Annotated in this window: 95 protein-coding genes, 1 tRNA gene and 1 riboswitch (2 of these 97 cut by a window edge); of the genes, 39 read left to right on the top strand and 57 right to left on the bottom strand. The window is 65.6% G+C overall.

The window, feature by feature from the left end; translation table 11 throughout:
- Positions 1-743, bottom strand: the 5' portion of a protein-coding gene (locus ACQE2J_RS02765; protein ID WP_135539873.1) for a C45 family autoproteolytic acyltransferase/hydolase. The gene continues 484 nt to the left of window position 1, outside the view; the window shows 743 of its 1,227 coding nt (coding positions 1-743); it begins with the start codon at positions 741-743; the stop codon falls past the left edge of the window.
- Between the two features lie 71 nt (positions 744-814).
- Positions 815-1,942 carry an MBL fold metallo-hydrolase gene (locus tag ACQE2J_RS02760; RefSeq protein WP_135539871.1) on the bottom strand — a complete coding sequence of 376 codons (1,128 nt, stop codon included), beginning with the start codon at positions 1,940-1,942 and terminating at the stop codon, positions 815-817.
- Between the two features lie 401 nt (positions 1,943-2,343).
- Between ACQE2J_RS02760 and ACQE2J_RS02755 the strand changes: the two genes are divergently transcribed.
- The gene (locus ACQE2J_RS02755; protein WP_135539869.1) at positions 2,344-3,753 is read left to right on the top strand and encodes an APC family permease; all 1,410 of its coding nucleotides are present in this window, start codon (positions 2,344-2,346) and stop codon (positions 3,751-3,753) included.
- 240 nt (positions 3,754-3,993) lie between these two features.
- Here the strand turns inward: ACQE2J_RS02755 and ACQE2J_RS02750 are convergent.
- Positions 3,994-4,081: transfer RNA gene (locus ACQE2J_RS02750), tRNA-Ser, on the bottom strand.
- Between the two features lie 152 nt (positions 4,082-4,233).
- On the bottom strand, positions 4,234-6,534 hold the full coding sequence (locus ACQE2J_RS02745) for a maltokinase N-terminal cap-like domain-containing protein (protein ID WP_135539867.1): 2,301 nt from the start codon (positions 6,532-6,534) through the stop codon (positions 4,234-4,236).
- Positions 6,535-6,775: 241 nt separating this feature from the next.
- On the opposite strand from ACQE2J_RS02745, the gene ilvA reads away from it, so the two are divergent.
- The 5 genes from ilvA to ACQE2J_RS02720 all read left to right on the top strand — a co-directional run bounded on the left by ilvA (position 6,776) and on the right by ACQE2J_RS02720 (position 11,296).
- Entirely contained in the window at positions 6,776-8,047 is a 1,272-nt protein-coding gene (ilvA, locus tag ACQE2J_RS02740) for a threonine ammonia-lyase IlvA (protein WP_167854421.1), read from the top strand.
- Between the two features lie 318 nt (positions 8,048-8,365).
- A complete protein-coding gene (locus ACQE2J_RS02735) occupies positions 8,366-9,376 on the top strand; it encodes an NAD(P)H-quinone oxidoreductase (RefSeq protein ID WP_426937023.1) in 1,011 nt (336 codons plus the stop codon).
- Complete coding sequence (locus ACQE2J_RS02730; RefSeq protein ID WP_426937022.1) at positions 9,373-9,897, top strand: proteasome activator; 525 nt, start codon at positions 9,373-9,375, stop codon at positions 9,895-9,897. Before ACQE2J_RS02735 ends, ACQE2J_RS02730 begins: the two co-directional genes overlap by 4 nt.
- On the top strand, positions 9,894-10,451 hold the full coding sequence (locus ACQE2J_RS02725) for a hypothetical protein (protein ID WP_426937021.1): 558 nt from the start codon (positions 9,894-9,896) through the stop codon (positions 10,449-10,451). The genes ACQE2J_RS02730 and ACQE2J_RS02725 overlap by 4 nt, the downstream gene beginning before the upstream one ends.
- The gene (locus ACQE2J_RS02720) at positions 10,448-11,296 is read left to right on the top strand and encodes an HAD family hydrolase (RefSeq protein ID WP_426937020.1); all 849 of its coding nucleotides are present in this window, start codon (positions 10,448-10,450) and stop codon (positions 11,294-11,296) included. The genes ACQE2J_RS02725 and ACQE2J_RS02720 overlap by 4 nt, the downstream gene beginning before the upstream one ends.
- A gap of 62 nt (positions 11,297-11,358) precedes the next feature.
- On the opposite strand, the gene ACQE2J_RS02715 is transcribed toward ACQE2J_RS02720, so the two are convergent.
- Positions 11,359-12,219, bottom strand: a complete 861-nt coding sequence (locus ACQE2J_RS02715) for an HAD family hydrolase (RefSeq protein WP_240689795.1) — start codon at positions 12,217-12,219, stop codon at positions 11,359-11,361.
- 97 nt (positions 12,220-12,316) lie between these two features.
- Positions 12,317-13,597: a serine--tRNA ligase gene (gene serS / locus ACQE2J_RS02710; RefSeq protein WP_426937019.1), complete on the bottom strand. Its 1,281-nt coding sequence runs from the start codon at positions 13,595-13,597 to the stop codon at positions 12,317-12,319.
- 81 nt (positions 13,598-13,678) lie between these two features.
- Here serS and ACQE2J_RS02705 point away from each other — a divergent pair, with 81 nt between their 5' ends.
- The 3 genes from ACQE2J_RS02705 (at position 13,679) to ACQE2J_RS02695 (ending at position 18,653) form a co-directional block, all read left to right on the top strand.
- Positions 13,679-14,794, top strand: a complete 1,116-nt coding sequence (locus ACQE2J_RS02705) for a diacylglycerol/lipid kinase family protein (protein WP_426937018.1) — start codon at positions 13,679-13,681, stop codon at positions 14,792-14,794.
- Positions 14,795-14,984: 190 nt separating this feature from the next.
- On the top strand, positions 14,985-17,126 hold the full coding sequence (locus tag ACQE2J_RS02700; protein WP_426937017.1) for a hypothetical protein: 2,142 nt from the start codon (positions 14,985-14,987) through the stop codon (positions 17,124-17,126).
- Positions 17,127-17,342: 216 nt separating this feature from the next.
- Entirely contained in the window at positions 17,343-18,653 is a 1,311-nt protein-coding gene (locus ACQE2J_RS02695; RefSeq protein WP_426937016.1) for an LPXTG cell wall anchor domain-containing protein, read from the top strand.
- A 122-nt stretch (positions 18,654-18,775) separates the two neighbouring features.
- On the opposite strand, the gene ACQE2J_RS02690 is transcribed toward ACQE2J_RS02695, so the two are convergent.
- From ACQE2J_RS02690 to ACQE2J_RS02660, 7 genes are all read right to left on the bottom strand, one after another.
- Positions 18,776-19,651 (bottom strand): DUF1206 domain-containing protein, encoded by an 876-nt coding sequence (locus ACQE2J_RS02690; protein ID WP_426937015.1) that lies wholly within the window; start codon positions 19,649-19,651, stop codon positions 18,776-18,778.
- Between the two features lie 74 nt (positions 19,652-19,725).
- On the bottom strand, positions 19,726-20,166 hold the full coding sequence (locus ACQE2J_RS02685) for a heat shock protein transcriptional repressor HspR (RefSeq protein ID WP_135539849.1): 441 nt from the start codon (positions 20,164-20,166) through the stop codon (positions 19,726-19,728).
- Positions 20,167-20,180: 14 nt separating this feature from the next.
- Positions 20,181-21,200 carry a DnaJ C-terminal domain-containing protein gene (locus tag ACQE2J_RS02680; RefSeq protein ID WP_135539847.1) on the bottom strand — a complete coding sequence of 340 codons (1,020 nt, stop codon included), beginning with the start codon at positions 21,198-21,200 and terminating at the stop codon, positions 20,181-20,183.
- A gap of 179 nt (positions 21,201-21,379) precedes the next feature.
- Positions 21,380-22,063: a nucleotide exchange factor GrpE gene (locus ACQE2J_RS02675; protein WP_135539845.1), complete on the bottom strand. Its 684-nt coding sequence runs from the start codon at positions 22,061-22,063 to the stop codon at positions 21,380-21,382.
- A complete protein-coding gene (dnaK, locus tag ACQE2J_RS02670; RefSeq protein WP_135539843.1) occupies positions 22,063-23,925 on the bottom strand; it encodes a molecular chaperone DnaK in 1,863 nt (620 codons plus the stop codon). The genes ACQE2J_RS02675 and dnaK overlap by 1 nt, the downstream gene beginning before the upstream one ends.
- A gap of 448 nt (positions 23,926-24,373) precedes the next feature.
- Positions 24,374-25,372: a carbon-nitrogen hydrolase family protein gene (locus tag ACQE2J_RS02665; RefSeq protein ID WP_426937014.1), complete on the bottom strand. Its 999-nt coding sequence runs from the start codon at positions 25,370-25,372 to the stop codon at positions 24,374-24,376.
- Between the two features lie 177 nt (positions 25,373-25,549).
- Entirely contained in the window at positions 25,550-26,455 is a 906-nt protein-coding gene (locus tag ACQE2J_RS02660; RefSeq protein ID WP_426937013.1) for a helix-turn-helix domain-containing protein, read from the bottom strand.
- 280 nt (positions 26,456-26,735) lie between these two features.
- On the opposite strand from ACQE2J_RS02660, the gene fepB reads away from it, so the two are divergent.
- Positions 26,736-27,773 (top strand): Fe2+-enterobactin ABC transporter substrate-binding protein, encoded by a 1,038-nt coding sequence (fepB, locus tag ACQE2J_RS02655; RefSeq protein WP_426937012.1) that lies wholly within the window; start codon positions 26,736-26,738, stop codon positions 27,771-27,773.
- A 152-nt stretch (positions 27,774-27,925) separates the two neighbouring features.
- Here fepB and ACQE2J_RS02650 read toward each other — a convergent pair whose 3' ends face one another.
- Together ACQE2J_RS02650 and ACQE2J_RS02645 are read right to left on the bottom strand one after the other, a co-directional pair.
- Positions 27,926-29,194 (bottom strand): alpha-hydroxy acid oxidase, encoded by a 1,269-nt coding sequence (locus tag ACQE2J_RS02650; RefSeq protein WP_426937011.1) that lies wholly within the window; start codon positions 29,192-29,194, stop codon positions 27,926-27,928.
- 61 nt (positions 29,195-29,255) lie between these two features.
- Entirely contained in the window at positions 29,256-30,932 is a 1,677-nt protein-coding gene (locus tag ACQE2J_RS02645) for an L-lactate permease (protein WP_426937010.1), read from the bottom strand.
- Between the two features lie 285 nt (positions 30,933-31,217).
- On the opposite strand from ACQE2J_RS02645, the gene ACQE2J_RS02640 reads away from it, so the two are divergent.
- On the top strand, positions 31,218-31,958 hold the full coding sequence (locus ACQE2J_RS02640; RefSeq protein ID WP_205683344.1) for a FadR/GntR family transcriptional regulator: 741 nt from the start codon (positions 31,218-31,220) through the stop codon (positions 31,956-31,958).
- A gap of 7 nt (positions 31,959-31,965) precedes the next feature.
- On the opposite strand, the gene ACQE2J_RS02635 is transcribed toward ACQE2J_RS02640, so the two are convergent.
- On the bottom strand, positions 31,966-35,625 hold the full coding sequence (locus ACQE2J_RS02635; protein ID WP_426937484.1) for an efflux RND transporter permease subunit: 3,660 nt from the start codon (positions 35,623-35,625) through the stop codon (positions 31,966-31,968).
- A gap of 352 nt (positions 35,626-35,977) precedes the next feature.
- On the bottom strand, positions 35,978-37,192 hold the full coding sequence (locus ACQE2J_RS02630) for a CobW family GTP-binding protein (protein ID WP_135539830.1): 1,215 nt from the start codon (positions 37,190-37,192) through the stop codon (positions 35,978-35,980).
- Positions 37,193-37,401: 209 nt separating this feature from the next.
- Here ACQE2J_RS02630 and ACQE2J_RS02625 point away from each other — a divergent pair, with 209 nt between their 5' ends.
- Entirely contained in the window at positions 37,402-37,809 is a 408-nt protein-coding gene (locus ACQE2J_RS02625) for a Fur family transcriptional regulator (protein ID WP_135539828.1), read from the top strand.
- A 6-nt stretch (positions 37,810-37,815) separates the two neighbouring features.
- Here the strand turns inward: ACQE2J_RS02625 and ACQE2J_RS02620 are convergent, their stop codons facing one another.
- Positions 37,816-38,829 (bottom strand): GTP-binding protein, encoded by a 1,014-nt coding sequence (locus ACQE2J_RS02620; RefSeq protein WP_426937009.1) that lies wholly within the window; start codon positions 38,827-38,829, stop codon positions 37,816-37,818.
- Positions 38,830-38,898: 69 nt separating this feature from the next.
- Here ACQE2J_RS02620 and ykgO point away from each other — a divergent pair, with 69 nt between their 5' ends.
- The gene (gene ykgO, locus ACQE2J_RS02615) at positions 38,899-39,021 is read left to right on the top strand and encodes a type B 50S ribosomal protein L36 (RefSeq protein WP_039212194.1); all 123 of its coding nucleotides are present in this window, start codon (positions 38,899-38,901) and stop codon (positions 39,019-39,021) included.
- 25 nt (positions 39,022-39,046) lie between these two features.
- On the opposite strand, the gene ACQE2J_RS02610 is transcribed toward ykgO, so the two are convergent.
- Positions 39,047-39,700 (bottom strand): GntR family transcriptional regulator, encoded by a 654-nt coding sequence (locus tag ACQE2J_RS02610; protein ID WP_167854415.1) that lies wholly within the window; start codon positions 39,698-39,700, stop codon positions 39,047-39,049.
- Positions 39,701-40,116: 416 nt separating this feature from the next.
- Here ACQE2J_RS02610 and ACQE2J_RS02605 point away from each other — a divergent pair, with 416 nt between their 5' ends.
- Positions 40,117-41,787, top strand: coding sequence for an APC family permease (locus tag ACQE2J_RS02605; protein WP_205683343.1), 1,671 nt, complete (start codon positions 40,117-40,119; stop codon positions 41,785-41,787).
- A 64-nt stretch (positions 41,788-41,851) separates the two neighbouring features.
- On the opposite strand, the gene mobA is transcribed toward ACQE2J_RS02605, so the two are convergent.
- Positions 41,852-42,505 (bottom strand): molybdenum cofactor guanylyltransferase, encoded by a 654-nt coding sequence (gene mobA, locus ACQE2J_RS02600; protein ID WP_135539823.1) that lies wholly within the window; start codon positions 42,503-42,505, stop codon positions 41,852-41,854.
- 120 nt (positions 42,506-42,625) lie between these two features.
- Between mobA and ACQE2J_RS02595 the strand changes: the two genes are divergently transcribed.
- A complete protein-coding gene (locus tag ACQE2J_RS02595; RefSeq protein WP_135539821.1) occupies positions 42,626-44,350 on the top strand; it encodes an amidase in 1,725 nt (574 codons plus the stop codon).
- A 66-nt stretch (positions 44,351-44,416) separates the two neighbouring features.
- Here ACQE2J_RS02595 and ACQE2J_RS02590 read toward each other — a convergent pair whose 3' ends face one another.
- The 3 genes from ACQE2J_RS02590 to ACQE2J_RS02580 form a co-directional block, all read right to left on the bottom strand.
- A complete protein-coding gene (locus tag ACQE2J_RS02590) occupies positions 44,417-45,034 on the bottom strand; it encodes a TetR/AcrR family transcriptional regulator (RefSeq protein ID WP_426937008.1) in 618 nt (205 codons plus the stop codon).
- Between the two features lie 73 nt (positions 45,035-45,107).
- Positions 45,108-46,322: a glycosyltransferase gene (locus tag ACQE2J_RS02585; RefSeq protein ID WP_426937007.1), complete on the bottom strand. Its 1,215-nt coding sequence runs from the start codon at positions 46,320-46,322 to the stop codon at positions 45,108-45,110.
- A 95-nt stretch (positions 46,323-46,417) separates the two neighbouring features.
- A complete protein-coding gene (locus ACQE2J_RS02580) occupies positions 46,418-47,149 on the bottom strand; it encodes a DUF998 domain-containing protein (protein WP_167854413.1) in 732 nt (243 codons plus the stop codon).
- Between the two features lie 102 nt (positions 47,150-47,251).
- On the opposite strand from ACQE2J_RS02580, the gene ACQE2J_RS02575 reads away from it, so the two are divergent.
- The 3 genes from ACQE2J_RS02575 to ACQE2J_RS02565 all read left to right on the top strand — a co-directional run bounded on the left by ACQE2J_RS02575 (position 47,252) and on the right by ACQE2J_RS02565 (position 49,360).
- Positions 47,252-48,025, top strand: coding sequence for an isocitrate lyase/PEP mutase family protein (locus tag ACQE2J_RS02575; protein ID WP_135539812.1), 774 nt, complete (start codon positions 47,252-47,254; stop codon positions 48,023-48,025).
- 76 nt (positions 48,026-48,101) lie between these two features.
- Positions 48,102-48,863, top strand: a complete 762-nt coding sequence (locus tag ACQE2J_RS02570) for a VOC family protein (RefSeq protein ID WP_135539810.1) — start codon at positions 48,102-48,104, stop codon at positions 48,861-48,863.
- On the top strand, positions 48,860-49,360 hold the full coding sequence (locus tag ACQE2J_RS02565; RefSeq protein ID WP_205683342.1) for a hypothetical protein: 501 nt from the start codon (positions 48,860-48,862) through the stop codon (positions 49,358-49,360). Before ACQE2J_RS02570 ends, ACQE2J_RS02565 begins: the two co-directional genes overlap by 4 nt.
- 72 nt (positions 49,361-49,432) lie before the next feature.
- Here the strand turns inward: ACQE2J_RS02565 and ACQE2J_RS02560 are convergent, their stop codons facing one another.
- Together ACQE2J_RS02560 and ACQE2J_RS02555 are read right to left on the bottom strand one after the other, a co-directional pair.
- Positions 49,433-51,562, bottom strand: coding sequence for a RecQ family ATP-dependent DNA helicase (locus ACQE2J_RS02560; RefSeq protein ID WP_135539808.1), 2,130 nt, complete (start codon positions 51,560-51,562; stop codon positions 49,433-49,435).
- 56 nt (positions 51,563-51,618) lie between these two features.
- Entirely contained in the window at positions 51,619-52,092 is a 474-nt protein-coding gene (locus ACQE2J_RS02555) for a hypothetical protein (protein ID WP_135539806.1), read from the bottom strand.
- 133 nt (positions 52,093-52,225) lie between these two features.
- On the opposite strand from ACQE2J_RS02555, the gene ACQE2J_RS02550 reads away from it, so the two are divergent.
- Complete coding sequence (locus ACQE2J_RS02550; protein WP_135539804.1) at positions 52,226-52,810, top strand: TetR/AcrR family transcriptional regulator; 585 nt, start codon at positions 52,226-52,228, stop codon at positions 52,808-52,810.
- Here ACQE2J_RS02550 and ACQE2J_RS02545 read toward each other — a convergent pair whose 3' ends face one another.
- On the bottom strand, positions 52,811-53,719 hold the full coding sequence (locus ACQE2J_RS02545) for an ArgP/LysG family DNA-binding transcriptional regulator (RefSeq protein ID WP_167854412.1): 909 nt from the start codon (positions 53,717-53,719) through the stop codon (positions 52,811-52,813).
- Between the two features lie 70 nt (positions 53,720-53,789).
- Between ACQE2J_RS02545 and ACQE2J_RS02540 the strand changes: the two genes are divergently transcribed.
- Both ACQE2J_RS02540 and ACQE2J_RS02535 read left to right on the top strand, forming a co-directional pair.
- Positions 53,790-54,389: a LysE/ArgO family amino acid transporter gene (locus ACQE2J_RS02540; RefSeq protein ID WP_135539800.1), complete on the top strand. Its 600-nt coding sequence runs from the start codon at positions 53,790-53,792 to the stop codon at positions 54,387-54,389.
- A gap of 42 nt (positions 54,390-54,431) precedes the next feature.
- Positions 54,432-55,151, top strand: coding sequence for an AAA family ATPase (locus ACQE2J_RS02535; protein WP_135539798.1), 720 nt, complete (start codon positions 54,432-54,434; stop codon positions 55,149-55,151).
- A 35-nt stretch (positions 55,152-55,186) separates the two neighbouring features.
- Here the strand turns inward: ACQE2J_RS02535 and ACQE2J_RS02530 are convergent, their stop codons facing one another.
- Positions 55,187-57,364, bottom strand: a complete 2,178-nt coding sequence (locus tag ACQE2J_RS02530) for a YhgE/Pip family protein (protein WP_426937006.1) — start codon at positions 57,362-57,364, stop codon at positions 55,187-55,189.
- Between the two features lie 115 nt (positions 57,365-57,479).
- A complete protein-coding gene (locus ACQE2J_RS02525; protein WP_135539795.1) occupies positions 57,480-58,340 on the bottom strand; it encodes an ATP-binding cassette domain-containing protein in 861 nt (286 codons plus the stop codon).
- A 369-nt stretch (positions 58,341-58,709) separates the two neighbouring features.
- Between ACQE2J_RS02525 and ACQE2J_RS02520 the strand changes: the two genes are divergently transcribed.
- Positions 58,710-59,789, top strand: a complete 1,080-nt coding sequence (locus ACQE2J_RS02520; RefSeq protein ID WP_135539793.1) for a tellurite resistance/C4-dicarboxylate transporter family protein — start codon at positions 58,710-58,712, stop codon at positions 59,787-59,789.
- A 154-nt stretch (positions 59,790-59,943) separates the two neighbouring features.
- Here ACQE2J_RS02520 and ACQE2J_RS02515 read toward each other — a convergent pair whose 3' ends face one another.
- From ACQE2J_RS02515 to ACQE2J_RS02505, 3 genes are all read right to left on the bottom strand, one after another.
- Positions 59,944-60,555: a DUF805 domain-containing protein gene (locus tag ACQE2J_RS02515; protein ID WP_167854411.1), complete on the bottom strand. Its 612-nt coding sequence runs from the start codon at positions 60,553-60,555 to the stop codon at positions 59,944-59,946.
- Positions 60,556-60,736: 181 nt separating this feature from the next.
- Positions 60,737-62,050, bottom strand: a complete 1,314-nt coding sequence (locus tag ACQE2J_RS02510) for an MFS transporter (RefSeq protein WP_135539789.1) — start codon at positions 62,048-62,050, stop codon at positions 60,737-60,739.
- 75 nt (positions 62,051-62,125) lie between these two features.
- The gene (locus ACQE2J_RS02505; protein ID WP_135539788.1) at positions 62,126-62,614 is read right to left on the bottom strand and encodes a MarR family winged helix-turn-helix transcriptional regulator; all 489 of its coding nucleotides are present in this window, start codon (positions 62,612-62,614) and stop codon (positions 62,126-62,128) included.
- Positions 62,615-62,729: 115 nt separating this feature from the next.
- A riboswitch (FMN riboswitch) is annotated at positions 62,730-62,858 on the top strand.
- Positions 62,859-62,972: 114 nt separating this feature from the next.
- Here ACQE2J_RS02505 and ribD point away from each other — a divergent pair.
- From ribD to ribH, 4 genes are all read left to right on the top strand, one after another.
- Positions 62,973-64,118 carry a bifunctional diaminohydroxyphosphoribosylaminopyrimidine deaminase/5-amino-6-(5-phosphoribosylamino)uracil reductase RibD gene (ribD, locus tag ACQE2J_RS02500; protein ID WP_426937005.1) on the top strand — a complete coding sequence of 382 codons (1,146 nt, stop codon included), beginning with the start codon at positions 62,973-62,975 and terminating at the stop codon, positions 64,116-64,118.
- A 76-nt stretch (positions 64,119-64,194) separates the two neighbouring features.
- Positions 64,195-64,857, top strand: a complete 663-nt coding sequence (locus tag ACQE2J_RS02495; protein ID WP_426937004.1) for a riboflavin synthase — start codon at positions 64,195-64,197, stop codon at positions 64,855-64,857.
- Positions 64,850-66,235 (top strand): GTP cyclohydrolase II, encoded by a 1,386-nt coding sequence (ribA, locus tag ACQE2J_RS02490; protein ID WP_426937003.1) that lies wholly within the window; start codon positions 64,850-64,852, stop codon positions 66,233-66,235. Before ACQE2J_RS02495 ends, ribA begins: the two co-directional genes overlap by 8 nt.
- Positions 66,236-66,371: 136 nt before the next feature.
- Complete coding sequence (gene ribH / locus ACQE2J_RS02485; protein WP_426937002.1) at positions 66,372-66,842, top strand: 6,7-dimethyl-8-ribityllumazine synthase; 471 nt, start codon at positions 66,372-66,374, stop codon at positions 66,840-66,842.
- Between the two features lie 147 nt (positions 66,843-66,989).
- Here the strand turns inward: ribH and poxB are convergent, their stop codons facing one another.
- The 8 genes from poxB to ACQE2J_RS02445 all read right to left on the bottom strand — a co-directional run bounded on the left by poxB (position 66,990) and on the right by ACQE2J_RS02445 (position 80,829).
- Positions 66,990-68,705, bottom strand: a complete 1,716-nt coding sequence (gene poxB, locus ACQE2J_RS02480; protein ID WP_135539780.1) for a ubiquinone-dependent pyruvate dehydrogenase — start codon at positions 68,703-68,705, stop codon at positions 66,990-66,992.
- 414 nt (positions 68,706-69,119) lie between these two features.
- Positions 69,120-70,325 carry an MFS transporter gene (locus tag ACQE2J_RS02475; RefSeq protein WP_426937001.1) on the bottom strand — a complete coding sequence of 402 codons (1,206 nt, stop codon included), beginning with the start codon at positions 70,323-70,325 and terminating at the stop codon, positions 69,120-69,122.
- Positions 70,273-71,694, bottom strand: a complete 1,422-nt coding sequence (locus ACQE2J_RS02470; RefSeq protein WP_426937000.1) for a Wadjet anti-phage system protein JetD domain-containing protein — start codon at positions 71,692-71,694, stop codon at positions 70,273-70,275. Before ACQE2J_RS02470 ends, ACQE2J_RS02475 begins: the two co-directional genes overlap by 53 nt.
- Positions 71,691-75,155: an ATP-binding protein gene (locus ACQE2J_RS02465; protein WP_426936999.1), complete on the bottom strand. Its 3,465-nt coding sequence runs from the start codon at positions 75,153-75,155 to the stop codon at positions 71,691-71,693. The genes ACQE2J_RS02470 and ACQE2J_RS02465 overlap by 4 nt, the downstream gene beginning before the upstream one ends.
- A complete protein-coding gene (locus ACQE2J_RS02460) occupies positions 75,152-75,931 on the bottom strand; it encodes a DUF4194 domain-containing protein (RefSeq protein WP_425118959.1) in 780 nt (259 codons plus the stop codon). The genes ACQE2J_RS02465 and ACQE2J_RS02460 overlap by 4 nt, the downstream gene beginning before the upstream one ends.
- The gene (locus ACQE2J_RS02455; RefSeq protein WP_425118960.1) at positions 75,928-77,391 is read right to left on the bottom strand and encodes a DUF3375 domain-containing protein; all 1,464 of its coding nucleotides are present in this window, start codon (positions 77,389-77,391) and stop codon (positions 75,928-75,930) included. Before ACQE2J_RS02455 ends, ACQE2J_RS02460 begins: the two co-directional genes overlap by 4 nt.
- An 89-nt stretch (positions 77,392-77,480) precedes the next feature.
- Positions 77,481-80,405 carry a DEAD/DEAH box helicase family protein gene (locus tag ACQE2J_RS02450; RefSeq protein WP_423058528.1) on the bottom strand — a complete coding sequence of 975 codons (2,925 nt, stop codon included), beginning with the start codon at positions 80,403-80,405 and terminating at the stop codon, positions 77,481-77,483.
- Positions 80,398-80,829, bottom strand: a complete 432-nt coding sequence (locus ACQE2J_RS02445; protein ID WP_423058527.1) for an MmcQ/YjbR family DNA-binding protein — start codon at positions 80,827-80,829, stop codon at positions 80,398-80,400. Before ACQE2J_RS02445 ends, ACQE2J_RS02450 begins: the two co-directional genes overlap by 8 nt.
- Positions 80,830-80,882: 53 nt before the next feature.
- On the opposite strand from ACQE2J_RS02445, the gene ACQE2J_RS02440 reads away from it, so the two are divergent.
- The gene (locus tag ACQE2J_RS02440; protein ID WP_426936998.1) at positions 80,883-81,884 is read left to right on the top strand and encodes an asparaginase domain-containing protein; all 1,002 of its coding nucleotides are present in this window, start codon (positions 80,883-80,885) and stop codon (positions 81,882-81,884) included.
- 122 nt (positions 81,885-82,006) lie between these two features.
- On the opposite strand, the gene ACQE2J_RS02435 is transcribed toward ACQE2J_RS02440, so the two are convergent.
- Both ACQE2J_RS02435 and ACQE2J_RS02430 read right to left on the bottom strand, forming a co-directional pair.
- A complete protein-coding gene (locus ACQE2J_RS02435) occupies positions 82,007-83,029 on the bottom strand; it encodes an NADP-dependent oxidoreductase (RefSeq protein WP_098731861.1) in 1,023 nt (340 codons plus the stop codon).
- Between the two features lie 75 nt (positions 83,030-83,104).
- Entirely contained in the window at positions 83,105-83,947 is an 843-nt protein-coding gene (locus ACQE2J_RS02430; protein ID WP_426936997.1) for a DUF402 domain-containing protein, read from the bottom strand.
- Positions 83,948-84,081: 134 nt separating this feature from the next.
- Here ACQE2J_RS02430 and ACQE2J_RS02425 point away from each other — a divergent pair, with 134 nt between their 5' ends.
- Positions 84,082-85,077 carry an amidohydrolase family protein gene (locus ACQE2J_RS02425; protein WP_426936996.1) on the top strand — a complete coding sequence of 332 codons (996 nt, stop codon included), beginning with the start codon at positions 84,082-84,084 and terminating at the stop codon, positions 85,075-85,077.
- A gap of 63 nt (positions 85,078-85,140) precedes the next feature.
- Here ACQE2J_RS02425 and ACQE2J_RS02420 read toward each other — a convergent pair whose 3' ends face one another.
- The 6 genes from ACQE2J_RS02420 to ACQE2J_RS02395 all read right to left on the bottom strand — a co-directional run bounded on the left by ACQE2J_RS02420 (position 85,141) and on the right by ACQE2J_RS02395 (position 91,662).
- On the bottom strand, positions 85,141-85,680 hold the full coding sequence (locus tag ACQE2J_RS02420; RefSeq protein ID WP_062862540.1) for a DUF421 domain-containing protein: 540 nt from the start codon (positions 85,678-85,680) through the stop codon (positions 85,141-85,143).
- An 82-nt stretch (positions 85,681-85,762) separates the two neighbouring features.
- Positions 85,763-86,512, bottom strand: coding sequence for an SDR family oxidoreductase (locus tag ACQE2J_RS02415; RefSeq protein ID WP_426936995.1), 750 nt, complete (start codon positions 86,510-86,512; stop codon positions 85,763-85,765).
- A 68-nt stretch (positions 86,513-86,580) separates the two neighbouring features.
- Positions 86,581-87,516, bottom strand: coding sequence for a DUF4097 family beta strand repeat-containing protein (locus tag ACQE2J_RS02410; RefSeq protein ID WP_062862542.1), 936 nt, complete (start codon positions 87,514-87,516; stop codon positions 86,581-86,583).
- Between the two features lies 1 nt (position 87,517).
- Entirely contained in the window at positions 87,518-88,162 is a 645-nt protein-coding gene (locus ACQE2J_RS02405; protein ID WP_426936994.1) for a response regulator transcription factor, read from the bottom strand.
- A complete protein-coding gene (locus ACQE2J_RS02400; RefSeq protein WP_426936993.1) occupies positions 88,150-90,096 on the bottom strand; it encodes a histidine kinase in 1,947 nt (648 codons plus the stop codon). The genes ACQE2J_RS02405 and ACQE2J_RS02400 overlap by 13 nt, the downstream gene beginning before the upstream one ends.
- Positions 90,097-90,381: 285 nt before the next feature.
- Positions 90,382-91,662: a trans-sulfuration enzyme family protein gene (locus ACQE2J_RS02395; RefSeq protein WP_426936992.1), complete on the bottom strand. Its 1,281-nt coding sequence runs from the start codon at positions 91,660-91,662 to the stop codon at positions 90,382-90,384.
- A gap of 67 nt (positions 91,663-91,729) precedes the next feature.
- Between ACQE2J_RS02395 and ACQE2J_RS02390 the strand changes: the two genes are divergently transcribed.
- The 3 genes from ACQE2J_RS02390 to ACQE2J_RS02380 all read left to right on the top strand — a co-directional run bounded on the left by ACQE2J_RS02390 (position 91,730) and on the right by ACQE2J_RS02380 (position 93,487).
- A complete protein-coding gene (locus ACQE2J_RS02390; RefSeq protein WP_426936991.1) occupies positions 91,730-92,560 on the top strand; it encodes an NADPH-dependent F420 reductase in 831 nt (276 codons plus the stop codon).
- Between the two features lie 67 nt (positions 92,561-92,627).
- Complete coding sequence (locus ACQE2J_RS02385; protein ID WP_426936990.1) at positions 92,628-92,999, top strand: ArsR/SmtB family transcription factor; 372 nt, start codon at positions 92,628-92,630, stop codon at positions 92,997-92,999.
- A complete protein-coding gene (locus ACQE2J_RS02380; RefSeq protein WP_426936989.1) occupies positions 92,996-93,487 on the top strand; it encodes an SRPBCC domain-containing protein in 492 nt (163 codons plus the stop codon). Before ACQE2J_RS02385 ends, ACQE2J_RS02380 begins: the two co-directional genes overlap by 4 nt.
- Here ACQE2J_RS02380 and ACQE2J_RS02375 read toward each other — a convergent pair.
- The gene (locus ACQE2J_RS02375; protein WP_426936988.1) at positions 93,456-95,060 is read right to left on the bottom strand and encodes an acyltransferase family protein; all 1,605 of its coding nucleotides are present in this window, start codon (positions 95,058-95,060) and stop codon (positions 93,456-93,458) included. The genes ACQE2J_RS02380 and ACQE2J_RS02375 overlap by 32 nt on opposite strands.
- Positions 95,061-95,311: 251 nt before the next feature.
- Here ACQE2J_RS02375 and ACQE2J_RS02370 point away from each other — a divergent pair, with 251 nt between their 5' ends.
- Entirely contained in the window at positions 95,312-96,343 is a 1,032-nt protein-coding gene (locus tag ACQE2J_RS02370) for an NAD(P)H-dependent flavin oxidoreductase (RefSeq protein ID WP_426936987.1), read from the top strand.
- 45 nt (positions 96,344-96,388) lie between these two features.
- Here the strand turns inward: ACQE2J_RS02370 and ACQE2J_RS02365 are convergent, their stop codons facing one another.
- Positions 96,389-97,120 carry a response regulator gene (locus ACQE2J_RS02365; protein WP_426936986.1) on the bottom strand — a complete coding sequence of 244 codons (732 nt, stop codon included), beginning with the start codon at positions 97,118-97,120 and terminating at the stop codon, positions 96,389-96,391.
- Positions 97,121-97,288: 168 nt separating this feature from the next.
- Here ACQE2J_RS02365 and ACQE2J_RS02360 point away from each other — a divergent pair, with 168 nt between their 5' ends.
- The 3 genes from ACQE2J_RS02360 (at position 97,289) to ACQE2J_RS02350 (ending at position 101,303) form a co-directional block, all read left to right on the top strand.
- Positions 97,289-98,188, top strand: coding sequence for a hypothetical protein (locus tag ACQE2J_RS02360; RefSeq protein ID WP_426936985.1), 900 nt, complete (start codon positions 97,289-97,291; stop codon positions 98,186-98,188).
- Positions 98,185-100,230, top strand: coding sequence for a sensor histidine kinase (locus tag ACQE2J_RS02355; RefSeq protein ID WP_426936984.1), 2,046 nt, complete (start codon positions 98,185-98,187; stop codon positions 100,228-100,230). The genes ACQE2J_RS02360 and ACQE2J_RS02355 overlap by 4 nt, the downstream gene beginning before the upstream one ends.
- A gap of 131 nt (positions 100,231-100,361) precedes the next feature.
- Positions 100,362-101,303, top strand: a complete 942-nt coding sequence (locus ACQE2J_RS02350; RefSeq protein WP_157929980.1) for a hypothetical protein — start codon at positions 100,362-100,364, stop codon at positions 101,301-101,303.
- On the opposite strand, the gene ACQE2J_RS02345 is transcribed toward ACQE2J_RS02350, so the two are convergent.
- The gene (locus tag ACQE2J_RS02345) at positions 101,212-102,246 is read right to left on the bottom strand and encodes a CPBP family intramembrane glutamic endopeptidase (RefSeq protein ID WP_426936983.1); all 1,035 of its coding nucleotides are present in this window, start codon (positions 102,244-102,246) and stop codon (positions 101,212-101,214) included. The genes ACQE2J_RS02350 and ACQE2J_RS02345 overlap by 92 nt on opposite strands.
- Before the next feature lie 181 nt (positions 102,247-102,427).
- On the opposite strand from ACQE2J_RS02345, the gene ACQE2J_RS02340 reads away from it, so the two are divergent.
- Positions 102,428-103,834, top strand: a complete 1,407-nt coding sequence (locus ACQE2J_RS02340) for a histidine kinase (protein WP_426936982.1) — start codon at positions 102,428-102,430, stop codon at positions 103,832-103,834.
- Positions 103,831-104,463 carry a response regulator gene (locus ACQE2J_RS02335; RefSeq protein WP_039212105.1) on the top strand — a complete coding sequence of 211 codons (633 nt, stop codon included), beginning with the start codon at positions 103,831-103,833 and terminating at the stop codon, positions 104,461-104,463. The genes ACQE2J_RS02340 and ACQE2J_RS02335 overlap by 4 nt, the downstream gene beginning before the upstream one ends.
- A gap of 118 nt (positions 104,464-104,581) precedes the next feature.
- On the opposite strand, the gene ACQE2J_RS02330 is transcribed toward ACQE2J_RS02335, so the two are convergent.
- Both ACQE2J_RS02330 and ACQE2J_RS02325 read right to left on the bottom strand, forming a co-directional pair.
- Complete coding sequence (locus tag ACQE2J_RS02330; RefSeq protein ID WP_098730677.1) at positions 104,582-105,343, bottom strand: SDR family NAD(P)-dependent oxidoreductase; 762 nt, start codon at positions 105,341-105,343, stop codon at positions 104,582-104,584.
- A gap of 123 nt (positions 105,344-105,466) precedes the next feature.
- Positions 105,467-106,045, bottom strand: a complete 579-nt coding sequence (locus ACQE2J_RS02325; RefSeq protein ID WP_039212101.1) for an NADPH-dependent FMN reductase — start codon at positions 106,043-106,045, stop codon at positions 105,467-105,469.
- A gap of 314 nt (positions 106,046-106,359) precedes the next feature.
- On the opposite strand from ACQE2J_RS02325, the gene ACQE2J_RS02320 reads away from it, so the two are divergent.
- Positions 106,360-107,022: a TetR/AcrR family transcriptional regulator gene (locus tag ACQE2J_RS02320; RefSeq protein ID WP_426937538.1), complete on the top strand. Its 663-nt coding sequence runs from the start codon at positions 106,360-106,362 to the stop codon at positions 107,020-107,022.
- Positions 107,023-107,089: 67 nt separating this feature from the next.
- Here the strand turns inward: ACQE2J_RS02320 and ACQE2J_RS02315 are convergent, their stop codons facing one another.
- The 4 genes from ACQE2J_RS02315 to ACQE2J_RS02300 all read right to left on the bottom strand — a co-directional run bounded on the left by ACQE2J_RS02315 (position 107,090) and on the right by ACQE2J_RS02300 (position 112,808).
- Entirely contained in the window at positions 107,090-108,865 is a 1,776-nt protein-coding gene (locus tag ACQE2J_RS02315; protein WP_426936981.1) for a dipeptide ABC transporter ATP-binding protein, read from the bottom strand.
- Positions 108,862-109,923: an ABC transporter permease gene (locus ACQE2J_RS02310; protein ID WP_236853216.1), complete on the bottom strand. Its 1,062-nt coding sequence runs from the start codon at positions 109,921-109,923 to the stop codon at positions 108,862-108,864. Before ACQE2J_RS02310 ends, ACQE2J_RS02315 begins: the two co-directional genes overlap by 4 nt.
- Positions 109,923-111,014 carry an ABC transporter permease gene (locus ACQE2J_RS02305; RefSeq protein ID WP_426936980.1) on the bottom strand — a complete coding sequence of 364 codons (1,092 nt, stop codon included), beginning with the start codon at positions 111,012-111,014 and terminating at the stop codon, positions 109,923-109,925. Before ACQE2J_RS02305 ends, ACQE2J_RS02310 begins: the two co-directional genes overlap by 1 nt.
- Positions 111,015-111,173: 159 nt before the next feature.
- Positions 111,174-112,808, bottom strand: a complete 1,635-nt coding sequence (locus ACQE2J_RS02300; RefSeq protein WP_426936979.1) for an ABC transporter substrate-binding protein — start codon at positions 112,806-112,808, stop codon at positions 111,174-111,176.
- 461 nt (positions 112,809-113,269) lie between these two features.
- On the opposite strand from ACQE2J_RS02300, the gene ACQE2J_RS02295 reads away from it, so the two are divergent.
- The gene (locus ACQE2J_RS02295) at positions 113,270-114,808 is read left to right on the top strand and encodes an alanine/glycine:cation symporter family protein (RefSeq protein ID WP_426936978.1); all 1,539 of its coding nucleotides are present in this window, start codon (positions 113,270-113,272) and stop codon (positions 114,806-114,808) included.
- A gap of 351 nt (positions 114,809-115,159) precedes the next feature.
- Here the strand turns inward: ACQE2J_RS02295 and fbaA are convergent, their stop codons facing one another.
- A protein-coding gene (fbaA, locus tag ACQE2J_RS02290) for a class II fructose-bisphosphate aldolase (RefSeq protein WP_426936977.1) crosses the window boundary here: on the bottom strand, positions 115,160-115,343 show its final stretch. 842 nt of this gene lie beyond the right edge of the window; only the last 184 of its 1,026 coding nucleotides appear in the window; the start codon falls outside the window, past its right edge — the gene reads right to left on this strand; its stop codon occupies positions 115,160-115,162.

Genomic DNA, 115,343 nt, shown 5'->3' with positions numbered 1-115,343 from the left:
CGACGTTCGCGTTTGGTCTCGCCGGCGATCTCGACCTGGACGGCCGCCTCGGCGGTGATGACGGTGATGATCGATGACGATGAGGTCGGGCTCGAGTGGATGATCTCCAGCGCCTCGGCGAGGGTGCTCGCCCGGCTGAGCACCCGGTTGAGGATCATATGGATGGGCACTCCCCCGGGCCCGTCGCCGGTGTGTTTGAGGATGTTGAGCAGGACCCCGACGCCGGCCTCGTTGAGGCCGATCTTGCCGAGCATCCCGAACTCCGCAATGCCCACATGACGGTGCTGACCAGGCACGGAACCGACATCGTTGATATGCCACAGCGTGGAGAAGTCCGCGGCCCAGTCCCAGTTCTGCGCCGCCACCGAGGCGCCCGGGCTGGTGAAGCTCACGGTCGAACATTCGGTCGGAGCAGCCGCGGCCAGGGTCATGATCTCGGTGCGGGCGATGATCTCCATGAGCTCGGCGACCTCGACGCCGGCGCCCTCGGCCGCGGCGGCGACCTCCTCGGCGTCGGTCGGTGACCATTCCTGCAGGCGAGCGAAACTCGACATCGCCGCGGAGCGCACGTCCGCCTCGGCGATGGAGAGGTGAGCGAAGTACCGCCGATACGCGGCGAGCGTGGAGGCGATCCCGGTGCGCAGCGTCTGTCCGCGTCGGCGACCGCGGTCGATATGATCGGCCGCGCGGACGGTGAAGGTCTCGGGCCGCACGTCGGCGGCGGGGACGAACTGGGTGCTCATGACGGATCCTCCTTCGGTTCCTTCGACCCGGGCACGGGATGTGCGCTCATGTCGGTTCCTGTCGGACCCGGTCAGTCCTGGCCGACGAGCGAGCCGATGCCGAGGTCGATACCGAGATAATGCATGTGTGCGGCGGTTTCGGCAAGGGCGGCGAAGAGGTTGAAGTTGTGCAGACTGTCGAATCCGCGCGACCAGTGCAGGCCCTGTGCGATCGAGAAGACGCTGTGGTCATCGGTGGCCTCCATCCGGGCGCGGATCTCGTCGAGGCGTGCGTGGTGGTGGTCGACGAGCTCTGCCTTGCGGTCGTGGAGTCCGCTGAAGCGGAACCCGTGGGCCGGCAGCACCGCCACCTCCTCGTCGAGTTGGCCGATCTTCTCCAGCGAGCGCAGATAATCGCCGAGGCTGTGCGTGATCGCCCCGCTGTCGAGGCCGATGTTCGGGGTGATCGTCGGCAGCACATGGTCGCCGGAGAACAGCAGATCGTCGTCCTCACGGACGAATACCGAGTGCCCGTAGGTGTGCCCGGGTGTCCACATGGCCCGGACGGTGCCGTCGGACAGGGGCAGTTCGGTGCCGTCGTCGAGGACGTGGACCGTGTCCGGCAGCTGCCGCAGGGCCTGCTGGTAGAAACTCATCGATTCGCCTGTGCGATCCGCATGGGTCGAGCCTGTCGAGCCTGTCGAGCTGTGTGCGGCCTTCGTGCCGCTCGAGCCGACCTGGAGGCTTTCGACCTCGGCCCAGCGGTCCTCGGGGACCCCGTAGGCGCGGGCGATGTTGAGGTTCGGGTTGATCCCGGTACCGAGGTCGACGGCGTTGGTGTAGAAGCGTTTGATCGAGCGCAGGTCCTCACCGTGCATGGCGACCCAGGCGCTGGGATTCTTCGCCAGCAGCGCGGGCACGAGACCGATGTGGTCGCGGTGGTAGTGCGTGATTGCGATGCCGTGGATGTCGCTGACCTTGAAGCCGAGGTCCGCCAGCGCCGAGGTGAGCGCCAGGTACTGGTCCTTGCCGTCCCAGCCCGGGTCGATGAGGACAACCCCGGAGCCGTCGGCGATCGCATAGCAGTAGGTGTAGACGAGCGGGTTGTCCGGGATCGGGACGGGGACGGCCCAGACTCCTTCGGCGACCTTTTCGACCGGGGGCAGAACCCGGTCCTTCCACGCTGCCGACTGTCGGGAACTGAGCGTTTCGATCGCCATACTTCTCTCACACCTCACTGTGGGTCCGTTAAGTCCTATGACTGCAATCTACTCTGTTTCCATCTCGGCCTGAAGGTTCGTTCGATAACTGGGCGGTTCGAGGCCGAGGCGGTGGCCGTGACGACCGGGCGAGTGTCGGGCGCCCTGGGATTGTGACGCCGTCTGCGGCAGGCGGCCGGAACGGTGCAGAACAACCCCGTGAGACTACCGATATCGTTGTGATCTTTGCTGAAAGTCACTGATTCCATCTCAATCGGGCACTTATTATTCGCATATTCATCGTCGACGGTTTCGCAATCAGTACCGAAGACGTTAAGATCATGACGCACATCACTGCCGGGGCGGCGTCGAGGACGACAGGCGCGCACCGGCAGCGGCAAGACTCATTGGGGAGGATTGATATGGCTGCTTCCGGCTCACTGAAGCGCAACCTCGGGCTGTGGTCCATCGTCGGGCTCGGACTCGGATACATGACCCCGACGGTGGTCTTCGATACGTTCGGAATCGTGTCCGGCGAGACCAAGGGAGCAGTACCCTCGGCGTACCTCATCGCTCTCATCGTCATGATCTTCACGGCCTTCAGCTACGGCAAGATGGTCAAGATCTTCCCGACCGCAGGGTCGGCGTACACCTACACCCGCGAGACGATGAATCCGGGCCTCGGCTTCCTCGTCGGGTGGACCTCGCTCATGGACTATCTGCTGCTGCCGATGGTCAACTGCCTCATCGCGCGCCTGTATATGGAGTCGCTCGTCCCCGACGCCCCACCGTGGGTGTGGGTCGTCGTCTACACGGTCGTCATGACCGGCATCGTCACCTCGTCGATGCGCGGCACGGCGAACTTCAACGCCGTTCTGCTCACCTTCGCCGTCACCATGGTCACGCTCTTCTGCATCTTCGCGATCGTCAATCTCACCAACGGTGACGGTGCCGGAGTCGTCTTCAGCCCCGAGCCCTTCGTCCATGAGGGTGTGAGACTCTCCGCCCTGCTCACCGGAGCGACCGTCGTATGCTTCTCGTTCATCGGCTTCGACGCCGTGACGATGTACACGAACGAGGCCAAGCACGTGAACCTCATGCCCAAGGCGATCATGCTCACCGTCATCGCCGGCGGTGCGATCTTCCTCGTCGCCAGCTACTTCGCGCAGCTGCTGTTTCCCGACAATTCGCAGTTCACCATCGTCGATGACCCGCTGCCGGAGATCGGCTTCCTCACCGGCGGCCACGTCTTCCAGGGATTCTTCCTCGCCGCTGCGTTCGCGGCCACGATCGCCTCGGGACTGGCCTCGCATGCCTCCGTGTCTCGCATGCTGCTGGTCATGGGCCGCAATGGTGTGCTGCCGCGGAAGGCCTTCGGCTACATCAACCCGAAGACCCACACCCCGGTGTTCAACATCGTCCTCGTCGGAGCCGTGTGCCTGCTAGCAATGTCGTTCAGCCTCGAGCTCATCTCCGCGCTCATCAACTTCGGTGCGCTCATCGCGTTCACCTTCGTCAATCTCACGGTCATCGCCCACTACGCGTTCCGAACCAAGCAGGTCGTGGATTTCAAGACAACGTTCAACTTCGTCATCATGCCGTCCATCGGCGCGATCCTCACCGGTGTGCTGTGGGTGAGTCTGCACAAGACGGCGCTCATCGGCGGCATCATCTGGCTGACGATCGGCATCATCTACCTGGCTGTGATGACTCGCGGCTTCAGGCGCTCGGTGCGCAGCTTCGACGACCCCGAGGCCGATGCCCAGATGTCCGAGCCCGAGGAGCCCGAGCCTTCCGGGACGCCCCAGCCCGAGGTGCCGGTCGAGGACTGAAGCCGCCAGGTGCCGGCGCCTCGGGGCCGGCGCCTGGGGGCCGGCGCCTCGGGGCCGGCGCCTGGGGGCCGGCGCCTCGGGGCCGGCGCCTGGCCTCCTCGTTCAACAGGGAATCAGGTTATCGATGCGAGGACCTACCGATAACCTGATTCCCTGTTGAACGAGCGGGCCCACTGCCGCCGGATGCAGAAGCCCCCGAGCACTTCGCTGATGCGAGGTGCTCGGGGGCTTCTCACTGGGCGGAAGCGGTGGGATTCGAACCCACGGTGCGGGGTTGCCGCACAACGGTTTTCAAGACCGTCTCCTTCGGCCGCTCGGACACGCTTCCCTCGGTTCTCTGATGCCGGTGACAGCACCGGAGTGAACCCGGCCTGCTCGGCGCGAGGCCGAGCCAGAACAGTTTCTCACAACCGCAACAGCATCTGCCAATTGACCGGGCAGCGCTGGGTCGCAGTCATGGCGCGACAGTATTCGACCTGGTCAGTTCTTCTTCCGCTTCTTCATCCGGTTCCGTTTGCGCTCGGTGCCGAGCAGCTCATCGAACACCGAACTGCCGGCCGAGTTCGAATCCTCGTCCGGCTCCTCTGAGGCTCGGTCGCCGGGTGTGCGGCTGCCGTCGCCGGAATCGTGCGCGCGTTCGTTCCAGGTCTTGCCGAGCTTCGGGGCATTCGTCGGCTTGGCCGGGGGCGACTCGTGGCCGGTGCTGTCCGCGTCCTCGGAGGTGGCTCCGCGAGCCGCGAAGGTTGCGGGCACCCGCTGGACGGGAACCTCCGACTCTTCCTCGTCGACGAATTCCTCGTCGGCGTCGTCCGCGGGCGGGACGACGGCGTGGTCCTCGACATCGTCGATGTCCGAGTCGGCTGTGGCATCAACAGTGTTCTCGGCGGTGTCCGCGACCGGAGCGGCATCCGCCTCGGCATCATCAGCGCCCGAGCTCGCGATCGCCGCCGCTACGGCACCAGACGTTCCCCGGGGCGCGGCAGCGGCCGACTCCGAATCGGCAGTGGTCGTATCGTCGACAGGTGCCGCCGCGGTGAATGCAGCACTCGGCTCGGCGTCGGCGGGCGCAGCGTCGCCGGCGGGAGCGACGTCGGCGAGGGTGTCAGGGGTGCGCTCTTCGTCGATGGGTGTCCTGTCGGTGGGTGCCTCCTCGGCGCGGGACGGCTTGCCCTTGAGCACGAGGGTGAGCGTGGCCAACGGCACGGACAGCCAGTTCGGGCGGTTGCGCAGCTCGGTCACGGTCTCCACGAGGAGGCGGTCGATGAGTGCTGCCCGCAGCACGGGGTCGCCCAGGCCGATGCTCTCGCCACGGGCGCGGGAGTACCCGGACAGCAGCGAATTCTGCACCTGCGAGGCCCACAGGTATTCGGGCGAATCGAAGATCGCGCGCAGGGCCGTCGGATCGTTGCCGAACCCGCTGACCACCAGGGATCCGTCCTCGGAATCGAGCGCATCCGTGCGCTGCAGCCGAGCGAACCCGGCCGCATAGTCGATGCTGCGCAGCAGCGCCACGAGGTCGAAGGCGGCAGGCTTCGGATCCGAATTCGTCGAATCCGTGAACTTCACCACCGAATAGCCGTCCGACGGTGAGCTGACCACATGGTCGAGCGTGAGCTCACCATGAATCTTCTGCAGAGTCCCGATGGTCTCCAGGCCCTGCACCTTCACCCGGTGGGCGCGCAGCTCCGGCACCAGCGAATCCAAGGCCAAAGGTGCCCGGCCGAGCGCCCAGTCGATGCGTTCGACCCACTTCGCAACCAGCTGCTTCGTCGGCTCGCCGGCGCCTTCGACGACGCCGAACTCGGCGGCCATGTCCGTGTGGAGTTCTCCGATGCGCCGGCCCATCTCCGCGGCATGGGCGTTGTACGCACCGATCGATCCCGAATCCACGGCACACACGGTGTTCACGGCTTCCCGCCAAGCCGGTTCGGCCTCGACGTCGACGTGGGAGAGCAGAGCCATCGGCGCCTCCATCTCCTGCACCTCGAACATGTCGTACCAGCGGCCGGACCCCCATCCGATGACCTCAGGCACGCTGCGCGACCCCGCCTCGGTGAGCAGCACGGGAATCGTCAGCGACGACGGCATCCCGTTCTCCAGCACTCGGAAGAATGACAGCTCCAACGGTTCGTATTCGTCATGGATGATGACCGTCGACTTGTGCGCACCGGAGTCCGCGACCTCGATCGGTCGGATCTCCACCGGCAGAACATCGTTCGCCCCTACCTCAAGGTCACCCTTGGCCGGCTTCGGCGGGACCGCCTCGGTGCCGGTGTCCGATGCGGGATTCGCCGAGGCGGCCGCCCCGTTCGCGGTCACCGGGAACGGCGTCGACGCTCGGTCCCGGGCGTCGGCCTTCTCCTGGGAATGGCGCAGGGACTCCGTCGAGAGCTGCCCGCCGTCGAAGACCTTGCGTTTCGTGATGGCATCGGCCATGAGGTTGACGAACACGGGGTCGGCGGCGCCGTCGTAGACATGGACGGTGCCGAGCGCGAGGTCGTCGACGCGGCCGATGAGGGCATGACGCAGGTGGATGTCCTCGGCGCCGCGCAGGGTCAGGGGAATGTTGAGGCGGCGCAGGGTCGGGCCGTCGCCGACGGAGATGACGGTGACGAGGCCGACGAATCCACCGAGCTCCTCGGCGGTGTAGGTGAACGCGCGAGCCACCGACATGGGGGTGATGTCGGGGTCGGAGCCGAAGTCTGCAGCGAGCTTGGGGAACCACGGCTGACGAGGTATCCAGCTGGCTAACAGTTGTTCGAGCTCACTGCTGATGGCCATGACGACTCCTAGGCGGGAATACGGGCACCTTCCATCCAATCATGTTAGGCGGCATTCGCGGATCAGGGCGCACCCGAAACCGTGAAGTCCGTGGCAGATCTGCGGCAGAACTCCGCCGTTATCGGGCGGCCGTGCGGGAGTGCGCGGGGCCGCGCGGGGACCCGCTCGGTGTCCTCATACCGATACGAGTTGCCAAATGGCAAGACTGAAGGCGCACAATAGTCTGGTGGTTGAAACAGACATGGCACCCCAGAAGCTCACACTCGCCGACGAGGTCGAGGCGGCCGCGCTGCGCATTTCCGATTCCGTCATCCTGTCGCCACTTCAGATCTGCGAGCGGCTGACGGCCGCGACCGGTTCGACCGTCTACCTCAAACGTGAGGACCTGCAGCTGGTGCGGTCGTACAAGATCCGTGGGGCCTTCAACTTCATGCTCCAACTCGACTCGGACGAACGAGAGCGCGGCGTCGTGTGCGCCTCGGCCGGAAACCATGCGCAGGGCTTCGCCCGCGCCTGCAAGGAACTCGGCATCCAGGGCACGATCTTCGTGCCCAAGACCACCCCGAAGCAGAAGATCGAACGGGTCCGCCACTTCGGCGGAGAGCAGGTGACGATCGAGATCGCCGGCTCCACCTACGATGACGCCTCCGCCCTGGCCTACCGGTTCGCCGACCGCAATGACGCCCTCCTCGTCTCGGCCTTCGACGACCGTCGGACGATCGCCGGACAGGGCACCGTGGCCGCCGAGATCCAGGCCCAGCTCGAGGCCGACCCCGACTACATCATCGTGCCCGTCGGCGGCGGTGGAGTCATCGCCGGTGTCGCCGCCTATGCGGCCGAGAGGATGCCGAACACGAAGATCATCGGCGCCGAACCCGCTGGGGCCGCCTCGATGATCGCCGCACTCAAGGCCGGCCACCCCGTGACATTGGAGAACATCGACCGCTTCGCCGACGGCACCGCCGTCAAACGCGCCGGCGCACTGACCTTCGACGTGGTGTCCGAACACGGTCTCGACATCCGCCCCGTCGCCGAGGGCGCGGTGGCCACCGAGATGCTCGACATGTACCAGGTCGACGGCATCATCGCCGAACCCTCCGGTGCCCTGGCGTCGGCCGGGATCGGCGGGCCGGATTCGGACAAACCGATCACCATCGAACCCGGTTCGACCGTGGTGTGCCTGGTCTCCGGAGGCAACAACGACATCTCCCGCTACCCGGAGATCCTCGAACGCTCTCTCGTCCACGAGGGCCTCAAGCACTACTTCATCGTCGACTTCCCGCAGGAGCCCGGTGCCCTGCGCCGGTTCCTCAACGAAGTGCTCGGACCCGAGGACGACATTGCGATGTTCGAGTACGTCAAACGCTCCGACCGTGAGACCGGACCCGCCTTCGTCGGCATCCAGCTCGGATACGCCGAAGATCTGCCGAACCTGCTCGAACGGATGGAGGCCTCGTCGATCGAGGTCGAGCGGGTGCACCAGAACTCGCCGATGTTCCGTCTCTTCGCCTAGTCCGCTCGCTGCCAAAGGAAGGCGATCCCTTCTGACGCAAGAGCCGCAGCGGGTGGCGATACCACCTGAGGCAGGAGGACACTCTGCCAAACAGTGGTCGCAATCGGACATTTCGCCAAATCTAGGTCGCTATCGGATACTTCTGGAGCTCAGAAGTATCCGATAGCGACCTAGATTTGGGCAGGAGCATTCTCAGCCACCACCCAGACGGCCTGCACACCGCGAACCGAACGGCCCGCGCACCGCCGACCGAACGGCCCGCGTACCGTTGCCCGAACGCCCCTGCCCTCCTGTCGGCCCACGCACTAGAGTGGGAGCATGCGCGCAATCACGATCTCCTCACCCGGTGAGCCCGAGGTTCTGCAGCTCACCGACGAGCCGACACCTGACATCGCCGCCGATGAGGTGCTCATCCGCGTCCATGCCGCCGGCGTCAACCGCGCCGACCTGCTCCAGCGTCGCGGCTTCTACGATCCCCCACCCGGCGCGACGCTGATCCCCGGCCTCGAAGTGTCCGGCACGATTGAGAAGCTCGGCGCCGAAGTCACCGGCTGGACCGTCGGCGACCGGGTCGCGGCCCTCCTGTCCGGCGGCGGATACGCGGAGTTCGTCCCCGTTCCCGCGGGTCAGCTGCTTCCCGTGCCCGAAGGCTTCGACCTCACCGAGGCGGCCGCGCTGCCCGAGGTGCTGTCGACCGTGTGGTCGAACATCGTCGGCCGGGGACGGATCGAGGCCGGCGAATGGCTGCTCGTCCACGGCGGAGGATCGGGCATCGGCACGGCCGCGATCCAGATCGCGAACCACCTCGGAGTGACGATCGCCGTCACCGTAGGATCCGAGCGGAAGGCCGAATTCTGCCGCGAACTCGGCGCCGACGCCGTCATCAACTACCGCGACGAGGACTTCGTCGAACGCGTCCACGAGATCTGCACCCATGAGGACGGTTCGACCGGCGCCGACGTCATCCTCGACATCATCGGCGCGAAGTACCTCGAACGCAATATCAAGGCTCTGGCCACCGACGGTCGCCTCGTCATCATCGGCATGCAGGGCGGAACGAAGACCGAGATCAATCTCGGCTGGCTCATGCAGCCGCGCAAGTCGGTTTCGGCCACGACCCTGCGGGCCAGGCCGAAGGAACAGAAGATCGCCATCGTCTCCGAGGTGGCCGAGCGCCTGTGGCCGGCCGTGACCGCCGGCGACATCCGCCCGATCATCCACGAGACCCTCCCGATCGCCGAGGCGGCCCAGGCCCATCAAGCACTCGAGGACGGGGCGAACATCGGCAAGGTTCTGCTCATCGTCGACCCGGACGGTGACCGGGCATGACCGAGACTCCCGACCGCGAAGACAACGGCAGCACCGATGGTCTGGCCCGAGCGGAGAAGGAGCAGGCCGATGTCTCCTCGCCGGCGAAGGTGATGCGCATCGGCACCATGGTCAAACAGCTGCTCGAGGAGGTCCGCGGCACCGAGCTCGATGAGAAGGGCCGTGAACGACTCGCCGAGATCCACCGCCGCTCCATCGAAGAACTCGAAGAGGGCCTGTCGAAAGACCTCATCGAGGAGCTCGAACGCCTCGATCTGCCCTTCGACTCCGGTGACGGCCCGCCGACGACCTCCGAACTGCGCATCGCCCAGGCACAGCTCGTCGGCTGGCTCGAAGGGCTCTTCCACGGCATCCAGACCGCCATCATGGCTCAGCAGGCGATGGCTCAGCAGCTCGGTGGGCGCGGTCAGCTGCCGCCCGGAATGGTCGCCTCCGGCATGGCCCAGCCCGGCACCGAAGGACCGTCGGCGAAGAAGTCGGCGACGGACCGTGATGATCGCGGCACCGGCAACTACCTGTGAAGCGCCTCCTCTCCGGCCTGGTCAAGAAGGCCCACAGGACCGGTGGCGACGATGAGCGATTCGGCACCGGGCTGTGGCGGCACAACCGCGACCGCTTCATCCGCGCCGTCGACCGCTACTACACCACGGCCCTCGCCCTCCACGAATCACGCCCCTCGGGTGACAGCGCTGCCGCCGGGGCCGCCTCGGCGAGGGATGAGGTCACCGGGGCCGGCAGGGATCCGGTCGACGTCATCGTCGACGGCACCCACCGGCTCAATGCCCTCGTGGACGTCGTCGACGGCATCACCGCGGACCTCCACGCCCGCTGTCCCGTGACCGGTCAAGTGGTGCCCGGACCGGACCGCAACGCGGTCGGCGATGTTCCCGAACTGCTGACGAAGGCCTCATCGAAGGTCGGCGAGGCGGTGCTCGCGGCGTCGATGGCGCGGACGGAAGCCCCGGCCGGGCGACCGATCGACTCGAGCGCACAGGCGACCGCGCGATTCATCGCCGATGCCGAGGAGCTGCTGGGGCGGGCGCGGGAGAACCTCGCTAGGCTGGGGCCATCATGATTCCTCCACTCAGTCCGGACCGCCTGCCTCCGGCCGACTTCGAACTCGGGCTCGTGGCCAGCGACATCGACGGAACTCTGCTGCTGAACTGGAAGCCGATCTCGACGGCCACGATCGACGCGATCCACCGTTGTCAGGATGTAGGCATTCCCTTCGTCCTCGTCACGGGGAGACCGATCCGCTGGCTCGCGCCGATCGCCGAGCAGATTCCCGATCTCGGTCGGGTCGTGTGCCTCAACGGTGCCGTCGTCTACGACATCGCCTCCCAGTCCGTCGTCGATGCCCACAGCATCGATGCGCAGACGATTGCGGAGATCACCGCGGCGGTGCGGGCCGACCATCCCGAGGCCAGGTTCGCCTATGAGACTCTCAACGGTGGTTTCATCGACCGCGAGTTCGTCGCACACCGGCCGCGTGAGGCCCGGATCATCGACGATGTCTCCGAACTGGCCGGTCAGGACGTCGTCAAGGTGCTCGTGCGTCTGGATACGAGCGATTCGCAGGCGATGCACGATCTCATCGACCCCCTGCTCGAGGGCACCTGCCATGCGTCGTTCTCCGAACCGGACAATGGGCTCGTCGAGCTCGCGCCGGCCGGAATCACGAAGGCGAAGACGCTGTCGGATCTGTGCGACCACCTCGGCGTGGCGCAGTCACAGGTGATGGCATTCGGGGATATGCCCAATGACATCGAGATGCTCTCGTGGGCCGGGCACGGCGTGGCGATGGGCAATGCTCTGGGCTCGGTCAAGGCGATCGCCGCGGCCGTCACTGAGGCCGTCGACGACGACGGCGTCGCCCGCTACCTCGACGCGGTCCTCGACACCCACAAAAAATACCCCTAATTGCTACGTGACGGCGGCCCAGCAACCTCGCGCGAGGTTGCTGGGCCGCCGTCACGTAGCAATTAGGGGCGGGTGTCGGTGGTGCCGGTCGCGTCCAGCAGAGAATCGTCGAGGCCGAAGTAGTCGATGAGGGCCACGGCCAGGCCGTCGTCCTCGATCGGATCGGTGACGACGCTGGCGAGCACCTTGAGTTCGTCCTTGGCCTGGCCCATGACGATGGAATGTTCGACCCATTCGATCATCTCGAGGTCATTGAGCCCGTCCCCAGCGCCTACGGTGTGCTCATGGTCGACACCGAGCTCGGATTCGACGAGCGCCAATCCGCTGGCCTTCGAGATCCCGTCCGGGGCGATGTCGAGCCAGTTGCTCCACCCCACCGAATAGCTGACCTCATGGAGTCCGAGCGAATCCACGGCGGCGGCGAACTCCTCGGCGGTGCCGTTGACCTCGCGCATGACGATGCGCGTGGCCCGCTTGGTCAGCAGCTCCTCGAAGTCGACGATGTCGAGAGTGTCGGATTCGGCGAGTTCCCCGACAGGGAACTCCCCCGAAGCCCACCGGTGCAGGTCGGGGTCCTCGACGAGGAACAGCGCCGTCGGCAGGGCCTCATACATCTTCTCCAGGGCATCGCGCGGGTCGAAGGACACCACGTGGTGCAACTCCCACCCCAGCGGCAGCTCCGGGTCGAGACGGGCGACGACCGACCCGTTCGAGCACACGACGAAACCGTGCTTGAGGCCGAGCGCACGGACGACCTCGAGCGCACCCGGCAGGGCACGGCCGGTGGAGATCACGAGATGATGCCCCTCCTCGGCGAGCCGATCGAGCACCTGCCTCACCGGCTCCGACAGGGATCCGTCGTAGTCGACGATCGTGCCGTCGACATCGAGGGCGATGAGGTGCGGGGCCAATGTGTCTCCCAACGTGAGCTTGAGTTTTCTGTGGACGTTCGCTTTCAACCAGCCGAGCAGCTTGGTCCAGCCGAGTCCCGCCGACCGTCATGCGCTCAGCGGCGCAGGCTCAGTAGCGCGGACCCTCCGGCCCCTGCGCGGTCATCCCGCCGAGGTAGGGCCGCAGCGCCGCCGGCACCGTGACCGAGCCGTCTGCCTGCTGGTGGTTCTCCAAGATCGGCACCAGCCAGCGCGTATTGGCCATGGTGCCGTTGAGGGTCGCAACCGGGCGGGTCGCTCCATCGTGACGTTCGCGGATGTGCAGGCGGCGGGCCTGGAAAGTCGTGCAGTTCGACGTCGACGTCAGCTCTCGGTAAGTGCCCTGCGTCGGCACCCAGGCCTCGCAGTCGAACTTCCTGGCAGCCGAATCGCCGAGGTCGCCGGCGGCGGTGTCGATGACCCGGTAGGGCAGCTCGCAGAGACCGAGCATCTTCTCCTGCAGGGACAGCATCCGCTCGTGTTCGGCCGCGGCGTCCTCGACCGGGACGTAGGCGAACATCTCGACCTTCTGGAACTGGTGGACGCGGATGATGCCGCGGGTGTCCTTGCCGTAGGAGCCGGCCTCACGGCGGTAGCAGGAGGAGATTCCGGCGTAGCGCAGCGGACCGTCGGAGAGGTCGATGATCTCATCCATGTGGTACCCGGCCAGCGGGACTTCAGAGGTGCCGACGAGGAACAGGTCGTCGGCTTCGAGACGGTAGACCTCATCGGCGTGCTCGCCGAGGAATCCGGTGCCGCGCATGACCTCGGGGCGAACCAGCGTCGGGGTGATGGTCGGGTTGAAACCGGCCTCCTCGGCGACGTCTCGAGCGAGGTTGAGCAGCGCCATCTCGAGCTTGGCGCCGAAACCGGTGAGGTAGTGGAAACGGGATCCGGAGACCTTCGTGCCACGCTGAGTGTCGATGGCCTTGAGCTTCTCACCGATCTCGAGGTGGTCGAGCGGTTCGAAGCCGTCGGCGCCGAAGTCGCGGGGCTCGCCGACGGTCTCGAGCGTCGCGAAGTTCTCTTCGCCGCCGGAGGGGATGCCGTCGATGATGAGGTTCGGAACCTTCGACACGAGCTGGTCGAAAGCGAAGCTCGCCTCTTCGGACTCCGCCGACAGCGACTTCACGGCCTCGGATTTCTGCTTGCCCTCGGCGATGAGCGCAGGCTTGTCTTCCTTCGGCGCCTTGGCGATCTGGGAGGAGAAGGCCTTCTGGTCCGCGCGAGCGTCTTCGTAGGCCGTGATGGCCGCACGACGTGCGGAATCAGCGGCGAGGACCTCGTCGATGAGCTCGACGGATGCCCCGCGAGCCTCCTGTGATGCCTTGAACAGGGCCGGGTTGTCTCTGAGAAGCGCTAGATCGATCACCCTCTCAGCTTAACGGGCCGGGCCCGTTTCCGACATTCGGCGCTCAGCCTGCACCCGAGTTCGACACGGTAGATTTGGCACATGATCATCGAGCTGGACCCCCTGATGACCTGGGTCATCGTCGCCGGTGCCCTCGTTGTGCTCGGCGCCGCGTTCCTCCTCGGTCGACGGATGGGCGCACGGCGCGTCCTCGCCAGGGTCAGGCGCTACGCCCACCCCGCGAACCTCGAGGACACCGAAGTCGACGATGCCGCCCGATACCGCGCCGCCCTCATCGTCAATCCGACGAAGACCGATGTGCGCCGTCTGGCTTCAACCGCCGAAGCGATCTGCCGCTTCGAGGGGTGGAACCCTCCCCTCGTGCTTGAGACCGCGCTCGAAGACTCCGGCGAAGGGGCCACGATCCGCGCGCTCGACGAAGGGGTCGACGTCGTCATCGCCGCCGGCGGGGACGGAACCATCCGCGCGGTCGCCTCGGCGCTGGCGGGCACCTCCACGCCGATGGGGATCGTGCCTCTGGGGACAGGGAACCTGCTCGCCCGAAACATCGATCTCGTCCTCGACAAGACCGAGTGGGCGCTGCGAATCGCTCTGTGGGGGCGCAATCGGGAGATCGATGTGGGAACGGCGAAGACCGCCGAGGATGGCGAGAGCCATATCTTCACCGTGATGACCGGGCTCGGCTTCGATGCCGCGGTCATGGCCGACACCAGCGATGAGCTCAAGAGTCGACTGGGCTGGTTGGCCTATGTCGAGGCCGGATCGCGGAAGCTCGCGGGCAAACCGAGTCAGGTCAAGGTCACATTCGATGATGACTATCGGATCTCGGCACGAGTGCGGTCGGTCCTCGGCGGCAACTGCGGGCGCCTGCAGGGCGGGATCCAGCTGCTGCCGCAGGCGGTCATCGACGACGGCATGCTCGATGTGCTCATCGTCAGCCCGAAGAACCTCGGCCAGTGGCTCGGCGTCCTTGCCTCGATCGCGGGACGTCGGGCCTCACGCGGTCTGCACACGAATATCCGCAAGTGTCAGAAGGTCGTCATCGAGGCAGGTGAGGACCTCAACATTCAGCTCGACGGGGATCCGCTCGGGCAGTCGTCGTACCTCGAGATGGAGGTCAGGCCCTCGGCCCTGACAGTCCGCGTGCCCACCGTCGAACAGCGCAAGCAGATCCGAGCCGAAGCCTGGCCGGTCTGAGGTTTGCACTGAACTCTCCTCAGCCCTTCAGCAATTACCAATTAGTAGGTCACGGAGCGATTACAGAAATTCACCGAAGCGTTACAGCAATTAAACCTGAACAAAATGTACAGAAATAGTTTAGGGAATCCTTGGAACCTAGGATGAGTGCCGTATCACACCCCTCGTCACAGAGATTGAAGGCACTCCAATGAAGAAGATCATCCTCGCGCCGGCAGTCGCCCTCGCATTCACCGGCCTCGTCGCCAGTCCGGTCGCCGCCGCGGAATCCCCCTCCACGCAGTCGGCATCCACCAAGGCCGAGCAGCAGAAGCAGGACGAGGCCGAGCAGGCCAAGAAGGAAGAGGCCAAGAAGGCTGCGGCCGAAAAGGAAGCGGCCGAGAAGAAGGCCGAGGAGAAGGCCGAGGAGAAGGCGGCCGCCGAGAAGAAGGCCAAAGACGCCAAGAAGGCCGAAGAAAAGAAGAAGGCTGCCGAAGACAAGGCCGATAAAGACAAGGCGGACAAGAAGAACGACGCCAAGAAGCCCCCGAAGAAGGTCGACCCGAAGCCCGCTCCTGCCCCCGAGGACGAGGACAAGGACGCCAAGGACGATGACAAGGCTGAGGACACGGTCAACCCGATCAATGCTTCGGTGCAGGTCGTCTCGAATGATGTCACTGCCGAGGAGCTCCACGAGGATGGCGTGACCGTCAAGGTCACCGGACTCGAGAAGGGTGACAAGGTCTCCGTCAAGTCGGGACTGACCGGCCCGGCAACAACTGCTCAGGGTTCGACCGCCACTCTCAAGCTGCACTCCGCGAAAGAGGTCACGCAGGATTCAGTCGCCTTCGCCCTCCAGGTGCAGCGCACAGGCACCACATCGATCACCGAGTCCAGCAACGTAGACGTCGAGGTGAATCCGCAGGCAGTCGCTCCGAAGGTCTCGCTCAGCACCGACAAGATCTCGGAGAGCGACTTCGCGAAGAACGGCATCAAGGTCACCGGTGAGGGCTTCACCCCCGACGGAAAGGTCACCGTCGTCGGCGGAACCGCCCAGTCGCCCTTCGCCACTCTCGAAGTCGACGCCGACGAAGAAGGAAAGATCTCCGCAATCCTGAAGTTCGACGGCGACGACAACCTCCCGGCCGGCGACTACTCCGTCTGGGGCGTCGACCAGGAAACCGAGACCAGCTCTGATGCTCAGAGCTTCACCATCACCGAAGACTCGGAAATCGACCCGACCGTCAAGATCGATTCGAAGAAGATCTCCCTCGAGGACTTCAAGAAGGACGGACTGAAGTTCAGCGGATCCGGGTTCTCACCGAACGGAACCATCACCGTCCAGGGCGAAACCGTGACACCCCAGCGTGCCGCCGCACCTCAGGCCGAAGAGCTCCGCGCGGACGAGGACGGCAACGTCGAAGGTGCCGTGATTGCGCCCGAGTCACTCGAAGCCGGTACATACGCTTTGACCTTCGTCGACGACGAGACCGAAGAGACGAGCGACCCGGTCGAGATCACCGTCACCGACGACGAGGACGCCGTCGACCCGATCGACGCGTCCCTCAAGGTCGATCCCAAGGAGATCACCGCCGAGGATCTCGCCAACAAGGACAAGGGCGTGACCGTCACCGTCTCGGGCGTGAAGAAGGGCGACAAGATCAAGGACTCCCTCACCGGGGAGACCGAGACCGCTGAAGCCGACGGTGACTACAAGCTCCACCTCTGGTACGAAGGCAACCCGAAGAACCTTGAGGCCGGAAAGGTCCCGTTCACCGTCACCATCGACCGCGAAGGCACCGAATCGGAGACCCTCAACGGCAACATCAACGTCGTCGAGGATGAAACCGAGGCCCCCGCCGAGGCGACCTTCAAGGTCTCGCCGAAGACGATCGAAGCCGCAGACTTCGCCAACGAGAAGAAGGGCGTCACCCTCGCCGTCGAGAACTGCGAGCCCGGCGCCGATGTCCACTTCGAGGTCACCCCGAAGGGCATCAACGTCACGGCCTACGAGAACATCGTCAAGGCCGACGACGAAGGCAATGCTTCCGTCAACGTCTTCGGCACCTCGACGAACACTTCGGCCTACGTCGGCTCCTACACCGCGACAGCAACCTGCGGCGATGACACCATGAAGGACACCTTCAAGGTCACCCAGGGCGCCAACGGCGGTGGAGACGACGGAAACGGCGGCGACAACGGCAACGCCGGCAACGCCGGCAGCCAGCTGCCGCGTACCGGTGCCGACCTCGGCGGACTGACGACGGGAGCCCTGCTCGTCCTCGTCGGCGGCGCCGCGATCGCGCTGACCGGTCGCAAGAACAAGTTCGGTCAGACTCCGACGAGCTTCTGATCTGAGTCAGACGGCCGCTTTCGGCCGCAGATTGAGGGGTGGTCCGGCGCGCGCCGGACCACCCCTCAATCTATTCATCGCGAACGGACGCTGAACCCTGACGGCGATCCGACTTCCGTAGTGAACAAAACGACCACAACTATGCGTGTGGTGATTGTTGCATTACTGTTACATTCGCACTACTTCACACCCAGCTGTAATTTTCAAAGGAAATACATGAAGAAGCTCGCCCTCGCCCCCGCGGTGGCCATCGCCATCACCGGCCTGGCCGCATCCCCAGTTATTGCTGCACCCGAGGCACCCACCTCGACGACTCAGCAGCCCGCGCAGGCCACTCAGCTCCAGAAGGCGTCTGGAGCGAAAGCTCAGGACGGTGAAGAAGCCGGCGTCAACGTGTCGGAGAGCGAGATCTCGCTTGCCGATTTCGTCGCCGAGGGCGTTGACATCGTCGGCGCCGACCTCAACCCGAACACTGAATACTCGGTGGTTGTCAGCCACACCAACGATCAGGTCGGATCGTACGAAGAGACACTCACCACCGATGACACCGGCGCCTTCGCGACCGGAGTCAAAGGCCTCGATGATGAAGCATTCATCGGCAAGTACAGCGTCGTGGCCAACAACGCCACGAACTCCAACGAGTCACACCACACCACTTTCGAAGTAACCGACGAGCCCGAGGCCCCCGCTGCCGACCAGAAGGTCTCGCTCAGCACCGACAAGATCTCGGAGAGCGACTTCGCGAAGAACGGCATCAAGGTCACCGGTGAGGGCTTCACCCCCGACGGAAAGGTCACCGTCGTCGGCGGAACCGCCCAGTCGCCCTTCGCCACCGTCGAAGTCGACGCCGACGAAGAAGGAAAGATCTCCGCAACCCTGAAGTTCGACGGCGACGACAACCTCCCGGCCGGCGACTACTCCGTCTGGGGCGTCGACCAGGAAACCGAGACCAGCTCCGATGCTCAGACCTTCACCATCACCGAAGACGAAACCGACGAGCCCACCACTCCTGCTGCCGAAGCCAAGCTGGCCGTCTCCCCCGAGACCATCTCCCCCGCTGACTTCGTCAAGGAAGACAAGGGCGTCACCCTCGCCGTCGAAAACTGCGAGCCCGGCGAAGACATCCGCTTCCTCGTCAACCCCAAGGGCGAGTCGAACGTCACCGCCTTCGACAAGACCGTCAAGGCTGACGACGAGGGCAAGGCCAGCGTCAACGTCTACGGCACCAGCGCCTCCAACGCCTCGGCCTACATCGGCGACTACGATGTGACCGTCACCTGTGGCGATGACGAACTGACCGGTGAGTTCTCCGTCAGCGACGATGCCAATGCAGGCGGCAGCGACGGCGGCGAAGACGGAAACGACGATGGCGACAATGGAGATGCCGGCAACGGCGGCGACCTGCCCCGCACCGGTACCGAGCTGACCGGCCTCGTCGGCGGTGCAGGTCTCCTCCTCATCGGTGGAGTCGCAGTCGCACTGACCATGCGCCGCAAGAAGGTCGCCCAGGATCCCGCTGAGATCTGATAGCGACGAACTGCGAACAATCGCCCGAACTCGACTGAGCTGGGCGTGAGACAAAGAAGAGCGCGAACCCGACCGGGTTCGCGCTCTTCTTGTAGTCGTCAGAAGGGGAGGCAGCAGACAGCTCACTTCATGCGGTCGTACCTCGAGCGCAGAGCGAGGAAGGCTCCGTAGAGGATCAGACCGAGCCCCACGGCCAGCAGCAGGCACGGCCCGAAGGGCTGGTCGCGCATCCCCTTGAGCGCACCGTCGATTCCAGTGAACTCCTCCGGATCACCGGTGGCCGCCGAGGCCGCAACGAGGATGCCCACCGACAGCAGCGTCACACCTTTGCCCAGATAACCGACGACGCCGGTGAATCCGACCAGGAAACGAGTGATCGTGCTGCGCGGCCGACGCAGCTCCTCTTTCCACTTCCGTCGCAGTCCGTTGATACTGAACACGATGCCGATGATCGCAATCACGGCGCCGACGGCCATGAGGACATACAGTCCACCCGGTGCTTTCGCCACGGTCGTCGAGTCCTGTGAGCTCGTCTTGCCCGAGTCCGCTCCCCCTCCGAAGACGAACTGGGAAAAGGTCGCGGCAACCACCACATAGGCAACGGCAGAAGCGACCATTGTGAAGAAGTCGATCCACTGCTTCCTCCCCTGCTTCTGCTGCGGGTCTCGAGTGCCTGCGCCACGCAGCGATGCCGAGCCGAAGAACGCATTGACCAGACACCACAACGCCATCAGCGCACAGCCGAGGAAGCAGATGACGATCAGCACCATGCCGAACGGCTGTGAAGCGATCTGGCCGACGGCCCCGGCCTGATCGGCGTCTCCCCCGCCCTGACCGAGCCCGATCGTTATAGCAGTCGCACCGAGGATGGCATGGACCAATCCGTTGGCAAGGAAGCCGGCACGAGCCACCCGCTCGAACCAGCGGCTGTCAGCGGCTTCCTGGGCCGCCGTATCAGCGCTGTCGGCGACCTGACGGACCTTCTCTTTCTCGTTCACAGAGATCAGTGTCGCAGTTCTCAGTGTCGCAGCGTCTCTGTGTGTCGTCGTGTCCCTGTCCGGCTGCCGCCGGCTCAGCCGCGTCGATACCGGTTGTACAGCACCAGAGCACCCGGTTCGGGGCGGCCCCGCGGGCGACGCCCCCGCGAGATCGAGACGACATCTCCACCCACCGTGCCGGCGGCGAAGACGCGAGCCTCGCGTTCCTGCGCCGTCATCCGCGAACGGACCTCGGCCTCGAGCTCCTCATTGCGGTGTTTGAGAGCATCGACCTGATTCTGCAGATCGATGATCTTCTTGATCCCGACGAGATTGACTCCCTCGTCCTGGGACAGCTGCTGGATCAGTCGCAGCTTGGCGATGTCCTGACCCGAGTAGCGCCGCCCGCGGCCCGCGGTGCGTTCCGGAGTGACGAGGCCCAAGCGGTCATACTGCCGCAGTGTCTGCGGGTGCATCCCCGCCAGATCCGCGGCCACCGAGATGACATACACCGCAGCACTCGATGAAATGTGCATTGTGATTCACCACCTCAACTGGCCTTAGCCCGATCCAGCAGGCCAGCCCGAGGATCCTCGCCCTCGGTGGCGGCCTTGAACGTTTCGACAGCCGCCTTGGCCTCATCGGACAGATTCTTCGGCGCCACGATCTCGACCGTCGCGAGGAGATCGCCGGTGCCCTTCTTCGTCTTCACGCCCTTGCCGCGCACACGCAGGGTTCGGCCCGAGGGTGTCCCCGGTGCGACCTTGACCTTGACCGGCATCCCGCCCAAAGTTGGCACCTTGACCTCGGCGCCGAGGGTCGCCTCGTCGAAGCTGACCGGCAGATCTATGCGCAGGTTGTCGCCGTCACGGGTGAACACGGGGTGCGGCTTGACGTTCGCCGTGAGGATCACGTCACCGGCCTCGCCGCCGTTCGGGCTGGCTTTGCCCTTGCCGGCCAGGCGGATCTTCTGCCCGTCCTTGACACCGATCGGAGTCCGCACGGTCAGCGGTCTGCCGCCTGGCATGTTCAGCTTCACCGAGGCACCGTCGATCGCTTCGGTGAACGACAGCGTCGTGGTCGACTTGATGTCGCCACCCTTGACCGGGGGCGAGTAGCCCCCACCGAATCCGCCGCCGTAGCCGCCACCGCCGCCGAATCCGCCGAGCAGATCGGCCAGATCCGGAGGCACATCGCCTCCGCCTCCGTATGTCGTGCGGGTCCGGGTGCGTCCGCCACCTCCGAAGAGATCGGAGAATACGTCCTCGAATCCGCCAGCACCGGCACCGCCGGGCCCACCGGATCCGGCGCTGAACCGGGCACCGCCGCCCATAGCGCGGACCTGGTCGTACTGGGCACGCGATTCCTTGTCGGACAGCACCTGGTGGGCCTGCCCGATCTCCTTGAACTTCTCCTCGGCCTTCTCATCACCGGGATTCGCATCCGGGTGATACTTGCGCGCGAGTTTGCGATAGGCCTTCTTGATCTCGGCGTCGGAAGCATCCTTGGAGACGCCGAGGGTTTTGTAGAAGTCCTTGTCGAACCAATCATTCTGAGGTCCGGTATTCACCTGGCACCTCCTTTCCTTCCCATCAATCCTGTCAGCACTGTATTCACTTGTCTCCTCACAATCCGCATCCCCGGGGACGCTGCCCCGAAGATCCGGACCGCCGCCGAGGTGGTCCCCGACCCCGTACGTCAGTGAACTGACGAACGGGACCGGGGGCCGCCTCGGCGATCGTGGTCGTTTCAGTCCTCCGGCTGCTGGACACCGACCCGGGCGGCGCGGATGATGCGCTCCCCGATCCGGTATCCGGGCTGCATGACCAGGAAGATCGTCGGGCTCTCCACCTCGTCCGAGGGTTGCTGCATGAGCGCCTCGTGGACGTTCGGGTCGAACTCCTCGCCGACCTCGCCGTATTGTTCGACGCCGAGCTTCGCCAGCGAGTCGACGAGCTTGTCCACGTGGGTCTCGAAAGGCCCGGTGACATCGCCGTTCTCGCGGGCGAGCTTGACCTCATCGAGCACGGGGATGAGCGCCTCGACGACCTTGATCGTGCCGCCGAGCGCCGCACGTTCGCGTTCGCGTTCGGCACGCATCCGGTAGGCGGCGTACTCAGCGTTGATGCGCTTGAGGTCAGCGAGGTGCGCTGCGGCCTCCGATCCCGGCTCGGGTTCGTCCGCCGGCTCCGTGTCCTCGAGGCCGGAGGCATCGGTGGGGATGTCGACACCGAGGTCGCTGGCATCGGCCGCGGAAGCGGTCTCGGCCTGCTCGGCGTTCGGGTCCGCGGTCGGCTCCTCGCCGGCCTCGGCCGAGGCCGACTGTGCGTCGGCCTCGGGACGGACCTCACCGGTGTTCGGATCGACCCGGCGCTTGTCACTGAAAGTGAAGCCTGGCTCCTCGGACGACTCGTCGTTGCCCTCGGCAGTCATTACTTCTTCTCCTCATCCTCTTCGTCGACAACCTCGGCGTCGACAACGTCGTCATCGGCACCGGACTCGGCGGCACCCTCACCGGCAGCTGCGGCGCCTTCGGCACCACCCTGCTGGTTGTAGATGGCTTCGCCGATCTTCTGCTGGTTTTCCATCAGCTTGTCGTAGGCGGTCTTCACTGCGTCCTCGTCTTCGCCCTTGAGCGCTTCCTTGACAGCGTCGACGTCGCCCTGCATCTCAGTCTTGATCTCTTCAGGGAGTTTGTCGGCATTGTCGGTGAGCAGCTTCTCGGTCTGGTAGGCGAGGTTCTCAGCATTGTTGCGGACATCGGCGGCCTCACGGCGCTTCTTGTCCTCTTCTGCGTGCTCCTCGGCCTCGCGGACCATGCGCTCGATGTCTTCCTCCGGCAGTGCGGAACCGCCGGTGATCGTCATCGACTGCTCGGTGCCGGTGCCCTTGTCGGTGGCCGACACGTGGACGATGCCGTTGGCGTCGATGTCGAAGGCGACCTCGATCTGCGGCACACCACGCGGAGCCGGAGCGATGCCGGTCAGCTCGAAGGTGCCGAGGTTCTTGTTGTCGCGAGTGAACTCGCGCTCACCCTGGAAGACCTGGATCGACACGGAGGGCTGGTTGTCCTCAGCCGTGGTGAAGGTCTCCGAACGCTTGGTCGGGATCGGGGTGTTGCGCTCGATGAGCTTCGTCATCACGCCGCCCTTGGTCTCGAGACCGAGCGAGAGCGGGGTGACGTCGATGAGCAGAACGTCCTTGCGCTCTCCCACGAGGACACCGGCCTGGACTGCCGCACCGATCGCGACGACTTCATCGGGGTTGACGCCCTTGTTGGGCTCCTTGCCTCCGGTGAGTTCGGTGACGACGGCGGAGACGCCGGGCATACGGGTCGAACCGCCGACGAGGACGACGTGGTCGATGTCAGACACAGACACGCCTGCGTCCTTCATGACTGCGTGGAACGGAGCCTTGGTGCGCTCGAGGAGGTCCTTGGTGAGATCCTCGAACTTCGCGCGAGTCAGCGACTCGTCGAGGTGGATGGGTCCGTTCTCGCTCATCGACAGGTACTGCAGCGAGATGTTCGTGCTGGTGGCCGAGGACAGTTCCTTCTTCGCCTGCTCAGCGGCTTCTTTGAGGCGCTGCAGAGCAGTGGCGTCCTTGGTCAGGTCGACACCGTAGTTGTTCTTGACCTGCTCGACGAGCCAGTCGACGATCCGCTGATCCCAGTCGTCACCGCCGAGGCGGTTGTCACCCGAGGTCGCACGGACCTGAATGGTGGAGAAGTCGTCTTCATCCTTGCCGACTTCCAGCAGGGACACGTCGAAGGTGCCGCCGCCGAGGTCGAAGACGAGGATGGTCTCATCTTCCTTGCCGCGCTCGAGGCCGTAGGCCAGAGCAGCAGCGGTCGGCTCGTTGATGATGCGCGAGACGTTGAGTCCGGCGATCTCACCGGCGTCCTTCGTAGCCTGACGCTCGGCGTCGTTGAAGTATGCGGGAACGGTGATCACCGCGTCGGTGACCTTCTCCTGCAGGTATTCCTCAGCGTCGTGCTTGAGCTTCTGGAGGATGCGGGCCGAGACCTCCGGAGCGGTCATCTTCTTGCCGCCGATCTCGGTGGACCAATCGGTGCCCATGTGGCGCTTGACCGAAGCGACCGTGTTCTTGATGTTGGTGACAGCCTGGCGCTTGGCGATCTCACCGACAAGGGAGTCGCCGTTCTTGTTGACCGCAACGACGGACGGGGTCGTGCGACCGCCCTCTGCGTTCGCGATGACCTTCGGGTCGCCGCCCTCGAGGACGGTGACGACGGAGTTCGTGGTTCCGAGGTCGATTCCGACTGCACGTGCCATAGTGTTCTCTCCTAACAGATTGTGAGTTCCTGCGACTCGAATGTGTGCGATCGGGCGGCTCCGATTCCTCAGCAGAACCACTCGACCGCACACATTGAGCCAACCTGACTCAAGTATTCTCTTCGAGGTTTCGGCCGTCAAGTCGAACCTCATCAAAGTTGCGTACACTAGACTCAACTTTGGTGAGGTTGCTTTTATTCCTCCGCACTGAAGAATTCCTTTTCACGCACCTGACGGCCCCGTTTTCCGGGACCGTCAGTGCTTTCGGAAGCCGATCTTCCGCAGGCGGAGCGTTAGGAGATTCTTGTCCGCCGGGCTCTATCCGAACTGGCTGTGCTGCGAGAATCCAAGCAGACCCGTTGCCGGACGGCAGCCGTCCTTCATCGCCATCGGGCGGGTTCGCTCCTGCCTGAGATACACAGGAATTGCGGATTCGAGCGCGGACATTTCAGTCTTCCACGGCATAGAGATCCGCGGCCGGTTCCACATCGGCCAGGGTCGCCACGTCTACGGTCTTCGGGGTGTGGTTGCGGTTGATGAGGAGTCGGAACACGTCGGGGCGAGAATAGTGCCCGACCGGGTCGGCTGCCGATTTCGCGATCGCGATCATCGCGGGATCAAGGGTCGCGTAGAGGATTCCCTCTTGATCGGGCGCGAGCGGTGTCGCGAGCTCCGAGCCTTCTGGCCCGAATATCCGGGCGTGCCCGCCGCCGAGCTTGAGGAGATGCTTCTTCGTCTCTGTGTCGCAGAAGGTGTCCATCGCGGCCTGACCGACGAGGGCGCACGGGGCGAGGACGAAAGCCTGACCTTCAACGGCGTAGACGCGGCTTGCTGCGGTATTGACCTCCGGACTGAGCGCTTGAGCGGCTCCTTCGTAGATCGAGAACGACGGCCAGGCTCCGACATGAATCTCTTCGTTCTCCGCAAACAGCGCGTATTTCGACAGCGGCTGGAAGTGCTCCCAGCAGTTGAGTCCGCCGATGCGTCCGAGCTCGGTCTGATGGACCTGCAGGTCGGAGCCGTCGCCTTCTCCGAAGACCGTGCGCTCGACGTGGGTGGGCTTGAGCTTATGCCTCACACCCTGCAGTTCGCCGTCGGCGTCGATGAACGCCTGGGCCATGTACAAGCTGCCGGCGACCTTCGCGCTGTAGCCGACGACCACATAGATTCCTGCGTCTCGCGCCGCGGCACGGATGCGGGCCATCTCCGGGCCGTCGGATGTCATTGAATTCTGTGCGTACTGGGGGACGAAGCGCATCCCATCGGCGGGAGAGTCGAGCCAGATCCACCATGGGTAGCCGGGGAGGAAGGTCTCCGGGAACGCTACGAGATCGGCCCCGTTGCCTGCGGCTTCGCGGATGAGTGAGATCGTCTTGTCCACTGCGGCATCGAGGTCGAGCCAAGCGGGTTCGGCTTGTACAGCGGCGGCGGTGATCGTACGGTCCATGATTGCTCCTTTGCAGATGGGACTTGCGTCATATCAGTCTCGGAGGCTTCGTCACGTTCGTGTTGACCAGATCTGCCAGAGCCACTGACCAGATCCGCCTGATCTCGAAAGCCGCAGAAACCGGACAGCGACTGCAGGAACGCCGGCAATGGCATGGCAGCTGCCGCAGACGCTGCATCACAGCCCGGAAACGAACCGCCTCGGCGTCACTCCATTCTCCGCGCGGAAGGCACGGATGAATCCGGATTCGCTGTCGAACCCGAACCGGCCGGCGACGGCGCCGACGGTCGCCTGCGGATTCAGGCAGAGGAAAGCCGCGGCCGCATTGATGCGCATTCGGCGCATGGCCGATGACACGCCGCCGTCGGGGAACAGCCGGTAGAGCGTGCGGACCGAGACGCTGCAGCGCGCAGCCAAGCGCTCCACCGTCCACGTCGAGTCGTGGAGGTCTCGTCGCATCATGGACTCGACGCGCTGCCGCATGAACTCGTCCGGCAACCGTCCAGGCCGTGGGACCTCGCGCTCTCGCAGCACCTCGCTCAGCGCCCCGAGGATGTGATCAACCATGGGCTCCAGGGCCGAACCGCCGCTCTGCAGCTGATCGCTCATCGCCAGCAGCAACTGCGAGACGACGCCGCCGGGAGAGCCCGGGCCGTGGGTGATAGCAGTGATCGCGCGGGTATCGTCGACCCCGATCGCGGACTTCGGCAACTGGACAACGAGCTGCCGGAAGCCTGCAGGAAAATGCAGACGGTAGGGTCGGCCACTGTCATAGAGCGCAATTCCGCCGGGGCGCAGCTGCGCGATTCTTCCGTCCTGCTCGACGAACCCTTCGCCACGGCGCTGGATCGAGAACAGCAGGAATTCGTCATCGGCGGAGGCGGCGAACCGTCGCGTCCGCATCACGTCCTGCTGTGAGGCACTAACCGTGGAGAACTCGAGTTCGCCGATGGTCTCCCGCCTGATCTCACCGCGGAAGGAGTCCACCGATGAACAGCGGGCCTCGAGCTTGACGAAGGTCTCGCAGATGAGCTCTGTCCAGACGGCAACAGCCTCATGCGGCGAGGTTTCCGCCGTCGTCAACGTCTGCGATGTATATGCCCTCACAGCTCTTCCACCGAAATCGATCGCCGCGGGCAGCCTCGCCCACACTCAGGTGATGGAAGCATAGCTCACATCCGGGCATCGAATGAAGGACCCTCCTGCGGTACCGATCAGGCGGAGCCCATCGGCAACACCGAAGCACTTCTTCCGTGCGCCGGACCCGGGCCGGATCGAGAAACAAGGCACCACGCATGCAGTTTTCGCGAATGGTTAGGTTAGGCTCAGCTATACGACTATTCCGTTTCGACGAAAGGACCTCATGTCCCGCCTCGCCAAAAGAACCGATCGCCGACTTGCGGTCGCCTCGATCGCCCTCGTCACCGCCCTTGGACTCTCCGCCTGCAGCGGGTCGGGCTCCGCGGACACAGAGACGACCGCCGATGCCGACGATGGCGCCTGGCCGCTGACCATCACGGACGACGCCGACCACGAGGTCACAATCGAGAAGCAGCCCGAGACGATCGTCTCCACCGCCGTCACCCTCACCGGCAGCCTGCTGGCGATCGACGCCCCGGTCACCGCGTCCGGCGCCACCATGCCCAATTCCCCCGTCGCCGACGATCAGGGCTTCTTCACCCAGTGGAGCGACGTCGCGAAGGAGAAGGATGTCGAAGCCCTCTACCAGGGCGACCCCGACGTCGAGGCCGTACTGGCCGAGGAACCTGACCTCATCATCGTGTCGAAGACCGGTCAGGACTCGGCGAATGCGATCTACGATCAGCTCAGCGATATCGCACCGACCGTGGTCATCGACTACGGCGACAAGGACTGGCAGGAAGTGACCACCCAGCTCGGCAAGATCACCGGCCACGAAGACAACTCGAAGCAGGTCAACGAGAAATTCGATGCCCGCGCCGAGGAGGTCAAGGACTCGATCGACGCCCCCGCACAGCCGGTGACCGGCATGGTCTACAACGAGAAGGCCAAGGGCGGCGGTTCCGGTGCCAGCGCCAACGTCTGGACGCCGGAATCCGCTCAGGCCAAGCTGCTCGAAAAGGTCGGGTTCGAGCTCGCCGAGGTCCCCGAAGGCACGACCAGCCAAGGCGAGATGGGCAAGCGCTCCGATATCTTCGAGGTGACCGGAGAGAACCTCTCGAAGGCCGTGACCGGCGAGTCCGTGTTCCTCTTCAACGCGAACGAGAAGACCGCCGAGTCGTACAAGAAGAACTCGCTGGTCAAGAGCACCCCGGCGGTGAAGAACGATGCGGTCTACGCAATGGGACTCGATTCCTTCCGCCTCGACTACTACTCGGCGACGAACGTCCTCGACCGCCTTGAGGACGAATTCGGGAAGTGATCGACCCAGCCATGCGATCGTTCCCGACCAGCCCCGGGTCCGCGCGGCTCGCACAGTGAGAATTCGGCACAGCGAAAAGGACGGTCGGCGACGAAAGGTTCAGACACCTTCGCCGCCGACCGCCCGCTTCTGCGCTCCGGACCGCTCGGTGATCAGCCCTTTGCGGGGCGCGATGAGATGATCTCAGCCCGGTCGTCGCGGTTGAACTGACGCAGCTGAGTCACATGGCTGGGGTTGAGCTCGGAGACATCGGCCACCTGCAGCAGCCGCATGGTGCGTTCGACCTGCTCGCCGAGGATCTCGATCGTGCGGTCCACACCTTCCCGGCCGCCGGCCATGAGACCGAAGAGGTAGGCACGGCCGATGAGCGTGAAGTCCGCGCCGAGTGCGAGCGAGGCGACGATATCGGCACCGTTGCGGATACCGGTGTCGACGATGATCTCCACGTCCTTGCCGATCTCCCGGGCCACCTCGGGGAGGAGTTCGAAGGGAACGGGAGCCCGGTCGAGCTGGCGTCCGCCGTGGTTGGACAGGACGATCGAGTCGACGCCGAGGTCGGCGAGCTTCTTCGCGTCCTCGAGCGTCTGCACGCCCTTGACGGAGAATTTGCCCGGCCACATGGCGCGGATCTCGGCGAGATCATCGAAGTCGATCGAGGGATCCATCGCCGAGTCGAGCAGCTCTCCGACGGTGCCGCCGGTCTGCGACAAAGAGGCGAATTCGAGCTTCGGAGTGGTCAGGAAGTCCCACCACCACCAGGGACGTGGGATCGCGTTGAGGATCGTCTGCGGAGTCAGCTGCGGCGGAATGGAGAATCCGTTGCGCGTATCGCGCAGCCGAGCCCCGGCCACAGGAGCGTCGACTGTGAAGAACAGGGTGTCGAATCCGGCGTTCTTCGCCCTCTCGACAAGACCGTAGGAGATCTCGCGCTGCTTCATCACATAGAGCTGGAACCAGTTGCGGCCGTGTGGATTGACCTTCTTCACGTCCTCGATCGAGGTCGTCCCCAGGGTCGAAAGGGTGAACGGAATGCCTGCGGCTCCGGCAGCCCCGGCACCGGCGGTCTCACCCTCGGTCTGCATCAGCCGGGTGAAGCCGGTCGGAGCGATGCCGAAGGGCATCGCCGAGCTGCCGCCCATGATCTGAGTGGAGGTGTCGACGTTCGTGACGTCCTTGAGGATCGAGGGGTGGAACTCGATGTCGCGGAAGGACTGGACCGAGCGTTCCATCGAGATCTCGCCCTCGGCGGCCCCGTCGGTGTAGTCGAACGCCGCGGCCGGGGTCCGGCGTTTCGCAATCTTGCGCAGATCCTCGATCGTCAGCGCATTCTCCAGGCGGCGCTTCTTCGGGTCGAGTTCGAACTTCTTGAACTTCATGAGATCGAAGATCTCGGCCGGCTGGGGTATCTGTCTCTTGACCATGTCTTTCGCTCCTTGCTGTGCGATGGGGTGAGTGGTGGAATGCAGGGCGGGCAGTGTTGACTCAGGCCGAGGGGACCATCCAGGACAGAACCGTCGACTGGAGTCCGACGAGCAGGCACATGAGGACAAGCATGCCCAGCGACCATCCGATGACGCGGCGGAAGATCGAGGCCTCCTTTCCGAGCAGTCCGACGGCCGTTGCGGCGATCGTGAGGTTCTGGGGACTGACCATCTTACCCAGCACACCGCCGGAGCTGTTGGCCCCGACGAGCAACAGCGGATTGAGGCCGGCTTCATGGGCGGCGGTCTGCTGCAGTGTGGCGAACAGCGCGTTGGCCGAAGTGTCCGAACCGGTGACAGCGGTGCCGAGCCAACCGAGGATCGGTGAGAGGAACGCGAAGAAGGCCCCGGTGCCTGCGATCCAGGTGCCGATGGTGATCGTCTGGCCCGACAGGTTCATGACATAGGCCAGTGCGAGCACCGAGCCGACAGTGAGGATCGAGAACCGCATCTTCACGACATTGACGACGAGGACATCGAGGGCTTCCTTCGCCGTCATCTTGTAGACGATGGCGACGACCACACCGGAGATGAGCAGCAGCGTTCCCGGTGAAGACAGCCATTGGAAGTTGTAGATCGTGCTCGTCGAGGCCTCACCGGCCGAGTCGAGGATGTTTCCGTCCAGCCCCGGCCACGGAATCGCCACGTCCGTCGATGCCAGCCAGTTGTTGAGGGCAGGCACGAGCTTGGCCACGGAGAAGATCACGATGACGAGCAGGTAGGGGAAGAGCGCAAGGAAGATTCGGGACCCGGTCAGGGGCGCGGTCTCCTTCTTCAAATCAGTGGCCACGCCGCCGGCGTCAGGGGCATCGGCGTCTTCGTGCTCACGCTCGTCGGCCATCCGATCGAGCGCATCCTGTCCGCCCTTCGGCTTCCAGAACCGCAGCATGACGACCACTGCGGCGAGTCCGAGGAGGGAGGCAATGATGTCGGTGAGTTCGACCGAGAGGAAGTTCGAGGAGATGTACTGGGCGAAGCCGAACACGACTCCGACGACCAGTGCCAGGGGCCAGATTTGGCGCAGTCCGCGGCGGCCGTCGACGAGCATGACGAGGAAGAGCGGGACGATCGCGGCGAGGAACGGAGTCTGATGACCGACCATCGCACCGATGTCCTGGTAGTCGATGCCGGTCAGCGTACCGGCGGTGATGATCGGAATGGCGATGGCTCCGAAGGCCACCGGCGCGGTGTTGGCGACGAGGACGACGACGGCGGCGCGCATAGCGGTGAACCCCACAGCCACGAGCATGACGCCGGTGATCGCCACCGGGGCGCCGAATCCGGCGAGCGCCTCGAGCAGGCCGCCGAAGCAGAAGGCGATGATGATGGCCTGGATGCGCGGATCATCGGAGATGACGTTGATGACCAGGCGCAGGTCCTCGAAATGCCCTGAACGCACGGTGAGCTCGTAGAGCCAGATCGCGGTGATGACGATCCACATGATCGGGAACAGCCCGAAGGCGAATCCCTGCGTCGCCGACAGCGCAGCGAGTCCGACGGGCATTCCGTAGGCCGCGATCGCGACGACGAGGGCGACTCCGACGGCCGTGAGTCCGGCCCAGTGGGCCTTCCACTTCAGTGCGCCGAGGGTGACGAAGATCGTCAGCAGCGGCAGGATCGCCAGCAGCGACGACCACAGCAGACTGTCGGCCACCGGCGCGATTTCGGGTGTGTACATGGTTTCTTCTCCAACACAGCCGGGCTTGCCCACGGCGGGACCGTTCCCCTGTGAACGCGCTCCGAACTCGAGTGATCGAATTGTTCAGTATGGCCTTTATGAGGTCAGACCATTAATCTGAGCATAGAACCGCGGTGTGATCTGCGTCAAGCACGCGTTCCGGAGTTCCTCGCCGAGGCTGCCGGGCGGTGCCGCAGATTCATACAGAGCGGCGACGGCACAGGCACAAGCAGAACACTGACAAAAGAAGAGACATGACATGATGATCCGATGGAGGAGGAGACCATGAGCGAGGACAAGGGCGCAACGTGGAAGCCCGTGAACCGGCCGAGCACCTATGAGCTCGTCATCGACGCCATCGAAGAGCGGATCATGGCCGGCTCGCTCACTGTCGGCGACCCCCTGCCTGCCGAACGCGATCTGGCGACGAAGCTCGGAGTCAGCCGGGCCAGCGTCCGCGAGGCCCTGCGAGTGCTCGAGAGCCTCGGGGTCGTCCGCTCCTCGGGCGGGTCGGGCCGCGGTGCGGGAACCTTCATCGCCGCGATGCCCTCGGCTGCGCTCACCCGCTTCCTCCGCCTCCACGTCGCTCTGGCGAACTTCAGCATCGACGATGTAACCGAGACGCGCATCCAACTCGAGCGCTCGAGCTCGATCCTCGCGGCCACCCGTGCTGACAAGGATTCGCTGGCTGCGATCAATGCCCAGCTCGCCATGATGGACACCCCCGGCATCAGCATCGACGTCTTCAACGACGCGGACACGGCGTTTCACGTCGCCATCGCCCAGGCGGCCGGCAATCAGCTGTTCTCCGATCTGACGGGGGCGATCCGCACCTCCCTGCGCACGTCGATCTTCGCCTCTTTCAACCGAATCGCCGAACCGCAGACGCTCATGTCCCGACTGCAGGCACAGCACCATCAGATCCTGGAAGCCATCATCGCCGGCGACACGGAGGAGGCGGCACGGGTGACCGAGGAGCACATCCGCTTCGCCGCCTCAGCGCTCCCCGGGCTCACAGAGGCCTGATCGAAGCTCACTCCTCATCGGGACGCAGGCCCACCTCGGCTGCCTCCGCTTCGATCCTCGCCTCATCGTCGGCCCGCTTCTTCGCACGCTTCTCCTCGCGGCGCGTCGCCCGGATCTCCTTGCGTCGCTCGACGAGGAGGTAGAGGGCGGGGACGAGGATGAGGGTGAGGACCGTCGATGAGGTGAGGCCACCGATGACGACGATGGCCAGCGGCTGCGAAATGAAGACTCCCCCACCGGTGAGACCCAGCGACATCGGCACGAGGGCAAAGATCGTCGCGGCAGCGGTCATGAGGATCGGGCGCAGGCGCAGCCTGGTGCCGTGGACGATCGCGTCCATGAGCTCCAAGCCGTCCTCACGCAGTTTGTTGATGAGGTCGATGAGCACGATCGCATTCGTCACGACGATGCCGATGAGCATGAGCAGACCGATGAGCGAGGGAATTCCCAAGGGGGTGCCGGTCGCCAGCAGGAGCAGCACGGCTCCGGTCGCGGCGAATGGGATCGACACCAGCAGGACGAGCGGCTGGACGAAGCTGCGGAAGGTCGCGATCATCACGAGGAACACGAGCACGATCGCCACAGCCATGGCCGCCCCGAGCTGGCCGAAGGACTCCGCCTGCTCCTGGCTGGCTCCGCCGACGTCGAAGCTGACGCCGTCGGGCAGATCCATGGTCCCGGTCAGTTCGGCGGCCGCAGCGGTGACCGTCTCCAACTGTCCGTCGCCCGGGGTCGCGAACACCGTGACCTTCCGATCCCCGTCGGCGCGGTCGATCGTGGCCGGAGTCTCGGCCCTCTTCACTTTAGCGATCTCATCGACGGTGATCGATTCGCCCTTGATGTCGGGAATGGCGGCCTGCTCATCGGCGAGGCGCTCTTCCTCATCCTGATTCTGCTCCTGTTCACGCTGGCCGTCGACGAGGTCATCGATCGCGTCGTTGGCTTCCTTAAGCCCTTTCTCCGCCTGGTCGACGCCCTCACGGGCCTGCTCCACCTGGTCGGCCGCCATTTCATCCGGGCTCGGCGCAGGAGGCGGATTCTCGGCATCTCGCAACGCTTTGCGGGCCTCTTCGAGCTGCTCGGCGGCATCGTCACGGGCTGTTCGGGCCGATTCGAGCTGCTCTGCCGATTCGTCGGCGGCCTCACGTTTGGCCTCGTCGGCGCGGGCTTCGGTCTTCTCCTCGACCCTGTCGGTGGCTTCTTCTTGCGCGTTCTGCGTCTGCACCTCGGTGACGGGCAGTTCGAGGGCGCGGATCTCGTCCGGGGTCGCATCCGGGTGGGTCGGGGCGAGGAAGATGTCGCGTTCCTTGCCTTCCAGCGTCAGCGTTCCCGCATCGGTGCCGTGCAGGGCTGCGGCGATGGCCTGGCCGACTTCGGCCTGATTGTAACCGTAGTCGGCGGCCTTCTCTCGGTCGACGTCGATTTCAATGACAGGCTGCTCGGCGGCGAGGTCGTTGCGGGCGGTTTGGACTCCGTCCGTGTCCGCCATCCTCTTCGTCACCTCGTCGGCGGCATTGTGCAGTGAACGCAAGTCGGTGCCCGAGAGTGTGACTTCGACGTCTTCGCTGACGGATCCGCCGGCGTCCTGGACGTCGATGTCTCCGGCGTCGTCTCCGAGGTCGTCGAGCTGGGCCCGGATGCGGTTCGTCGCGACCTCGGCCTCGGAATCCTCGACAAGGGTGATGTTGAACTGGTTCTCGGCTCCGGCTTCCGGACCGTTGACCGTCGTCGAGTACGTCTCGACGTCCGGGTCGTCGGCGAGGACGGCTTCGATGCGCTTCGCGGCCTTGTCTCCAGCCTCGAGAGAAGCGCCCGCAGGCAGGGTCTGAGTGATGTAGAGGGAGTTGGCTCCGGCCGAACCCAGAAGGTCGGTCTTGAGGAAAGTCGCTCCCATCATCGTGACGATGAAGATGACGACAGAGAAGATGATGGTCCGCCAGGGGTGGTGCAGTGCGGAGAGAATCGCGGGCAGGCTGCGCTGCTGGAGTCGGTCGACTCTGCCGGAAGCCTCTCCATCGCCTGGTGCCGGGGAGACAACGGGTTCGACGCTCACATCCGGCAGGAGGTCTTTGCCTTTGGGTGCTCGTTTGGCGTTCTTCTTCTGGATCGTTCTCTGGCGGCGTTCGGCACGCGCCACGGAGCGCCTGTGCTGCCTGGCGGCCCAGAGTTCAAAGCTGCGGTCGGTTGCGACCTGACGCTTGGGTGAGAGCGGTTTGGGGCTGCGGCGCAGCACCCAGTAGCTGAAGACCGGGACGATCGTCAACGCGACGATGAGGGAGGCGAGCAGCGCCAGGGAGACGGTGACGGAGAAAGGGCGGAAGAGCTGTCCGGCGATGCCGTCGACGAAGGCGATGGGCAGGAACACCGCGACGGTGGTCAGGGTCGAGGCTGTGATGGCTCCGGCGACCTGTCTGACGCTGGCCACGATGTCCTCAATCGTCAGGTCGGTCGTTCCCTGGCGCCTCCTGATGTTCTCGATGACGACAATGGAGTCGTCAACGACTCGTCCGACGGCGATTGTCAGGGCGCCTAAGGTGAGGATGTTGAGGGTGTAATCGCCGACCATCAGCCCGATCATCGCGATGAGCAGCGACATCGGGATCGAGATCGCGGCGACGATGGTCGAGCGGAAGGAGCCGAGGAAGGCGAGGATGACGAAGATCGCGAAGATCAGGCCGAGTCCGCCTTCGACGGAAAGGTCATGGATCGACTTCTCGATCTCCGGTGCCTGGTCGAAGATCGTGGAGAACTCCGTATCTTCTCCGAGCTTCGGGCCCACTCGATCCAGAGTGTCTGCGACCTTATGGGAGACGTCGACGACATTGGCGTCCTGGTCCTTGGTCACCGATACGGTCACGGAGTCCTTGCCGTCGGCGCGGGACAAGGAGGTCTTCTCGATCGAGTCGAGGTCGACGTCGGCGACATCGCCGAGCAGCACGGTGCCGTCTTGGGTGCGCAGCGGCGTCTTCTCGATCTGTTTGACGGCGTCGACCTCGGTGCCGACCTCGACGGCCATCGAGGTGTCGCCCTGGCTGCTGCGACCGGCGGGGACGACGGTGCCGGCGGCTTCGAGTTCATCGGGGACCGAGGATTCGACGACGTTCTTGTCCGCCACGTCCCTGGGCCGGAAGGCGATGCTCACCCGCTGCTCGTCCTGGCCGGTGACCTCAACGTTCGAGACACCGTCGAGGGCGCGCAGTTCGGGGACGAGGTCGGCTTCGAGCCGGTCGCCGAGCGTCTTCGGATCTCCACCGGAGACGGCGAACATCGACACCGGGACGTCGTCCATCTGATAGGACAGAACCTCGACCTCGGCGTCGTCGGGAAGGCTCGCCTTCGCCCCGTCGACGGCGGAGCGGATCGAGTCGGTCATCTTCTCGGAGTCCTTGCCGAAGGGCCAGGTCACCTCGGCGGTCATCATTCCCGACGAGGTGGAGGTGGTGACCGATTCGAGTTCGCCTATCCCTTCGAGCGCGGTCTCCACAGGTTTCGTCACGGTCTCCTCGACGACCTCGGGGGAGGCACCGGGGACGGTCGCCTGCACCGAAGTGCTGGGCAGATCGACCGAGGGCATCGTCTCCTGATTGAGCGAGGTCGTCGCGACGATGCCGAAGACGGCGATCACGAGGGTGAGCAGTCCGACGATGAGGCGGTTCTTCAGACTCATCCGGGTGATCAGGGACACGGGTTCCTCCGGGTTCGGGGGTTGAGAAGGCACGGTTCGGACACAGTCGTCATGTGGCGGCATTGCCGAGGCAATGGTGCCCAGCGGCAGAGCCGAGCACCGACGAAGGCAACGCAGTCAGTATTCCAAGCGAAACGCCTGAGCGGATCGCCCGAAAGTATTCACCGGTGTCCCCCAAAGGGATGATTTCTCGCTGTCGTTTCCGGTCGACCGATCAGCACGACCCGGTGGGGCACACTTCGACCTTAGGGGCGACGGATGCTTCTCGGCACGGGTGTTGACCTCCAGACCGCCCTCAGGAAATACGGAGGAGAACCGGAGGATTGCCTCTGGCTCAGCTGTGCAGACGCACGTGGTGGAGGAGCCGTTCGGCGCGTTCCGGGCTCGGCACCGCGGAGTTGTCGGCCCCGGGATTGAGCGCGGCGACGAGAGAGGAGCGAGCCGCCTCGGCGTCGAAGTCCTCACCGATGACGACGAGGACGCTGTCGGCATCCTGCGCGACCGCGTCCTGCGCTTCGGCGTCCTGCCGGTCACCGTCCCCCGCGGCCCCATCCGGATCCCGAGTCGTGGCAACGGGCCTGCCCGCCTCGGCGACGTAGACGTTCGGGCCGACCGCCTGCACTCCGAAGCGGCGCCGCCCGGACCCCACGGCCACCTGCACGGTTCCCTTCACGCGGTACACGCCCGGAGGCAGGTCCTCGACGAAGTCCATCACAGCATCGGGATCGGCGCATCCGCGCCCCGTGACGGTCACCGACCGCGCATGCCGGTGGGGCATGAGCTCTTCGGAGGCTCCGTCGTCTCCGGCCTGTTCGGCTGCGGCCTCGGCGTAGGCCTGACGCAGCAGCTCCCGGATCGGCAGTTCGGGTTGAGTCGTTTCGGTGCTCACTTCGCCGTCGCCTCGGCGGGATTCGGCAGACCTGCGGTCGCCCTCGCCCGGGTCGAAGATCAGGGTGGGATCGATGCGGGCATGACTCGTGCCGATGACGATGACGCGCGGGTTGCGCTGGTGGACGCGATCGCGGACGGCGGCAACCGCGGGGTCGCGGTCGCTCCCGGGGATCTCGTCGAGTTTGTTGACCACGACCAGGGTCGTGGCCGCGTAGCGCAGCGGCGGCAGGCTCGAGGTGTCGACGGTCTTGAAGTGCATGGTCGCGTCGACGACGTCGATGACCCCGCCGAGGTGGAACCGATGTTGGCCCATGCGCGTGATCATCCGGGCCAGGGTCAGGGGTTCGGCGAATCCGCTGGCTTCGAGGATGATCGCATCCAGGCGCAGCTTCGGGTTCGTCATCGCCACGAGAGCGTCCTCGAGCTCCGAGTCGTCGGTCAGACAGCACACGCATCCACCGGCGATCGACAGCGGTTCGTCGACCTGACCGACGACGAGGCCGGCGTCGATGTTGAGATCGCCGAAGTCATTGACGATGACTCCGATGCGGGCGTCGGGGTGGCGCAGCAGATGGTTGAGCAGACTCGTCTTCCCGGCGCCGAGGTAGCCGGTGAGCAGGATGACCGGTATCGCCGGCCTGCGCTTGGCTCCGCCCATTTCGCCTCCCCTTCTCGCGGCGCTTCGTCTCGGTGTCGCCGCCGGTCGTCTTCTTCCCGCTCGGCGCCCGGCCGGTGGCCCCGCGGGAGTTCCGAACGACGACCCCGCGAGAGTTCCGAGCGTTAATGGTAACGTGTTTCATTACTTCTTCCGCATATGCACGCGCGTGCATATGCGTGTACCGTCGACCCGCCCGAGGAGGGTGTCCCATGGCGTCTCCACCGAAGAAGCCGCGGAGCACCGCGCAGAAGGCCCTCATCCGCGCAGCCCTGGAGTCCGAAACCCGCTTCGTCTCGGCCAAGCAGCTGCACCGCCGCCTCGAGGACGAAGGCGCGAGCGTCGGCCTGGCCACGGTGTACCGCCAGCTCAATGCGCTCGGTCACAGCGGTGAGGCCGATACGATCACCGTCGCCGAGACTCAGCTCTTCCGCGCCTGCACGCAGACCGAGCATCACCATCATCTCGTCTGCGAGCGCTGCGGCACCGCCGTCGAGATCGACCCGCCGAGCGAGGACTGGATGCGCACGACTGCGGCCTCGAACGGATTCGAGATCACACACCATGTCTTCGAGATCTTCGGCCTGTGCGCCGAGTGCCGGGCGGCTGCCGCGGTGTAGACGCCGTCAGCTCCGGTGCGCGGTGTCCCAGGCGGGGAATTCGTCCGTGTACTCCAACCAGGCCATCGGTCCGGCCAGCAGTTCGGCATCGGTGAGCACCGCACGATCGAGCGCTTCGCACAGCCCCGCCTCGTCGAGGTCGAAGCCGATGACGGCAAGCTCCTGTCCCCACGCGAGCAGCTCAGCCCCAGCACCGACAAACGGGCCCGCCGACAGCGGCGTCAGCCTCAGCAGGCTTCCGGCCTGGTCCCAATGCGCGCTGACATAGGGCCGGGACGCCAGTCTGGCGAATCCGGCAGAGCGCACGATTCGGCCCCAGCGGCCTTCGCCGAGTGCGGCAGTGAGCACCGCCTGCAGGCGCTGCGGGTGGAACGGGCGCGCCTGCTCGTAGCGGCAGGCCCCGACGCCTCCCGTATGGGCAGGCGGCCGAAACTCCGCGTTGAGGATCGCCGTCCACCCGGCCGCCGGAGGTCGCCCGCCGAAGTCCCAGCGCTCCGGGGCATGCACGGCGTCTGCCTCGGCGATGAACTGCCTGGCCTCCGGCGCCAGGTGCCCGACCAGACCGAGGGCGGCGGCGAAGCCGGCGAAGTCGATCCGCTCTCCGGGCTCGAGCAGGACGAGCGTGGAGGCGAATTCGACCTGATCGACGAGCAGCGCGGAACGGTCTTCGCAGCCCAGATCGGCAGGCAGGCACACGAGGTCGAGCACACACACGAGATCGGTCAGGACGGCCCGGGACTCCGGGGCACTCAGGGCGCCGATGATCTCCGCACAGCTCGTCTCATCGTCGTACTCGAGCACGAAGCCGCGCACACTCGGCGTCATCGCAACCAGGGCGACGAGGCGGTCGATGACCTCGATGCCCTGCACGGTCTGTTCCGCGGGAACGAACACATAATCGCGCGCTCCCGCCAGCGCCATCGCATATCGCCGTCGCTCCGCGGCGCAGAGACCGACGACCGCGATCGCTTCGATCTCACCGGCCACCGGTGCTCGCGCACTCTCGAATGAGTCCTGCATTCGCTTCCCTTCGTCTGAGACCATAGTATTACTGTTAATGATACTCGTTCTCACTAAGGAGTGACACTCATGAAGGTTCGACGTTCACTGCGGTCCCTGAAGTCCCAGCCCGGCTCTCAGGTCGTCCGTCGACGCGGACGCGTCTACGTCATCAACAAGAAGAATCCCCGATTCAAAGCTCGACAGGGCTGAGTCGGCCCCGTCCCGAGCGGACGGTTCAGCCTCGCTCGAACAGCTGCGGATCGGCTTCGACGAGTCGGCGGGTGTGGCGGATATGGGAAGCCATGGCCGCCTCGGCGGATTCGATATCTTCGATCTCGATCGCGCGCAGGATCATCCGATGCTCGGCGAAGATGTCGGTCTTGCGTCGGTGCACATCGGCGGTCAGCAGCCGCCTGCGGTAGTAGTGACTGAGGTTCCACAGGTGGTCGACGGTCTCGCTCAGCCGTGCCGCATCGGGCACGGCCATGATCGCGCGGTGGAAGTCGCGGTCGCGTTCGAGGAACTCACCGGCCGATGTCGCGGACTCGACCGCCTCGGCGAGGTGGACGAAATCCGCCATCGCCTCCGGGGCATGCAGGGGGATCGCCATCGACAGCAGCAGCGGCTCGAGGCGTTCGCGCATGAGGTAGACCTCGCGGCACTCCTCGAGGCTGAGTTCGGTCACCCACGCCCCCGTCGACGGCACCAGCGTGATCAGTCCGGCGGCGGCGAGGCTGCGCAGGGCCTCACGGATGGGGATCCGGCTGACGCCGAACTCATCGGCGATCTCCTCCTGCCGGATGCGCGCCCCCGGCGGCAGCTGACCGTCGATGATGCGCGCCCGCAGCTCTGCCGCGATCGCGGCACTGCGACCTGGATCGTGGGTCATCGCGCACTCCCTCCTGCGGATGAGATCCTTCGCGCTCGACCCCGACGTTCGGCGCGACGCGCCGAACGGGCGAAAAATCGCAACCCAATTGCAATCCGTCGCCATCACCCTACACAGCCGCCGATCTGCGCTGAGGGAAATCTGTGAGACTTTCCGCCGATCGGATCCAATCGACCCCTTCTCCTTGTCACTGCCATCCGCGATTCCGGCATCGATTCCGCCATTTCCCACGCGATTGGATCCAATCGCAGATCGCCGACTCCGCGACTCGGAAAACTGAGCATCGTCGCTGGTCATCTGGTGTATAAAGGTGCCCTCTCAAATGAGCCGCAAACGCTCTGACAGTGATTGACATCACCCACAGGGCGGCGCAGACTTCAACAGTCGAAAATGGTTTCGAAAACGAAGGGGCAAAGATGTCCACCATGAATCCCCCGACACCCGGAGCTGCGGCCTCCGGTGCCGGCAGACCGATGAAGGTCGACGTCCGCAGCGACAAGGGACTGAAGAGAGATATCGGAAAGATCGGCCTGCTGTTCACAGGGGTCGGCTCGATCATCGGTTCCGGCTGGCTCTTCGGAGCCTTCAACGCCTCGGTGATGGTCGGACCCGCCTCGTTGATCTCCTGGGCCCTGGGCGCGGTGATGATGATCTTCGTGGCACTCAACTACGCCGAACTCGGCGTGATGTTCCCCGTCGCCGGCGGTGTCATCCGCTTCCCGCACTTCTCGTTCGGATCCTTCGCCAGCTTCACCTCAGGCTGGATCACCTGGCTCTCCGTCGCGGCGACCGTGCCGATCGAGGTCATGGCGGCCGTGCAGTACGCTTCGAGCTATCTGCCCTGGCTCATGCACACCGTCGATGACGTCGCCGTCCTCACCGGCCCCGGCATCGCGGTGAGCATCGGGCTCATGCTCGTCTTCAGCATCATCAACCTCTACGGCGTCTCGCTGTTCGCCCGCTTCAACAACATCCTCGTGTGGTGGAAGCTCGTCGTCATCGTCCTCGTCATCGTCGTGTTCTTCGCACTGGCCTTCAACCCCGGCCACTTCACCTCACAGCAGTTCGGCGGCTTCGCGCCCAACGGAGTGAGCCCGATCCTCGCCGCCCTACCCGCCGCGGGCATCGTCTTCTCCTACCTCGGATTCCGGCAGGGCGTGGAGTTCGCAGGCGAGACGACGAACCCACAGAAGAACGTGCCTTTCGCCGTCGTCGGATCGATCCTCGTCACCGGAGCCATCTACATCCTCCTGCAGGCCGCTTTCATCGGCGCTCTGCCGACCGACCTGCTCAAGGACGGTTGGGCGAACCTCGCGTTCACCAACGATGCGGGCCCTCTGGCCGAGATCTCCCTGCTGCTGGGAGCGGTGTGGCTGGCCATCATCCTCTACGGTGATGCGATCATCTCCCCCGCCGACACCGGTCTGATCTACACCGCTCTGGCTCCACGCCTGTCGTACTCGCAGGCGAAGGTCGGCAACGCACCCCGCGCCCTGGCGAAGCTCAACAAGAACGGCGTGCCGTGGATCTCGCTGCTCATGGTCTTCGTCGTCTCGTGCATCATGTTCCTGCCGTTCCCGTCCTGGGCGAAGCTCGTCGGCTTCATCACCTCGGGCACGGTGCTCTCGTTCGCCACCGGCCCCGTCGTGGTGGCGGCACTGCGCCGTCAGCTACCCGAGCAGGATCGCCCCTTCAAGCTGCCCGGCGGTGATGCGCTGCCGATCATCGGGTTCGTCTGCGCGAACCTCATCGTCTACTGGACGGGGTGGGAGACGAACTGGAAGCTGTTCCTCGCCGTGGCCATCGGCTATGTCGTGATGATCGCCCACCACATCTTCGCCAAGGACAAGTCCCGCCTGCCGGATCTGAAGATGCGTTCGGGCTGGTGGATGCTGCTGTGGATGGTCGGGCTCGTCGTCCTCAGCTTCATCGGTCACTACGGCGGCGGCCTCGACCTCCTCGGCTTCATCGTCGGCGAGATCGTCACCGTGATCTTCTCGATCATCGTCTTCTACATCGGCATCGCCTGCCGCCTGAGTCCCGAAGAAGCCGTCGAGGCCGTCGAACAGACGCAGATCGACGGCTGAAGACCCTCGCCGAGGCGACCGTCGTGAGTCACGATGACCGCCGTCGCACGGTTCGCCGGAACATTCACTGCAGCCGAGTTCGAATCGCTTCGAGCTCGGCCGCGGTGTCGAAATCGCTCACCACGTCCGGGTCCACGTCGACCACGGTCGGTTCGAGACCGGAGAACAGGAGTCTGACCGCCCGGTCGGTGGGATCGCCGATGCCGTTGAGGCGACCGCGCAGCAGTTCGGATGGCCACGCCGCACACAAAAACTGCGTCTTCCCGCGATCATCTTTCGCAGTGGCCAGCCGTCCGGTTTCTCGACAGGCGTGGATGAGTCTGCCGAGGTGGCTCGCTGTAATCATCGGCATATCCCCGGCGAGGACGAGAATGATTTCGGAAGGCGACATCGCAGCCACGGCGGCCGCAATTCCTGCCAGCGGCCCGGCAAACGCGGGCTCCTCCCGCACTTCGTGAACGGTCGCCTTTTCTGCGGCCGACAGACCGCCCACGGGTCCGGCTACCCACACCTCGGAGCACGTGATCGAAACCTGACCGGAATCGGCGTCGCTACCCGCATCGCCGCTGGCCTCTGCAAGATGCCCCGTGTCAAGCCTGCGGATACTGTTGAGGATCCGTGAGATCGTCGACTTCCCGCCCACGTCGACCCCGGGTTTGTACTCGCCGCCGAAACGGCGGGAACGACCCCCAGTGAGAATGATTGCGTTGACCGTCATGCCTTGATCGTACCGAGCGTCGGCAACGGAATCCGCAGCCCATCACGACCGGATCGGCGCTACCCTGGGCAGGAACACACCCACATCGCGCACGCACCGTCGAGTGCCCGGAGGATGAACATGTCGAAGTTCGACGTCGTCGAAGCGTCCATCGCCGATCTGCGGTCGGCCCTTGAGGACGGCCGCACCACCTCGGTGGAGCTCGTCGAGGCCTATCAGGATCGGATCGCCGCATTCGACGGCCGGGATACCGGCACGAAGCTCAACTCCGTGATCGTTGCGAACCCCCAAGCGCTGACCGAGGCTGCCGCCTCCGACGAACGACGTACCGCCGGGACCACGCTCGGCCCCCTCGACGGGATTCCGTACACGGCGAAGGACAGCTACATGGTCGCCGGCCTCACGGTCGCGTCCGGGTCGCCGGCGTTCGCCGATCTGATCGCGCAGAAGGATGCGTTCACGATCGAACGCCTGCGCGCCGACGGTGCCATCTGCTTGGGCCTGACGAACATGCCGCCGATGGCCAACGGTGGCATGCAGCGCGGGCTCTACGGCCGCGCCGAGAGCCCGTACAGCGCGGACTGGCTGACCAGCGCATTCGCCTCGGGATCTTCGAACGGCTCGGGCACCGCCACAACCGCGAGCTTCGCGGCTTTCGGCCTCGGGGAAGAGACCTGGTCGTCCGGTCGGGCACCGGCTTCGCACAATGCGCTCATCGCCTACACGCCCTCGCGCGGGGTCATCAGCGTGCGCGGGAACTGGCCGCTCGTGCCGACCATGGACGTCGTGGTCCCCCACACCCGAACGATGGCTGATCTGCTCGAGGTCCTCGACGTCATCGTCGACGATGATGCCGAGACCCGCGGCGATTTCTGGCGCGTCCAACCCTGGGTGAGCATTCCGAAGGCGAGCGCTGTGCGCCCAGCCTCGTATGCCTCGCTGCTGCCGGAGTCAGCCGAGGAGGCCCGGTCGGTGCTCGCCGGTGCCCGCCTCGGAGTGCCGCGGATGTACATCAACGCCGATGACGAGGCCGGGACGAATCCGGACGGCGGGATCGGCGGGCCCACGGGACAGCGGGTCGTCACTCGTGCCTCGGTGATCGAGGCGTGGCAGGCCGCGCGGGCCGATTTCGAAGCCGCCGGCGCCGAGGTTGTCGAGACGGATTTCCCGGTCGTGAGCAATTACGAGGGCGACCGCCTCGGCGCTCCGACGATCAGGACTCGCGGACTCGTCTCACCTGAGTATCTCGATCGGGAGATCAACGACCTCTCCTCGTGGGCGTGGGACGATTTCCTCTCAGCAAATGGGGATCCGAATCTGCCCACGCTCGCCGAGGTCGACGGGGCGTTGATCTTCCCGCAGCCCGAGGGTGCGCTGCCCGACCGGTATTTCGGCTTCGACGACGATATCGCGACCTATCCGGAACAGGTGCGGGCCAATGGCTATGCGTCGCTGACGGAGATCCCGGAGCTCGAATCCGGTGTGCGCGGGCTCGAGGAGACTCGCCGTGTCGACCTCGAAGAGTGGATGGATGCCAACGGACTCGATGCCGTGGTCTTCCCGGCGATGGCCGATGTGGGACCGGCGGACATGGACGTCGATGAGGCCTCGGCTGATCTCGGGTGGCGCAACGGCACATGGGTGGCCAACGGCAACCTTGTGCCGCGTCATCTCGGCATCCCCTCGGTGACGGTGCCGATGGGCACGATGGCCGACACCGGCATTCCGGTGGGTCTGACGATCGCGGGCCGCGGCTGGGACGACACCGCGCTCATCAAGATCGCCGCGGCGTTCGAAGCCACGGGAGCGCGCCGGGAGGTGCCGCCGCGGACCCCGCGTCTGTGAGCGATCATGGCACGGTCGTGGGTGCCTGCGGCGACCGGTCATACGCGCATCGGGTCGCTCAGATCGTCAGGGATCTCTTCGGGTGTGCAGCTGCTCGCTGTCGAGAACTCCACACGTCGCCGCGAGGATGACGGTGAGTGCATGCGCGCGCTGGGCCTCGAAGTCCGGCCCATTGATCGTCTCGGAGTGATCGCCGGCGGCCTCGTCGCGATCGGCGTCTGGTTCACCCGGGCGCGGGGCCAAGTCGGCGATCAGCGGCTGCGTCGCCGCAGCGCTGCGGGCGAACCCCGCGACGAGCTCGAAGAGCACTGCGATCGCCGAATACTTCTGGCCCCGGCCCGCCGGATGAGGAGCGATCAGTGACATGGCTGTCTCGACGACGTCCACGGCCCGTGGGCCGAGCTTCGTCGGCAGGCCGCCCGCGGCGAGCCACGGATGCGCGAAGTGCAGTTCGAGAAGGCCGTGTGTGAAAGTCCGCAGATCGGTCTGCCAGTCTCCGGTCGCCGTGGCTTCGCCTCGTTCGGTCATTACGCTGTCGCGGGCGAGGTTGACAAGCTCCTCACGGTTCCTCACATACCGGTACAGGGCCGCTGCAGCACTGTCGAGCTCAGCGGCCACGGCGCGCATGGTCACGGCTTCGAGTCCGCTGCGATCGGCCAGAGCGGTCGCGGCTCGAACGATCACGGTCCGGTTCAACTTCGCCGGCCGGCCGATCCCGATGGCAGGCCTGACGTGCCTGTCCGTCGTCGCGCCCTCCTCAGCCATCGCACTCCGCTGCCCACCGGCGCAGCGGTGCCGTGCTGTCGCCGTCGTCGAGTCGAGCAGCGATCTGAGAGGCGCGCTGCCGGTACCCTGAGTCACCGAGAACCTGCTCCACACCTGCAGACAGCCCTTCTCCGCTCACGCGCGTTCCGGTGAGCGGGGTGACCGCGGTGCCGAGTTCGTGTGCGCGTCGCGCCCAGAAGAATTGGTCGGTGTGCTGCGGCAGCGGGACACTCGGGGTTTGGGCACGCAGACAGGCCGCGGTGATTCCGGCACCGGCCTGATGCACGACCGCCGCGACCTGCGGCAGCAGCCAGGAATGAGGCCCATGGTCCGCGGCGAAGACTCGGTGCGGAGCCGCCTCGGCGAGGTTGCTGCCGCAGGCCCCCTGCACGATCACTCGGCGGTCGGTGGCCTCCGCGAAGTCAGTCACCGCCGAACTTCCGCCGGTATCGACGCTGCCCAAAGTGATGAGGACGGGCGCGGGCCCAGCAGCGAGGAAGTCGACGAGTTCGACCGCGGGTGTCCAGCTCTCGTCCTCAACGGGCCACCAGAATCCGTCGAGGCTGAGGTTGCTCGGCCAGTCGTTGGGACGCGGCAGGACTGCAGGCGAGATGCCGTGGTGGATGGGCAGGCCGGCGCTCAGCCGTCGGCGGGCGCCTGCACGGCGGCTCTCATCCGGCAGTCCCAGTTCCCTGCGCACATGAGCGACTGCTGCGTCGACGGGAGCGGGGAAGCGTCGGACCAGGCGGCCGAAACCGCGGTTGAGGACGGGCCCGAGATCGAGGTTCAAGGCGATCATCGGTGGGTAGCCTCGACTCGGCTCGGCCGGTTGCAGCAGCGCCTCGGCCGAGGGCACATCCAACGCTTCGGCGATGTCGTGACCATACGGCGAAATCGGGTTCGCGATGACAGCCCCGAACCCACCGCCCGCTGCGGCGGCGAGCGCAGCGCGGGCATGGTCGAGCATGTAGGCCTTCAGGTGGGCAAGGTAACCGCGGGCTCCCGGAGCTTTGCCACCGGGCGGCCGTGGCGGTTCGAGGGGAACGGTGAACGATACGGATTCGCAGCCGGTGGCAGTCACGGACTGCTCGTAGTCGGCATGAGTGACGATCGTTGCCCGGTGCCCGTCGGCGATGAGTCCCGAGGCGATGCGGATAGCAGGCTCGACGTCGCCGCGGGAACCAGGCGCGAGGACAAGGATCTTCATGAGTCTCCTTTGCGAACATTGTTCACTAAGGATAGCTCAGTGATCGCTGCACAGGTTTTCGGGTTCGGACCCACGGGCCGCGGTGCTTCGACTTCTCAGCGTCCTTCTGCCAGTTCACGTCGCCTCTTCGCGGCATCGCGCAGCTGCTTCCACCCGGTGAGGACGAACCAGACGAAGAACGGGTAGGCAGCGACCCTCTCGATGATGCCGACCGGCAGATTCCAGCTCTCGGGTGCGGCCATGAGCAGGGTTCCGGCGAACCCGAGTGCGCCGAAGCCGACGGTGAGTCCACCGAATTCGGCAGGCCCGATCCACCTCTTCTCCGGCCACCTCGACATCGCGATGCCGGCGGCCAGCAGCCCGAGGTTCTGCACCGCGGCACCACCGAAGCCGAAGACCGCATGCAGGGTGGGGTCGATGTCGGCGGGGACCATCCCGGTTCCGACCAGCAGCATCCCGCCCCCGGCGAGGAGGAAGGAACCGCACCTGCCCCAGACCGTCGGCGCGATCCAGTCGTGCCAGACCAAAGCGATGACCGCGAGGATCGATCCGCCGAGGATGGAGGATCCGTTGACGAGCGGGTGCGCAGGCGAACACACCTCGATCGGGGCGTCGGCGACGGACCATTCCCCGCACCCTGTCACGCCCAGGTGGCTGATCGACTGCCGAACGAACGAATAGGTGCCCTCGGACAGAAGTGCCGCGGGGATTTCGATGAGGATGACGAGCAGACCGGCAAGCACAGCGAGGAGCGCCCATACCCGCTCAGGTTTGGGCGAAACGCGGATGATGCCCGAACCGACCACCTCGGCCCCTCTGTGAGACAACCTCAGATGTCGTTCACGGTATCACCGCCCGAGTCTGAAACCTTCTGGTGAACCGCTGAGAACCCTGGCGTGTCGGGCCCGCGAAGTGGAACAGTATTGTCCATGGTCGATTACACGGTTCTTGCCGAACGCGCCTTCACCCTGCTGCAGGGACACCATCAGGACGAGCCCCTCGTACTGCCGACCGTCTGGGATGCCTGGTCGGCACGCGCCATGGTCGACGTCGGCTTCAACGCCTTGAGCATCGGTTCGCACCCGCTGGCCGATTCTCTCGGCCATGCCGATGGGGAGAACATGACCCTCGAGCAGGCGCTCGAAGGAATCTCGAGGATCACCTCGGCGGTGGACGTTCCGGTCACCGCGGATCTCGAATCCGGCTATGACACCCCGGCTCCCGAACTCATCGCCGGGCTCCTCGAAGCCGGTGCCGTCGGGGTGAATATCGAGGACACGATCCACAGTCGCGGCAGCATGCGCAGTCCCGACGAGCATGCCGCCTACATCTGGAGCCTCCGGCAGGCCGCCGAAGCTCAGCGGGTCCACGTCGTCATCAACGCGCGGACCGACGTGTTCAAATTTCCCGGCGATTTCGATGACCCCACCGCCGAGGCTGTCCGTCGTCTCCGTCTGTGCACCGAGGCGGGTGCGGACTCCGTCTACCCCGTCCGCCTGCCCGATGTCGGCACCCTCAAATCGATCCTCGCCCAGGTCACTCTGCCGTTGAACGTCACCGCTCATCCGATCAAGGGAGCAGTCCCCGAGGAGCTCGACCTCGGCCAGCTCACCGAACTCGGGGTGGGACGCGTGACCTTCGGTCCGCTGCTGCAAGCGGCGCTGACCGACTGCTTCGACGATTTCACCCGCTCCTGGCAATAGGATCCCCGCACTCCCACCTCGTCCACTCGGGCCGCTGTCGTCCCCTGAAGAGAATCCACCCGATAGAGGAGATGCAATGCCGCTCAATCCCCGTGAAGGCCAGCCGATCTGGATTGACTATGTCTGCCAGGACTTCGAGGCCGCCCAGAACTTCTACAACCAGCTCTTCGGCTGGGAATTCACCGACCAGGGCCCCGACTTCGGGCATTACACCATGATCACGAAGGACGGCAATGCCGTCGGCGGCGGCATGCAGGCGATGAACATGGACGGCACCCCGAGCCCGGAGATGCCCACCGCGTGGTCGACCTACCTGCATACTGCCGACATCGCCGGAGTCCACAAGGCCGCGCTGGCCGCCGGTGCCGCGAATGTCGTCGGTCCGATGCCCGTCGGCCCGCTCGGAGAGATGGCCGTTGTCGTCGACCCGACGGGATCGCCCATCGGCATGTGGCAGCCCGGCGAGTTCTCCGGCTTCGACACTCCGCTCACCCCGGGCACGCCGGTGTGGTTCGAGCTCATGACGACGAACTACCAGGCCGCGAACGAGTTCTACGGCACGGTCTTCTCCTTCGACATCACCCCGATGGAGGGGTTCCCCTACTCAACGCACGGCGACGGAGATGATGCCGTGGCCGGAATCTGCGATGCCAGCGAGTGGGCGCGGAATTCCCACTGGCGCACCTACTTCAACGTCGAAGACGCCGATGCGGCGGCAGCGAAGGTGACCGAGCTCGGCGGCAAGGTGCTCGCCGGTCCCGAAGACTCCCCGTACGGTCGCATCGTCACGGTCACGGATCCGGAAGGGGCGACGTTCCAGCTGCAGCAGAACCCGTGACCGGCCACGAGACCGCGGTCGCAGTACGTTTCGGGCCGCTGCGGAAACGGCTCCTCAGCCTCGGGGTCGGGGAGATCGTCGCCGCGGCGGTCTTTGCCGCAGTGCCGTCGAATCTCGCGTTCGTCGCCGCCGACGGCGCCGAGGCGGCACTGTGGTTCGCTGTGGCTCCACTGCTGTCCGTCCTCGTTCAGGGCGGCGTCTATTGGTTGCTTGCCCGGAAACACCTGCCCGCCACGATTCCGCCCCATTTCGCTCGAATCTATCGAGGACTGCGGGTTCTCGATCCGATCGTGATTCTCGGCTGCGGCATCGGCGTCGTTGCCACCTGGCCCGGACCCAGCCTCAGTGCCGTCCTCGTCGTGTTCGTCTGGCTGTTCGCGGCGGCCGAGTACATCAACTACTTCCACATCCGCCTGGCATATCCGTGGCCGGTATGGGTCGGACGGGTCGGACGCAGGTCGACGCCGAGGCTGGTCAGGGACCTCCGCGCGGTCTGAGCCCGCAGGGTGCCGAAGCCAGTGTCCTCAGGACCTCGGCACCACCCCGTCAGCCCCGCAGACCCACCCGCATCAGGCCCGCAGCGCGAGCGCGAATGGCAGCACCGAGGTGGCTCCCGCCCTGCGCAGCAAGCGTGCGCAGACCGTCATCGTCCACCGAGAGACGACCTCGTCATCGACGAGCAGCACCGACTTCCCGGCCACGGCCTCTTCGACCTCGGGCGGGACGACGAAGGCCTCATAGAGGTCTTTGACTCGGAAGGCGCTGTTGACGTCCGGGGTGCCGTGGTCGCCGATCTGAAGCAGTTCACCCCCGTCGGCGAGACGACCGGCCGCAGCGAGATTCTCAGCCAAGGACCGAACGGTCACGGGGCGACGGCCGCTCGGAATCGAGACGACTACCTCGGGGCGAGAATTCCAATCCCACTGAGCAAGCACTTCAAGGCACCACTTGCCGATCTGCCCGGGGACCTCGACATCGGGAGCATCGGAGGCGAGGAATGACCGCAGCGTCTGCCCCTGCCCGAGGTCGGACAGGCGGGCGATCGCACGCCCTTCCTCGGCGAGTTCTTCCGCGGGGATCCGGCCCTTGAGAGGCACGCCGATATTGGCCAACCCGCTGGGCCACGTACTGCGCGGTTCGATGGGCAAGCCGATCTTGTGGAGGTTCCCGGCCGCAGCCTGACGCTGCTCGTCGGAGATCTCAGCGGAGAACCACACACCGGCGCAGTTGTCGCAGCGCCCGCATGGCTGCGGGTCGGGATCGTCGAGCTGCCGGATGAGGAACTCCATCCGGCATTGACCGGTCGCTTCGTAGTCGAGCATGGCCCGGGCCTCTTCGGCGCGGACGGCCGCGACCTTTTCGTATCGCTCCCGGTCATAGGCCCAGCCCATCCCGGTGGAGACGTACCCACCGCGGACCTTGGACACGGCGTCTTCGACTTCGAGGGTCTTGAGCAGCAGATTCAGACGGGACCTCTTGGTTCCGACCAGCGTCTCCAAGCGGGCCACGGACAGGGGGCCGTCCGCCTCGGCGAGGGCCGCGAGCACAGCATTCGCGTCGTTCTGGTTCGGCATCGATGCGGTGGCGAAATACTCCCAGATCTGTTCGTCTTCGGCACCGGGCAGCAGGAGCACATCGGCGGAGTCCGTAGCGCGGCCGGCACGACCGACCTGCTGGTAATAGGCCACGGCCGAGGACGGTGCCCCGATGTGGATGACGAAACCGAGGTCGGGTTTGTCGAAGCCCATGCCCAGCGCCGAGGTGGCCACCAGCGCCTTGAGGCGGTTGTCCTTGAGCTGCTGTTCGAGTTCGGCACGTTCTTCGGCATCGGTCCGGCCCGTATAAGCGCGGACCTCGTGGCCCTGCTCGCGCAGCATCCGGGTGATGTCCTCGGCGGCGGAGACGGTGAGGGTGTAGACGATGCCGGAGCCGGTGAAGTCACCCAGGTGTGAGGCCAACCAGGCGATGCGGGCACTGGCGTCGAGTCCGGGCAGGACCCCGAGCCGCAGCGAGTCGCGGGCGAGTTCGCCGCGGACGACGGTGGTGTCGTCGCCGAGCTGTTCGGCGACGTCGGCGACGACCCGGGAGTTCGCGGTCGCGGTCGTCGCGAGCACCGGGGTGTTCGTCGGCAGTTCGGACAGGATCCGGCCGATGCGGCGGTAGTCGGGGCGGAAGTCATGCCCCCAGTCGGAGATGCAGTGGGCTTCGTCGACGACGATGAGGCCGAGGAAGGACAGCAGCTGCGGCAGCACCTCGTCGCGGAACTGCGGGTTGTTCAGCCGCTCCGGGGAGACGAGGAGGACATCGAGGCTGCCGGCTCTGAGGTCCTCGAGCACGGAGTCCCACTCGGTGACGTTCGAGGAATTGAGACTGGCGGCACGGACACCGGCACGCTCGGCAGCGGCGATCTGGTCGCGCATGAGCGCCAACAGCGGCGAGATGATGAGGCTGGGTCCGGTGCCGGAGGCCCGGAGCATGCGGGTGGCGACGAAGTACACAGCCGACTTGCCCCACCCCGTGCGCTGGACGACGAGCACGCGTTTCTTGCCCTGGACGAGGTCACGGATCGACTCGAGCTGACCGTCGCGGAACTGCGCGCTCGGGTCTGCGGTCAGTTCGGCGAGGATCCGCTGAGCGGAGGCGGCGAAGTCGTCGGGAGTTGCCGAAACGGGCGGGGACGTCGGGATGCTTTCCGTCATGGGGCCAGTCTAGGTGGAGGCACTGACGCGACCCGGCCGGAGGCCCCGTCCTCGACTCAGCGCAGCGCGAGTTCGATGCCGAGCGTTGCGAGCACGCCGAAGAGCACTCCCCACATGATGATCGAGATGACCTGCCAGAAGGCGACGACATTGCGGTTCGCACCGAAGCCGACCATCGCCGAGGACGTGATCTGTGAGGGCAGGAAGGTCTGGCCGAGCAGCGAGACTCCCGGCACGCCGAACTTGTCGAACATGCGCTTGAGCCGTTGCCGTTTCGGCGACTCATCAGGTTCCTTGTTCTTCGTCGCCCTGTCGCGAATGGCACCGGTTCCATAGACGAAGGCGAGCATCGAGATCACATTGCCGATGACGGCCATGAGGATGGCGACGACCGGGTGGAGGCCGATCGCCACACCGATGACCGAGCCGAAGTAGGACTCGACGAAGGGGATGGCGGAGACGAGAAGGATGCCCGCCCACTGCAGCCAGTCGGGAATGGACGCGGCGAATTCCTGGAGGCTCTCGATCATTTCGGACTCCCTTTCCACAGGGTCGATGCTCTGTCTAGTACGGCGTACTAGTACACTGTACTACACTGGCGCATGGCCGCGCCGCGATTCGGCGGTCGCCTGGCATATGGTGGGATCACAAGGGAAGAGGAACATGGCTCGTCGCGCAGAGATCATCGAGGCCGCGATCAGGCTGGCCGAACGGTCGAGCCCCGGTCAGGCGAATCTCAGTGTGAGAGCCGTGGCCAAGGAGGCCGGGATCGGAGCATCGACTCTGCGGCACTACTTTCCCACTCAGGCCGCTCTGCACGAGGCGATCGCGCAGAGCTACATGGAAGTCGCGATCAAGGACTTCTCGATCGACGACGCGGCCCGCGATCCACGGCAGCGTCTCTTCGAGTGCTGCTCCCAGTTCCTACCCTCGCATGAGCATCGCGATCTCCAACTCGATGTCTGGCTGACCATGCACATCAGCGCCCTCGGGCCCGAGCAGCGTACGCGGGCCCGCCGGCTGATCGAACACGGCCATCAGGTCACCTATGACTGTCTCCACAGGTGGCTGGGCCTCCTCGCCGAGGAGGGCCATATCGATCCCGCCGAGGTGCCACCCTCGGCGACCGCCCTGTTCACGATGCTCGACGGACTGAGTCTGCATGCGATCATCGCCCCCGAGCGCATCACCGTCGATGCCGCCCTCGATCAGCTCAGATGGCTGATCGCGAAGCTGCTCGACGGCTGATCACCGCATCGTCGCTGCGGCACGGCGGAGAGCCGCGGTCAGCCGTGCGAGCTTCTCCGAAGCCAGCTTCCAATGGTGCCAGTACAGGGGCACGTCGATGGGCCGGGCCTCGGGGATCTGAACGAGATCGTCGTCGAGTTCGTCGAGCTGGAGCACGGGCAGCATCCCCCAGCCGACACCGGCTGCCACTGCGGTCGCGAAATCGGCGGAGCTCGGCACCACCGACATCGGCGGGGTCACCTCGACTCCCTCGCGGCGGAGGAATGACAGCTGCAGATCGTCGTCCTTGCCGAAGTTCACCATGGGCATCCTCTCCAGGTCCACCTCGGCGCCGGTGCTGTGCCTGGCCAGCAGATGCCTGGTGGCGACGGCGACATAGCGCATCGACCCGAGCCATTCGACCTCGGTCCCGTATCCGCCGACCTGCGCCGAGGTGATCGTTCCCAACACTTCGCCCGAGGTCAGGAGGCCGAGCGCCTTGTCCTGGTCGGCGAGCTCGATGCGGATGACGATGTCATCCCAGCCGGCCGCCTCGGCGAAGATCGGACGAAACCACGTCGCCATGGAATCGGCGTTGACCCCGATCCGCAGCACTGTGGGGATCCGGGCCGCGGTGCCGGACCCGGCCCGGTCGGCGTCGGTCCGGCCGGGTGCATCGATGTCGATGAGACGGTCCATCGTCTCGGCCTCGAGCAGCTCGACCTCCCGGGCGTACCTGAGGACCGCCTGCCCCGCCTCGGTGACGGTGATCGGATTGCTGCGGCGGATGAGCACCTGTCCGAGGCGGGACTCGAGGGTGCGGATGCGCTGACTCGCAGCCGAAGGCGTGATCCCCAGGACGAATGCCGCGCCTTCGACCGTGCCCTCGTCGACGGCCGCGGCGAGCGCCTTGACGTGCTCGATGTTCATGAAGCAATTGTGCATCAGATGAAGATTCTTGTGTTTTTCTTACCCGGCTGCGGACTCTAATCTTGAGTCCGTGCTCACTCATCTCGTCACCGGACTCCTCACCGGCTGGTCGCTCATCATCGCCGTCGGACCTCAGAACGCTCTCCTGCTGCGGCAGGGCATCCGGCGTGAGCACCTCGGCGTCGTCGTCACTATCTGCATCGTCGCCGACGTCCTGCTCATCGGAGCGGGCACGGTGGGCATCGGCGCGATCGTGCTCTTGGCGCCATGGGCTCTGGAGATCCTGCGCTGGCTGGGCGTGGCCTATCTGCTCTGGTTCGCGTGGACCAGCCTGCGCTCGGCACGCGCTGCCACCGGGCTCGAAGCGGACACCCAGCAGCGCAGCCTCAAGTCGGTCATCCTCACCACGCTGGCGCTGACCTTCCTCAATCCCGGTGTGTACATCGATACCGTCGTCATGCTCGGCAATCTCGCCAATCAGCAGGGCGAGGGCAACGTCTGGCCGTTCACGCTCGGGGCCATGCTCGGTTCGATGAGCTGGTTCCTCGCCATCGGCTACGGCGCCCGCGGACTCTCCCGGTACCTGGCCCGGCCGCGAGTGTGGCAGGTCCTCGACATCGTCATCGCGATCGTGCTCATCATCCTCGCGCTGCGGCTGGCACTCGGGTAGGCACGGCCGGCCATGTCAGGGCCGGCCGGTAGCCTCACCGACATGGATCCCCGCATCGATCTGCCGCTGCGATCAGTGAACAAGCACGCTCTGTCGCCTCCGGAGCTGAGTCCCTGGCTGCGCGAGCTGCCGGCCGTCCGCAACGTTCTGGAGGGATTCGAGTTCGAACGCACGACCGTCTTCGTCGGCGAGAACGGTTCGGGCAAGTCCACGATCATCGAAGCCATCGCTACGGCCCTCGACCTGCCGCACGGCGGTGGCTCCGACTGGGAGAGGCGCGATCACGCCGAGGCGCCTCCCGAGCTGAGCGACCACCTGCAGATCATTCGCGGAGCGTCAGCTGACCGCGGCGGCTTCTTCCTCCGCGCCGAGACGATGCACGAGAACATGGCCTACCTGCTGGACGTCGGTTCCATCCGCGGCCGCCAGTACGCCCAGCGGTCACATGGCGAGATGTTCGTCGACCTGCTCACGGGCAGATTCATGGGGCTGGGGCTGTGGATCCTCGATGAGCCGGAGAGCGCGCTGTCCTTCACCGCTTCGCTCACTCTTCTCCAGCTCATCCGCGAACGCCAGCGCAACGGCCTGCAGACGGTCATGGCCACGCATTCTCCGATCCTCGCCCGAGCCGAGGGGGCGAAGCTCGTCGAGGCCGGGGAATGGGGGCTGCGCGAGTCCACGTGGGAAGACCTCGACATGGTCGACCACTGGCGCCGCTTCCTCGACGACCCGCAGCGGTACCTTCGCTACCTCGACGACTGACCGAGGCGACCCCTTCCGCCGCGCCCGGCCCAGCACTACAAGCTCAGACTCGGGTGCAGCTGCGTGAGCGTGACCATGCGTTTGCGGCTGCACACGACGACGGTCGCGGCCAGGGCGATGAGCGTCATCAGCAGCAGAACCACCGCCGACTGCCCGGCGATGAACATGTCGCCGCCGGCGATGAGTGTGCGCAGTCCGTTGACCGCGTGCGTCATCGGCAGGAACGGCGAGATGATCTGGAAGATGCCCGGCGCCGTCTCCACGGGATAGGTCCCGCCCGCCGAGGCGATCTGGATCATCAGCAGCACGAGCGCGATGAGCCGCCCGACTCCTCCCAGTGCGGCCACACACAGCTGGTGGATCGCGTGGAAGTTCGCGGCGATGAGCACCGAGAACAGCAGGGTCCACAGCCATGCTCCTGCCGAGAAGTCGAGGGCGAAGGTGAGCACGAGGTAGAGCACTGCGACCTGCGCTACTCCGAAGAGCAGACCCGGCACGTATCCGGCCCAAGCGATGCGCGAAGACTTCGCCGATGAGGCCAGGGCACGATAGGGAATCGCGTTGAGGACCATGTAGGTGATCATGCCGCCGATCCACAGCGCCAGAGACACGAAGAAGGCTGCCAAGCCCTCACCGTAGGCGTCGACGGCGTTGTCCTCGGCCTTCTCCGCATCGACCGGCACGGCCACGACGTCCGACCGGTGGTCGCGATCGTTCTTGTCGTACGTCGGGATCTGCTCAAGCCCCTTCTCCAAACCGTCAGCGAGTTCCTCGGAACCGTCGACGAGCTTGCCCGCACCCTTGTCGAGTTCGGTCGACCCGTCGACGAGCTGCGAGGAGCCGTCCTTGAGGTCATCGGCTCCGTCCTTGGCCTTCGCGGTGCCGTCCTTGAGTTCGACGGCACCGGAATGGAGATCATCGGCTCCCGTGGCGAGCTTGCCCGCCCCGGCATCGAGCTTGATCAGGCCGGAATGGAGGTCGTCGGCTCCAGTGGAGACCTTCTGCGCCCCATCGTCGAGCTGACCGATCTTCTTGTCCGCGGCCCTGATCTTCTCCATGACGGAATCGACGGCGTCGGTCACCGGGCCCTCGAGGCGCTTGGCTTCGTCCTTCGCATCGGAGGCACGCGTGTGCGCACTGTCGAGATCCTCGCCGAGGCCGTTCATGTCGTCCGCGAGTCTCTGCACATTCTCATCGTCCGGATAGTCCTTCTGCAGCTGCTTGATCCGGTCGTCCATGTCCCCGCGCACGGTGGTGCGAGCATCATCGAAGTCGCCTTCGGCACGTTCGAGCTTCGGCCGGGCCCCGTCGACGAGGTCATCGGCCTTGCGCTTGAGGTCCTCCGCCTTGTCCGTGGTCTCATCGGCGACGTCACGGAGCTCGGAGGTGCCGTCGGCGACCTGGCCGGCTCCGTCGGCGAGTTCGCTCGAACCGTTCTTCGCCTCGGTCGTCGACTTCGCTAAGGTATCGGCGCCGTCGGCGAGGTCGCCGCTGCCCTTCTTGAGCTCCCCGGCGCCGTCGTCAAGATCGCCGAGTCCCGTTCTCAGCGTGCCGACGCCCTTGTCGAGCTCGGTCGTCCCGTCGACGAGCTGACCGGTTCCGTCGTGGAGTTCGACCGAACCGTCGTGGAGCTCCGCCGCCCCGTCTGCGGCCTTCTTCGTCTCCGCGTGGATGTCATTGAAGCCAAGGTAGACCTCGTTGACGTATTCGGACGTGGTCGTCTTGTTCAAACCCGAATTGATCTCATTGAGCACAGTGCCGGCCACTTGGCCGACGATGAAGTTGTGGGCGTCGTCGGTGCGCAGCTGCAGACCGGCCCGTTCCGGATCGTCGCCGCCGGTGGACACCAGGGCCTGTGAGAAGTCCTTCGGGATCTCGAGGATCGCGAAGTACTTGCCTTCGGACAGGCCCTTGTCGGCTTCCTCCTGGCTCGTCTCGGTCCAGTCGAATCCGCCCTCGCCCTTCGGGGTGATCTCATCGACGAGTTCATCGCCGGCGTGCAGGGTCTCGCCGTCGGAATCCGGCTTCTCCGCCCCGACGTCCTCGTTGACCACTGCCGCCTGCAGCTTGTCGAGATGGTCGGTCGGGTTCCAGTTCGAGGCCAGGTAGAGGCCGCCGTAGATGGCGGGGATGATGGCGATGACGATCATCGCCAGGCGCGTGATCGTGTGTCGTTTGAACCGTGAGAGCTCTAGCCAGGGAAGGGAGAACATACGGGAATCTCCTCGGGATCGAAATCGTGGTGGAGGACTGTCAGTGCGGATGGGGCCGCGGTCGGAACGCAGCCGGGAGCCGCCTCGGCGAGTGCAGGCGACGGTGCGGACATCGTCAGTGCCGCGATCGACTGTGGGGTCTCTGGCTGACGGGCAGCTCGAGTTCGACGACCGCCCTCGGCTCCGCGTGGGGTCCGAGTGATCGCTGTGCGATGTCGAATTCGCCGGCGTCCTCGCAGGAGACGATGACCGTGAGCGGCTTGTCCGGCTCTCGAGTCTTCCGCAGCTGCTGGTAGACGAGGATCCCCGCCCAGGCTCGCGCCCGGTCGGCTGATTCGCGCAGGTAGTCGATGTTATCGATGACGACGACGGGCGGTCGGCTCAGGCAGGCCAAGCCGAATTCGAGGAAGAACTTCTGCAGCTCGCTCAGTTCCGAGACGAAGACCTCTCCGTCGTCGTCGATGAGGAAGTCTGCCCGCTGCGCATCTGTGGTCGAGAACGTCCCTTCGGGCTGTTCGTCGATGAAGTCCGTCGCCGACTGCAGAGTCTCGCGGAACAGGCCGATGATCTCGCGCAGCGATGACTTCGACACCCAAGGCTTATACCAAGGCTGCAGCATGATCTGGCGTTCGGCGACGTGCTGGGCCACAGTGAAATCGTTCTCGAGGTCGGTCAGACCCTCGACATGTCCGACCGCGACCAGGCCGCGAACGGCGCGGGCCCGTTTGCGGATGTCGAGTTCGCCGAGGCGGCCCTCCCCCGCCGAGACCCGCATCCGTCCAGCGAGGGACAGGAGGAAAGAGGTTTTTCCGCTGCCGGCGGGACCGCGGACGATCGCGAGTCCGCCCTCCGGAATCTCGAGGTCGATGTCGTCGAAGACCTCGCCCTGCTTGCCTGACAGGGACCAATTGCGCACTGCAATCGACTGCTCGTCGCTGTCCGTGTCCTCGGCGAGAGTCTCTGTGGTGCTCTCCATGGCCATGGCTCCCAATCGTCCGTTCCCACGTGTCTGTGCGGGCTTGTCTGTCCTCGCGCCGACCCTCAGTGCCTCCGGGCGCCGACGCGCCGCTTATGTGACTGCAGACTACGCCACCGGAGGGGAACGGCGGCATAAGGAGGGGCCGACAGACTTCAGGTTACTCATAGGTAACTCTAGCGGATCGTCTCACGAATACGGGCTCAGAAAAAGGCGATTGTCGGCAATCGCACACCATCGCCTCCGCCTGCGGGCGCGATTCGGAGTCCGCAACGTCTCCTGTGCAGCTGCGGCACGATGCGGAGTACTAAGGTTGAAAGGAACGAATACGCAGATGGGAACGAATACGCACATGAGGACGAGGAGCGGATGAGCACGGCGGATCGCGGTCTCACGCAGCTGCACAGGGCCTGGGGCCTGAGCCCGTCGACGCTCGCACCCGGATGCTTCGCCTCGGTGATGGCCACCGGCATCGTCGCGGTCGGCGCTCAGCTCAAGGGGCTGCACCTGCTCAGCGTCGTCCTGTTCTGGCTGGCTGTCGTCCTCTACCTGTTCTTCATCGCCCTATCCCTCATTCGGGTGGTCCGCTACCGGGATGACCTGCGTGCCGACCTTCACAATCCCAGTCGCGCCTTCGGGTTCTTCACTGCTGTGGCGGGCACGAATGTCCTGGCCACAGCGCTGATCGGGCTCGGGGTGGTGCAACCGGCGCTGGTGCTCTTCGGCATCGGCGCCCTCTTGTGGCTGATCCTCGGGTACGGAATTCCGTTCACTGCGATCCTCGGCTCGAACATCCACCCGGTGTCCAAGGAAGTCAACGGCACCTGGCTGGTCTGGGTGGTGGCGTCTCAGTCCGTGGCCGTCGTCGCCTCGAGCCTGGCGATCGAAACCGCGAACACCGAGTTCTCCTCTGCGGGCTTCGTCGTCTTCCTCACCCTGGTCGCTGTGGTGATGTGGGCCGTGGGATTGGCGCTCTATGTCGTCTGCTCGGTGTCGATCTTCGTCAGGGTTCTGCGGCATCGATTCGGGCCTGAAGACCTCGACGCCCCGTACTGGGTGACGATGGGGGCCTTGGCGATCACGATCGTTGCGGGATCGCGGATCCTCGAACTCGAGGCCTCGCCGATCCTTGATGCCACACGCATGGTCGTCGGCGGATCGTCGACGCTGCTGTGGGCCTTCGCCACCTGGCTCATCCCGGCTCTCGTTCTGGCCGGAGCGTGGCGGCACCTCATCCACCGGGTGCCGATGAGCTACTCGGCGGGTCTGTGGAGCATGGTCTTCCCCCTGGGCATGTACGCGGTGGCGAGCATGTTCCTGGGCCGCTCGGATCGGTTGCCCGCGATCGAGTGGATCGGTCAGCACTGGTTCTGGATCGGCTTCGTCGTGTGGGCGATCGTCTTCGTCGCGATGGTCGTGTCGTTCGTCCGGACCGTCCGCCCCCGGTAGGCGCCCGCGAGCGTCACCGCCTCTCGCAGGCGGCACAACGCCCCGCCGACGTCATCTCATACCGGTGCAACGGTGCGAGATGGCGCCGGCGGGGCGTGATGGTCCCGCAGCTGAACGACATGTCCTCAGCGAGACGTGATTGCCGGAGTGCGACTCAGGCGTCGTAGCGCTGTCCCTCGGGCTTCGAAGGCATGATGTAGAGCACGATGAGGACGATGCTGCCGATGCCCGTCAAGGACAGAAGGTACAGCAGACCTGAGTAGTTCGCATCATGAAGCCGGCGCCAGGAGATGGCGATCTGCGGTACCAGAGTAGCCAGGACGAAAAGCCCCATGAGCGTTCCACCGATCCCCATCAGAGCCAGGCTGGCCCCGGACGGCCCGGAGAACCCATACGGATCCGCCGATGCCGAAACCGACATCATGACCACCCCGATGATCAGCAAGATATACGGAATCAGAGCACCGAGACCGGTGAACAGAGACGCGAACCAGAACTCGCTGCGCGAGGCCCGGCCGTTGAACTTCACGTAGTTCTTGAAGAAGCGCTTGACGGCCTGGCCGAAGGAGGCGCCGTAGAGCGGGAGGGAGAGGTCATCGGGGTGGGCGGCACCGCGCGGCGCTCCGCCGAAGCCCTGCTCACCGGGCATTCCGGCGCCCGGCATTCCCTGACCGGGGACCCCGGAACCTGAGTTGTATGCTGCATTCGCGTCGTAGGACATCATGACCTTCGTATTTAGAGGATTGTTCAGGATCAGCAGCTCCAATTGTGCACCAAAGTCCGCCTCTGCCCCTATTTCCCACGGTTTCAGATCTGCAACACGCCTCTTCGTTCGCCCAACGGCCCTGCCTCGACGACAGCAGCGGCATCCCGAACGCGAACCTTCGAAGACAGCAGCGGCGCCCGAGGATCTGTCCTTCGGGCGCCGCTGGGAATGTCTCGATGCCTCAGGCATCGCCCCCGGTCAGAGCGTATGCTTCGTCGACCGGAGCTTCGTCGATATGGCCGTCGACGCGACGCAGCGTCTTCCAGCCCACCGAGATGACGACGACCGACAGCAGCACGGCTCCGGCTCCGAAGAGGTACGGAGAACCGGCCCCGATCGACTCGGACACGGCTCCGGCGACGATCGGCGCCACGGCACCGCCGACGAAGCGCACACCCGAGTAGGTGCCCGAAGCCACCGGGCGGGGCAGGTCGCTGACCTCCATCGCCGATTCCGTGAAGACCGTGTTGAGCACGCCGAGGAACATGCCCGCGACGATGATGCAGATGATGATGCCGACGAACGAGTCGACGAGGAACGACATGACACCCAGCAGCACAGCGAGCGCGACGAGGGTGACGATGAGGCTGCGGCGGCGCCCCATCCGCTTGGTCAGCTGCGGAGCCGCAAACACCGAGGTGACCGCCACGCAGATGCCCCAGCCGAAGAAGACGTAGCCGAGTCCCATGGCTCCGAAGTCCTCCATGCCCATCTTTGCTGCGGCCGCTTCGACAGGGAAGGGGCTGTAGGCCAGGAGGATGAAGAAGCCGAAGTTGTACAGCAGCGCGGAGACACCGAGCACAGCCACTCCCGGACGAGCGAGCGCCCGGAATGTGGCACTGAGCCTGATCGGCTCGGCAGACGGTCCGCCCGAGTTCGTGCCTCCCGGCAGCAGCACGACGATGGCGATGAAGCCGATGGCCATGAGGACTGCGGTGCCGAAGAACGGACCGCGCCACGAGATTCCGCCGAGCAGCCCGCCGAGGAGCGGGCCGGTGGCGATACCCACGCCCAGAGCCGCCTCGTAGAGGATGATCGCCCTATCCGCGCCGCCGGATGCGGCACCGACGATCGTCGACAGGGCGGTGGAGATGAAGAGCGCATTGCCCAGACCCCAACCGGCGCGGAAGCCGATGATCTGGTCGACGGAACCGGAGAATCCCGCGAGCGCGGCGAATACGACGATAAGGACGAGCCCGACGAGCAGCGTGGTCTTCGCGCCGATGCGCGAGGACAGGAAGCTCGTGAAGAACATCATGCCGCCGGTGATGAACAGGTAGCTGGTGAACAGCAGCATCGACTGGGCGGGAGAGGCATCGAGTTCAGCCGAGATGGCCGGCAGGATCGGGTCGACCAGACCGATGCCCATGAAGGCGATGACGGCGGCGAACGCAACTGCCCAGACGGCACGTGGCTGATGGAGGATGGACGCTCCCGCCCCGGTGTCGCCGGGTGTTTCGTCTCCTGTGGCTTCGTTGTCTGCTGACGCTCTCATCTGCTGGCCGCGTCCCCTTTCGTGTGGTGCCTTCTGTTGTGAGATCACGGGTGAGACCCGTAGTGGATTCGTCGCCTAGTCCACGTTCGCGTCCGACTCCGGTGCTTCCGCGGATTCGTCGACACTGTCGACCGGATGCCGATCTTTGAGGAAGTCCGAGACCAGCCCGAGCGCCCGATCGACGCTCTGCCGCTCCTCGACGCTGAGCGATTCGAAGTACGGCTGCATCTGATCGATCATGATCGAGCGGTTCTCGGCCAGCCTCTCCCGGCCGGCATCGGTCAGCGAGAACTGCGAGGCGCGCCCGTCGGTGGGGCTCGCCTCCCGGACGACGAGTCCGGCCTCCTCAAGTTTGGCGAGGAGCTTCGTCGCCGCGGGCTGTGAACTCAGGTACCCTTGGGCGAAATGCCCGACGCGAACGGGCTGATACTGCTCGACGACTGCGAGCGCTCGCAGGGCGGCCAAGGAGTTCTCGTTGCCGATCACTCGCCGAAACGCCCTGGTCAGACGCGACGAGACGACGACGAGACGCGATACGAGCTCTGCTGAATCCACATCATCCATAACCTCTTTATATACCCCGGTTATGCATCACAGCAAATCCGGCTCCGCCACGCGCGGAGGTCAGCTTGTGGCGGACGCCACATCCGCCTCGGCGATGGTCGTGCTAATCTGGCCTCACATGTTCCGGGGACGGTGAAATTCCGTACCGGCGGTCATAGTCCGCGACCCGCTGGCATTCGTGCAGGCGGTTGATTCGGTGAAATTCCGAAACCGACAGTCAGAGTCTGGATGGGAGGAGCATGGTGGCCTCGGCCGCTGTGGAGCCGTGCATTCGCATGCACCGCCGTCAGCGTCCGGCCGCTCTGATGGTTGCATCCGCAATATCCTCCCTCCCGGCGAAGGCTCGGGAGGTTTTTTCATGGGCGCGCAGCTCACGGAGGCAGCGGAGTTCACCGAACTCGAATCCGCGGCGATGACCGCGGCCCTCAACGCGGCCCGCGAAGGATTCCGCGGGGCGAATCCGCTCGTGGGCGCCGCAATCCTGACCAACGACGGCCAGATCGTCACCGGCCATCACCGTGGCGCCGGCACTCCACACGCCGAAGTCGATGCCATCACCACCGCTCACGATCTCGACATCGACCTGTCCGCTGCGACGCTGTTCGTCACGCTCGAACCCTGCTCCCACTACGGTCGGACGGGGCCATGCACCGAGGCGATCCGCTCCGCCGGAATCCCGTCCGTCATCTTCGCCGCACCCGACCCGAATCCGCTGGCCGCCGGTGGCGGTGAGATCCTCGCCGAGGCGGGGCTCACAGTGCGTTCGGGACTGCACCGCGCGGACTCCCGCGCTCTCAACGCCCGGTGGGTCTCGGCGATGTCCGAGGGCCGGCCCTTCGTCACGGTGAAGATCGCGCAGAGCCTCGACGGGGCCGTTGCCGCCGCCGACGGGACCAGCCAATGGATCACCTCGGCGCAGTCCCGGGCGCACGCCCATGAGATCCGCTCTCGCGTCGATGCCATCCTCGTCGGCACCGGCACGGCGCTGGCCGATGATCCGCGACTCAACGCCCGCGAAGCGGACGGGACCGCCCTGCCGAATCAGCCGCGGCCCGTCGTGCTCGGTGACACCGAGCTGCCCGCCGAATCCTTCCTCGCGCTCAACCCCGACACCCTCCGGCTGCGCACCCATGACATCGGCGAAGCCCTGGACCGACTGCACGAGGAGAAGGTCCGCCACCTCCTCGTCGAGGGCGGGCCGCGGATCCTCGCCGCCTTCTTCGCCGCCGGTGTCGTCGATGAGGTCTTCTGCTATCAGGCGCCGCTGCTGATCGGCCCAGGCCGGCGCAGCATCGAAGGGCTCAATATCGGCACCCTCAGCGAGGCGCTTCGACTGGTCCCCGACGACACCGAGGTGCCCGCCCTCTCAACGCTCGGCCCCGACTTCCTGCTCCACTTCGCCACAGAGACGACACCACCGGGATCCGCCCCGCCGGTTTCAGGGTCGACAGGGGCAGGGTCGACGGGTTCAGGATCGACCGTCTCAGGCCCACCGGGCCCCTGACGACACGCAGCGGGCCCACCGCTGCCCCACTCGACACTCACTGTTCAGCACCACGACTTCAGCATCACGGAGGCACATGTTCACCGGAATCATCGAAGGACTCGGCACCGTCGAGACCATCGAGCACACGAACGATTCGGCCGCGATCACCATCGATGCCGGCGATCTCGTCGCCGATCTCGACCTCGGCGGATCGCTGGCCGTCAACGGCATCTGCCTGACCTCGACGAGACGGTCCGCTGCGCAGAAGCCGGGACGCTTCACCGCCGAGGTGATGGGCGAGACGCTGCGTCTGACCGGGCTCGGCACGCTGGGCACCGGCGACCGGGTCAACCTGGAACGCTGCACACCCGCCTCGGGGCGCTTCGACGGTCACGTCGTCCAAGGCCACGTCGACGGACGCGGCGAACTCATCGACCGCATCGACCGGCCCGACTGGTCGACCCTGCGCATCGCGGTCCCGAACGACCTCGCTCCGCTGACAGCGGTCAAGGGATCCATCGCCCTCAACGGAGTGTCCCTGACCCTGACCGCCGTGTCCGAACCCTCGGCCCCCAACGCGTGGGTCGAGGTCGGCCTCATCCCGGCCACCCTGACCCACACGACCTTCGGCGAGCTCGAGGTCGGCGCGGCCGTGAACATCGAAGTCGATGTGCTCGCGAAGTACACCGCCCGCCTCCTGTCCTTCTCATCGTCTACGACGCACAACAGCACTCAGCAAGGAGTCGATCATGACTGATTCAGTCGCTCACGCCAGCCGCCTCGACCCGATCGACGCGGCCATCTCCGCCGTCGCCGCCGGCCGTCCCATCCTCGTCGTCGACGATGAGGACAGGGAGAACGAAGGCGACCTCATCATGGCCGCCGAATACGCCGACGCCGCGACGATCGGCTTCTTCGTCCGCCACACCTCGGGCGTCATCTGCGCCCCTATGACCGCCGACCGCGCCGGTGCCCTGCGACTGCCGCCGATGGTCACCGACAACGAGGACCCGAAGGGCACCGCCTACACGATCAGCTGCGACGCAGTGGGAGTGACCACGGGAATCAGCGCCGCCGAACGTGCCGAGACCGGCCGGGTGCTCGCCGCAGCGGCCCCCGATCCGGCAGCGATCTCGCGGCCCGGTCACATCTTCCCGCTCGTCGCGAAGGACGGCGGGGTCCGCGAACGCCCGGGCCACACCGAAGCGGGTGTCGAGTTCGCGCGCCTGGCCGGTGCGCAGCCGGTGGCGATGATCGCCGAGGTGGTCCACGACGACGGTTCGATGATGCGCTTCGACGCGGTCCGTGACTTCGCCGATGCGAACGACCTCGTCATGGTCTCCATCGAGCAGCTCATCGCCTACCTCGATGCCCGGGATGCAGGCGGCGTCGACGAGGCCCCGTCGACGGGGTCTTCCGCACTGACCGGCACCGAGACCTCTGCAACTTCCGCGATGTCCGGCGCCGACGCACAGGCGGGAGACGAGCCCCTGCTTTCGACCGCGGAGGTTCCGCTGCCGTCGAAGCACGGGAGCCTGCGGGCCCGCGCGTTCACGATCGACGGGCACGACCACCTCGGCGTGTTCGCGGGATCGTTGGACTCTGCATCTGACGGTCCGGCGCCCTTGGTGCGTGTGCATTCGGAGTGCCTGACCGGGGATGTCTTCGGTTCGCATCGGTGTGACTGCGGGGAGCAGCTCGACCGGGCGCTCGATCTCGTCGCCGACCGTGGAGGGGCGGTGATCTACCTGACCGGGCATGAGGGCCGCGGGATCGGACTGAGCAACAAGCTGCGTGCCTATGCGCTGCAGGATCAGGGCCGAGACACGGTGGATGCGAATCGTGACCTCGGGTTCACCGATGATGCCCGCGACTACCGTGCCGCCGCAGCGATTCTGCGTTCGCTCGGTCTCACACGCATCCGACTGCTGACGAACAACCCGGCGAAGACGGCAGCACTGGAGAAGCTGGGCATCACGGTCGAGGCGGTGGTCTCGCTCGAGGTCGCCGCCCGCCCGGAGAACACCCACTACCTGGCCACGAAGCGCGAACGCATGCACCATGCGCTCACGCTGCCCGAGGTCACGGGGACTGCCCGCGACAGCGCCGAATCCACCGGGGCCGTCGCCAGCTGACGCTCAGCCGCCGGCCCTGGCGGCACCGATCATACGAAGACCACGACGGGGTCACCGCACTCTCGTCAGGAACGAACCAGGCTCTTCCGAACCCGCACGACAGGCTCACCCGAGCCCTTGAGCAAAGGACATACCCATGGCCCATTCCGGAGCCCCCGCACTCACCGTCGACGCCGCCGATCTGCGCGTCGCCATCGTCGCTGCCTCCTGGCACACCCAGATCATGGACGGACTCGTCGACGGAGCCCAACGCGCCGCCGCCGAGGCCGGTGCCGAAGCCACGCTCATCCGCGTTCCCGGCAGCTTCGAACTGCCGGTCGCCGCGGCACGACTGATGCCGCACTTCGACGCGGTCGTCGCCCTCGGCGTGGTCATCCGCGGTGGCACTCCGCACTTCGACTACGTCTGCCAGGCCGCCACCGACGGCCTCAACCGTGTGGCCATCGACTCCGGCAAGCCCGTGGGCTTCGGCGTGCTCACCTGTGACACCGAACAGCAGGGGCTCGACCGTGCCGGGCTCGAGGGATCGCAGGAAGACAAGGGGCATGAGGCGATGACCGCAGCCCTCGTCACCGCTCAGGCCTTAGCCCCCTACAGTCTCAGCTGACCAGCACCTCTCCCGGTTTCATCGAGAAACAGGTTGAGTGCCGAGACGCGGGAGTGCACCCCCGTTTCTCGGCACTCAACCTGTTTCTCGGCAGAGGCCTCAGGCGCAGCGTCAGGCGCAGCCTCAGGCGTGGCGTCAGGCGCAGCGTCAGAAGAGCTGGCGGATATTCGTCCGTGCGAGGTCGATGAGTTCATCGCCCTTGCCCGACATCACCGTGCGGATGGCGTAGAGGGCGAAGCCCTTGGCCTGGTCGGCGGTGATCGTCGGCGGCATCGACAGCTCCTGCCGCTCGGTGACGACGTCGAGGACTGCGGGCCCGTCGTAGGCGAGGAACTCACGCACCACCTTCGGCAGGTCCTTGGACTTCTCGACGCGGAACCCCTTGATCCCGACCGCCTCGGCGATGGTGGAGAAATCGGGGTTGTTGAGCTCGGTGCCGAAGGTGACGAAACCGGCGGCCTTCATCTCGAGCTCGACGAAGTTGAGCGAGGAGTTGTTGTACACGACCGTCTTCACCGGCAGTTTGTTCTGGGTGAGCGTGATGAGTTCGCCCAGCAGCATCGACAGTCCGCCGTCACCGGCGAGCGCAATGGTCTGCCGGTCCTCGAACGCTGACTGCACCCCGACACTCTGGGAGAGGGCGTTGGCCATGGAGCCGTGGCTGAAAGACCCGATGAGGCGGCGCTTGCCGTTCATCGTCAGATACCTCGCCGCCCAGGTCACCGGTGATCCCACATCCGGGACGAAGACCGCATCGTCATCGGCCATCTCGTCGATGAGCCGGGTGAGGTACTGCGGGTGGATGGTGCGCTTCGACGGTGTGGCGAGTTCGTCGAGCTCCTTGCGGGTCTTCGCATAGTGCTTGGTCATCGTCTTGAGATGAGAACTGCTGCGGTGGCCCTTGATGAGAGGCAGCAGTGAGTCGACGGTATCGGCCACCGTCCCCACCAGGCCGATGTCGACCGGGGTGCGCCGCCCGATCTGGGAGCCGCGCACGTCGACCTGGATGACGGTCGCGTCTTCGGGATAGAACTGCTGATAGGGCAGGTCGGTTCCGAGCATGAGCAGGGTGTCGCAGCCCTTGAGCGCGTGATAGCCGGAGGAGAAGCCGAGCAGACCTGTCATGCCCACGTCGAAGGGGTTGTCGTACTCGACGAATTCCTTGCCGCGCAGGGCGTGGACGATCGGTGCCTGCAGCTTGTCGGCGATGGCGATGAGCTCATCATGGGCGCCCTCGGTGCCGGCGCCGGCGAGGATCGTGACCTTCTTGCCCTTGTTGAGCGCCTTCGCGGCGGCCTCGACCTGGGATTCGGCGGGGATCACGTGCGAGGGATAGGACCGGACCACCTCGGCGGCGGCGCTGATCTCGGTCAGGCCGATGTCACCGGGGATGACGAGGACCGCGACGCCGCGCTTCTCGACGGCCTCGCGCATGGCGATGCGCAGCAGCCGGGGCATCTGCTCGGCAGTGGCCACGTTTTCGACGTAGACGCTGCATTCGCGGAACAGCTCGGTCGGGTGGGTCTCCTGGAAGTAGTTCGAGCCGATCTCGTCGCTGGGGATCTGTGCGGCGATCGCCAACACGGGAACTCGCGACCGCTGGGCATCGTAGAGACCGTTGATGAGGTGGAGGTTGCCGGGTCCGCAGCTGCCGGCGCACACGGCCAGCTGGCCGGTCAGTGCGGCCTCACCGCTGGCGGCGAAGGAGGCGGCCTCCTCGTGCCGGACATGGACCCAGTCGAGCTGAGGGTTGACCCGCAGAGCATCGGTGAAGCCGTTGAGCGAGTCTCCGGGGATGCCGTAGACGCGCTGGACTCCGCTGGCCACGAGGGTATCGACGATGTTTCTGGCGACGGTGGGCATTGACTTCCTTCCGTTGAAACACGAACGCCGAGGTAGCTCGTCTGCGTTCCCCGGCGTATGCGTGGACCGCACCGTCAGTCTATCCCCGAGTCCACCGGCTGGATATGTGAGAGCAGTGACAGCGCGGAGCAGCTGGGACGGTCCGGACGTGACAGGCAGATTGCCATATCGACAGCACGTGTAAAGAATTCGCCATTTCTTTTACACGTTCCGCGAATGCAGCAATCGACTTTGCACATGTGGATGCCGACCGAACCGTATAACGATCTGCCTGAACCGAAGGCAGCAGAACTCGAAACGCGTGCTGTATTGAAATCCGCAGTTGAAGCTCGAGCAACTCCGACCTTCGCGATCTGCTCTTCGAGCGCCCATACTGCCGGCTTGCCGATGCGAGGTTCGGCTGGGAGGGCCCTCTCAGGTCCGGGCCGAGAGCACGGTCGCCAGGGTCAGCAGTCCGGCCATGGTCATCGACATCCAGCCGTAACCGCCGATGACATCGGCCAGGGCGGGCCCGGCCACGGGGGCCAGAGCCGTTCCGGCGGTGATGGGGGCGACGAAGACGCCGTTGATGGCTCCGAAGTTCTTCGTCCCCCAACGGTCGGACACGGCTGTGGCCTGGAAGAGGGTCATGCAGCCGCGCACTCCCCCGGTGACCATGGCGATGCCGATGAGCATCCAGATCGGGCTCGGCACCAGCGCCAGCAGCCACAGCCCGAGGGCGCCGGCGGCGAAGAGCAGGACGGTGCGGGCACGCGGACTCGTGTGCCGCTCCAGGCTCGGATAGCCGAAGCGTCCCGCCACCTGACCGAAGCCGACGAGCCCGAGGGCCATCGCGGCGAGACTGTACCCGGCTCCGCGTTCGATGAGGACGGGAATGATGTTGATCGTCACCGCGAAGAGGGTGAAGGTCGCGATGGCCACCGCGATCTGCAGGATGATGAAGCGCGGGTGTCGGGTGATCGTCCGCAGTTCGGCCCGGCTCGGTCGCACCCGGTCCGCGGCCGCTTCGTCGGTCCATCTCCGGTTGAGGAAGAGCAGATGCATCGGCAGTGCCAGGACCGCGAGCAGACCGGCGAGGATGCCATAGGTGCCCCGCCATCCGCAGACGTCGATGAGCCAGGCGATGATCGGCGCGAACACCGTCGAGGCGAGCCCACCGACGAGCGTGATCGTCGTCAGCGGCTTCGTCCGTTCGTTCCCGTACCAGCGGGTGACGACGGCGAAGGCCGGCGGGTAGAGGGTCGCAGCCTGAGCGAAGCCCGCGAGGATCCAAGCGAAGAAGAAGACGACGAGGTTCGGGGCGACCGCCACGAGTCCGAGCGCGATGACGCCGATGAGCGTGCCCGCGCCCATGATCAGTCGCGGCCCGTGCTCGTCGAGCATCCGCCCGACGCGGGGTCCCATGAGCGCCGAGACGATGAGTCCGATCGTCAATGCTGCCGTCACCGTCGTATGGCTCCAGCCCATATCCGCTGAGATCGGGGTGACCGCGACGGGCAGCGAGTAGTAGAGCAGGCCCCAGCAGACCAACTCCGCGATGCACAGGGCGGTCAGTCCTCCGCGCGGTTTATCCGTCGTCATCGTCGCCTTCGCCGAGGAGACGCTCCGTTTCCGTGCCACGGTTCGTCCCCGCACCGAGATCGCCCTCCCCTTCGCCGAGGCGGCTCGGCGTCGGGTTTCCGACCGCGGTCCGCAGTCGGTTCAGTGCCGTGTCCCAGGGGATGCGTTCCTGTTCGAGCCGGACGTTGCCTTCGGCGCGGATCCGGTCGAGGGCACGCAGTTCCGTGCCGGTGAGGTGGGCGAACGTGCCGGTGCTCGGTTTCGGTTCGGGCACCCACAGGTCCCGGTGGGCGAGCAGGTTCGCTTCGTCCATGAGCACGGATTCGACGGCCGGCAGGTGGCTGCGCAGCCTATTGAGGATCGCGAACCCGTGAGAGTCGAGGTCACCCCAATAGATCACTCGGGCGTCGGCAATCCAGTCGAACCGAGCCACCCCGTCGACGGCATAGCCGGAACCATGGACGGCCACGGCGGCCGGCCAGGCGGGCATGGCGAGCACGGATTCGAGGTTCTCGAAGACGAAGACCAACTGCGGGGCGATGGGCAGGCGGCCGAGCTGCGAGATCGGTGCGGTGATGTCATCGAGGCCGGCCAGGCTGATATCGGCCGCCTGGCCGGTGGCCGGAGCGGCGGGCTCCGCCGTGACCCTCAGGGCCGGGTCGAGGATGCGCAGACGCAGTCGCGGTTCGGCGTCGAGGACGGTCACGGCGTCGGCGTGCCCGATTCCGCCGAGGAGTGCGGTGACAAGGCTGCGGTGGGTCTCGAACCACTTGGAGTCGACTCCGCGGATGGGCAGCTGCCTCGGTCGCAGTGTTCCGAGCCGGTGGCCGCGCAGCCAGTCGACGACGTCGAGGACGGTGGTGAACGCGGCGTCGGTCAACCCGAGGATCCGCTTCGCCTGGGACCGAATCGCGGCGGCGAGTGCGTCGTCGTCACCGGTGCCGCCGGCGCCGGGACCGTCCGGGTCATCAGCGTCGATCTGTTCGACGCTGCCCGGCTCAGCTGCGAATCGGTCGCGGATCGTCGCTGCCCGGTCGCGCAGTCTCCGCCAGTCGCGGGCGGACTCGCCGCCGACGAAATCAGCGACCGCGTCCGCGGTGGTCAGGCGCACACGGATGGGAATGCGTTGGCGACCGACCCGGGCCCAGTTGCGGTCTTCCCAGTCGATCTCGAGTCCCGAGCGAGTCCCGGCGACCGATCCCGGCGCCGTCGGCGAGGCCCATCCGATGGCTGTCTCCTCGGCTGCCCTCCAGCTGCCGGCCCACTCGGCGGCGGCAGCCTGATCGGTGAGCACCTGCTTCTCCGTCGGCGGCTTGAGCGCGATCTCGAGGCGCACTACGCCGCTGCCCTCCGCGGCCCAGGCGGCCATGGACGAGTTCAGACGAGCGCGCGCCTTCGTCCGGGCCCCGGCGACGGAGAGCATGGTCATTGTGCGTCCGGTTCCTCAGAGTTCGAGACATCGTCCGCGCCGACCGGTTCGCCGGCACCTTCCAGTTCGCTCACATCGCCCGCGCCGTCGGAGTCCGCACGCTCGGTTGCGTCCCACACCATCGTCGAGGTGAGGGTCTTCTGCCGACTCGGGTTCTCGATCGACGTCGCCGCACCCACATAGGGTTCGATCGTCTGCAGCAGCTTCTGCGGGGTCGCGAGCACCATGTGGAATCCGAATTCGATGAAGATGTCGAGCGCCATCCGGGTGTAGCGTGTGTCGGCCTTGTCGAAGGCTTCGTCGAGGATGATCGTGCCGTACTTCGAGATCGCCTCGTCCGGGTCTGCCAATTGGTAGCGCAGCGCCGCGGCCAGGCAGAAGATCACAAGCTTCTGCTGCTGACCACCGGACATTGCGGCACCCGAATCGTAGGTCGCATGCGCCCGCCCGTGATCATCGATCTCCTCGGCGAGGAAGCTGACGTGCAGACGAGTGTCCAGGCAGTGGGTCCTCCACACCTTGTCGACGTGCTCGCTGGAGGCGAATCGGCGCATCACCTCGGCGAGGGTGTCGTACTTCTTCTCCGCGGTCTCCATATCGTCTTCGCCCCAGCTGCCCGCGGCCACGAAGCGCAGATCGGCGATGAAGGCGTTGACGGTCTCGGACCGGCGGGTCTTGACCTTCAGCCGCAGGTACCGGTCCTCGTCGAACTGCGAGCGCAGCAGGGAGGAGTTGATCGGGGCGACCCGATCATCGATCTCCCGCGGGGCGGCATGGATCTCGTTGAGCAGCTCGCCGATGAGGTCGCGGGAGCGCTGTTGGAGCAGCTCCCGGAACCGGTTCTCATGATCGGGCAGACCGTGTGCGAGGATCTCGTCGAGCATCCCCAGATACGCCCGCCGATCGTCGACCTCGGCTGTCAGCTGTGACGATACCGACGGCCACGCGGCTTTGAACTCTGCCGCCAACCGGGTCACGGCGTTGCTGGCGTCCCTGGCCACGACCTGTGCGCGGTCCTTCTCCTCCTGCAGAATCTGGGAGACCTGCTGGCCCACCTCGGCGAGGTTCTCGCGCTTGATGCTGCGTTGGACCTTCCGGAACCGATCATCCAACTGTTCGCCGAGGCGGCCCTCGACTTCGGCAATGCGACCGGCGTTGACGTCGTCCTCGATCCGGGTGATGTTCGAGCGCAGATCCGCCGATTCCTCGTTGGCCCGGCGGAGCGCGTAGTCGGCTTCGGATTTCGCGTTCTCAGCGGTGTCCTTGACGGTTTTCGCTTGGCGTTCGGCGCCGATCGCCTGCTGCAGGTCACCGTCGGCGTCTTCGAGTTCGGCCAATTGCCGCTCCAGGGTCGCCACCTTCTCGGCGGCCCCGTCCCGGTCGACGTCACGCCAGGACTGTTCGCGGATGCCAGCGAGGATGCCGCGGCGACGGTGCGCCTGTGCGGTTTCGGCATCGGCGGCGGCGACGATCTGTTCGGCGGCGGCCAGTTCGGACTGCGCTTCTTTGAGTGAGGCGATGAGCGCTTCGAGTTTGGCTTCCCGGTCGCCGAGGACCCACTGGCTGCGGTCGTCGATGCGCCGCCGGTCGTCCTTCTCATACCGGGTGCGTGAGGTCTTGACCTGACCTTTGACGGTGACGGCGCGCGGGTGGTCGTCGAGTTCGTCGGGGTGGTCGACGCACGCGAAGTCGAAGCGTTCGGACAGGGTGGACCGCACCCAGTCACCGAATCCGGTGTCGGACACGTGCACCTTGTTGACCAGGGATTTCTCACTGCCGACGGGGCGTGGACTCGGCACCGAATGCGGGATCTCCTCGAACACGAGGCGACCGCGAATACGGTGGGCGTCGACCCAGGTGCGCACGGCCGAGAGGTTCTCGGACCGGACGAGGACGGTGAGCGCCATCGGGCGCAGCACGCGTTCGATCGCCCCGGTCCAGCGGGCTTCTGCGGGGTCGACCTCGATGAGTTCGGCGGCGAAGGGCAGGGCCTTCTCGCTCAGGCCGGTGCCGGCGGCGAGTTCGGTCCGGATCGCCATGAGGTTGTTCGGCACGGTCGATCCGGAGCGGCGCAGGGATTCGATCTCGCCTTCGAGCTCCCGCACCCGGGCGCGGGCCTGGGAGAACCGGTCGTGGTCGGCGTGGCTGGGACCGGACACCTGGGTGTCGTCGTCGAGGCTGGACGCGATCTGGGCTTGGAGTTCGGCGAACTCCGCGGCCGTGGTCGGTGCCGCGTCGATGCCGGCCTGTTCGAGCTGACGGGCCAGACCGGCCCAGCGTTCGGCGATGGCGCGGCGTTCGGTCTCGGCGGTGTCGATGCGCTGCTGGAGGTGTTCGGCCTCAGACCCGCCGAGTTCGAGCGTGGCCCGCCGGGCCAGGTCGTACTCGTCGACGGCGGCATCATAGTCGCGCTGCGCCCGGTCGGCAGTGACCTCGAGTTCGACGATTCGGCGGGTCAGTGCCGAGAGGTCGGTCCGGAGGATATCGAGTTCGCGTCGTTTCTGGTACGGCAGCAGGGCGTCGCTGAGCGCGATCGATTCCGCGGCGACGTCGTTGGCCGATTCGAAGCGGGCGGCGGCTTCGCGCAGCTGGAGCAGGTGGTCGCGTTGACGACGCAGTTCGACGACATGGTCGTGGGCGTCTTTGAGGTCGCCGAACTGGGCGACGGCGGTCTCGGCGAGGTCGAAGGTCACCGGGGTTTCGAGCATATGGTCGCGGAAGAGCCGGTCGAGGCTGTCGAGGCTCTTGGCCGACTGCGTCTTGTGCAGCAGTTGGAGGGCGGATTCGTCGGCCATGCCGAAGGTCTTGCGCATGCGCGCATAGAACTTCCCGTGGTGTCCGTTCGAGGTGACCACGGCATCGGGGCGGTCGGCCTTGAGTTTGCGGGTCTCGAGTCCCGAGCGGGCATAGTGCTGGAGTTCGGAGAGATCGAGTTCTCCGCGCTCGAGGACGCAGGCGTCGGAGAGGTCCGTCGTCTTCGTACCGGAGCCCTTGATGAAGAAGAGCCGGGCCAAGGACAGCGGCCGGTCGGTGCCGTTGTCGTAGCGGAGGATGATTCCGCTCCAGGTCGCCCGGGGCCGCAGATACTTGCTGACGACGCGGTCCTCTTCGGTGTCGGCGGTCCGTGTCCACGCCCCGCGGACGTAGCTGACGAGGCTGCGCTGGTCGACGCGGCTGCCGGCGGTCTGGGCGGCGACGTTGAAGCGCAGCCATTTGTCCGGGGTGAGCACGGCGGCGATGCCGTCGAGGAGGGAGGATTTGCCCGAACCGGAGGGTCCGGTGATGAGGTGGCCCTTGTGAGACACGGGGATGCGGTGGATGTCGGCGTCGAAGGTGCCCCAGTTCGCGATCTGGATCTCGCTGAGTCGCCACTGGCTGCCGACATCGGGACGGTTCGCTCCGCGGGCCCGTGCCTGCTCGGCGACGAACGCGGCGTCGAGTGGGAAGAGTGCCTCGGTCACGCGTCGTCCTCCTCGGTGTCAGTTTCAGCGTCGCCGCCAGAATCGCCCTCAGCACCAGCATCGCCGGCACCCGTATCAGCATCGCCGAAATCCTCACCGGCATCGGTCTCACCCGCAGCGATGCGCTCATAGACGGCGATGAGTTCACGCACCCGATCCTCGTCGATGAGGAACTTCACCATCGGAGAGATCTCGAACCGGTCCTCGCCGGCCTTGTGGAGCACGCGCAGCCGGTTGCTCATCCGCGACCAGGCACCGTTGAGATTGCGTTGGAAGGTCGATTCGTCGCCGGTGCGGTAGATCGCGAGCCGTTCGTAGACCTCTTCGCGGTCGACGATGACGCGCTTCTCCCCCGGTGCGGCGAGCAGCAGCTGCCGCAGCACGAGGAGCATCGCCGTGTCGAGGAAGGTGAGCCGTTCGCTGCGCACCGCGGCCGGCGCGTCGATCTCATCGGTGACGATCTTGCGAGTGAACGCGAATTCGTCGACCCGGTCGATGACGAGGTCGAGGAACAGGTCGTGCAGACGGGAGCGGACGAGTCCTTCGTCGGCGACGAGGGCCGCCCACAGCTGCGGGCTCTGCGTCCCCGAGACGTAGGGGCCCTTGAGCAGTTCGAGCAGCACCCGCCGGGTCCGCTCCCTCAGCGTTCCGGTGTCCCCGGACCACAGGGCGCTGGGATTGTCGTCGACGGTCTCCGGGGAAGCGAAGGGCTCCCTCGCCGAGGCGGCCCCCTCCTCGGCGGGTGGTGTGTCGGTGTCGTGATCGGCAGGGCTCATAGGGTGATGCCTTCGGTGAAGTAGTGGCGGCGGATCGCGGCGGTGCGGGCGATGCCGTCGACGCCGGACCAGGTGAGGATTTCGCGGTTGTCGTGATCGACGTGGCCGTACGTGCTGGCCAGGGACAGCAGGCCGATGACGCTGGCCAGGCCCTGGGTCGCGGGGAAGGTCTCGAGCACCTCGGCGACAGAGGCCTCATGGGCGGAGGTGACGACGGAATTGATGTTCTCGGTGAGCTCGGCGAAGTCGATCTCGGATTCGCGGGCGACGGCGATGAGTTCGGCGAAGTCGACTTCGGTTTCGGTGGCCTCGTCGAGTTCGGCTCCGGCGTCGAACTCCTCGGGGTCGTGCAGGATGACTTCGCCGACGCTGCCCAAGGAGACGCTGGAGAGTTCGAGGTCGATGCCGATCTCGTCGTAGGGTCTGAGCTCTTGGGCCACCGGCGCCGCCGCGGCGAGGCCCTCTTGGAGCAGGGTGCGCATGACGCGGTCGCGTTGGAATTCGTGGGAGTGGACGTAGCGGCGCAGACCCCGGGCGAATTCGGTGAGGATGTCCGAGACTTCGTGCGAACCGTCCTTCATCTGCCGCATCAGGGTGCGCAGGGAGCGGCGGGTGGACAGAGACAGGGCGGCAGAGAAATCGCGGTCGAGGATGGCTGCGATGTCGTCGTCGAAGGACGCGGACTGTTCGGGGTCGCGCACGAGGGCGGAGAACGCCGAGAAGGTGCGGCCCTCGTCGGAGGATTCGATGAGGTCGACGCCGCGGAAGACTTCGTCGAGGACTTGGGATTGGGAGTCCTCGGCGGCGAGGATCGAGATCCGCAGCTCCTGGTTGAGCTCTTCGAAGCGGGCACGCACGCGAGCGAAGTCGGCGGGCAGTCCCTGTGCCTGTTGGAGGATGTCGGAGACGCGTTCGTTCGCACGCCTGCGGTCGAGGACGACGGAGCGGGGGTCGCCGCGGCGGACACGGGCGATCTCGGTATCGATGCGATCGCGTTCGGCAATCAGTGCGGCGAGTCGGCGGGAGCTGTCCGGGTCGGTGTCAATGGCCAGTTGGCGCACGGATTGGGCGAGGCTGACCAGCCGGGATTCGGTGGCGGTCTGCGGTGGGGTGCGCAGCTGTTCGAGCATGCGGATCGCATCGAAGCCGGCAGCGGAGAGCTCGTAGGTCTCACCCCGGGCGGCGGTGGCCGGCCGGCGGACGAGGATCTCGGCCCGCCGCCAGTCATCGCAGTAGGCCTTCGCCGTGCGCAGAGAGAGGTCGAAATGGTCGCGCAGCTCCTCGAGGTCGGCGTCGATGCTCTCATGCAGGTCCTCGGTGTTCATCCGGGTGCCCGGCTTGCCCAGGTGGGCGTCGAGGGTGCCGGCCATGACAGCGAGGTTGTCGGCCCGGAGCATGCGCAGGGTGGCATTCGATTCGAGCAGTCGCCGGTAGGCGAGCGCGGATGACAGGGCGGACATAGGAACTATTCTCTGTGCCTTGGCGGGTGCGCGCCAATTCGCACCACGGTGTCGGCAGCTCCGCGAGCCGAAGCCGGCCAGATTGTGAACTAGCGCCAGCGCATCCGCAGCACCGAGGTCATCCCCCAGGGGTCGCCTCCGCGCACGGCCGCAAGGAGGCCGGCACCGTCGGGATTGCGGGTGTAGATCGGTTCGCCTCCTCCGATCCAGGTGTCCCACGCGGCGGCGAAGGCCACCGCACGTTCCTTCTTCGTCCCCAGAACGGTGGGCACACCGACCCAGATCGGGTCGGTCTTCTGCGCGGTGCCGGTCCCCCACCTCATTCGCGTCCACCAGCTGCGCACCCCGTGGGCGCGACTCGGCAGGCGCCAGCACGGCAGCAGGTACCGCGGGTCGCCTATGGGCGACACCGCTTCGTCGAAAGCGAGCGCGAAGACCTCCGCCGAGGCGGGATCCGCATCGAGGTGGCACCGTAAGTCACCGCGTGCGTCGATTGCCATCCGCACTGCGTCGGCATCGACGCTGATCAGTCCGACGGTGTGCAGCGCCTCGGCGACGGCACCGGCGATCTGCGCGACGGCCGGGGACGCCCCGTACAGGCGCTGCCGGCGACCGCCGGCAACGGCGAGGACGACCGGCAGGCTCAGCAGCAGCCCGACGGCGATGACGCCGAGGATCCACATCGCGGCCCCGCCGCTCAGCACGGCTGCCACAGCTGTGAGGAGACCCACCGTCGCCCAGACGATGACTGTCGGCGCGCGAAGCGAGAAGGGAAGAATCTTTCCGGGATCACCGCCGCGGTGCCGCGGCATCGGGATGATGCCATCGGGGTCTTCATCGTCTCCGGCGGTGTCGGAAACGGAGGCGTTATCGCCGCGATCGGCGCCGGCTTCTGCCAGTTCGGAACCGAGCACGGCCTGGTCGGGGTCGGCGGCGACGATGCGCACCGAACGCAGCTCTTCGTCGCGGTAGTCTGCGCCGACATTCCACCGTTCGGCCACCTCGGCGCGAGACTGGGAGCGAATGGTCATCCGGGCATTGATGGCGTCGATATCGTCCTCGGGCGGGTAGAAAGCGGAGAACGCGGGGTCGATGTGAGCGACGCCGTCGACGATCTCACCTTCGGCATCGGCGCCGAAGAATCCGTCGTGTTTGCGCACGAGCCGGTTCCAGTCCTGGCCCCCGCGCGGGTGATCCGGGCTGATGCAGACGACTGTCCAGTTCAAGGCCACCTTGTCCGTCCAGTCCGGGTCTTCGCGCAGCGCCCGACCGCGGGTCTGGGTCACGGCGGTCGGGGTGGTCGCGCTCGTGAGATCGATGAGTCCGGTCACGGCCGGTGCGTCCCAGCCTTCGCCGAGCAGCGCCCGGGTGCCGATGAGCACCTGCGCGGACCCAGAGGTGAAGAAGGCGGTCACGTACGGCACCCAGTCGCGGCTGGTCCAGCTCCCGTCGAGGCGGCTGACCCCGGACTCAGGGTCGGTGACTTCCAGCCGGGCGGCCAGTTCTTCGTCGTCGGTCGCGATGTGCTCGCGCAATTCGGTCAGGATGTGCGGGGGTCCGGCGACCGTGCGCCCGGACACGAGGAGCGGGCACAGGCGCGCGGTCCGGGGGTCGGCGAGCAGTGTTTCGAGGACGAGCAGGGCCGAACCGGAGCGTTCATTGAGGACGGTGCGGACATCGGCGGAGAGGGTCGCGGTGGCGGATTCGAAGTCACAGAGGACGAGCATCCGCAGGTGGTCGCCCAGAGTGGCGGCCTCGGCGGAGACAACGTCGACGCAGGCTCGCGGCTTCGCCGCCGAGTGGGAGAGGACACGGTCGACCGGCGACCGTCCGGCGGCGATTCCGTGGCGGGTCCAGCGGTATCCGATCGCGGGCAGTCGACGGCGGATCGCCTCGGCGAGTTCCTGGTCGGACGCGGCATCGGAGGCGAGCAGGTGGTGGCGCATCCAATCTTCGATGAGGCGGGCCCAGTCGTCCGGGTCGGGGTCGCGACGGTGCTGTTCGCCGGGTCGGGCTCCGGGCGGCAGGTGCAGCAGACCAGCGTGGTGGAGGCGCAGGGCCGCATCGCAGAGTTCGGGACGCTGCCGGCTCATGGTCTGCCAATCCACCGATTCGGCACGGTCGCCGAGGAACCGTCGATCCACCCATTCGAGCAGCCCGATCGTGCCCTGGCCGGGATCGAGAACGCCGGTGATGAACTCTGTGTGCCGTTCGGCTTGTGCCGCCAGCCAGTCCTGTTCCTCTCGGGTGGGTTCGGTGACCCAGACGAGATCCGCGAAGGGCACGAGGTCGCCTTCTTTGACGAGCGCCGGAATGGACGCGGAATAGCGGATGGAGGTGAAGAGGTCGGAGACGAGTTCGCGTTGTCGGGTCGACATCGTCGCCGGCGGGGTGGCCGTGAGTCCGAGCACCCACACGTCCGGCAGCAGGGCCAACAGGTCGGCCAGCAGCCGACCCCAGACCTCGAGCAGGTGATGGCATTCGTCGAGGATGAGCAGCGTCGGACCGGCTGCGACGAGGTTGTCGACGAGCGCCCGGCCGCCGGGTGCCAGGGAGTCGAGCAGGCTGCCGCCTGGTTCGGAGGCAACGGCGTCGTCTGCATGGCCTTCGCAGTCCCGGTCAGTGTTGCCCGTGCTTTCTTCGCGGTCGACGGTCTCTCGGTCCGAGTCGAAGACGGCCAGGGACTGGTAGGTCAGGGCGGTGAAGGTCTGGGTGAGTTCACGTGTGCCTCCGGCGGGATGACGCCCCTCGCCGAGGCGGTTCCATTCCTTGGCCCATTGACCTTGGATCGCCGTATTCGGGCCGAAGGCCACGATTCGTTCGATGAGATTGTGATCGAGCAGGTGAGTCGCATAGTCGATCCCGACGCGGGTCTTTCCCGCCCCTGGCGGCAGGACGATCCACGACCGACGTTCATCGGCCGCGGTACCGTCATGCAGAGTCGAGAGGGCTTCAACCTGGTGACGGCGCAACGGCGGCCTGGTCGCGGCCACTTCCCGAACGTCTTCAGTCATCCCCACGCCCACCGAAAGTTTCAGGGTCGACCGGCCGGTCCTTCTTGGACATTTTGGCAACGACGAGACAATAGGACTCGAGCACGAGGTCGTGGAGTAGGTCGGGGTCGAGGCGATCGCCAGCCGCATCCGACCCATCACCGTCTCCAGCGCCGACCCCCTCCCCGGCGACGGTGATCCAGTGCTTCTTGTTCATGTGATAGCCGGGTGAGATCTCCGTATAGGCGTCTCGCAGCACCTCGCCATCGAGGGGATCGATTTTGAGGTTGAGGCTGGGGATCCCACGCAGCTCGAAGGCCATCATGAACATCTTTCCGCGCACTTTGTACACGGCATTGTCCGGTCCGAACGGGTGGTCGAGCTCGACCGAAGGGTACTGCATGGCTTGGTCGTGGGACAGGCGGAGCACGGTGGCGGGGTCCATGCGTGGAGACTAGCAAAGGCCATTGACGCGGGAGATGACGATAGACTCGAATCATGCCTGAGACCTCACCCCGTACCGCCCCTCACCTGCTCTTGGCCGCTCTCGGCGGGACCATCGCGTCGACCGCCAATGCATCAGGTGGGGTTGCTCCAGCACTCAGTGGGGCAGAGATCGCTGCGGCCGCGGGTCTCGATCAGGTGTGGCCGGATCTGCAGGCCGATTTCACTCAGGTCGCTCAGGTCTCGAGCGCCAATGTCACCCTCGAGATGCTCTTCGATGTCGTCGAGCTCGCCCGCTCAACCGAGGCCGACGGCATCGTCCTCACCCAAGGCACCGACACCCTCGAGGAGTCCGCGTTCGGGCTCTGGCTGCTCAATGACTCGGGCACTCATATCGCTGTCACCGGGGCGATGCGCAACCCGACCTTGCCCGGAGCCGACGGACCGGCCAACGTCCGTTCTGCCGCGCTCACTGCTCTGTCCGACCAGGTCAGCGATCTGCCGTCATCATTGGTCTTCAACGACGAAGTCCACGATCCGAGGTTCGTTTCGAAGTCGCACACCACCTCGACGGCCGCGTTCTCCTCCGGGCCCATCCTCGGCGCGATCGGATGGCTGAGCGAAGACGATCTCCATCTCCCGCACGCGCCCCAGCCTCCGAAATCACCGTTCGCCGGACTTCCCCGTCCGTCTCAGCTGAGCAAGGTCGCCCTCGCCGAGGTGGGGATGGGCGAACCGGAAGAGACCCTTGATCTCATCGCCGGTTCCGGCCTCGCCGGCACCGTGGTCTCCGGGGTTGGCGGGGGCCACGTCCCCGAGGAGTTGCTGCCCGCTGTCGCTCGACTGGCGGAGAGGATGCCCGTGGTGCTGGCCTCACGCACCGGTTCGGGTGCGAGCCTACACCGCACCTACGGCTATCCGGGAGGAGAGATCGGCCTGCTCGAAGCGGGCCTCGTGCCCGCTGGCATCCTTGATGCCCGCAAGGCCCGCATCGTGCTCAACCTGGCGCTGAGCTTCGGCCTTGACCCCGCCGAGGTGTTCGCTCACTTCGCGTGAGTTCGCCGAGGCACATGCCCGTCTGAACAGCAATACCGACTTCACCAACAAAGAAAGGCGGCAGCGGCCAGAACTGGCCGACGCCGCCTCCTCGTTTCCGATTCAGGGATGAACCGACAGCCTCAGCTCTCGGCGCCCACGGCGACGACCATCTTGCCGAAGTTTCCGCCGGTAAGCAGATCGTTGAAGTATTCAGGAGCCTTCTCGAGTCCGGGGCGGATGTCCTCGCGGAAGCGAACCTTGCCATCCTTGAGCCAGCCGCTCATGTCCGTAAGGAACTGCGGGGTCAGACGCTCGGCGAACTCGGTCTGGATGAATCCGCGCACGAGCAGCGACTTCGACAGGATGTTGCCCATGAGCGCTCCCGAACGGTCCGGCCCCTCGGGCAGCGAGGTGAGGTTGTAGTTGGCGACGAGACCGCACACGGGCACGCGAGCGAACGTATTGAGCCGCGGCAGCACAGCATCGAAGACCTCCCCGCCGACGTTCTCAAAGTAGACGTCGATGCCCTGCGGCACCGCCTCCTTCAGCTCCTGCCGCAGGTTCCCCGTGCGGTGGTCAAGTGCCACGTCGAAGCCGAGCTCACGCAGGTGAGCGACCTTGGCCGGTCCGCCGGCGATGCCGACGGCAGTCGCTCCCTTGATCTTCGCGATCTGCCCGACGACGGATCCGACGGGGCCGGTCGCAGCGGCCACGGCCACGGTCTCACCCTCCTTGGGCTGACCGATCTCGAGCAGACCCGCGTACGCAGTGAACCCGGGCATTCCGAGCACACCGAGGTGGGTGGAGATCGGCGCGAGCTCCGGGTCGATCTTGCGCAGGTGTCCGGTCGACTCGACCGAATACTCCTGCCAACCGCCGTAGCCGAGCACGATCTCACCGGCGGCGAAGCCCTCGGCATTGGATTCGACGACCTCGGACACGGTGGCGCCGACCATGACATCGCCGACCTCGACGGGCTTGGCGTAGGACTTCGCGTCCGACATCCGCCCGCGCATGTACGGATCGAGCGAGAGATAGAGGGTGCGCAGCAGCACCTGCCCCTCGCCCGGGGTCGGGACAGGTACCTCGTCGAGCAGGTAGTTCTCTGCAGTGGGAGCGCCCACAGGGCGCGAGTTCAGGCGAATCCGATGGTTGGTCGTCATGGAGACGGTTCCTTTCAGCAGCAGATCATTCTTCACTTGTGTGCTTCAGTGGGGCGACAGGTGCATCCGCGACGATCACCGATGCTGTCGGTCATAACAACCATTCGGGATCGCCCGATGTTCCTGATCGAACGATTTTTCTGACACCGAGGCAGCACCCAGTCGGGCCTTCCCCACCAGATCGCGGGCCACCGTCTCCCATTCGGGTTCGAAGGCCCACCCGAAATCGCCGAGGTGGTCGAGCAGGTGGCTGCCATTGTCCCGGATGATCTCCGACCACTCCCTCGGCCACGCCCCGAAGTTCGCCGCCGCGGCGAGTTCGTCGACGTCCTTGAATACGGCGCCGGTCGGATCGAGCCGACCGTCCTCGGCGTGCAGAGGCATCGAGGAGATCGGAAAAGTGATGTCGAGAATGTGGTCGCTGGTGAACAGCGCATCATCACTGCGTTGGTGCGTGGCCTCGAGATTGATGTACCACTCGACCCGCACACCGCCGATCTCCGGACGATCGACACCGTCCCCAGCATCTTTGAGCAGCACCCACACGGAGAACGGAACCTGCGGCGGAACGATCTTGAGCACCCCGCGGCCCCGCCACGTGCCCTCGACATTGATCCTCGTCGGCGCCGCGGCCAGAGGTCGGAACCGGGCCTTCAACGGCACATCGTGGGCGTTCGTCTCCTCCCACCCGACGATCCGGGTCTCCTGCGTCGGCGTACCCCCGGCCAACCACAGGACGGCACCGTCGGGTCCATCGGCGATGACACGCATCGGGCGGGCCACCTCGGCGCGGTCACGGTCGAAGTCGAAACGCCGGAACGTCCAGGTCACGGTCTGCCCAGGAGTCCAGAACGGCGCCTGTCCCACGGGTCTGACCTGGGACGGGGTAGGGATCGTAAACGGATCGCGCAGCCTCATGCGGGCAGTCTATGCGCCGGGCATGGACGAGCGCTGAGGACCGACCGCCGCCCGTGTCGGCAAACATCGCATCAGTCGGGCCGAACTCCGGACCGTCCCCTGAGTCGGCGGCGGCGAGGTCATAGAGTGGGGCCATGAACGACTCCGATGATGCAGCGACTCAGACCCCATCACCCGCCCGAGCGACCGCGAATCCCGCTCCGGAGACGACGATCGGTCGCACCTTCGAGGTCCCGGACACGATGACTTCTCCCCCGCGCACCGACGGCGAAGTCCCCGACTACGTCCGCACCCTCGGCCTGCCGGGACTCGCCGACATCCACGTGCACTTCCTTCCGCAGAACGTGCTCAACAAGGTGTGGGAGTACTTCGACAACGCCGCGGACAACTACGGCCGCGACTGGCCGATCAACTACCGCTTCGACGAGGACACCCGCCTCAACATCGTCCGCGAACTCGGCCTGCGCGCCGTCCCGGCCCTGACCTACCCGCACAAGCTCGGCATGGCCGCGTGGCTGAATGAGTGGAACGCCGAATTCGCAGCCGCCCACGACGACGTCATCCACTGCGGCACCCTCTATGCCGAACCCGAATCCGCCGACTACTTGCCCAAGGCGCTGGCCGCCGGGGCGAAGCTGTTCAAGATCCACGTCCAGGTCGGCGTCTTCTCCCCCGACGACGAAGTCCTCGACCCCGCGTGGAAGACCCTCGAAGAGGCCGGCGTGCCCATCGTCATCCACGCCGGATCCGCTCCCCTGCCGGGCACATACACTGGCCCGCAGGCGGTGGCGAATGTCCTCGAGCGGTTCCCGAAGCTGAAGTTCGTCATCGCCCATATGGGCATGCCCGAGTACGACGAATTCGCCGATCTCGCCGAGAAGTTCGACAACGTCTTCCTCGACACGACGATGTTCGCCTCCGGGTACTTCTCCTCCCCCGCCGAGGTGACCCCCGCCTACCGCGAACGCCTGGCCAAACTGCAGGACAAGATCATCCTCGGCTCGGATTTCCCGAACATCCCCTACCCGTACGTCGACCAGATCTCAGGCCTCGCGGCCCTGGGTCTCGGTGATGACTGGATGCGCTCGGTGCTGTGGACCAACGGTGCAAAGGTGCTCGGGCTCGACTGAGCCGAGGTGCGGAGCCGGTCGTTGGTGACAGGCCACGACCTCAGTTCGAGCCTCGACTGAGTCTCAGCCGTCGCGGGGCACCCGGTCCGCTCCGACGACGCCGGTGAGCATCTCTTCGGATATCGGGGCGCCGCGCCGGATGATGCTGATCTGGCCGGTCGATTCGAGGATCGCGCATGCCACCTCGTCTCGGTTGCGGATACCGGCGGACCGCAGCTTGGCGATGAGTTCGTCGTGGTCGACGTGGCTCTTCGACAGATTGTCCGTGAGGATCTCAGAACCGGCCATGAGCACCACCGCCGGTGAGTTGACGACGTTGCGGACGAATCCGAAGCGTCGGCCGAATCCTGTGAGCGCCTGCAAGATCAGCAGGGTCGCAAGCCCCAAAGTTCCGGCCGCCAATGTCGGGGTGTCGCCGAGGATGGCACGGCCGATGACCGCCCCCATCGCGATGATCGCTGCCACGTCGAAGCTCGACAGGCTCGACAGGGTGCGCTGACCGAAGACGCGCATCAGGAGAATGATCCCGATATAGAAAGTCACGCACGATACGACGACTCGGATCGCGTCGACTCCGTTGAGCCCGTATTCCATCCAATCCATGAGAACCTCCGGAACGGATGTTACGCCTTGCCCCGCTTTCTGGCTCTGCGCTGTGCATCGGGCTCAGCGGTTCACGCGGGATTCAGACCGTCTGCAGCCATTCGTCGACGGTCACGTCGGACATCCTCGGTGACGGTGGGATAAGTCCGTCACGGGCCATCGGACCGGGCAGGGGAATACCGACGACCTTCGGCGGTTTCGTCCCCGTCTTCCCGGCTCGTGCGGCGGCCAGCCTGCGAGCGATCTCGGAGAAGTCACTGATCTCTGGACCGGCGACTTCGATTGTGCCGCGCTCGCGTGCGTCGATGGCTTCGGCCATCATGCGTGCCGCCTCGGTGACGGCCAGAGCCTGCACGCGCATCTTCGGCACGAAACGCAATGGCCCTGCTTTGATCGTCATCGTGTCGACGAGTTCGAACCATTGGGCCGATCGGAACATCAGCAGCTGCTCGTCCGGAATGAGCCGGCGATAGACGCGTTCCTGCATCGCTTTGCCCTGGTAGTAGCCCAGCAGCCGCGACTCCACGGTCTCGGGACGGAACCCGATCGACAGGACGGCCACGGAGGTCCCGGGCCGCTTCGCAGCGGCTTCGACGATCGAACGGGAGCTGCGAGAGAAGAAATCGATGGCTTTGTCAGCATTCATCGTCAGCTGGTTGACGCAGTCGACGAGGACATCGCTGCCCTCGGCCGCCTCGGCGACTCCCTGCCCGGTCACCGTATCGACGCCGCTCCCGCGATGGGCGGCGATGACCAAGTGCCCGCGTTCGCGCAGCTGGGGCACCAGCTGTCTGCCGAAGGTTCCGGTGGCTCCATAGACGGTGATCTGCATGCTCGTCGACCCCTCAGACGCCGCACGGGCGGGCCCGAATTCGAGCCCGCCCGTGCGTCGGTCGTTTCTCAGTTCTGGTTGACTGTGACGGTACCAGTGTCGGCAGTGGCCGAGATCGGAATGAGGGTCTTGTCCTTGGCTTCCTTCGGATCCTCCGCCACGTCGTATTTCTTCAGGTCGGAGTCGAGGTCGACGGTACCGTCATTGGACTTCGCGTTGATCCGATAGAAGAAGTCCTCATCCAGCTCTTCGCCGGTGAGCTCGAGATTCGGCACCCGCATCTCGATCGATCCTTCTTCGGTCTTCGCAACGATTCCGCCGGTGGGCATCGCCTGATTGGTGAAGTCGAGGTCGACGGTTCCCGTTGAGCTGACCACGTCGATGCGATCTCTGACGGTGAGGTTCTCACCTTCGACGGCACCGACGCCGGTTTTGGCCGACACCGTTCCGAAGTCACCGTCGAGGTAGGTGGCGCCCCAATCGCTCGAGGTCCGCATCTTGTCTGCCGAACCGGTCACGCTCACTGCTCCGCCGCCGGTGTGGGCGGTGATCTCGTTGAAGTCGCCGGTGGCATCGAATCGGCCGTAGTTGCCGTCGAAGTCGAGGGCGAGGGCCTTCGCCGTCTTGGTCGGGATGGTCACGGTCAACCGGGTGTTCTCGAGCTTCCGACCGTTCTTCAGGGCCACCTCGGCGGTATCGGCTCTGCTGTCGACCTCGAGGTTGGCGGAGCTGTCACGGGGACCGGTGCCGGTGAGCTTCACGGTCGCCTCGGCGACGTCGGCGGTCTTGATGTCGACCGCGCCACCGGATTTGAGGGCGATCTTGAGTTCCTTCATGGTCGTCGGCAGCGGTTCGCTCACTTCGATCCGCCCGTAGTCGAGGCGGGAGGCACCGTGGGCGGTGCTGACGATGACGGGGACGAGGAGGACGACGGCGGCGAGGATGATCAGGACCGCGCGCAGACCGACGCGGGCGGATTCGCTGATGCGCACTGTTGCAGGCATTCTAGGCTCCGAGGAATGTGAGGACGGCGAGGACTCGGCGGTTGTCCGAGGTGTCGGCGGTGAGGCCGAACTTCGTGAACACCGAGGAGATGTGCTTTTCTACGGCACCCGCGCTGAGGTACAGGTTGCGGGCGATGGCGGCGTTGGATTTGCCTTCGGCCATGAGCTGGAGGACTTCGATTTCGCGTGGGCTCAGGGTGGACAGTCCGTCCTTCTTGCGTGTGCGCACGAGGATCTGGGACACGACCTCCGGGTCGAGGACTGTGCCGCCTCCGGCGACCTCTTCGACGGCGGCGAGGAAGTCTTCAACATCGGCGACGCGGTCTTTGAGCAGGTAGCCGAAGCCGCCGGTGTTCTCGGCGATGAGTTCGGATGCGTACTGCTCTTCCACGTACTGGCTGAACACGAGGACCTTGACGTCCGGGTTCTGCTTGCGGATGAGGACGGCGGCGCGGATGCCTTCATCGGTGAATGTCGGGGGCATGCGCACGTCGATGACGGCGAGGTCCGGCGGATCGTTGTGGACGACGGCCAGGAGTTCGTTGGCGTCGGGCACGGCGGCGATGACCTCGTGTCCGGCGTCGGCGAGCAGCCGTTCGAGTCCGGCCCGCAGGACGGCAGAGTCTTCAGCGATTACGATGCGCATGGCACCTCCACAACTACAGTCGTTGGCCCACCTGCGGGGCTGGTCAGGTTCAGTGTGCCACGGGCAGCTTCGACCCGGTCGATGAGACCGGCGATTCCGGTGTGACGCCCGGACCGATCGACGCGTGCTCCGCCGTGGCCGTTGTCGGTGATGACGATCTGCACACCGAACTCGGTCGGGGCGATGAACACGCTGGCGTGAGTGGCACCCGAGTGCTTGGTGATGTTCGTCAAGCACTCGGCGACGACGAAGTAGGACACGGCTTCGGCTTCGCGCCCGATCCGTCCCTCGAGTCGGACATCGACATCGACGGGAATCGTCGACCGACCGGCCAGGGCAGAGACAGCGGCATCGAGTCCGCGGTCGGTGAGGACGGCGGGGTGGATTCCGCGTGCCAGTTGGCGGAGTTCGGTGACGATGCCCTTCGCCTCGGCGTGGGCTTCGGAGACGAGTTCCTTCGCCCGGTCCGGATCGGAGTCGATCTTCGTCTTCGCCATGCCCAAGGTCATGGTCAGGGCGACGAGGCGGGGCTGGGCCCCGTCGTGGAGGTCGCGTTCGATGCGCTGACGCTCGGCGGCGGCCGCCTCGATGCCGGCCATGCGGGCCCGGTCGAGTTCGGTGACCTCTGCCTGCAGCGCCACGGTGCGGGCCGGTGCGAGCAGGGCCCGGTCGAGGGCACGGTCGAGCAGCGGGGCGAACCACAGGATGGCCAGAGAGCTGGCGAGGACGATGACGGCGCCGATAGCCACACCGATGCGAGCCGGTCCGTCGATGGATTCGCCGATGAAGAAGGTGTTGACTCCATGCGGGTTGATGGCGGCGAAGATGGCGAAGATGGACCCGCAGATTGCTGCGATCGTGCCGGCGACGACGATCAAGCCGAGGAGCATCTTGATGTAGTGGTGGGCGGTCGAGCGCCAGAAAGCACCGGATTTCAATTGCAGCCAGCGGTTGTGGAGGAACCGGCCAATACCGGGTTCGCGATTGCTGCTTTCGATCTTCGGGACGGGGATCTTATCGGAGTAGATGAGTTCGGCCCTGTAGCGTTCGGCGTTGTTCGCGCCCTGCTGGACGAGGACCCAGACGAGGAGGGCGAGGACGCCGAGGCCGAGGGCGAAGATTCCGCCGATGCCGGTGAACAGCAGTCCCAGCGGGATCCATGCCCAGATCACGGCGAGGATGGCGGAGAGCACGAGGTTCGCGACGCCGATGATTCCCGTGGGGCGCTTGGGCCAGGTGATGGGACCGTCAGCGGGGATCTCCGTGACCTCGTCACGGCTGAGCGGCAGTGACCCGGTGACCGGTGCCAAGGCGAGGGGTTCGCGCTGCGGCTTCATTCGCCGAGGCGGCCGTTGGCGTGGCATCGGTTGCGCAGTCGGCATGGGCTGCGCGTTCGGGGCGGGGTGCGCGTTCGGCATGGGTTGCGCATTCGGCGCGGGCCGACCGAACTGCGCGGCGGTTTGCTGGGCGGGGTGCGGTCCGGGCTGAGGGGCGTGGCCGGGCGGTGCGGGGTAGTTCGGGGTGTTCGAAGGGGCGTACCCGGATGGTGCGGCCTGAGCCGAGGGATGAGTGTGGGTGCCCGGCTGGGCAGGAGCCATCGGGGTCGTGTGGGTGACTGGCCGGGTGGGGTTCATCGGCGGGTAGTCAGGTCGCTGAGCCTGGTCGCCTGATCCCATCACTCGGGTCGAGCCCGCTGCAAAGGGAACATCGAGGTCGACGGGCTTCGTCCGGAACTCGCCGGCTTCGCGAGCGGTCGGTTCGTCGACTTCGGTCGCGTCCACCTCGGTGGTCGGCGGAGCGTTGACGATGGCTTCGGCGCTGATGGACTCTTCGCGCTCGCTCGCAGCGGGATCCGCCTCGGGGGTGTGAGTCTCCTGCGGATCGGCGCCGAACGGCTCCTGATCCTGCGGGTTCTCGGGGGTCTTCTCACTCATAGCAGTAACGCTACGGGAGCCGCAGGCTTGCGAACAGCACGAAGACCTCCGACCCCATATCGGGTTTTCCCGACACCCTGTGACCACGGACACGGGATCCTCGGTGGACTCTGGATCCCCGCGCGCTCCTCACGCCGTGCCGCACCTGAGCATCCCTCACTCTTCGCGGCGAATTACCCCGGTGCAAGGAGGTGTTTCGCCACAATGAGTGAGGGATGCCGAAGCACCGGGAGGACGTGCCACTCGGGGTGGGATGTGACGCTGCCGGTGCGTGATGGCTGCCGGCTATGCGAGGACCGAGACTCCGATAACCGAGGCATCCGGGTCGGCAATACGGCTTGAGTCAAGGTCGGATGGCGCCTCGGCCGATCCCTCCGCCGTGGCATCCAAGGCCTGGGCGAGGTCAGCGAGGATGTCATCGATGTCCTCGATGCCGACGGAGAGGCGGATGAACCTGCCCGAGACGCTGACCTCGCTGCCTGCCACGGACAGATGCGTCATCGTCGCCGGGTGGTCGATGAGTGACTCAACTCCTCCGAGCGACTCGGCCAGAGTGATGAGCTTCGTGTTCGCTACCAGGGATAACGCCCGCTCCTCAGTGTCGGTGCGCAGGGACACCACTCCCCCGAACCCGCTCATCTGCCGCTTCGCCACCTCATGCCCCGGGTGCGACGGCAGGCCCGGGTAGATCACATCGGCCACCTCATCGCGAGTCTCGAGCCATTCGGCCACCGCCTGCGCATTGGCGCAGTGCGCCTTCATCCGCACCGGCAGGGTTTTGATCCCGCGCCTGGTCAGCCAGGCGTCGAACGGGGAGATACCCAGCCCGACGGACGCGAGGTGGTTCTCGAGACGGTCGACCACCTCGGCGGCTCGGGGACAGGTCGTCCCATCACCGGTGAGGACGGCACCGCCGATGACATCGGAGTGACCGTTGATGAACTTCGTCGTCGAGTGGACGACGATATCGGCACCGAGCTCCAGCGGACGCAGCAGCACCGGGGTCGCGAAGGTCGAGTCCACGGCCAGGAGTGCATTCGCGCGGTGGGCGAGCCGGGCCGCCTCGGCGATGTCGATGATGTCGAGACCGGGATTGCTCGGTGTCTCAACCCAGATGATCGCGGTGTTCTCATTGATGGCGGCGGCGAGCTCTGCTGAGTCGGTGAGGTCGACGGTGCGGATGACCACTCCCCAGCGCACGTACTCGTTCTGCAGGAGCCGGAAGGTCCCGCCGTAGACGTCGCGGGGCAGGATGACCTCGTCACCGGGACGCAGCAGCGCGGAGAACACGGCCACCTCGGCCGACGTTCCCGAGTTCACGGCCGCCGCGAACGACGCCCCTTCCAATTCGCACAGAGCCTGTTCGAGGTCGCTGCGATTCGGGGTGCCCGTGCGCGCGTAGTCGAAACCGGCGCGAGTCTGCCCCGGGGTATCCATCATGAAGGTTGAGGTCTGGAAGATCGGGGCCACGACCGAACCGGTGTGTGCCTCGGGCATAGCTCCCGAGTGCACCGATCGGGTCGAGATTCCGGCGGGTGTGGTGGGTTCGAAACGGGGTGAACTCACGGCGGATCCTTTCCTTCACTGATGGGCACCGCTGCGTTTGCGGTGTGCTTCAGTGTGAGTGGCGCAGATGTGCTCGCGCGAACCCGTTGTCGCGGACGGTCACGTCACGTCATATGTCGCCGACCGTCGTCATTTTTCGACGCAGAAGATCGTCATCCCCCACAGGAATACGGCCGCCGCGTCAGGCGTTCGACCCTCCATGAAGACGATCGGTTTCATCGGAGCAGGAAACATCGGCAGCACAGTGGCTCGACTGGCGATCAACGCCGGATTTCGAGTTCTGATGAGCAATAGACGAGGTCCGGAATCACTCGGCGATCTCATCGCTGAGCTCGGGCCGCTCGCCGAGGCGGTCACGCCCGCAGAAGCCGCATCGCGTGGAGACCTCGTCGTGGTGACAGTCCCGCTTCACGGCATCGACGATCTGCCGGTAGCCGAACTCGCAGGCAAGACGGTCATCGACACGAACAACTACTACCCGGAACGCGACGGCCGTATCGAGGCACTCGACTCGCGGGAGACCACGACCTCGCAGATGGTCCGAGATCGCCTGCCCGATTCCGAGGTGGTCAAGGCGCTCAACAGCATTGTCTTCCTTCACCTTGCGCAGCTCGCCCGCCCTAAGGACGCTACAGACCGTTCGACTCTGCCGATCGCCGGTGACTCCTCCACAGCGAAGGCGACAGTGACAGAGTTCCTCACTGCCATCGGCTATGACGTTCTCGACGCGGGCGACCTCAGCGAAGGCTGGCGCTTCGAACGCGGACAGCCGGTCTACTGCCTGCCCTACGCCGCCGATCCCGAAGCGATGCGCGACAGCGCTCCCGGCTCCCGCCCGACAGGGGCCGCACCTGCTTCGCGCGACACCATCGCGCGGCTGCTCGAACAGGCGTCCTAGCAGCCCACGCGGCGAATTTCCACATTTCTCTTCCCTTTACCTTATTTGAGGTGTAATACTTAGCCTCATGGTTAAGTATTCGGATGAGCTCGACGCGATGTTCTCGGCTCTGGCGGATCCCACTCGGCGCAGCGTCATCGCTCGCCTCGGCAGAGGACCGGCAAGCGTCGGGGAGCTCGCACGACCGTTGTCGATCTCGCTTCCCTCTTTTATGAAGCACGTGCGCAGCCTGGAATCGTGCGGCCTCATCAGAACCGAGAAGTCCGGACGGGTGCGCACCTGCGTGCTCAACCATGGCCGACTGGGGTTGCTGAACTCCTGGCTGGAAGAACAGCGTCGCATCTGGGAAGCCAGCACGGATCGTCTCGAACGATTCGTGACCACCTCACAGGGCGACGACACAGCTGTCGGCCCCACCCACCTCAAGGAGGAATCATGACCGCCCATCTCTCTCGCACCCGCCACCAGAATCCGGACCTCGACCTCAGCATCCAGCGCGTCATCCGCGCACCGAAGCAGGCCCTGTGGGATGCCTGGACGACACCGGATCAACTTGCCCAGTGGTGGATTCCCGCGCCGCTGCAGCTGCGCGTCGACTCCCTCGAGCTCGCTCCGGGTGGTGCATTCGTCACTCGGATGAGCGAAGACGGGAGCGAATGGCATCCACACGTCGACGCCGTGTTCCTCGTCACCGAAGAGGGCAGCCGGCTCGTGTTCACGAATGCGGTCAGCAGCTCCTGGCATCCGGCCCTGCCCGATCCCGTCGCGATGACCACGGAGATCATCCTCGGTGACCACCCCGATGGCACCGACTACCAGGCCATCGTCCGACACGGCAGCCCCGAACAGCGGGCCCGCCACGAAGAACTCGGGTTCTTCGACGGATGGGGAACCGTCACCGACCAGCTGGCAGCCTCGGTGGAGTGAGCCCGGCCGAGACGGTGAGCGAGGTGACAAGCAGGCCGAACGCAACAAACGTCCAGATCAACGGTGCGATCCCGACGAGCAGCGCAACGGCGATGCCGGCGGTAGCGGCACCGACGGCAATGGCGGCCCGCAGCCGTGGGCGGCCGTTAGCCAGTGTGACGTCGTCGGTTCCCGAACGGGAAGCCGCTGCCCCCTGCCCACGCAGCTCACGAACGAGCTCGGCGACCATTCGACCGATCGAGGCAAGTCGCTGTTCCGACGGAAACGGAATCCGCTCGGCGACCATGGCCAGCAGACCGGACAGCACCATGACGACGATCAGCCAGGGCAGACGCGAGGCCCACCACCACGACGAACCGATCTCCGGAAGCACGAGCTCGGAGGCCCCGGGGACGAAGGACACTGCCTGAGCGAGCGCGCCCAGACCGCCGATGAGGACGATGACGATGCTCATATGCCACAGGTAGACATGCATCCCGAACCGATTGCCCCACGCGATGACCCGACTCCAGATCTGCGCGCGGAGGATTCGAGGGTCGAAAGCCGCCTCGTCGGTGGAGTTGTTCGCGTTCTCGCCTGCGGCGTTGAGCATTCGGTTGAGCGCAGCGTGGACGAGGCGCAGTCCGCACATCTGGACCACCCCGAGCAGGACGAGGGCACCGGTCGGCGGATTGAGGTTGACGAGCATATTCGGGCTGTACACACCGGCGGCGACGAACCCAACCAGGGTCAGCAGCGCGGTCACCAGCACCAACCAGGCGATGGGCCTGTGCACCGGACGCTCGAGCGCATCAGCGTAGAAGAAGCCGAGCTGCTGGACCAAGGGCCACACGAACAGGAAGTTCAGATAGCCGAGCCCGGTCACGCCCGTGATTGCGACCAGACCGTCGACGACGATGACGGCACCGGCAAGGACTGCGAGGGACCGCCTCGGCGCGGTTTCGTGGAAGTGCACGGCAACCGGCACGAGAGCGGTGAGGCCGACGTAGACGGCGAGGAACCACAGCGGCTGGCCGATGCGCAGGCTGGCCTCGGCGAGAAGGTCGGGCGAGACTCCGAGCTCGCCGGCCACGGACAGACCGATGCCGGCGAGGCCGATGAGCACGGCGACGGGCACGACGAGCCGGCGCAGGCGGGCACGCAGATAGTCGGTCCAGGTGCCGCCTCGGGCGCGGGTACGGCGCCAGCCGGTGATGCCCGCGTATCCGCCGATGATGAAGAACAGCGGCATGATCTGGAAGAACCAAGATGCGGCGGCGAATCCTTGAGTGCCGGACAGCGCGACGGTGGGCACCACCGTGCCGCCAGGGCCGAGCACCGCCGCGCTCATCAGCGAGTGGAGGACGACCACGACGACGAGGCAACCGAAGCGAAGAAGGTCGATGGCTTGGTCACGGTGGGGCTTGGTCTTGTCACGGGGAGGCTTCGCCTGATCGTGATGTGGCTTCGTTTGGCTGCGAAGCGGAGCAGGCGGCGCTGTTTTCGGGGTGCTTGTCGCAGTGAGCCGCGCAATCTCACGGTGGCCATCATGGTCATCGTCGGATGGCAGCGGGTCGTTGAGTGTCAGTGTCATGTCGGTTCCCTTTTCCGGGTCGTCGAGGTGCGATGACATCGAAGTTAGGAACCGCATCTGCCTCGGCACATCACGCCGGAGAGCCGACCTCTCCCCTGCCGACCGATACTTCCGAGGGATACCGCTGACCGACCACCTCATACTCGCCTCGTCCGCACGTGTGAGAATGGCGATGAGCACGCCCGACCACCCGGCCGCCTCGTTCGGCGACAGACACCGAGCCTGGTTCCGGCCGATATAAGGAGAGAACCGTGACGATCGCCTTCGCGAAGACCGCACTGCCCATCATCGGCGCACCCATGGCCGGTGGGACGACGACTCCCGAACTCACCGAGGCTGTCGCCAGGGCAGGCGGGTTCCCCTTCATCGCCGGCGGCTATCTCACCGCCGAGGCCCTCGCTCCGCTCATCGAGCGGATGCGTGAGACGACCCCGAACTTCGGCGTCAATCTCTTCGTTCCGAACCCCGTCCCCGTCGATCGCGAAGCATTCGATGACTTCGTCACCGCACTCGAACCGGCCGCTGCCGAGCGTGGGATCACGCTCGACCCCGAACCGGTCGAGGACGACGATCACTTCGGCGCCAAGCTCGATTGGCTCACCGAGCACCCCGTCCCCCTGGTCTCAACGACGTTCAATCTGCCCACCGCCGAGGCGGTCGACCGCCTCCACGCCGTCGGCACTCAGGTCGTCGCCACGGTGACCTCGGTTCCCGAGGCTCGTGCGGCTGCCGAAGTCGGGGTCGATGGGCTCATCGTCCAAGGTCCGCGTGCCGGCGGCCATTCGGGAACGGCCGATCCGACGCGGACCGTCGAAGACCGCGCGACGGCCGAACTCGTCCGCGACATCCTCGCCGAGGTGGACATGCCCGTGGCGGCGGGAGGCGGAGTCGACGGTGAGGCCATGGTGGGCGACCTCCTCGAGGCCGGGGCGAGCGCCGTCGTCGTGGGCACCCTGCTGCTGCGCTCAGACGAGGCAGGCACGGCGCCCACGCATCGGGCCGCACTTGCTTCCGATGAGTTCGCTGACACCCAGCTGACCAGGGCGTTCACGGGTCGTCCGGCTCGAGCTTTGGTCAATGACTTCGTGCGGAAGTTCGATCCGGTCGCCGTCGACGCCTACCCGGCGGTGCATCATCTGACGAAGGAATTCCGGGCCGCGGCGAAGAAGGCCGATGACCCGCAGAACCTACACCTATGGGCGGGTACCGGCTACCGCGGCGCCCGGGACGGTTCTGCCGAGACGATCGTCAAGGACCTCGGCTCTCGCTTCGCCCGCGAGTAATCAGCGAGCAGGCGTTCCCAGCCCGAAGCCCGCAACAGAACGCCCTCAGCTCCCGGCGACGACCAGCCCGGACTCGTAGGCGGCGACGACGATCTGGGTGCGGTCGCGCAGACCCAGCTTCGACAGGATCCTCGACACGTGGGTCTTCACGGTCTGTTCGGCGAGAAAGAGCTGCTCGGCCACCTCGGCGTTGGCGTGCCCCTTCGCCACCAGGGTCATCACGTCGATCTCCCGGTCGGTGAGCTGGCCGAGCACGGCGGTGTCCTTGGCCACGGTGGGTCCGGCGACGTATTCGGCGATGAGGCGGCGGGTCACCGACGGTGCGAGCAGCGATTCCCCACCGGCGACGACGCGGACCGCGGTGATCATGTCCTCGGCTGTGGCGTCCTTGAGGAGGAATCCGCTGGCACCGGCCCGCAGGGCTGAGAACACGTATTCGTCGGCGTCGAACGTGGTGAGCATGATCACGCGCGGGTGGGCTCCGGGCATGTTGAAGATCGCCCGGGTGGCGTCGAGACCGTTGAGCGTCGGCATCCGAATGTCCATGAGGATGACATCGGGGCTCGTCCGGCGCACGAGGTCGACGACGGCGGATCCGTCGTCGGCGCTGCCGACGACCTGCATATCCGACTGTGCGTCGAGCAATGCCCCGAACCCCTGCCGCACCATCGCCTGATCGTCGACGATGGCGACCCTGATCGTCGTCTCCGACGGAGGCGGCACACTCGCCGAGGCGGCTCCCCCGTCCCCGCCCAGCGCATCCTCAATTCCCGGCATGGTTCCAACCTACCGGACAGTGTGGTCACGGAACCCGCGCAATCCCCGAGAATCCGCCGACCGTGCCCGGTTTCGACCGAATTTCATCCTCATGGGTGATACGTGCGGCACCCATTTCACTCCTGCGTATGATGTGCCGGCGCATACCGCCTCCCTAATGTTCGAGTCATGATCATCACCGCCGTCATCCTCGCCACCGCCGCGGCGTTCTGCCTGGCCTTGGGAACCCACTTCCAGCAGCATGCCGTGGCCACCATGGCCCCCGGCCTGCGCCGTCGCGCCACCTGGGTCACCGGGCTCGGCCTCATGGGGCTGGTCACGGTGTTCAACGTCATCGCACTCGGACTCGGTCCGGTCTCCATCGTCCAACCCATCGGCGCGGTCTCGCTCGTCTTCGCCGTCCTCATCGGCCGGCGGTACTTCGGTCTCCGCCTCGGTGCTCCGCTGCTCATCAGCATCGCGGTCACGCTCTTCGGGATCTTCTCCTTCGTGGCCACCTCGGCGAGGTTCGCCCACGATATCTCCGTGAACGCACAGTCGGTGACCTGGCTGCTCGCCGTGCTCGCAGCCCTCACCCTCTTCGCCGGACTGTTCTCGTTCAGCTCCGCCGGCCACATCCCTAGGGTCGTCATGACCGGGATCGTCTTCGGCACGGTCGCTGCGGCCACGCACGTCCTGGCTCGGTCGGTCGTCATGTCGGGTCTGCCCGGACTCGACACATTCGGTCTGCGCTGGTGGGCGCTGCTGGCCGCGGTCGGGCTGGCCTCGGCAGCGGGATTCTGGCTCGTCCAGACCGCGTATGCCTGCGGCCCCGCCGAGACGGTGCTGGCCGGTCTCACGGTCATCGACCCGATCGTCGCCGTCATCATCGGTGCCGCGTTCTTCGGCGAATACACGGGACTGACGCCGCCGGCTGTCATCGGTCTGCTCGTCTCCGCGGCCGTCGGCATCGGCGGGGTGTGGATGCTCTCGCGCTTCCACCCGAAAGTCCTCGAATCTCGCGGCACTGCCCCCGCCGCCCCTGCGCCGGCCGCCTCGCAGACAGCTCAGGAAGGAATCACGCTGTGAACCACTCCCCCGATCTCACCTCCCCCGCCCCCGCCGACACGTACGCTGGAGACGTGCCCCGCCCAGCAGAGCCTCCGCAGATCGGCCCGAACGCAACGTCGGCCGCCGACTCTCCGGCCCCTCGCGAACCGCGTTCGCGGTGGGCCAGGCTGTGGCGCAATCTCGGCCGCGATTCCGTTCTCGTCGCCCCGAGCCTGCTCATCTCGCTCATCGCGTTCCCGGTGGTCATCACCCTGTTCTCCATCTCGATCGCCACGGTCATCGTCTGGGTCGGGGTGCTCCTCCTGCCGCTGACGCTCACCGTCGCCCGCGCGTTCGGCAACCTCTCCCGGGGCCGTGCCCGCGCCTGGGGCGCGCCCATCACCGAGGCGGCTCCCCGTCCCCGTGGACGCGGACTCCGCTGGTGGTTGGCTCCGCTGTCCGATGCCCGCGCGTGGTTGGACCTGCTCTTCGAAACCGTGTTCGCCCTGCCGATCCGGCTCTTCACATTCACAGTCTCATTCGCCTGGTTCGCAAGCGGTCTGGGCGGGGTCACGCACTTCTTCTGGGGCGCGTTCGTCCCCGACGGAGGTGGAAACACCGTTGACTGGGTCGTCGCCTGGGTGACGAACTCCCCGGTCACCGACCTCGGGTTCACCACCGAGGCGACCTTCCAGTTCATCGTCGGGATCATCCTGCTGCTGACGTTCCCCTTCGTCCTCCACGCCATGGCGCTGCTCGAGATCGTCGCGATCCGCGCCGCCCTGTCCCACGATGTCGAAGGTTCTGGCGCTGCGCAGAATCCGGGCGGGCCTCGGACCACTGCAGTCGCTGCGAGTCCAGCAGCGGGGTCGCAGGCGGCTCCCGAAGCCTCACCGAAGCCGTCGAGATTCCAGATGATCACCGGCGGTGAGGGGTGGTTCTGGCTGATCTCCGTGTTCGTCGGAGTCGTACTCGTGGCGATCTCGTGGCCGGTGACGACGGTTCTCTACGACGTTGCGACTGTCTTCGCCATGCTCATTGCGCTGGCCCAGAGCGTCGCCCTCGTCCTTGCTGTGCGCTGGCCGATCCCGGCGATCGGTCTCGGACTCTTAGCCCAGATCGTGAGCATCCTGCTCACTTCGGACATTTCCGGGGCCGTGCAGCCATTCACGGTCACCTCGCTGTTGGCGTTGGTGTTCCTCCACCTCATCATCGGTCTGCGTCACCGGTGGTTCCACCTCGTGGCGCTGTGGTCGGCAAGTGCGGTCATCGGGGTGCTGACGCTTCTCCTGCCGTATGCCGACGGACTCGTCGGAGCTTTCGCCAACGTCATCACAACCTTGTCGATCTCCGCCGGCGCCGGGATCATCGGCGTCATCGGCAACTTCCTCATCCAAGGTCGCCGGCAATTGGAGACCGAACGTGAGCTCAGCGCCGCTGAGCTGGCAAAGCGGCAGGAGCTCGAAGAGCGCAACCGCATCGCCCAGGAACTCCATGATGTCGTCGCCCACAGCATGTCGGTCATCAGCGTGCAGGCGACGACGGCGAAGTACCGGCTGCCCGGACTCGATGAGCGCAGCCTCGGCGAATTCGATTCGATGGCCTCGTCGGCCAGGCAGGCGCTGACCGAGATGCGTGGACTGCTCGCAATCCTCCGCGGCGGACGGGACGCCGATCTGGCTCCGCAGCCGACCGTCGACGACATTCCCGCTCTTGTCGATGTCACACGTGGTTCTGGTGCAGTCGTCGATCTCGACTTTCCCGCTGAGTCTCTGTCGCTGCCGCCGACGACGAGCCTCACGGCGTTCCGCGTCGTGCAGGAGAGTCTGTCGAATGCGCTGCGGCATGCCGCCGGTGCCCCGGTGGCGGTCACCGTCATGGTCATCGGGTCCCGGCTCGAGATCTCCGTTCTCAACGGGGAACCCGACGAAGGGTCGGATGCGGGTGGGCACAGCCACCTCGGCGGAGGTTTCGGCATCAGAGGGATGCGCGAACGTGTCGAGGCCTTGGGCGGGAGCCTGCAGGTGGGGCCGACGGATACAGGCGGGTTCGCTGTGAGGGCGTCGCTGCCGGTCGGGTGAGTGCGAACGGATTGATGGCATAATCGATCAAGGATCCCTGCTGTCTGAAATCCGCTCCGAAAGGTGCATGAACAGTGCCTCACTCATCGTCATCGACACGTTCCGGCCTGACGACGCCCGCGACCGAGTCTGTGCCACGGAAGCAGTCCCAGTTTGTCCGGGATCTCCGGCGCACGATTGCCATCATCATCGTCGTGGCGTTCGGTCTGGCTGCAGCCGGCGGGATCATCGTCCTCCTCGGCGACATCGAGTCCGAAGCGACGTTCCAGGTCATCGGGACGACGGCAGTGACCGGCATCTGCAGTGTCGCCGCCTTCTGTGGGGCGACGCTCATCGGTCGACGAGTTCAATGGTTCGGCAGCGTCACAATTCTGCTGGCCTTCGTCACTCTGCTGTTGAGCGTTGTGTTGCTGTGGGGCGATCCGTTTTCGTGGGGTGACCATGCCCCCGGCTCGACCGGCATGACCCTTGGCGACATCTTCTACCAGGTGCTGTCCTCATTCGCCCTTGTCACCGCTGTCGCCTCGATTTCCTCGCTCATTCTGCTCCTGACGTCCCGGACCTGGCTGGTGCGGATCGGATTGCCGATCACGCTCGGCCTGCTTGCCCTCGGCACATGCCTGGTGCTCGTGACGATCTGGGTCGAATCGGCGTGGGGACTCGAGTGGCTCACCCGCATCAACGGGATCGTGTGGATTCTCGCTGCGTTGGGAGTCGTCATCGTGCCGCTGACGTCGCTGCTGCTCAGGGCCGGGACGAAGCCCACCGGCGCCGTCGAGACCGTCGAGACGCCGGAGAAACAGACTCGGCCGTCGAATTCCCATCCTCTTTCGGCATCAGCTCAGTCGTCGTCGGCCCAGCCACGCTCGGCGCAGTCGTCGACCCAGTCTCCTTCGACTCACCCTTCGCCGGCTTTGTCCCCGTCGACGCTCGATCGCATCGACGCCGCCGCCCGGGCCGAGGGCATCACTGCCGACGAGCTCATCGATCGGCTGCTGACAGCGGAGCCTCGAAACCCTTCGGCAGACGAGGGGTCGTTCCGCCTCGGCGACGCTCATCGAAGACGACGATGACGGCGAAGACGATCGGGGCGACAATCGACATGACGACCTCGATCGTCGGGGCGCTCGTCGCGTTGAGGTCGGCTCCGGCAAGCACGCCCAGACCGAACGCGAAGACGTTGTTGACGATGTGGAAGGCGATTCCGGCTTCGAGTCCGCCGGTGATGATGGTCAGGACGCCGACGATGACGGCGAAGATGCCGACGTCGATGAGTCCCGGCAGGTCGTAGACGTGGCCCACGACGAAGATCGGCACGGGGATGAGCACGGCCCATGCGGGGTGGCGCAGCCATGAGCCGATGATGTTCATGGCCAGTCCGCGGAAGACGATCTCTTCGGCCGTTGCCTGGAAGGGCACGAGCAGGACGATTGCGATGAGCATGGTGAGCACGTGCTGATCCCACTTGATTCCCGAGGTCAGGCTGCCAATCGCACCATCGGAGAAGAGCACCATGACCAACGCGCAGACCACCCACACGGCCGTGCCGGCCAGTAGATACCGGCCGAGTCGACGCAGGCGCATTCCTCCACGCAGCGAGATCATCGAGGAGAACCAGCGCCGATAGATGCACAAGGTCGCGAGCTCCGCCGCCGGCCACATGACGATGACGTTGATGAGTCCGAAGAGCACGCCCGTGGTGGTGTTCATGTCGATGAGACGGTCCGACCAGGCGTTGAAGTCGCCGTCGGCGCCGAAGGCCAACAGCGCCCAGACGAAGAAGCCGACGAACAGGACGAGGACCGCGATCAGGTAGAACGCCAGGGTCAGAAGGGCCACGAGGATCGGATTGAACCACCGATTGTTCGGCAGCTCGGCGAACTGCCGATGATAGCGCCGAGGCGGCTCGACGGAACCGTGGATGTGGGGGTTAGGGTCCGGCTGGGTTGTTATGAGCGCAGCCGACTGGGTTGCAGTGGGCGTGGGTGACAATGTGCGGCGGGGTGGGTTTCTCATGCCTCCACCCTTTCGAAACCGACGGCCGCCCACCATCGGCCAAGGGCATGATTCGTGTCATCCGTTCGGGTGATTGCGCACGTCAGAATGCCTACATCCGGGTTCCTGCGGCCACAGCGTCCGGCAGAACTCATCCTTTCGGACGACAGTCTCGCAGCCGTCTCCCCGGTAGGCTCGAAGGGTGACTCCTCGCCCCGCCCGCCGCCCGCTTGCGCATGCCTTCCTCTGGACAGGCATCTCCGCGGTCGTCGGCGTGCTCCTGCTCTTCATCGTGATCGGCAAACAATGGCCGGACCCGAATTCCACCGGTGCCGAGACGGACGCTCTCAGTGCCGAGATCTTCGTACACATCATCTTCGGGCTCGTTTCCTTCGTCTGTCTGCCCATCGTCCTCGTCTTCGACGGAAGACGGGTTCCGCGCAAACAGCTGCGCCCGAAGGTCCTGGCCGCAGAGAAGCTGCGCGAGTTCCTCACCGTCACCGGCCATGGCGGTGAGGAGTTCCTCGCTGTCGACGGGTCCGTCGAATCACTCCAACGCCGGCCAGGCGGCTGGATTCCCGTCACCATCGGGTTCATCGGGATCCTCCTCGGCACGGTCAGCATCCTCGGCGCGTTCGCCGCCGCGGTTATGCTCATCTCTCTGTCGGCCCGGCGCAGTTGGGCCCTCGACTTCGTCGCACTCGCCGCCACACTCGCAGCCTTCTCAGCAACCTACGTGCTCACCCCGCGGGCGGCGGGAGCCTTCGAACTTCCCGTGTTCGTCGTCGGCGGCACGCTGTACGCCGTCATCGTCATCATCGGCGTCATCCGCGGCGCCCGCGAGCAGGGGTTCATCGACTCCGCTGCGCAGACCCTGCTGCGCGAACGCTCACGGCAGGACCGCGCCATCGCCGAGGTGCGCCGCGGCATCGCCCGCGACATGCACGATTCTCTGTCCCATCACCTGTCCGTCATCGCCATGTACTCCGGTGCCCTGTCAGTGCGGCAGGACCTCGACCCCGACGAGGTCCGCGAAAGTGCCCGCCTCATCGCTGATGCAGCCCGGCGTTCCGGTGTCGAACTCCGTGAGGTTCTGACGATGCTGCGCAGCGACGACCAGGGCACGGTCATCGACCCCGACATCGACCGCCTCGTCGCGGCCAGGGGCGACACTGCCGAGCTGCGCTACCTCGAACCGGTGACCGCCGAGGCGCTCCACCGATGCGGGGCACTCGAGCAAACGACGATCTATCGGTTCGTCCAGGAGGCGATCACGAACGCGGTCAAGCATGCCCCGGGCCAAAAAGTGACGATCAAGGTCGGCTTCGATGAGGCTGACGGGCACCTCGAACTCACCGCGAGCAATCCGCACACGGGACTGGCCCCGGCCTTCCGCGCCGGAGCGCAGCAGCTCGTCACCGGATCGGGGTTGGGGCTGCTCGGACTGCGCGAGAGAATGGAGGCCATGGGCGGTGATCTCACGGTGACGACGACCCCGGAGTTCACCCTCCGCGCCCGCATCCCCATCGAAGCAGACGTCCTCACAGACGACGACTCAGCGGGCACTGCCGACACGACCGGCGCCCCCGACGAACAGGAGAAAGCATGACGATCCGCGTCATCATCGCCGACGACGAATCGCTCATGCGCTCGGGCCTCAAGCTCCTCCTCGGTGCGGCGACCGATATCGAGGTCATCGCCGAGGCGGCCGACGGTGTCGAGGCCATCGACCTCGCCCGCCGGCTGAGTCCCGACCTCGTGCTCATGGACATCCGGATGCCCCGACTCGACGGGCTCGAGGCGGCACAGACGTTGCTGAGCGATCCCGAACACCCGCAGGTGCTCATGCTCACGGCTTTCGGCACCGACGATTTCATCCACCGCGCTCTGCAGTCCGGGGCTGCCGGCTACATCCTCAAGGACACCCCGCCGGAAGAGCTCATCAATGCCGTCCGGGCGGCTGCCGATGGCACCCGGACTCTGTCGGCGACCGCCTTGGCCACGTTGATGTCGTCTCGTCCGCCCGCCTCGGCGCCGGGTCAGGATCCGCTCGCGTCGCTGTCGACACGGGAGCGGGAGATCGCCGAGGCGGTCGCGCAGGGAATGACGAACGCGCAGGTGGCGCGGTCGCTGTTCGTCTCGACGGCGACGGTGAAGACCCACTTGGCCCGCATCTTCGACAAGCTCGAGGTGACCTCGCGGGTGCAGCTGGCACTGCTCGTCAACTCGCACCGCTGAGCGTCCCACCAAGCGACAGAGCCGCCCGTCCGCAATTGCGGACGGGCGGCTCTGTCGGTCAGGCGATCCTCGACGGGGAAGTCCTCGGGGAGGGCATCCTCGGTGAGGGGTCAGTCGATCATTTCGGGGCCATGCGGATGGCGCCGTCGAGGCGGATCGTCTCGCCGTTGATCATCGGATTGGCAACGATCGATTCGACGAGCTGCGCGTATTCGGCAGGCTTGCCCAGTCGGGCCGGATGCGGGACGGACTTTCCGAGGGATTCCTGCGCCTCGGCGGGCAGACCGGCCATCATCGGGGTCTCGAAGATGCCGGGTGCGATGGTGACGACGCGGATGAGGGAGGCGGCGAGCTCGCGTGCCATCGGGAGGGTCACCGCGGCCACGGCACCCTTGGACGCGGAGTAGGCGATCTGGCCGATCTGTCCGTCGAAGGCCGCGACGGAGGCGGTGTTGATGATGACTCCGCGCTCTTCGCCGTCGGCTTCCTGTTCCTGCATCGCGGCGGCGGCGAGGCGGCAGACGTTGACGGTGCCGACGATGTTGATGTTGAGCACCTTCTGGAACGCCTCGAGCGGCAGCGGTCCCTTGCGGGAGACGAGCTTTCCGGGGGTCGCGACGCCCGCGCAGTTGACGACGACGCGCAGGGCGCCGAGCCCGGTGGCGGTGTCGACGGCGGCCTGAACCTGCTCTTCGTTCGTAACGTCGGCGGTGACGAAGTGAGCGGCATCGCCGAGCTCGGCGGCGGCTTGCTCACCGACTTCGGCGTTGAGGTCGACCATGACGACCTGGGCTCCGGCGGCCAGGAGGCGTTCGGTGGTGGCGCGGCCGAGGCCGGAGGCTCCGCCGGTGACGAGGGCGACGGTGTTCGTAAGATCCATGGGTGTCCTTTGCATCGCTGAGCGAACAGTTGATCACTGCGACTCTAACGCAGATGTGGGGACGACGAAGCCCGCCGGTCGGGTGACCGGCGGGCTTGTCTCAGTTCAGCGATGCGGGCAGACTCAGGCGGCCTGCTCCTCGGCGCCGGCTTCGCGCACGGACTTCAGCGCCTCGCCCCAGGCGACGATGTCGTCGACCATGGATGCGAACGGGGCGGTCGAGACCTCGGTCGGGGCGAAGGTGCCGTCGGCAACGTCGGTGAAGATCGAGAACGATGCTTGGTCGCGGACGACGGCCAGTTTGTAGTTCGCGAGGATGTGGCGCAGGTGCTCAGCCGCGCGCACTCCCTTGTCGGCGCCATAGTTCACGATGCCGGCAACCTTGTGGTTGAACTCGGTGGCGACGAAGTCGAGGGCGTTCTTCAGCGAGCCGGAGATCGAGTGGTTGTACTCGGGGGTGACGAAGATGAAGGCGTCGAACTCTTCGAGCTTCGCGCCCCAGGCCTTCGTGTGGTCATTGGCGTACATCTTCGCACCGGCGGGGATGACCTCGTCGAGCAGGGGCAGGTCGAAGCTGCCGAAGTCGACGACCTCGGCGCGGACATCGCCGTTGGAAGCCAGCTGCTGCTCGACCCAGTTCACGATCTGCGGGTTGAGCGCCTGCGGGCGGGAGGTTCCGGGAATGATGGCAATGTTAAGCATATGCGTCCTCAAATCGTTGAGCGGTGTCCGCCGGCCGGGCGGCCGTGGCGGTCGAGTTCACGGGTGGAGCCAGCGACCTCGGCGCACCGGATCACTTGCAACTCCACACTGGGCAACATGGTTGAACACTCAATCATTCCCGAGGATCGAGTGACCCTCGTCACTAATTGGAGTCGGGCGCTGAACACGGTGATACCGTATTTCCGCGCGAAATCAGGCCCGCAGAGCCCGTCTGTCGTGTATGGTCGATGGGCAAGTGAAAGACTGTTCGTTAAAAGACGGCTTCGACGGAAAACTAGGCAAGGAGTCCGGTCATCGCGCGCTCAACCAACGGCCGCAACAATATCCTCCGCTCGGCCAGAGACACCTTCGCGGACAAAGGATTCGACGGTGCGTCCATCCGCGACATCGCACAGACAGCAGGCCTGAGCCTCTCTGCGCTCTACTACTACTTCCCATCCAAGCAGGAAGCACTCTACGAGCTCGTCCACACAGCGTATTCCTGGTACATCGAGCACTGCCAGGCCGTCATCGCCGACGTCGATGACGATCCCGTCGATCAGCTGACCGTAGCGGTGCGCTACCTCGCCCGCTATCGGATGGAGAACGTCTCGGTCTCCACCGTGCTGCTGCGCGACACCGAACGCCTCACCGGCGACAACGCCGTCCGCGTCAGGGATCTCCAGCGAGAGGCCCGCGAGATCATGGGCGATATCGTCCAGACCGGCATCGACACCGGGAAGTTCCGCGTCAACAGCGCGACTCTGGCCACTCGCGCGATCCACTCGATCTGCAACTCGCTCTCGCTGTGGTACCGACCGACGGGCGATCTGACGCCGGACATGATCGAGCGCGACTTCACTCAGTACTCGCTGCGCATCCTCGGCATCGATCCCGACGAGGCCGAGCTCGACCGCCTGCTCGGGCTGCCGGTCAATCAGGCCGGGATGCTCGACTTCATCGCCGACACCAAATAACCCCCGTACTACCTGACGGCGGCCCAGCAACCTTGCGCGAGGTTGCTGGGCCGCCGTCAGGTAGTAATTAAGGGGTAGTGCGGAAGGTTCTTGCCAGTTCGCGGCGTTCGGCCTGCTCCTTCGGGTCCGGGACCGGCAGCGAAGCGATGAGGCGCTTCGTGTAGTCCTCACGCGGTGCCCCGAGCACTTCCTCGCCCGTGCCCTCTTCGAGCAGTTCGCCGTGGAAGAGCACTCCGATGCGGTCAGAGAGCATATCGACAACGGCGAGGTCGTGGCTGATGAACAGGGCCGCGAAGTCGAAGCGGTTCTGCAGCTCGACGAAGAGCTCGAGCACCTTTGCCTGCACCGACACGTCGAGAGCCGAGGTCGGCTCATCGGCGATGAGCAGCTCCGGATCGAGCGCCAGCCCACGCGCCAACGACGCCCGCTGGCGCTGACCGCCTGAGAGCTCGTGCGGATAGCGGGCCGCATATGCCTTCGGCAGCTGCACGGAATCGAGGAGTTCGAACACTCGCTGCGACCTGTCGGACGGGCTCATCTCCCGCCGGTGGATCGCGAACGGTTCGGCGATGCACTCCCCGATCGTCAGGTGCGGATTGAACGAGGCCGCCGGGTCCTGGAACACAAACCCGATCCGTCGCCGGATCTTCGAGAACGCACGCTCCTTGAACCCGACCATCTCGTGCCCGAGCACCGCGAGGCTGCCGCCGCTGGCCCTGGTCAGGCCCGCGATCGCACGCCCGATCGTGGTCTTGCCCGACCCCGATTCGCCGACGAGTCCGTAGACCTCGCCGGCCTTGATGTCGAAGCTGACCTTCTTCACCGCGTGGAAGTCCGATTTGCCGATTCCGCCCGGATAGACGATGTCGAGATCGCGCGCGGTCACGATCGATTCGCGTGCATCTCTCTCCTTCGCCGAGGCGGTCCCGACCGAGGTCTCCCCCGCTGACGAATCCCCCGCTGAGTCGACCCGTGGTTCCGCCTCGGCGGCGGCCGCCTTACGGCTGCCGGCCACGGTCGACCCGATCCGCGGCACAGCGGCGAGGAGTTCCCGCGTGTACTGTTCCTGCGGATCGTTGAAGAGCTGCTCGACGGACGAAACCTCGACGAGGTCGCCGCGCAGCATCACGGCCACGCGATCGGCGAGGTCGGCGACGACGCCCATGTTGTGAGTGATGAGCACGATGGCCGTACCCGTCTCGTCGCGCAGTTCGCGCAGCAGGTCGAGGATCTCGGCCTGCACGGTGACGTCGAGGGCGGTGGTCGGCTCGTCGGCGACGATGAGCTTCGCTCCGAGCGCCAGGGCCATGGCGATGACGATGCGCTGCTTCTGCCCGCCCGAGAACTGGTGCGGGTAGTAGTCGAAGCGGCTTTCGGCGTCGGGGATTCCGACCTGTCGCATGGCCTTGACGACGCGCGCCTTGAGATCGGCCTTGCTGGCCTTCTTATCGTGGGCGCGCAGACCTTCGGCGATCTGCCACCCGACCGTAAAGACCGGGTTGAGTGCGGTCGACGGCTCCTGGAAGACCATCGCCACATCTCGGCCGCGCATGGCCCGCAGCTTATCGGCGGAGACGCTGAGCACGTTCTGCCCGGAGATGACGATGGCGCCGGAGCGCTGTGCCGTCTCGGGCAGCAGTCCGAGGATGGACCGGGCGGTCACGGTCTTGCCGGATCCCGACTCACCCACGATCGCCAGCACCTCACCGGGTGAGACGCTCAGCGACACGTCCTTGACGGCGTGGACGTCCCCGCCGTCGGTGGAGAAGGTGACGTCGAGGCCGTCGACGTCGAGGATGCTGCCGTTCGCCGAGGCAGTCTGCTCGTGTTTCTGCTTGCTCATGCCGAGACCTCCGCAGGCTTGGTGTTCTTGACCTTGGCTTTGCGTCGCACGCGCAGACGCGGGTCGTTGAGGTCATTCATCGACTCACCGACCAGGGTGATTCCCAGCACCGTGAGCACGATGGCCAGGCCCGGGAACACCGCCGTCCACCACACGCCGGACGTGACGTCCGGCAGTGCCTTGTTGAGGTCGTATCCCCATTCCGACGCCGAGGTGGGTTCGATGCCGAAGCCCAGGAACCCGAGTCCGGCCAGGGTCAGGATCGCCTCGGAGGAGTTGAGTGTGAAGATCAGCGGCAGGGTCCGTGTGGCATTGCGGAAGATGTGCTTGGAAATGATCCGTGTCTTCGAAGCACCGAGGACGATCGCCGATTCGACGAACGGTTCGGCTTTCAGACGCAAGGTCTCGGCACGGACGACGCGGAAGTACTGCGGAATGAAGACGACCGTGATCGAGAACGCGGCTGCGGCGATGCCGCCCCACGCGCTCGACTGTCCGCCGGAGATCGCGATCGACATGACCAGCGCCAGCAGCAGGGTCGGGAAGGCGTAGACGGCATCGGCGATGACGACGAGGATGCGGTCGAGCCAGCCGCCGATGTAGCCGGAGATGAGTCCGAGGATGACACCGGCGAAGATCGACATAATCACGGCCACGACAATGACGGCTACAGCGGTCTGGGCGCCCCAGACGACGCGGGAGAAGACGTCGTAGCCGCCGACGGTCGTGCCCCAGATGTGAGTGCCGCCGGGTGGCAGTTTCGAGCCGAAGTTGCCCTCGGAGGTGCCCAGCTGGTTGAAGCCGTAGGGGGCGATGAGCGGTGCGAAAATCGCGCAGATGAGCACGATTCCGCACAGCACCAGTCCGGTGATGAGCATTCCGCGCTGCAGGCCGACCGACTGGCGCAGGTGGGAGATGATCGGCAGGCGGGAGAACCAGGATTTTTTGGCCCGGTCATCGAACGCCAGTGCAGGGACACCCGAGCCGGGCGCCTCCTCGGCGAAGGTCTGGGGTGTCTCGTCCGGGACTTGGTTCTGCGGGTTGTCTGGAGTGGTCATCAGTACCTCACTCTCGGGTCGATGAACGCGGCGATGACGTCGACGAGGAAGTTCGTGAACGCGACGATGACGGCGAGGAACACGACGATTCCCTGCACAGCCACGAAGTCGCGGGCGGTCAGATACTCGGCGAGTTTGAACCCGAGTCCCTTCCATTCGAACGTCGTCTCCGTGAGCACGGCGCCGGCGAGCATGAGTGCGATCTGCATACCCATGACGGTGATGATCGGGATCAGCGCCGGACGGTATGCATGCTTGGTGACCAGGCGGTATTCGGAGATTCCGCGGGATCGGCCGGAGTCGATGTACTGCTGTTCGAGCGTGCCGATGAGGTTCGTGCGCACGAGCCGGAGGAACACTCCGGCGGTGAGCACGCCGAGCGCGATGGCCGGCAGCACTGCGTGGGCGAGCACGTCGCCGAGGACGGAGAAGTTGCCGATGCGCAGGGCGTCGATGAGGTAGAACCTCGTCGGCCCGACGACACCGGACATGATGTATTCGGTCTCCGTAGTGCCGCGGCCGGCGACGGGCAGGATCGGCAGGAAGACGCCGAAGATCAGCTTGAGGATCATGCCGGCGAAGAACACCGGGGTCGCATAGCCGAGGATCGCGAGCACACGCAGTGCCGCATCCGGGGCCTTGTCACGGTGGTAGGCGGCGAGCATGCCCAGCGGGATGCCGAGGATGAACGCGACGATGAGCGCGTAGAAGACGAGTTCGACGGTCGCTGCCCCGTAGTTGAGGAGGATTGCCGAGACCGGCTGGCCGTCGGAGACCGCGGTGCCGAAGTCGCCCTTGAGCAAGTTGCCCATGTACTCGAAGTATTGGACGAGGAGGGGCCGGTCGTAGCCGGCGGCCTGGACGCGCTCGGCCAGTTGGGCCTTCGTCAGGCGTCCGCCCAGCGCCGCGGTGATCGGGTCACCGGTGATGCGCATGAGGAAGAACACCAGAGTGGTGAGAATGAAGATGGTGGGAATGATGAGGAGGAAGCGGATGAGGACGTAACGTCCCAGACCGCCTCCCGAGGGCTTCTTGACCGCGACCGAAGTCTCGGCGGCCTCCGCCCCTGGTTCGCTGATGGCAGCAGACATGTGTTCCTTTGGGATGTGTTTCGAGGTGTCCGCGGCCGGGCTCGCGGATGGGCGTGCCCGGCGATGGGCGGCAGCTCACGCGGATCGGCGTGAGTGCGCCGCGAACGCGCCACGAGGTGCAGGCGGCCTGACCGGCTCACCTGCACCTCGTGGGGGTGATCACTTGCTCAGCAGCGCCAGCCGGAACTGGAACGCGGGATCGAGGGTGTCGTCGACGCCTTTGATGTCCTTGCCGGACACCGCGATCTGGTTGCCCTGGAGCAGCGGCAGGGTCGGCAGCTCGTCGGCCAGCTGACCCTGGATTTTCTTCAGAGCTTCCTCGCGCTTGCCCTCATCGGCGATGGAGGACTGCGCATTGAGCTCCTTGTTCATCGTCTTATCCCGGTAGTGGTTGCCGAGGAACGACGGGGTGTCGTCCGTGTCGTAGAAGAACGGCACGAGGTAGTTGTCAGCATCCGAGTAGTCAGGGAACCAACCCAGCTGGTACATCGGGTACACGTCATCGGTGCGGTCCTTGTTGTACTGCACCCATTCGGTCGACTGGAGGTCGACCTTGAACAGACCGGTCTTGTCCAACTGATCCTTCACCAAGGCGTACTCGTCGCCCGAGGACGGACCGTAGTGGTCCGGGTTGTACTGCAGCTTGAGCTCGACCGGTGTCTCGACACCGGCGTCCTTGAGCGCCTTCTTCGCCTTCTCGACATCGGCCCCGCCGTTGCCGTCGCCGTACTCGGCCTTCAGCGGCTCGTCTGCACCGGGCAGGCCTACGGGCACGTGCGAGAACAGTGGGGTGAAGGTGTCCTTGTAGACCTGGCTGGCGATGGCCTGACGGTCGACGGAGTCAGCCATGGCTTGACGGACCGCGAGCGACTTCTTCTCATCGGCCTCATCGGTCTTCGCACCGAAGGGCATCGTGTCCATGTTGAACACGATGTAGCGGATCTCTCCGCCGGGGCCCTTGTGGACCTTGAGGTCCTCGTTCTTGCCGAGGTCGTCGATGTCGGTGGCCGAGAGCGAACGCCAGGCGACGTCGATGGTGCCCTCTTGGACGTCGAGCTTCATGTTGTTCGCGTCCGAGTAGTACTTCATCTGCACGGTCTCGGTCTTCGCCGGCTCGATAAAGCCCTGATAGTCCTCGTTCGCCTTGTAGGTGAGCAGCTCATTGAACTTGAAGCCGTCGATCGTGTACGGACCGGCGAAGGCCTTGCCGTCGACGATGTCCTGGTCCTCGGTGACCTTGTCCGCCGAGAACACGTCCTCGTCGACGATCGGACCGGCCGCGCTGGCGAGCACTCCCGGCCAGGTCTGGTCGTTCTTGCGTTTGAGGTTGAAGATCACGGTCTTCTCATCCGGGGTCTCCACGGACTTCAGCCCGCCGAGCAGCGAGGACGGTCCGTTGGGATCCTGGATCTTCAGCTGCCGCTCGAAGGAGAACTTCACATCCGAGGAGGTCAGTTCATTGCCGTTGGCGTACTTGAGCCCGTCCTTGAGCTTGACCTCGTACTTCGTGGGTTCGGTGAAGTCCGCGGATTCGGCGATCGAGGGGTTGAGTTCGGCCGTGCCGGGCTTGTACGCGAGGATGAATGGGTAGACCTGCTGCTCGACGAGTGAGCTTCCGTTGTCGTACGAGGCGGCCGGGTCCAGCGCCACAACCTTGTCCGTGGTTCCGACCGTGAGCATGCCGCCCTTGTCGTCCCCGTCGCCGCCTCCCGTCGTCGAGGTGGAGCAGGCGGAGAGGAGCAGAGCCCCCGCCGCGGCGATGGCCACGGCCTTCGCACCAGTGCGTCGTTTCATGGTGTTCCTGTCATTCCAAATGTGCTCTTCGTGTCGTCTTTGCTCGAAGAGATCCGCACCACATCATACGGTTCCCGTCCCAAATAGTGAACTGGCTCATAGCCGGTGAGCCACATCGCAATGACTTCGCAATGATTCGCCGCCGATCCGAATCGGGCCGAACCGACCCCCATCGCCGAGGCGGCCCCACCGACACAGCGAAACCCTCCTTGTCATAGCCTCCGCCGATGCGGACGAGGCGGTCGCGGCGAGGTCGAGCCGCCTCGGCGACGTCGATTTGCGCGACAGATCACAATCGGTTTCACTTATGAGGTGCATCACAGAGAACTGCCGAGAAACTCTCGTGGAGTTGATTGCTCGCTCGGTGGTGATTGCTCACACGGCGGTCAGCGCTCTGGCACAGACATCCCCTCAGCAATGCCGAACCGGTGATCCCGGCTCGGAGAAACGAATGGAGAAGCGTGTCCGCTTTCATCGAATGGCTCAATGACGTGGTGTGGTCGTCCGCCCTCGTCTACCTGTGCCTCGGCGCCGGTGTCTATTTCACGATCCGCTCACGGGCGGTGCAGATCCGTCAGATTCCTGCCATCTTCAAGCAGATGTTCAGGGGCAAGAGCTCCAATGAGGGAGTCTCGTCCTTCCAGGCCCTCGCGATCTCCCTGGCCGGTCGCGTCGGCGTCGGCAACATCGCCGGTGTCGCCACCGCCATCGGCTTCGGCGGGCCCGGTGCCGTCGTGTGGATGTGGATCTCCGCTCTGCTGGGCGCCTCGACGTCCTATGTCGAATCGACGCTGGGGCAGGTCTTCAAGGAACAGGACCCCCGCACCGGCGAATACCGCGGCGGTCCTGCCTTCTACATCGAGAAGGCCTACCGTCACACCAAGGCCCGTGGCCTGTTCAAGGTCTACGGCATGGTCTTTGCGGCCGTCACGGTCATCGCCATGAGCTTCATGCTGCCGGGCATCCAGGCCAATGCGATCTCGGGAGCCGTGGAGAACGCGTGGAGCCTGCCCACCTGGGTGACAGCGATCGCACTGGTCATCATCATGGGCTTCATCGTCATCGGCGGCATCAAGCGCATCGCGCACTTCGCTTCGCTGGCGGTGCCCTTCATGGCCGTCATCTACATCATCGCCGCCATTGCGGTGACCCTGGTCAACGCCGATCAGATCATCCCGGTGTTCGAACTCGTCTTCAAGTCCGCCTTCGGCATCGACGCCGGACAGGAAGCGGCGTTCGGCGGCATCATCGGCATGGCCGTGCAGTGGGGTGTCCAGCGCGGCATCTACTCGAACGAGGCCGGTCAGGGAACCGGACCGCACGCGGCGTCGGCCGCCGAGGTCTCCCACCCGAGCAAGCAGGGGCTCGTCCAGGCCGGCTCCGTCTACATCGACACGCTCTTCGTGTGTTCGGCCACCGCGTTCATGATCCTCTCCACGGGCATGTACAAGGTCTTCGACGCCGACGGAGAGACGATCATCGGCACCGGGCGCGGCCAGATGGCCGAGGCCATCGCCGCCACACCGGGCGAGAAATGGCCGCAGGCCGGTCTCGACTCGATGCTCTCCGGCTTCGGCGGATCCTTCATCGCGATCTCGATCTTCCTCTTCGCCCTGACGACCATGGTCGCCTACTACTACATGGCCGAGACGAACCTCGTGTACCTGCTGGGCAAGATCAGGAACACCAGGGTCCTGGCCGTGGCCAAGCGGCTCCTGCAGCTGGTCATCGTCATCGCCGTGGCCGTCGGCGCGATGTCGGCTTCGGGCAGTGCCTGGGCGCTCGGTGACATCGGCGTGGGACTCATGGCCTGGCTGAACATCATTGCGATCCTCATCCTGCAGCAGCCGGCGTTCAAGCTCCTGCGCGACTTCGAACGCCAGACCAAGCACGGACTGGACCCGGTGTTCGAGCCCGAGAAGCTCGGTGTGCGCAACGCCGACTTCTGGGACCAGCGGGTGGCGCGACTCAAGGCCGGCGACGCCGTGCCGCAAGGCTGAGCGACGGCCGCCCGCCGTCGTGGCCCGGCGGCAGGTGCCCGGCCCGAGGGCTGACGGTCAGCCGCCTTCGCGGAGCGGGACGAGGTACGAGTGAATAGCGAGGTCCGGGACAATGGCGTCCCGGACCTCGTGTCATTCACAGCGGCGCCCCGGCCGAAACTTAGGTCACTACCGGATAGTTTCCGACGCTGAAAGTATCCGATTGCGACCACTGTTTGCCACAAAGTATCCGAAAGCGACCACTCTCTGCCCGTTCACGCCTGCAGACAGAGAGAAGCGGCCGCCGCCCGATTCCGGACGACGGCCGCTGCTGCGAATGCTCGGACTCAGACCACAGTCTGCGTGCCGGGCTCAGTTCTTCAGGCTGGTGCCCGCCGAGCCGAGGTTCTCGCAGGCCTCGACGATGCGCGCGGCCATGTTCGCCTCCGCCGCTTTGCCGTAGGAGCGCGGGTCGTAGAGTTTCTTGTCGCCGACTTCGCCGTCGATCTTGAGCACGCCGTCGTAGTTGCGCAGCATGTGCTCGACGACCGGGCGT

Source organism: Brevibacterium sp. LE-L (genome assembly GCF_050214925.1).
GTDB lineage: Bacteria > Actinomycetota > Actinomycetes > Actinomycetales > Brevibacteriaceae > Brevibacterium.
This window is presented reverse-complemented; position numbering and strand designations above follow the sequence as displayed.

What these genes read in the sequence shown, in the direction of transcription:
- ACQE2J_RS02760 (WP_135539871.1), bottom strand. Translation starts at nt 1,942, where the DNA reads ATGGCGATCGAAACGCTCAGTTCCCGACAGTCGGCAGCGTGGAAGGAC.
- ACQE2J_RS02755 (WP_135539869.1), top strand. Translation starts at nt 2,344, where the DNA reads ATGGCTGCTTCCGGCTCACTGAAGCGCAACCTCGGGCTGTGGTCCATC.
- ACQE2J_RS02745 (WP_135539867.1), bottom strand. Translation starts at nt 6,534, where the DNA reads ATGGCCATCAGCAGTGAGCTCGAACAACTGTTAGCCAGCTGGATACCT.
- ilvA (WP_167854421.1), top strand. Translation starts at nt 6,776, where the DNA reads ATGGCACCCCAGAAGCTCACACTCGCCGACGAGGTCGAGGCGGCCGCG.
- ACQE2J_RS02735 (WP_426937023.1), top strand. Translation starts at nt 8,366, where the DNA reads ATGCGCGCAATCACGATCTCCTCACCCGGTGAGCCCGAGGTTCTGCAG.
- ACQE2J_RS02730 (WP_426937022.1), top strand. Translation starts at nt 9,373, where the DNA reads ATGACCGAGACTCCCGACCGCGAAGACAACGGCAGCACCGATGGTCTG.
- ACQE2J_RS02720 (WP_426937020.1), top strand. Translation starts at nt 10,448, where the DNA reads ATGATTCCTCCACTCAGTCCGGACCGCCTGCCTCCGGCCGACTTCGAA.
- ACQE2J_RS02705 (WP_426937018.1), top strand. Translation starts at nt 13,679, where the DNA reads ATGATCATCGAGCTGGACCCCCTGATGACCTGGGTCATCGTCGCCGGT.
- ACQE2J_RS02700 (WP_426937017.1), top strand. Translation starts at nt 14,985, where the DNA reads ATGAAGAAGATCATCCTCGCGCCGGCAGTCGCCCTCGCATTCACCGGC.
- ACQE2J_RS02695 (WP_426937016.1), top strand. Translation starts at nt 17,343, where the DNA reads ATGAAGAAGCTCGCCCTCGCCCCCGCGGTGGCCATCGCCATCACCGGC.
- ACQE2J_RS02685 (WP_135539849.1), bottom strand. Translation starts at nt 20,166, where the DNA reads ATGCACATTTCATCGAGTGCTGCGGTGTATGTCATCTCGGTGGCCGCG.
- ACQE2J_RS02675 (WP_135539845.1), bottom strand. Translation starts at nt 22,063, where the DNA reads ATGACTGCCGAGGGCAACGACGAGTCGTCCGAGGAGCCAGGCTTCACT.
- dnaK (WP_135539843.1), bottom strand. Translation starts at nt 23,925, where the DNA reads ATGGCACGTGCAGTCGGAATCGACCTCGGAACCACGAACTCCGTCGTC.
- ACQE2J_RS02665 (WP_426937014.1), bottom strand. Translation starts at nt 25,372, where the DNA reads ATGGACCGTACGATCACCGCCGCCGCTGTACAAGCCGAACCCGCTTGG.
- fepB (WP_426937012.1), top strand. Translation starts at nt 26,736, where the DNA reads ATGTCCCGCCTCGCCAAAAGAACCGATCGCCGACTTGCGGTCGCCTCG.
- ACQE2J_RS02650 (WP_426937011.1), bottom strand. Translation starts at nt 29,194, where the DNA reads ATGGTCAAGAGACAGATACCCCAGCCGGCCGAGATCTTCGATCTCATG.
- ACQE2J_RS02645 (WP_426937010.1), bottom strand. Translation starts at nt 30,932, where the DNA reads ATGTACACACCCGAAATCGCGCCGGTGGCCGACAGTCTGCTGTGGTCG.
- ACQE2J_RS02640 (WP_205683344.1), top strand. Translation starts at nt 31,218, where the DNA reads ATGAGCGAGGACAAGGGCGCAACGTGGAAGCCCGTGAACCGGCCGAGC.
- ACQE2J_RS02635 (WP_426937484.1), bottom strand. Translation starts at nt 35,625, where the DNA reads ATGAGTCTGAAGAACCGCCTCATCGTCGGACTGCTCACCCTCGTGATC.
- ACQE2J_RS02630 (WP_135539830.1), bottom strand. Translation starts at nt 37,192, where the DNA reads ATGGGCGGAGCCAAGCGCAGGCCGGCGATACCGGTCATCCTGCTCACC.
- ACQE2J_RS02625 (WP_135539828.1), top strand. Translation starts at nt 37,402, where the DNA reads ATGGCGTCTCCACCGAAGAAGCCGCGGAGCACCGCGCAGAAGGCCCTC.
- ACQE2J_RS02620 (WP_426937009.1), bottom strand. Translation starts at nt 38,829, where the DNA reads ATGCAGGACTCATTCGAGAGTGCGCGAGCACCGGTGGCCGGTGAGATC.
- ykgO (WP_039212194.1), top strand. Translation starts at nt 38,899, where the DNA reads ATGAAGGTTCGACGTTCACTGCGGTCCCTGAAGTCCCAGCCCGGCTCT.
- ACQE2J_RS02610 (WP_167854415.1), bottom strand. Translation starts at nt 39,700, where the DNA reads ATGACCCACGATCCAGGTCGCAGTGCCGCGATCGCGGCAGAGCTGCGG.
- ACQE2J_RS02605 (WP_205683343.1), top strand. Translation starts at nt 40,117, where the DNA reads ATGTCCACCATGAATCCCCCGACACCCGGAGCTGCGGCCTCCGGTGCC.
- mobA (WP_135539823.1), bottom strand. Translation starts at nt 42,505, where the DNA reads ATGACGGTCAACGCAATCATTCTCACTGGGGGTCGTTCCCGCCGTTTC.
- ACQE2J_RS02595 (WP_135539821.1), top strand. Translation starts at nt 42,626, where the DNA reads ATGTCGAAGTTCGACGTCGTCGAAGCGTCCATCGCCGATCTGCGGTCG.
- ACQE2J_RS02585 (WP_426937007.1), bottom strand. Translation starts at nt 46,322, where the DNA reads ATGAAGATCCTTGTCCTCGCGCCTGGTTCCCGCGGCGACGTCGAGCCT.
- ACQE2J_RS02575 (WP_135539812.1), top strand. Translation starts at nt 47,252, where the DNA reads ATGGTCGATTACACGGTTCTTGCCGAACGCGCCTTCACCCTGCTGCAG.
- ACQE2J_RS02570 (WP_135539810.1), top strand. Translation starts at nt 48,102, where the DNA reads ATGCCGCTCAATCCCCGTGAAGGCCAGCCGATCTGGATTGACTATGTC.
- ACQE2J_RS02560 (WP_135539808.1), bottom strand. Translation starts at nt 51,562, where the DNA reads ATGACGGAAAGCATCCCGACGTCCCCGCCCGTTTCGGCAACTCCCGAC.
- ACQE2J_RS02555 (WP_135539806.1), bottom strand. Translation starts at nt 52,092, where the DNA reads ATGATCGAGAGCCTCCAGGAATTCGCCGCGTCCATTCCCGACTGGCTG.
- ACQE2J_RS02550 (WP_135539804.1), top strand. Translation starts at nt 52,226, where the DNA reads ATGGCTCGTCGCGCAGAGATCATCGAGGCCGCGATCAGGCTGGCCGAA.
- ACQE2J_RS02545 (WP_167854412.1), bottom strand. Translation starts at nt 53,719, where the DNA reads ATGAACATCGAGCACGTCAAGGCGCTCGCCGCGGCCGTCGACGAGGGC.
- ACQE2J_RS02535 (WP_135539798.1), top strand. Translation starts at nt 54,432, where the DNA reads ATGGATCCCCGCATCGATCTGCCGCTGCGATCAGTGAACAAGCACGCT.
- ACQE2J_RS02530 (WP_426937006.1), bottom strand. Translation starts at nt 57,364, where the DNA reads ATGTTCTCCCTTCCCTGGCTAGAGCTCTCACGGTTCAAACGACACACG.
- ACQE2J_RS02525 (WP_135539795.1), bottom strand. Translation starts at nt 58,340, where the DNA reads ATGGAGAGCACCACAGAGACTCTCGCCGAGGACACGGACAGCGACGAG.
- ACQE2J_RS02520 (WP_135539793.1), top strand. Translation starts at nt 58,710, where the DNA reads ATGAGCACGGCGGATCGCGGTCTCACGCAGCTGCACAGGGCCTGGGGC.
- ACQE2J_RS02510 (WP_135539789.1), bottom strand. Translation starts at nt 62,050, where the DNA reads ATGAGAGCGTCAGCAGACAACGAAGCCACAGGAGACGAAACACCCGGC.
- ACQE2J_RS02505 (WP_135539788.1), bottom strand. Translation starts at nt 62,614, where the DNA reads ATGGATGATGTGGATTCAGCAGAGCTCGTATCGCGTCTCGTCGTCGTC.
- ribD (WP_426937005.1), top strand. Translation starts at nt 62,973, where the DNA reads ATGGGCGCGCAGCTCACGGAGGCAGCGGAGTTCACCGAACTCGAATCC.
- ACQE2J_RS02495 (WP_426937004.1), top strand. Translation starts at nt 64,195, where the DNA reads ATGTTCACCGGAATCATCGAAGGACTCGGCACCGTCGAGACCATCGAG.
- ribA (WP_426937003.1), top strand. Translation starts at nt 64,850, where the DNA reads ATGACTGATTCAGTCGCTCACGCCAGCCGCCTCGACCCGATCGACGCG.
- ribH (WP_426937002.1), top strand. Translation starts at nt 66,372, where the DNA reads ATGGCCCATTCCGGAGCCCCCGCACTCACCGTCGACGCCGCCGATCTG.
- poxB (WP_135539780.1), bottom strand. Translation starts at nt 68,705, where the DNA reads ATGCCCACCGTCGCCAGAAACATCGTCGATACCCTCGTGGCCAGCGGA.
- ACQE2J_RS02470 (WP_426937000.1), bottom strand. Translation starts at nt 71,694, where the DNA reads ATGACCATGCTCTCCGTCGCCGGGGCCCGGACGAAGGCGCGCGCTCGT.
- ACQE2J_RS02460 (WP_425118959.1), bottom strand. Translation starts at nt 75,931, where the DNA reads ATGAGCCCTGCCGATCACGACACCGACACACCACCCGCCGAGGAGGGG.
- ACQE2J_RS02455 (WP_425118960.1), bottom strand. Translation starts at nt 77,391, where the DNA reads ATGTCCGCCCTGTCATCCGCGCTCGCCTACCGGCGACTGCTCGAATCG.
- ACQE2J_RS02450 (WP_423058528.1), bottom strand. Translation starts at nt 80,405, where the DNA reads ATGACTGAAGACGTTCGGGAAGTGGCCGCGACCAGGCCGCCGTTGCGC.
- ACQE2J_RS02445 (WP_423058527.1), bottom strand. Translation starts at nt 80,829, where the DNA reads ATGGACCCCGCCACCGTGCTCCGCCTGTCCCACGACCAAGCCATGCAG.
- ACQE2J_RS02440 (WP_426936998.1), top strand. Translation starts at nt 80,883, where the DNA reads ATGCCTGAGACCTCACCCCGTACCGCCCCTCACCTGCTCTTGGCCGCT.
- ACQE2J_RS02435 (WP_098731861.1), bottom strand. Translation starts at nt 83,029, where the DNA reads ATGACGACCAACCATCGGATTCGCCTGAACTCGCGCCCTGTGGGCGCT.
- ACQE2J_RS02430 (WP_426936997.1), bottom strand. Translation starts at nt 83,947, where the DNA reads ATGAGGCTGCGCGATCCGTTTACGATCCCTACCCCGTCCCAGGTCAGA.
- ACQE2J_RS02425 (WP_426936996.1), top strand. Translation starts at nt 84,082, where the DNA reads ATGAACGACTCCGATGATGCAGCGACTCAGACCCCATCACCCGCCCGA.
- ACQE2J_RS02420 (WP_062862540.1), bottom strand. Translation starts at nt 85,680, where the DNA reads ATGGATTGGATGGAATACGGGCTCAACGGAGTCGACGCGATCCGAGTC.
- ACQE2J_RS02415 (WP_426936995.1), bottom strand. Translation starts at nt 86,512, where the DNA reads ATGCAGATCACCGTCTATGGAGCCACCGGAACCTTCGGCAGACAGCTG.
- ACQE2J_RS02410 (WP_062862542.1), bottom strand. Translation starts at nt 87,516, where the DNA reads ATGCCTGCAACAGTGCGCATCAGCGAATCCGCCCGCGTCGGTCTGCGC.
- ACQE2J_RS02405 (WP_426936994.1), bottom strand. Translation starts at nt 88,162, where the DNA reads ATGCGCATCGTAATCGCTGAAGACTCTGCCGTCCTGCGGGCCGGACTC.
- ACQE2J_RS02400 (WP_426936993.1), bottom strand. Translation starts at nt 90,096, where the DNA reads ATGAGTGAGAAGACCCCCGAGAACCCGCAGGATCAGGAGCCGTTCGGC.
- ACQE2J_RS02390 (WP_426936991.1), top strand. Translation starts at nt 91,730, where the DNA reads ATGTGCTCGCGCGAACCCGTTGTCGCGGACGGTCACGTCACGTCATAT.
- ACQE2J_RS02385 (WP_426936990.1), top strand. Translation starts at nt 92,628, where the DNA reads ATGGTTAAGTATTCGGATGAGCTCGACGCGATGTTCTCGGCTCTGGCG.
- ACQE2J_RS02380 (WP_426936989.1), top strand. Translation starts at nt 92,996, where the DNA reads ATGACCGCCCATCTCTCTCGCACCCGCCACCAGAATCCGGACCTCGAC.
- ACQE2J_RS02375 (WP_426936988.1), bottom strand. Translation starts at nt 95,060, where the DNA reads ATGACACTGACACTCAACGACCCGCTGCCATCCGACGATGACCATGAT.
- ACQE2J_RS02365 (WP_426936986.1), bottom strand. Translation starts at nt 97,120, where the DNA reads ATGCCGGGAATTGAGGATGCGCTGGGCGGGGACGGGGGAGCCGCCTCG.
- ACQE2J_RS02360 (WP_426936985.1), top strand. Translation starts at nt 97,289, where the DNA reads ATGATCATCACCGCCGTCATCCTCGCCACCGCCGCGGCGTTCTGCCTG.
- ACQE2J_RS02345 (WP_426936983.1), bottom strand. Translation starts at nt 102,246, where the DNA reads ATGAGAAACCCACCCCGCCGCACATTGTCACCCACGCCCACTGCAACC.
- ACQE2J_RS02335 (WP_039212105.1), top strand. Translation starts at nt 103,831, where the DNA reads ATGACGATCCGCGTCATCATCGCCGACGACGAATCGCTCATGCGCTCG.
- ACQE2J_RS02330 (WP_098730677.1), bottom strand. Translation starts at nt 105,343, where the DNA reads ATGGATCTTACGAACACCGTCGCCCTCGTCACCGGCGGAGCCTCCGGC.
- ACQE2J_RS02325 (WP_039212101.1), bottom strand. Translation starts at nt 106,045, where the DNA reads ATGCTTAACATTGCCATCATTCCCGGAACCTCCCGCCCGCAGGCGCTC.
- ACQE2J_RS02315 (WP_426936981.1), bottom strand. Translation starts at nt 108,865, where the DNA reads ATGAGCAAGCAGAAACACGAGCAGACTGCCTCGGCGAACGGCAGCATC.
- ACQE2J_RS02310 (WP_236853216.1), bottom strand. Translation starts at nt 109,923, where the DNA reads ATGACCACTCCAGACAACCCGCAGAACCAAGTCCCGGACGAGACACCC.
- ACQE2J_RS02305 (WP_426936980.1), bottom strand. Translation starts at nt 111,014, where the DNA reads ATGTCTGCTGCCATCAGCGAACCAGGGGCGGAGGCCGCCGAGACTTCG.
- ACQE2J_RS02300 (WP_426936979.1), bottom strand. Translation starts at nt 112,808, where the DNA reads ATGAAACGACGCACTGGTGCGAAGGCCGTGGCCATCGCCGCGGCGGGG.